This window comes from Paraglaciecola sp. (assembly GCF_039964565.1).
Taxonomy (GTDB): Bacteria; Pseudomonadota; Gammaproteobacteria; order Enterobacterales; family Alteromonadaceae; genus Paraglaciecola.
This window is the reverse complement of record NZ_JBDVXF010000002.1, coordinates 1-106154: the sequence shown is the minus strand read 5'-3', so window position 1 is coordinate 106154 and position 106154 is coordinate 1. Positions and strand designations below refer to the sequence as shown.

The following is a 106154-nucleotide window of genomic DNA, read 5'->3' as shown; positions in this document are numbered from 1 at the left end:
AACATTCATAGTGTTTGGTGATCAATTCTATCGCCAAACAAAAATAATCACGGAAAACACTATGAATGTAAGACAACTTTTATCAAAGTACTTGGTCAATGTCACACCAAACATGCACAAAACTCGTCGATTGAGTTTATTCACCCATTTTCTGATGGTAACGGCCGTATGGGGCGGCTTTGGCAAACATTAATTTTATCCAAGTGGCATGATGTCTTTGTTAATATTCCTGTGGAAAGTTTAGTACATCAATATCAAGATGATTATTATGCTGCTATTCGCCAAAGTACAAAACTGACTGATTCATCGCCTTTTATCGAATTTATGTTACGCATGATTCTTAATGCGATAGAAACAAGTTCCCGCCAAAATTAAGGTTTAAAAGAAGGTTTAAATTTGTCGTCAGTAGACAAAGCAATCTTAGCGGTGATAGCTCAAGATGTATTTATTACTAATATTGCGATATCTGAAAAGTTAACTAAATCAATCAGCACAATTGAGCGGCATATTAAAATGCTAAAAGAAAGTCATCTGTTACAACGGGTTGGCTCAAAAAAGACGGGGCATTGGAAGATTATTAAGTAATCAGGTTTTGTTTCTGGCTATGCCTTTTATGCTCTGGCGAGCACTGCCATCCATGGCTTTTTTCACACAGCATCCTTGCTGTACGACTTACTTTTTGCCTACAGCAGCAAAAAGTAAGCAAAAAGTGCCGCTCGAGGGCAATGCTCTTCATCCACTTATCTACTCATTTTTGCAGGTCGTAATAATTCGTTCCCGACGAGCTATTACTCAATCGCCTGTCCTTGGCGATTGACCTACAAAAATGAGTAGATAAGTGGCGAGCTTTGAGTCGAGGGTAGGTCAAGAGCATCGGCTTTGCCGACTAAAAGGTTGCTTTGCAATTAATTATCGTGGATGTCCTGTTAGTGTCTTCTTACTGTTAGTGTCTTCTGGAGACCGCATTAAAATAAGAAAATGGCGCCAAGTTTAAGCTGTTGTAAATCAAAAATCATAGGACGACTATTGAGATTGAATCGGTGCCTGTATTTGAACCACATTTTCTAAGATGAATTGATCTACTTTATCAACAACTCGATTAAACCAGGGATGAAACAACCAGAAACTATGCGGAGCCGGTGCAAAATTAACCATCTCATGGGCAATACCCAATTGACTGAGTTTCGCAAACACCAACTCATGGCCGGCCGCAAAACGCATTTGGCCACTACTTAAAAACAGCAATGGCGGTGATGTTTGATTAATGCGTAATGCCGTAGACACCGCTTTCCAACGCTCGGTTTGTTGGGCAAAATTGCCGCCCAACCACTTACCCATGGCGCTGTTGGCATTGCCGTTTTTATCTTCATGTTTCAGCCCGTCCCCTTGGCTGACATCCAGCACTCCATCAATATCTATAGCCGCCTTTACTTGCGTGGAAACAGTAATGGATTTATCGGCATGGAACAACGGCTCATCAGCACTGTTTGCCAACAGTGCTGCCATATGGCCGCCAGACGAACCGCCAAGTAACACCAGCTTATCAGGATTGATGTTTAAGGAAACGGATTGTTGCTTCAGCCAAACGATGGCGGCGTTGATATCTCGCAATCCTGCCGGATATTGTGCCTCCGGGGCTAAACGGTATTCCACGGTAACCGCCAAATACCCTCGCTGCGCCATTGCTGAAGCCAGAGGATAAAACAGCGATTTATTACCAGAATTCCAACCGCCACCATGGATCATCACAATAGTCGCTAAGGGTTGTTGCCCCTGCTCTAAAGTAGGGTGAAACAGATCAGCATGCAATTCACGGCCATTAATATTGGCATACACGCGGTCGAACCGAATCTTGCCGGCCGGCTGAACATCCACCAGACGGATATGTGGATATTGTTTATGATATTTGGCGTAGGCTGAGGTGACGGTGTAACTATCGTCCACCTCATAACCATGCACTATTGGGCTTAAACAACTTAGGCAAAACCACGCCATAAGCGGTATTTTCAAGTTCAACAATGGGTTATCCCCCTAGCCGCGTAAATTTCATTAATCCAATTCATTAAAACGAATGTAATCGACATCCATATATTGGTTTTTCTGCGGTTTCTCAGCGACGCTAAAGAAGCCAATTTTGGCGCCTACCCAACGTCCTCTGACCGCCTGAAAGTGCTCACCAATAATAGTAAATTGCTGACTGGCATCGGTTCGATAACTGAATACCGCACTGGCACCGGGTTGCATCATCATCCGCAGTTCAACCGATTGACCATCGAATTCTTTTTGTTCTAATACCGACTCATCACAGCCTTTACGGGCGCCATTACAATGAACAAATACAATATTTGCCTTACCGGTAATTTTATCTGGCTGTACGCCTATCCACGCGTAATCTTCGCCAAATAACACCAAACCACTTTGCGCCTTTAGTGCCTCCTGGCTCAGAGTAATTTTACTGACGACGGCAAACTGATCAGCAGGGATTTTTTGCATGATAAGTGAAGGTGTCATCCATAAATTATCTCCGGTGGTTTTGATTTTCGGCTGGGTAAATAAACGTAGCTGTCCAGGGGGGGCGGTCAACGAATACCAGCTGTCCTGATAATTTGCATTCCACTGCCAGGTTAAACCAAGTGAAGTTTGTGCAAATTCATCATTCACCACTAATGGGGTGATGGCTTGTTTACCAGCCGCCTTGGGCTTTTTGAACTGCTGTACCGGTTGACCAATACCATCACCGTCTTTATCGATACCGATTACCGGCCAGTCATTGATCCATTGCATCGGTTGCAGATGCACAATACGTCCATAGGCTTTCTTGGCTTGAAAATGCAAAAACCAGTCTTCACCAAACTCCGTATGCACCCATGTGCCTTGATGTGGGCCGTTGGTGACTGAATTGCCTTGAGCCATCACTATTTTGGCCTCATAAGGACCTTCAATATTTTTAGCGCGATAAACGGATTGCCAGCCTAAATCCACCCCACCGGCAGGTGCAAAGATATAGTAATAGCCATTACGCTGATAAAACTTTGGCCCTTCGATTGTACGGTAGCCTTTTAATTTACTGCCATCGACAATATGAACATACTTGTCGCTTACCCAAGACGTGTCAGCGGCCATTTCCCGCAAACTCAGTACGTTGTTAAAACCCGCACGACTTTTAGCCCAACCGTGAAGTAAATAGGATTTTCCATCGGCATCCCATAAAGGAGTTGGATCGATAATACCTTTACCGGCAAGGATTAATTTAGGCTCTGACCATGCTTTGGCAGGATCAGTAGCAGTGGTAACGTAAATACCAAAATCAGGATCAGGGTAAAAGATCCAGAACTTGCCATCATGAAAACGAATATTCGGTGCCCAAACACCTTCGCCATGGCGAGGTGTTGCAAAGTGATCAAGGGGAACCTGCTGCGGCAACGCATAATTGATCAGTTGCCAGTTAACCAAATCTGTTGAATGTAAAATAGGTAAACCCGGTGCTGAGTTAAAGCTCGATGATGTCATGTAATAATGGCCATTCACGGCCACCACATCCAAGTCGGAATAATCGGCATGTAACACTGGGTTTTTATAAAAACCATTACCTAAATCGGCTTGCCAGATCCCCCCATTTTCTGCGGCATGGGCAGTGCTGACATTAACCAATATCATCAGAGCCAATAAGACTTTGGAAAAAATTGAAGTGTGACGAAATAATCTTAATAGCATTTGCATAATCAACTCTCTGTGCCTATCGCTGTAATTCTAAACTGGCCAAAATAAACGGCCCGACTGCTTTGGGATCATTAGAGCGAATGGTTTCACTCATGTAGTATTCAAAGCTAGCATCCCGATAAGGTTTACCGCCCAATCCAGCCACAGCACACACCCGTGTGATATGAATCTGATTGTTGACCTTATCGTGATAAATAAAGTTATCCAGTAAACCCTGATAGGCTTTTTCTGCCTGCGCTTGATAACGAGCGGGTAAATGACCTTTATTAACGGCTCGGGCCAGAACATAGGTCATCATCGCACTACCAGATGACTCCAGATAATTGCCGCCAACATCGCCCTTATCCGGCACCTGATACCAGACTCCGCTGCGGTGTTGCAATTTCAGCATGTTATCCAGCAGATTTTGCAAACGTCCTTTTAGCCATCCATGCTGAGCGTGTGTTTTAGGAAGCCAATCTAATACATCAACCATGGCCATCGCGTACCAGCCAATGGAACGCCCCCAGTGATGAGGTGACTGACCATTTTGTTTGTTAGCCCAATATTGTTTTTTGGTTTCATCCCAACCGTGAATAGGTAAACCGGTGTCGTCGCGATACAGGTATTTTTCCACAAGCTGAAATTGTTCAACCACATCATCTAAGTCCGCTTGAGTTCCAAAACGCACTGCATATTCAGCATAAAAAGGCGTCCCCATGTACAAGCCATCAAGCCACATTTGTGAGGTATAACGTTTCTTATGCCAAAAACCGCCTTCGCTGGTACGAGGATGATCTTTAAGTTGCGAGCGCAACAAATCTAAGGCTTTACGGTATTTGTCGTTTTGGGTTTTATCCCACATAAAAAACAACAGCTTACCGGGGTTGATCATATCGATATTGTATTTGCTGATGTCGTAGGTTTTGATGCTACCGTCGTCCTTCACCAAAGTGTCGACATACTCCTGAATATAATTAAAGTAACGTTCATCATCAGTGGCTTGATATAAACGCCAAAACGCCATTAACTCTAAGCCATGGGTATAACTCCAGCGCGGTGTATCACGCCAATCAAGAGTATATGCCTGAGGATTGCGCAACATTTCTGAATCAGCCATTCTTACCGACCACAGTTCATCGCTTCCCTTTGCTAGCAGTGACGAACTCGCAAATACACACAGTAAAACAGCAAAGCGAATACAGCGCTGCAAACTAAAAAACTTAACACTAAACAGAAAACTCTTAAGCATTCTTTACCCTTTAAACTAATTATTTACCCCAAATTAACAATAACGTTACCTCGATTGTGCCACCGGTGGCAACGATCTTGTTATAAAAATTGCGTTAATTTTAAATTTAGTAACTTAATATGCATAAGACCATAAAATAAATATGGTTATTAGTGATTTACAGTAACTCCACAGAATATAAAAAGGCCACTTACCGTGACCTTTTCTAGCAAACAAAAAATCTTTTATTTTACTATTCGGTAAAAATTTCTATTTCATCAATTTCAATAAAGTTATTATCACTGTAATTTGATACCACATTGAAACGAATATGAGTGACGTCAATCGGTGTCGTCAGCGTAAAAATTTGATCGGTGGCATCCAGCATTTGGAAAGCTTCGTGATTGTCACAAGTTTCACCATCGGTCGACACCTGTACAATAAGATTATGTGCCCCCGCCCTAGCGATTGTGATTTTTAAACTATCGGGTCAGAACCTGAGGGATCCCCACGAAATTAGAATTATTGGACACCAGCTGACAAGGCTATTCGCCGAACTTTGTGCATATTTGGGCTCACAAGTGACAGAGTATTGTTCAATATGGTGTTTACATTCATGGCGTTAATGCTTTGTGAGTTTTGGTGAATGATCGGATCACCAAATGTCATGAATGTTCCTTAAAATATTAAATTATCTTATTGTTTTTTCAAGGTTATTTGTGGGGATACCTCAGGTTCTGCCCCCGATATTTTGCGAGCGGCGTCCGCTTGGCGATTGACCTACAAAAATGAGTAGATAACTGGCGAGCTTTGAGCCGAGGGCAGGGAAAGAGAACCGGCTTTGCCGATCAAGAAATTACAATATGTCTCTGTAATTCATTTATTCACAGGATAAAAGCTTGAAATCTTCACGTTCAAATAGGGCGTCATAAGATGTTTTTAAGTACAAAGACTGAGCAATCGACTCGTTGACTAGCTCTTTCAATGAGGCGTAATGTTCAATTGGCTTTTTAAGGTACTCACTTGAACTATTAAAAAGATTATCATTGAGTCTGGCTATAACAGGTTGATAACTATCCTTTTGGTAGTGAAAAAGAGCGCCTATCTCCGTTGCTAATTCAAAATTTGCATGCAACAAATACCCCGACTCTCCTGCCAGAGTCCAGGCGGAGTAACGTAGTGATTTCTGAAAATGCATATCTTTAAGTCCTGAGACTGATGCAGAGTTTGCTGCACCAGAACCAAGAGTCTTAAGTGCACCATTGATTATTGCTAACATTCCATTTTGCCTGGGAAGATGGTCACCTTCTAGCAGTATTCTATTGAATTCAAGTTCAGATTTTACATTGCACAAGGCAATCATCATTCGCTCTTCAATATCATTCATTTCATCCCAATCTTGTAAAGCAAACGCTAGGATGATACTTAATCCAATGAAGCCAGACTCGGCAAAAACTGCTCGCCATTTGACTTGTTTGTCTGGTCTTTTTTTGTTCGTTAAACGCAGCATGATCGACTCGTTTGATTTTTTACCTCAGGTTTTACACGAGCGTATAATAGATCACAGGGAAAATCCCGCTAAGATCTGTTTTTAACACTCAAAATCATCAAAAATACCAAAACACCAAAACACCAAAACACCCATTGAGAGTATTTTCATATGGCACATCATATTTAGATAAATTGCGATGCGTGTCTTGTTAAATTGTTTTACGCTCTTCGCCTATTAAGCATATGCTTCGCATACTGACATCCCGCGCGGCGTCCGCATGCCGATTGACCTACAAAAATGAGCAGATAAGTGGCGAGCTTTGAGTCGAGGGTAGGGCAAGAGCGTTGGCTTTGCCGCTCTAATCAATAGGGGCAGAGATGTTGATTTTAACATTTAGCCATCTAGACTTACGATATTCTTTATTTTAGGATGCGATGATGGCTAGGTCACCTAGATAGAATTTAGCGGGTATACCTCAACATGTTGTTCTGACCCTATCGTTGCTGTTAACTTCAGTACTGCGGCTGTAAACTATTGTTCAGCTGTAATTAAAGTCGTTATCTTGGTTAGGGCTTTAAAGCCTAACTTTTCGTATAAATTAATTCCCGCTTGTGAAGCCTGTAGGCTCATGGAGTCAATGCCATCAAGTTGTGCTTGATGGATTAAGTAATCCATTAAGGCCGCTGCCACGCCCATTTTTCTGTAGCTTGGCACTGTGCCAACTTGATGAACCCCTAAAGTGTCACCTGTGCAATAACTGATTGCAGTGCCTGCTATTTTATTATCAATAATGTATGCCAATACTCTGGCATTGGGATCCTCAAGTAAACCTTGTATTACCCTAGCGTCAATATCATAACCAAATGCTAAACCACATGCGCTAGCCCAATCTGATGCATCATCTTCATGCGTTAACGTTATGATCTGCTGTGGTGCCTGACTATTTGGCTTTTGTGTGATTGCTTCTTTGTCGATAGACAAATTCATTACCACTAGTTGGCCTTGAATTGAGAATTTAGATCCCTCTAAGACATGCTGTGCGGATACAGTACTAAACACTTTTCCTGCTGGTAAAGCAACATGGCTAGGTAAACTAAAGTCAGCACGCCATTGTTTGTTTGGCCAACTTGTATGCGTAAAGAGACCATCTTGTTCTTGGGTATTTAGCGCCTGCCAAAAAAGATTTAGATTGTTTAAGTTTTTACGTAGGATTTTTTTCATTGCATTGTTCATTCTTTACTCCTTGTTAATGAGTACGATGCCAGTAATGAGTAAGGCTGTGCCTAACAGTTTACTGGCGGATAAAGTTTTAATTGGGCTATCAAAAAAACCAAAATGACTGATGAACATAGCCACTAAAATTTGACCTGTTAAGGCGTAAGTCATCATGTTTCCCACGCCCATTTTGGGGATTAAAAAATAAAAGCTCCCCACCCCAATAACACTCAATATGCACGAACCCCATAAGTACCAAGGCACTCGTTGCAGACGCTCATTAAGTGATAAAACAAGCTCTGTTTGCTCTACTGGCACTTGTCTGTAAACGGTATATAAGAGTGTGATAGAGGCCACCAAAATAAAGCTGGTGAAAAAAGCATAAGTAGTTGCCAATAGACTATTGCTAAATATTTGTCCAAGTTGAGCATTCATGGCTGCTTGTATCGCAATACAAGCACCAGCAAAAAAGGCTAAGAAAATAAAATTAATCATAGGTTTACTACAAGTTGATCTTGGCTAATGCGATGTTTAGTACGATGTGCTGCGAAGTCATTCTCTGCACGTATACCCACAGGGCATAAAACCGCTGCACTTAAATCTTTTTGGTTTAATTCAAGCACCTTGTTAATGCCATCTACTTCAAAACCAGTCATAGGGCATGCATCAACAAAACTGGCTGCAGCACTGGCGAGTAATATGCCTAGTGCGATATAAGTTTGTTGTTGTGCCCAATTATTTTGTTCGGCAGATGAACGGGATAATAAGTCAGCCTGAATTTGGATTTGATAATTCGATAACAGGTGAGTCGTTTTATTTTGAGTTTTTGCCAGTTGCTCAATAAAGCCGGCAATGTCTTGCTGGGTTACTTTTGTTTTATGGGCAAGTACTAATAAGTGCGAACATTTTGCTACTTTGTCTTGACCATAACTGTATGGTAAACATGCACGTTTTGTTTTTGGATTGCTAATCACAAGAAGTTTGTAAGGCTGTATACCATAGGCAGAAGGAGCTAAACGCACACTTTCAATTAAATGGTTTATTTGTTCTGGACTCAAGGTGTTGTGATCAAACTTATTAACTGCATAGCGCCAATTAAGGGCGTCATTGAGTGGCATATTTTGTGGCATGGTGTATTCCGAATGAGTAATGATGTTTGCAGTTTACTCAAAGGTACTAAGTCACTCCTTTACATATGTTGATAGTTCTTATTATTTATTTCCTTTTTATTTTCCGCTTGTTTGATTTCTTTTTTTATACGGCTCAGTTGGGTAGGGGTTATGCCTAAATAGCTGGCAATATGATACTGAGTCAAACGTGGCAATATGTGTTGATACTTATCTAAAAACGTAACAAATCGGGCTTTCGCCTCGTGTTGTAGATAACCAATTTCTTTAGGCTCTTTTTCTAACAACCAATGAGTTTCAAGGTAATTAATTTGAAACTTCATTAAGTCCATATTATTCATTAACGCAAGGCGAAACTTTGCATGATTTATTTCTATTATTTCGCACGGCTCTAATGCTTGTATCTCTAATTCGCTGGGTTGATTATTAAGTAGGGCACTCATACAGCCGGGAAAACGCCCTTCAGAAAAAAAGTTCTTATTGTATTCGTTACCATGTTCGTCAATGATATAAGCGCGCATAAGCCCTTGGTGAATAAATGCCAAACTTATTGGTTTTTCACCTATTGCATAGAGAATTTGACCTTTATCTAAATGTTTAACAGTGCAACAAGCAACATAGGTTTGCCATGTATCTTCAGGTAAAACGTGATATCGATTGACTGTTTGTTGAAGGTGATAAAATGCGCTAATCATTAAATGACTTGTCGAATTGATTAATGGCATATTTATATCATTTTTACCGATGTTTTATAAGAATAGAAACTGCGGCAATGAATCATGGGGTGAATCAATGGGGTCACCCATTAGGGGATCCCTCAGTCTCAGACCCTATCGATTCCACAATTCTGATTGTTGTTCTTCAAATTGCCCAGACTTTGTTAGACAGATTTTCGTTTGAATTCTTCTAATTTTTGTTCAGTCAACGCTGAGAGGTATTCAAACCGTAGCTTAAAAACATTGATTGAGAAAATGCGGCAATAGTTAACAAGCCAGTCCAATATACTAAGCCTAAAGCCCAGCCTGAATGTTGGATACAGATAAGGGCTGCCAACATTAAACCTAGGTGGCCTGTTGTTGTTAATAACTTCATTTGTATTTTAGAGAGCCTGTAGCGTGGTTTGTTAATGCTAGTAAAAATTTGTTTAGCATGTTTTTGCATAGTAAGGCTTAAAGCAAAAAAACCAATAAACGTTAGTATGAAGCTTATTATAATCATGAGTTTATATTTTCAAGGCGGGTTTAATCGCCGAGTTTTTAGTTGGTGATAAAGCTTGGGCTTGCTGACGATGCATTTTGAATGCGGCTATGGCAAACAGCGTACCCAGTACTATCATGGTTAAATCAAATCCCGCCATGATCCAGTCTCCTTGAACAAAGCTTATGCCTAAGTGTTGGGATGTGGTCAATAGATTTAATAGGGGTAAGCACAAATACATCAATGCGGCGAGGGCAAGTTGTTCAGCCCATACTTTGGATAAGGGGCGTTTTTTGGCAAAAAGGAAGGAGTAGACGGGCATGATAGCCCACACAATAAATAGTGTGTTTATTTCCCAATTCTCTCTTCCTACTAGATGAATTGGAATTAAACGGTTTGCCCAAAAATAAGCCGCAATAGCGATAGGTAGGCCAACAATAGTCCCCACATTTAAGTGCTCAACTAAGACTAGGCCTTTACTGACTTGCCCTGATTTTTGCGCTTTTTTACGTCGTTTACTCGCCCACAGGATCATGCCAGTAGCGATCATTCCTGCACCCGCTAACCCGCTGAGAAAATATATCCAACGTAAAATGGTTGGGGCAAATAAACCTTCGTGTAGATTGAGCAGTGCATCATATAGTGACACGAATGCACTGCCACTTTCACTTTGGTCATTTTTACTGTTCGGTGTGCTTAATAATTCACCGCTAACACCTTGGTAAACCAAAGTGTTAGCTCGGCTTAAACCGTCAAACCCTCGTGGAGCCACTTCAACTTGAGCATGGGTATCATTTTGATTTTGTATGCGAATATACCTAACTTGTGATTGGTTAAAGTGTTGTTGTGCACTTACTAAAACGGTTGATAGGTCAATACTTTGTGCATAGACACCAGAGGCCTCTTGTTGTGTTGTAAGTGGGAATGCACTGTCAAAAAATGCATCATCGTCATCACCATATGATGCAGTTAAAATGCCTGGCATGGTGGTAAACATTAAAAATATTAGGCCGCTGTAGGTAATCATTAAGTGAAAAGGTAACGGCAGTACGCTCATCAAATTATGCATATCTAGCCACGAGCGTTGTTGTTTGTTTGGTTGAAAGGTAAAAAAATCTTTAAATATTCTAATATGAATGACAATGCCAGTAATTAGAGCAATAAACATAAACATGGCACATAAACTTGTGATCCAATAGGCAACTATTCTTGGCATATAGTGCAAGGCGTAGTGCATGCGATAGAGCAATGTTCCGCCTCCGGTTTTACGCACAACCACTGGCTCACCGGTTTGTGGATTGAGGATTTCTCTGCCTCGCTCGCCCTTTTCCCCGGTTATTTTGTTACTAGGATTTTCCCAGTTAATACGTAAAAAAGAATACCGGTCTACTGGGAAGTTAACAGACGAATAGATAGCGTCAGGGGCAACCAAATCTAAGCGTTGTTTAGCCAGGCTTAATAAATGAACTTGGTCGGAAGTATTACTTGCATAAGGGGCTTCTGGTTGCATCCAGCGGTCAATCTCGTAACTGAAATAGCCGACGGTCCCTGTGATGAACATGAAAAACAGCACCCAGCCAAGGACTAATCCTGACCAAGTGTGTAGCCAACGCATGGATTCACGAAACATGTCTTTCATGGCTCTATTACTCCAGTAAACCTTGTGGAATTAAAAACCACAGAAATGCGGCACTTATTATTATGGGGACCAATAAGCCCAGCCACGCTTTGCGTGCTGTCTTGGCGTAAAATACCCACATTATCGCAAAGGCATAAAATAAATAACTGGCTAACATTCCACTCAATACAGCATTGTACTGAGGACCAGGTAATAAATAAGACAAGATAATTACTGTAGTATTAGCAAATACATACCCGCCCACTATGGCCGCTATGATTCGGGATAAAAGAGGGAGCGCGGGATGTTTCATAAACCCGCTTACTGTCCTTAAAGCTACATTCATAATGATATTAATTACTCATTAACAAACGTTAAACTAGTGATATACATGAGGCTCGCGACTTTTATACCGGAGTGCATAGCGTTGGTTTCAATGGTGTGTTCACTAGACAGTAAAAATTGTCCTTTTTCAGTTAAAGGCACACTAATTTGGCCTTTTTCATCCGTTATCAGTTCGACTTCTTTGTTACTCGGTGTAACGAGCATAATATGTTGACCTGTAAGCGGTTTACCTTTAAACATTGCTGTAAAAACATGACCGTTTTGGGTAACAGGTACTAATTCATATGTGAGTTTAGCACTGGTCTCTGAACGTCCTGTTCGTGCTTGAAAAATTGCGCCTTTCAATTTTTCATCTTTCCAGAACTCCCACCATGACACACTCTCAACGCTCCAAGGTAACCATACCTTGTCAGTAAACAAACGCACGTCACCTTCGCCAGTCACATTTGCTTCCCAGTGGTCATTATTTTGTGTCAATGTCGCAACATCATTACGATTATCAGTAAAAACTTGTGCGTCTTTTAAGTTAGCTATTTTATCGCCACTATCTGGTTGTCCTGGTTCGCCTAAATACACACGAGCGGTGCCTGTCTGATCACGCTCTAACCAGACTTCATGTGCGTTTGCCGAAAAGCTGCATAAAACGATGAATATGCCAATGAGTGATTTTTGAAACATGGTAAATCTCCTTAGTTTGATTGATAGTACGTAAAGTATTGTGAATATCACTAAATTCAAATGCCCCTAATAATGATTATCATTACCTTTAAATTGCATAGCTAAACTTAGCGAAAAGTGAACGTTCGGTACGAATAAAATCCTGCTGGTCATCAGCAAACCCGTTGTCTGAATAGCCTAAATAGAAAAGTGTTTGCGGGTTCAATTTGTAAGAAAATAACAATTGTGTGGCGAGAGATTGATCACCAGAACTGGAATATTCGCCTGGCCTATATAAAGATAAATCTCTATTTATATCAGTATCTTGTAAAATAAACTGTAATTGACTTTGACGGTTAAATTGCCATATCAATTTTGTGGCAAGCACATTTGTTTTGTAGAGTTGCTTTCTGTTAACGTCTAAATGGGTGTATTCATATTCAACTTCAAATTGTAAGTATTGATTAATTTGCCAATAGACTGCATTCGAAATTTTAAAAAGTTGACCGAGTTGCTCATTGGTGAAATCAATCTGATCTCCAAAACGTATAAACGAGGATAAGGTGAGCTCGGCTAATGGCGTAAACTCGCCCCAAAACGTCATTTGGTTTTCTTGATAATAAACCCCTTGATATAAGCTGTTTCGATGGATAGCGCCAAGCTCTATCGTGGACTGCATATCCCCCTGCAGTTCTGCATATACCTCCCATTCGTCTTCTAATAAGGTACTATCATTATCCCAACTTTTATCCCAATCGCCAGAAATTGAGAACTGGTTCATAGCGATTGCTGATAACCAATTGTACTCATTAGCAAACCAGTGCTTACTGCCTCCTAATCCCACACTTTGAAAATCAACTCTTTCTTGAAAACCTAAATCAGCTCTGAAGCCCCCGGTAACTTTTTCTGCATCTGCAAAGAAGCTTAAATCCCGTGTACGGTGGTTGTAACTCAACACATAGGCTTGTCCCGATTGCGTCGCTTCTAAAGCATAATCTTGTTGAATTTGTAGTGGGTTGGTACTCTCGCTATGGGCTAGTTGATAATTAAAACTGCTGTTGTTACTTAACCAATATTCCCCATCTACCGAGATCACCTGATTGTTGTAACCTTCTGCTTCGCGATGAGTTATTAATGCCCCAATGTTACTTTGCTCTCCTATGTCAATACGATATCGGGCAATCGAGGCGGTACTGTGCAAATCACTCCTTGCTAAAACAGAGCCTTGATTACCGGGGATTAAAAAGTCAGTTCTATTATCATCTGTCACCATAAGTCCGTAGAGGTGGGCGTCAGTTTTACCGGTAAGTTTTAAACCATATTCAGGATCCGCAATATTACGTGTATGCACAAAGTTAAACATTGGTGTGGTGAAATAGTCAGCACCATCCAGAAAAAATGGGCGTTTTTCATCGTAATACAGCGCATAGGTGCTGTTGATATCAAGCTGTACCGCATCCGCTTCTACTTGAGAAAAATCCGGGTTGACAGTGGCATTTAGCACCATGCTTTGATTCACTCCCCAGCGTAAATCTAAACCTAGTTCATGCTCCACATCGCCTTGCTGCCATTCATCACTATAGGGCGGCGCTTTTGCATCAGCGCGCCCTAGCGTGAGTGTTGGGGTTAGTTGTAGGTTTTTAGCGGCTTTTATATCTTTAAATCCCACTAATGACTCATACTGACAAATCGTGCATTTACGCTCACGATCTCGCTGGTAATTGGCTATTTCTACGGAATTTTCTCTTGGGTAGCTGCGTTGTATGGCAATGTTCCAAATAAGTTCCTCAGTGGTATCAGGAAAACGCAGGGCATGAAAAGGAATACTCATTTCAATGCTATAACCCGCGCTATTTATTTGGCCAGCACTGTGCCAAATGGCATTCCAGGAATAATCTTCGGCGTCATCACTGTCATCACTTTCCTTTATAGTCATATCAGCCTGGGCGCCCAAGGGATTAACAAAAAAACCAAATCCAGTACGCTGATCGTTAAAAGTGTCAACAATAATGCCCACATTATCGTCTTTAAAAATATTGTCGTGATCGCGTAAGCTAGCACGAATGCGGTTGGGTTCAGGATCGAAGGCTTGTATGGCAATATGTAAATTTGTGCCGTCTTGATATAAGTAGGCGATTGTTTTCACCGGAGCTGGTGCGCCATGAATCGGCTCATTTTGATACTTTAATTCAATGATTGTGGCTTCTTGCCATACGGGCTCTTCTATAGCGCCGTCAATGATTGGAGGTTTCTTATGGTTATGGAGTGGGTAATTTTTTTTGATAAATGCGGCTGGTGTTGTAAGCATTACCTCTACAGGAAAAACTGAAAATGACATTGTTAATAAAGTGATGAGTTGTAACTTTAATACCACGTAGTTGCCTTTATTCCTTAAATTTTACCAATTAATATCGTGTTTAAAACGTATTGGTAGTAAGACAGTTCTCACTGGCAGAAACCCGACTCCTGAATTTATAGAATTTTTTTGATAGATGAAAAACGGCCAATAAATAAAGCTAATATGTGAAATACAATGCTGAAAAATATTAAAAAAGCATCATCGATAAAACAGCCCCCTTACCTTTCCTATAAGGGGGAGTTTGAGGTTTTTTGGTTAGAAATTATACTTCACCGAGGCTGTTATGTTACTCGGTTCGCCATAAGTGCCACTGTAAAATCCAGCGTAATATTTCTTATCAAAAATATTGTCAAAGTTGAGTTGTACCGTAAAGGCCTCAGATACGGTGTATTTAACCAATAAGTCTATAACCGTAAAGCTACCTTGTGTATAGCTTTGGTCAAAATTTGGACCGTCTTCTGTGGAATAAACATCGCTTTGCCAGCGCAAGCTACCGCCTATTGTGAGTTTATTTATTTCATAACTAGTGAATAGTTTAATGCTATCCGTGGCAATGTCAGTTAACAATGGTTCGCCGTCTTGGCCTTCGGGAGTCGCGCGGCTAATACCACCCACCACTTGCCAACCCGGAATTATCTCACCTGCCACTTCAATTTCAAAACCTTTCGAGGTCGTTCCATCTTCAGAACGGTAAACCCAATTCCCAGAAGGTGATGTAAGCCCTGGTAAGATAACCGCAAAGTTGTCTTGTTCGATGCGAAAAATACTGGCACTTACGCTGAGTAAACTATCGAAAACATCTGCTTTAATGCCCATTTCGTAGTTGTTTCCCTCAAGCGGGTCTAAACGGTTATCGTTTAAATCATAACGATTTTGAGGCTCAAAAATTTGTGTAAAGCTTGCATAAGCGGAGAGGTTGCCTGTAATGTCAAAAACTAATCCAAAATAGGGGGTTGTGACGTTTTTTTCATCGTTATCAGGGGTGTTGGTTACTATACCCTCTGCTGATTCAGTCCATTCTTGTTCACTCCAATCGGTGATGCGAGCACCAACCACAAAGGCAAGATTATCTAAGGGTTTGAAGCGTAATGCACCATAAGCGCTGTTTTGTATTATTTTTCCACCGTAAAAGCCCCCTGTAGGGCTAAAATCTGGTTGAATAACATCGCCCGTACTAAATAATTTATAGACATTGTCGAGTTGTAGTCGATAGTCCCCCCAGCACCACCAGGTACAATAATTGGGTCCTTCATCTTTGCTCGTGCTGTGGCTGATACCTAATACCAGTTCATGTTTGTTGCCTAAAAGTTCAAAGTCGCCGAACAATGATAGACCCACAAAATTCTGCTCTAAATCAGATGCCCATCGAGCAGCACCGTAAGCACTCCCATCTGACTCCCCGGTATCTCTGTCAAAGGTTCCCCAAAAGTAACCAAAAGCATCGTCATATTCTGGTTCTGCATGTTCTAAATCAAGGCTTACCCGCCAGTCATTATCAAAAGTATGTTGTATGTTAGAAAATACACTCAGACTGCTGTTGCTTAGGATGCTCCAGTTGGCGCCACTATTTGTTGAGCGGTCAAAGTTTGTGCGGCTACCGTCATTTGAGAAAAATAACGGCAGTCCACTGCGGGATGCGCCCGTGTTTTCAATAGACTGGTACTCAATGCCTGTTGTTAATAATGTCTGTTCAGTAAGGTCAAACTCTAATACCGCATAAAATGCCTCTTTATCCAATTCAGCCCGATCAATATGACTGCCACCTTGTTCTTTGGCTGTAGCTATACGTCCACGAATTGAGCCACTTTCATTGAGCTCCCCGCCTATGTCGAGTGTTAAACGGTGTTTCCCCCACGAGTCTGTTTGAGCTGATATATAGGCTTGAGGCTGGTCGGTTGGACGTTTGCGAATAAGGTTGATGCTTGCAGATGGACTACCCACACCATTCATTAAACCGGTCGCACCGCGCACAATTTCAATGCGGTCATATACCACCATATCAGCCGTGGTTACCTCAAACCCATAAATACCTGCTGGGCGGGGCACACCATTGATTTGGTAATTACTCACAGCTAAACCACGAGAATAGAAATAACTCCCATCACTGCCTAAAGGGGTACCGTCATAACTTAAGCCTACGCTCTGAGCAATCGCATCACTAATTTCGGTTAGATTTTGATCCTCCAAACGAAAATTTGTCATCACGGTTATGGCCTGCGGGGTTTTACGCAATGACATATTCAAACCTGTAGCACTGTTTGCGTCTCGGTTGGTGTAGGAGCCATAGACCACTATTTGTTCCAAGTCTTTATTTGATTGAACACCCATTGCTTGTGACGGCGATGATGCCTTCACTAAAGTTAAGGCTCTATTACCTGAACGCCCTACGCTTAATTGGGTATTTTCAATCAGTTTGTTAAGTGCCGCTTCAGCAGTATATCTGCCGATTAACGCAGTGTTTTTTTCATTTTTAATTAAATCACTGGGGACAATGATTTGGATACCGGTTTGAATCGACAGGGCAGTTATAGTATCGGCTAAATTCCCCGCGGGTAGTGTAAAATCGGTAGTGTCGGTTAACTGGGCATTGGATAGTTGTGAACTACTAGCGGCGATTACTGTTGTAAGCAGCCCTTGAGAAGCGAGTAAACTGGCTGTTACAGCAAATGAAACTCGACCAATAGTCCTTCTTTTATTACGCATTAAATGTGTTTCCTCGTTATTGTTTTAAATGGTATTAATTCTTATTATCATTTAAAACAATTGTCAGTAGAAAAAACCCGACGAGAAACGTAAATTATTTTGAGAAAGTCAATGTGCTTCAAAAAAGCAGAATTTAAGGATGCCCTGGAAAAGCCAGACCAAGTTGCAGTTGCTCGCGTTTATTACTGATAACGATTAAGTCAAGGCTGGCAATGAGTGTGCTTAATTGCTCATCTAATTGATTAATAAAAAAAGTGCCGGTAATTTTTTCATCGGCTCGATGGCCAAGATTGGCCTGAATGGCATAAGCAGTATAACGTTCTATTTCTGCCAGTACTTCTTCTAAAGGCGTATTATTAAAAACAAGTACGCCCCGGCGCCATGCAGTGGCAATACTTGCCTCGGTTATTTTTATGTCGCTTAAATCCCGCCCGGTGGATGTAATAGATTCATTGGCTTGTAGTACTGCTGTCTGTTTGGTTGATATAGCTAAAGATGATGAAGTTGAGGGGTGAATCTCAACTTTAACCCGGCCTTCGGTAATGGTGATTTGTGAGCCCGCTTCACCATCGCGTTTTACCGCAAAAGCAGTGCCTAATGCGGCAGCAGAGGTGTTGCCCGCCTTGACTATAAAAGGTCTGCTAGGATCTTTTGCCACCTCAAAAAAAGCTTCACCTTTAACAAGTTCAATATTGCGATGTGTCTTGTTAATGCTGACATTAATCACTGAATTGAAGTTAAGGTAAACGGTTGAACCATCATCTAAATAAATACTGTGTTGCTGATTTCTATAATTACTGAATTTTTCTTCGATTAATTTTTCGGCTGGTTTTGGGTGAATGGCCACAAGGGAGGGTGAGGTATTTTCGCTGGTAAAATACATCATTGAAAACACTAATATTAAGCTTGCTGCGATACCTGTTGGAAAGCGACTGTGCTGCCAGTACCTTGATAAGCGCGAGCGAGATAACCATTTATCTTGGTGGCTAATTGGATTTGATTCAAAGGGCATAACATGTTCATCGGCACTCTCTGCGGTGATGTTATCTATGTTTAATGTTGCCATTAATTGCCAAGTTTGTTCTGCATGCTCCCACGCTTTGCTGTGTTGTGGAGATTGAGTGCGCCACCTATTGATTTTGATTTGTTCACTTGCACTCGGAGATGTTGTAGCCAGTTTACTAATCAAATCCATTGCTTCGAGTTTAAGTTCTTTGTCTGATAAAGCAGCTGACATAATTTTAATCTCTCAAGTGTTCCATTATTTATGAGACAACTGTGTTGTAACAATACCAGACGGTGAATCGTAATCTATTACTTTGGCGTAACAGTGCCGTGTCGCCTTTGATAGGTTTTTTTCTACTGTAGTGATGTGCACATCAAGTTTAGCGGCAATATCAAACTGTTTCATGCCTTTTATTCGGGCCAGAATAAATATTTTTTGGGCCAGAGGCGATAATTCTTTTAGCGCTGATGCCATCACATGTAAACGCTGTTGATCTGCGTTTATCTGTTCGGGTGAATGGATATTGATTTGCTCTGTTGCATCGGTAGTGCTTGTTTCCCGTAATTTTTGTCGACGTTGCTCCGCCTGATAGTGATTAATCGCCGCGTTTGAAGCGGCTTTGTAAAGGTAGGCGCGGATATTCTCTATTTCAGCCTCTTTTTGTTGTGGTTTCATTAGGCGTATAAATAGCTCTTGAGTGATATCCGCTGCAGTATCTGGGCAAGCTAGCTTTTTAGTAAGGAATGCGGTTATTTCTCCTGCATATTTAGTAAATATGTCCCCTGTGGCTAAGTGATCCATAATGTCTATTTTTCACCGTAAATTATTGACACCATTTAATATCCTGCCAAATAAAATAAGTAGGCAATAATTAAGGTAGCAATTGCACCGTAAATTGTGGCTGCAACAAAAACGGTGCCTCCTAAATAGATGTCACTTATGGTTTGTATGGCAAGGCGAAACAGAGCGATATTTATTTGGCTAATGAGCACAAAAATAAAAAATAAGGCAAAGTAGGGGATTAAATTTTTAAATAACTGGTCGCGTTTATCTGTGAATGGCTTCAATGAAAAATGCAGTGTCAGCAAAACGTAATCATCCATTTTAGGCCGTTAGGCAGTATAAAATTAATAGGTTGCGCGTTATTTCGTAAGCTTATTATTATTATCGTAACTTACTCAGGCAGATTAGTTTAAATGAGAATGATTATCAATACTGTTGTGTGTTTTATTTAACTGACATTGTAACTTTGTTTTAAAAGTGAATAAGTGGGTTTTATACAAGAGGTCAGGTGAGGATAGTTAAAAGAAAACGAGCTGAATCAGCGCATTAATAGTGGTGTATAACCGCTTTTAAACAACTCTACTATGGCATTGAAGATAGTCTTGCTGGTGGTGACTAGGTAGAACTCAAACTGAGGTGCCCAATCGCGTCACCTTAATCGCAGAGTAAGAGCTGCCAACATATTATGGACTGTTGGACCGCTAAACTCGGCACCCAACAATGGCAATGCAATCGCTGCGATTATGAACAATTACATTATTGCTCTTGTCGGGATCGTCATTGTCCTCGGTGCCAAGGACAAAAGCGGCAACAATGGATTGAGAGCCAAGAATCGCAGGTGACCAACACGCGGCATTTTCATTTAGTGTTCACCTTGCCTCATGAATTAAATTTCATCACCCACTATGCACAATCTGAGCTATACAGTGCGTTATTTGAAGCGGTATGGCAGACCGTGGAGAAGTTTGCCCATAATCGTAAACGCTTCAACGGGTCGCTAGGGATGGTTATGGTAATGCTTACTTGTAAATCAACGTCTCTGACCCTATCGATTTGTGACCCTATCGATTTTCGCAAGAGAATAGAGCAACAAGGCTTATTAATATCAATCTGGTTGCTCTAAATTTGAAAATATGACGCATAACAATCACAGCCTGAAATAATAATTGCTAATCATGTCATTACCCCGCACAAATGCAAAGCTCCACCAAACCAACAACACGTTATTTTATGCAATATGAAACAACTAATTTAGGTACGCTAGTGACTTGCAGATTTTTTATTAACATAATGTAATTAAGCAGGCAGTATTTAAAAATAGGTAAAAAACTATTTATTGTGCTCTTGATGAAAGCTTTCTTCACCTTTTCGCCAATAAGACGCTATACGCATTTTATGTTTGGGGTGGTTAAGTTGCTGTTTGAACTCTTGCATTAGTGTGTACTCACCCGCCCCCCAAATGAATGTGTTTGCACTCACATCTTCACAGGCAGAAATAATATTATCTTTAAACATTCTTTCATCACTGAAACTAAACACTTCAACCAAAGCCAAACTTGTCATTAAATGTTCAGCTAAACGTTCACCCAGTAAGTAGATTTTAACGATCGTATTTTCACCTAATGTTTCAAGTTTTCGATTAATGGCTGGTAATGCCGTTGCGTCGCCAATAAAATAATAGCAAGGAAAGTTATCGTCAATATGCAATGTCATACGCGGCCCAGCAATGATCGCTTTTGTTCCAACTGCTGCATTTTCAGCCCAGTTAGCAGCATCTCCATGAGGATGAAGAGCAAAGTCTATGGTTAGTGTTTCTTCTTTTTGATCATATGCTCTCGGGGTATAATTTCTTCTTAGAGTTTCATTATTTACATTGCTAAAAATAACCTTTACATGATCGTCAAAACCTAAACTAACAAAATCATGTAACGACTCTCCACAAAAAATAAGCCTAACATAGTCATTACCTAATGTTTGTACTGATTTTACAGTAACTTCTCTTGGCGTGATTTCATACAAGCTGCTTTGCAAATTAAAGGTAATGGTAGATGCTTTGTCATTCGTTGCTGTTGAAAATGATGGTCTCATAGGTGACGGTTACCTTTGTTGTAAATGGGATTTAAACGTACTGTTGGCGTAATCTTGACGAAACCAGCCCTTTCGAGTCAGGGCAGGCATAAGTTGTTCGCAAACCAAATTGAAAGACGTTTCATCTCCTCCTGGTAGTGCGATAAAACCGTCAATGGCGTCATTTTTAGCCCACTTAACAATTTCTGCTAAGGCGTCATCTACCGTACCAACAATTTGCCAATGGCCAGAACCTGACACTTCAGGCTGTAATAATAATTCTTCCAAATGCATTGGTTGTCGTTCAATTAACCGACGAATTAATAAACTATGGGTTTTACTTCTAACACGTCCCATAACTCCCATCATATTTTTATCTATTACAGTATCTTGGCTAAGCTCACTTACCTCTATTCCTAATGAATTTAGTGCGAATTGTATCTGTCGTTCTCTAACGTCTTCACTTCGAGCGTCCAACAAAAGCTGCTCGGCTTGCACTTTAGTCTCTGCGAGAAACAAACTTAAACCCGGTAGAATTTTTATTGAGTCGACTTCTCGACCATTTTTTTCAGCCAACTGTTGCAACTCTTGTCTAAGCGTTTTAGCCGCTTCCATATCTGGGGTAGCGGCAAAAACACCATCAGCTATTTGGGCTGCGAAGCTTTTTCCTATACCAGACGCCCCGGCTTGAAAAAGCGGCATATCCCCTGCTTCATGTGTGGGTAAAGACAAAGGACCTTTGGTTGCTACATATTGACCATCAAAATTTATAGGACAAATTTTATTCGTATCGGCGTATTGACCTTTCGCTTTATCCTCGATAATGGAATTTTTCGGAAAGCTATGCCATAGCGCTTTAACCGCTTCAATGACTTCTTCTGCACGGGCATAACGAAATTCTGTATCGGGCATGTCTGCTAAACCAAAGTTTTGATGACCATCTAACGAGGTCACAACATTCCAACCGGCTCGGCCCTGGCTAATATGATGCAAAGACTGCATTTGCCTTGCCAATAAATAAGGTGAATTAAATGTGGTTGACGCAGTTGTCAATAAACCAATATGCTGAGTATGTGCTGCCACAGCGGTCATTAATAAGGTAGGATCTAGGCCACTAAAACCAATAGAGTGAGCTAAAGTAGACGGATCAATAAACAAGGAATCTGGACGAAAAACAAAATCCATTTTTGCTCGCTCAGCTTGTTGCGCAAGACCAATATAATATTCAATGTCATAAAGCCTATCAACTCGGCTGCTTGTATTACGCCAACTATTGCCCGACAACCAAGTGGTTGCCAAAGACATACCAATACAGAGTTTTCTTGGAACCTGACTCATATTTATACCTACTTGTGTGCTTGTGATAGTTGTGGAACAACCAAAGGCGTATGGCTAACAGGATCAGAAATAATGAGATTGGGTAAATTAAACAACTTATTAATAATACTACTTACTACCACATCTTGTGGTGTACCTGTTGCAATAATGTTTCCGTCTTTCATCGCGATCATAAAGTCCGCATACCGGGCCGCTAAATTAAGATCATGCAGAACCATAACGATGGTACGTCCCTGATGTTTGTTTAAGTTTTGACATACGTTAAGTACCTCGATCTGATGACCAATATCTAAGTAAGTGGTCGGCTCATCTAATAATAAAAGAGGCGTGTTTTGTGCTAATACCAACGCCAGCCATGCTCTTTGTTTTTGCCCGCCAGATAATTCTTGCATGGGTCGTTCAGCTTGATGAGAAAGGTCGGTATATTGCAATGCGTTATCAACAGCATGCTGATCATCTTTGTGCCATTGCCTATACCACGTTTGATACGCATAACGGCCACGTTCTACAAGCTCTCTAACGGTGATGCCATCTGGGGCGGTATTGACTTGAGGTAGTAAGCTTAGTGATCTTGCACGCGCTTTAGGTGAGAGCTTACTGATATTTTTATTGTGTAAATTAACCTGTCCACTATCAGGCGATATAGCTCCTGACAACGCCTTTAATAACGTCGATTTGCCACTGCCATTTGGACCAATTATCACACTGACTTTACCCTCAGGTATGCGCAGAAATAATTGATTAAGTATGATATTATCACCGTAACCTAATGTCAGATCATGTATATCAAGTATTGATTTATATTCTGGAGAGCTCACCGTTTACTTCCATTTGAATTAAATAATAAGAGACCTATTAGGTATATCCCACCAACAATGGCAGTGACTCTACCAACAGGTAATTGAGCAATAAATGAGAGCTTTTGAGTCAGTAAATCTGCCATTAAAAGCAGTAAAGCGCCTATAAAAGCACTCGTCATAATAGGTAAGTAATGACGGCCAATAAGCCGAGCTGATACATGCGGTGCCACCAGCGCGATAAAAGCCACTGGTCCAACAGCAGCAGTAGCCAATGACACTAAAATAACAGAAAATGCTAAGCTAATTTTTCGGCTTAATTGAATATTAACCCCTAAATTAGAGGCTAAGGTGTCACCCATTTCTGCCATTTGCAGCGCACGACGCTGGCTAAGTAATACCGGAATAGCACAGATACAGCCATAAAAAGCAATAGTAGCATGGCTCCAATGCCTACCATCAAGTGAGCCTGACAACCATAAGGTTGCTAACATAGCATTGTCTAAATCACCTTTTACTAAAATCAGGCTCGTTAATGAAGTCAGTGTGGCTCCAACACCAATACCAATTAGTATTAAGCGCAAACTACTTACATGTTGGCCTCGTAAAGCCAAAACATAAATTAAGCCTGCACTGATAAATCCTCCAATTAACGTAAAACAAACAACGCCCAGTGGATCCTGACTAATAAAGACAATATGAAATACCGCTCCTGTTGCCGCACCAGAAGTAAAACCTAAAATATCTGGAGAGCCTAAAGGGTTGCGAGAGATAGACTGAAAAATAGCCCCCGCCGCACCAAAAGCGGCACCAGAAAATATTGTGGTTATCAAACGAGGTAAACGTACATCAATTAATATATGCTGTTGTAATGATGACAAAGATGAACCTAATATCGCTTGATACAAAACACTTTGGTTAAGTATTTCACTACCATGAGATACCGCAATGGCCATCAGTAACGTCAATAGGCCAATTAACATAAGGCTGATATACACAACTCTATAGTTAAAGGTAAACGCATAGCTTTTTCCGGCAACTTTTCCTTGCACTATCCCTTGTTTTTTCATAGCGCGGTAACCCGTTTATGACGGACTAAATAAATAAAGAATGGACCACCAAGTAATGCCATCATTACACCTGTGCTGACTTCTCCTGGCGAGGCAATAACTCGCCCTAGCGTGTCTGTTATCACCAATGCAACACCACCAAACAAAGCACAAAACAAAAGCTGAAAATGATGCCTATTGCCCATGGCTCGACGAGCAAAATGGGGAATGGTTAAGCCAATAAACGCTATAGGTCCAATCGCGGCAGTCGCCCCACCAGCCAATAGTGTAATGGCTAATAATGCCAGTAAAGAGACTCGAGTTAGGCTGACACCAAGCGCTTGGCTGATATCTTGTCCTAAAACAAACGCATTTAGTGCCGGAGCCAAATAGAGTGAAATCATCATTCCAGCAAGGGAAGCCACAAGCAAAGGCCAAAGCACATCGTAACCTCGTCCTGCGGCTGTCCCAACTAGCCAATGGCGAAACTGTTCGAACACAAGTAAATCGCTCGATGTTAAAATCAATTGGCTAATCGACAAAAAAACTGCTGAAAAAGCGACACCTGCAATAATCAATCGAGCAATAGAGGCTCGGTTACCACTAAAACCAACACCCACAATCAACAAAGCACACACACAGGCGCCAATAAAACCTGCGGCCATCTGTAATGACACTGACGCAGTTTTAAATAAAGCTAAGCTCGCCACTATCGCCAAACTGGCGCCAGCATTAATACCCAATAAACCAGGATCGGCTAAAGGGTTACGCGTAAGAGTTTGTATTAATAACCCCGCCATAGCTAATGCACTACCACTACACAAAGCTACAAATGTTCTAGGCAAGCGTAATTCTTGCACCAGTAAATGGTCGGTATTTGCAGCAGAAAATGCCGTAAATGCTTCTACGGTCGTACTCAATGAAATAGCTTTAGAGCCGACACATACACTGATCACTAAAGCAATAAATGTAACAAATAAACCGCAGTATAATATGGTAGAAGGCGAGTATTTACGGCTCATGGAGTAAAAATAGTTTTAATGTTATTTAACACTTCAACTGCACTATAATAATCAATTCTAAATGAGTTACTACCTAAGCCCCAAACCTGTTTTTGCTTTACTGAAGGTAAATTTTGCAAAATAGGTTCACTTAAAAACCCCGCAGTATCTTCTGGCGCTCTTCGAAGTAAAAAGGTTGATTGGGCTTGTAATTGAGTTAACTGCTCAAATTCAACTCGAATAAAATCACCTGAACGAGCAAAGCTAGCATCCCATTTATTAGGGGGGGACTCCAAGGTAAAACCTAAAGAAGTTAAAAGGCTACCGTGGCTACCTGTATCTGTTCCAACAGGGTTTGCCATACCTGAACCGTTATAGCTAATAATATTAACTTTCCCTGACGGTACAGCAATGTTTTCATTGACTTGTTTTATTTGCTGTTCAAAATTTTCTATTAATTGATTTGCCTCTACCTCCATCCCTATCGCTTGCCCGATAGAATTGGCCAATGTTTGCCAATTATAACTGCCATAATCCACCACAAGCACCGGCGCAATTGCCTTCAATAACTCAATATGAGCCATTGCTGAGTCAGCGCCTGTTTTAGAGACAATAATAAGATCTGGCGCTACGGTATATGCCGCCTCTAAATTAATCCGTCCTGCGGGCCATAAGTTTTGTACTTTTCGCTGTATTGCAACGTTACGCCATTGAGAAAAAAACTTACCGTTAATATCTGACGCACTTGCGACAACCGGAGCCTTTATCGCAAGTAAAGTACCGGTTACCGTTACCGACGTAGACAATATTCTCTTCGGTGCTTGAGACAACGTTAATGATTGCCCATCAGCGCCAACCAGTGTTCGAGGCCACAGGTCAGCATAAGAATACTGCCCATTCAACAATGTAATAACAACCGTGAAAATAAACAATATAACTTTAGAGACGCGCATCTATATTCCTATTTTATTACCAAGATAATGTTAACGTTGCATCAAGCTTACGGCCTGAGCCATAATAACAAGCAGTAAGTGCCGAACACGTTGCCACATAACGTTTATTTGTTAAGTTAGACGCATTAAAAGCAAACTTTACGTCGACATCATTAAATTCACCAAAGTCATAGCGTAATGCAGCATCTATTAGTGAGTAAGAATCTATATCTAGAGTGTTAGCTAAATCACCATAGCTTTGGCCAACATATCTGCCACCAAGTGCAACGCTTAACCCTGTTAAAGTATCAAACTGAGGCTCGTAATCCATCCACAAAGACACAGTCCAGTCAGGTACTCTACTCATGCGGTTACCTTGATTACCATCGTTATCCTTAGTCAACTTTGAAGAGAAGCGAGTTGCCGCACCAATAATACTAATCCCTTCTTTTGGCGTGACCCGCCCTTCAAGTTCAAAGCCTACTATTTTTGCTTCACCGCTTTGTATTTGAAATATCTCATCAGATTCATTTAATGGATCTGATGTGAGAATATTTTGTTGACGTAAATCAAATAGCGATACCGTTACCATACCCTCAATCGAATCAGGCGCATATTTTAGGCCCGCCTCCCATTGAGATCCTGTTACCGGTTTAAATGTATTACCACTGCGGTCAGTCCCTGTTGCAGGTTGAAATGATTCAGAATAGCTAACATAAGGTACAAACTCTTTGCCTAATAAATATGATATACCTCCACGCCCGGTAAATGCATCCTCTTCTACTTCTGCTAAGTCTTGGTTTAGACGATTAGTCGACTCAATAGTATAGTCATCATAACGGCCACCTAACGTAATACGCCAATTATTAAAGGCTAATTGATCCTGTATGTATAAACCTGTTTGTTTATCAGTTTCTACCGTCGAAATTTGTGGTTGTAGTATCGAAGCAAAATCAAAATAACTATACTCAGGTGCAAAAACGTCAATCGCAATAGCATCTGGATCAACTACGGCCATTTCTCGATGAAAATCCCAGTCCGTTTTTTGATAATCTACACCAAATAATAATGCGTGTTTTAGTTCGCCGGTATTAAAATTACCATGTAAACGCGTATCTATAGTTTGCGCATCTGAGTCACCTAAACCTTGTACCGCACGACGTCCTAAAATACGTCCATCAACTAAATTATTCACGTTTTCAACGGATGCACCGCGTACACCATAACCAACGGTTGTTTGATAAAGAGAGTCAACATGAGTAAAACGAGCGCTTTGCTCTAATGACCACGTATCATTGAGTTTATGACTAAATAACCAACCAGCCGACCATACCATTCGGTCGTAGGTATTCCAGTCTGGTTCACCTAAAAATGTCGAATTACCGATATAACCTTCTGCGGCAGGAATAACAGATCCTTGATAAGGATAAAACTGAAACGTGCTCCCGCCATTATCTTTTTGATAAATGCCCAACAAGGTAAGTTTTGTGTCACCTGAATTAAATCCAAAACTAGTACTCGGGGCAATAAACCATTGTTGATGCTCGACTTCATCGATTTGGGTGTCACCGTCACCAATCATTCCCACTAAACGCCATAAAGAATTTTGAGTCTCACCACCGCTAAAATCAAACGCGGCTTGTAAACGGCCATTATTATCTGCGCCAAAGCGGGTAACTTGAGCCAACCCTTCCTGTGGTAACTTACTCACTTGATTAACAAAACCACCTGGACTTATTTGACCATAAAGTACACCAGATGGGCCTTTAAGCACTTCAACTTGCTGTAAGTTCCAGCTATTAAATGTCGTTCTATTCCAACTATTACTACCGTCTGATGGCGCACGAAGCCCATCTAACATGACGTTATTACTGAAGCTACCCGCATTAAATCCACGAATATATAAATCATCAACACGGTTATCTATACCTTGGCTTTCTGGTAATACTCCCGCAGTATAACGAGCAGCTTCATTTAAGTTATTAACACCACGAGCATCAAGCTCAGCACGGTCAATAACAGCTACAGACTGAGGTGTTTCTATTAAAGGTGTCGTTGTTTTTGTCGCCGCTTCAATCATATGAGCAGGCTTATACGCATTCACTCTTATTATTTCCATTTCATCGGATGATTGTTTTGCCTCGTCTTTTGACTCTTGAGCTAAAACATTAGCGGATAATATTAACGAAATAGAAAACGCAAGCTTTCGAGGGGAGGGTAAAAATAGACCTGTTTTCAAGAGAGACACCTTTGCAATTAATAATAATTCTCATTATTAATTATTTTCAACTATCTGCTTTTGACAAAACGGCAAACTGTTTTGTCAAAACGGCAAATTATTATTTATTCTTGCTTGGGTTGGTGTCATACCAAAATGGCGTTTAAAAGCAGTACAAAAGCTTGCACTGCTACCATAACCTATATCCAAAGCGACTCGTGTAATTGAATCTTCATTTGATAAGAGTTTTCTCATTGCTAATTCTAGACGGCATGTTTGAATGAATTCAAATACTGTTTGTCCAAAATAATGTTTAAATTGTCGCTGTAATGTACTGACGGTGGTACTCATTTGTGCTGCTAACGTTTCGATGTTAAGAGGGTTTATCGCATTTTTTTGCAACCATTGGCTGAAACTCAACCATTGCTCAGGAATTATCAATGTAGGTGGTTGCGCCATTTTTTCTGACTGACGCACCTTAGCCTTATGCGTAAAAGCATTTAACATCAATTCTATCGCTCTACTTTCAAGGTAGATATTTTTTAACGCTGGTTGACCTTGCCATTTTTGCAGCATATTTTCTGCTAATGTCAGTATATTCTCGTCAGCTTGCCAAAGTGCCACATCTAAATGCTGCCATTCTTGCATCATCTTTATACCGGTGCTGTTTCCAGCAAATGCATATTGTAACCATTGCTCACTGACACCAATTGAAATACGACGACAATAATTACCCTGGTATGATTCTCGAGTAAATGAGACAGGAGAATGCATAGAAACTAATGCAACACTTGGTGCCAGCGGGTCGTCACTTGTGTTACTTAACATAACTTTTTGCTGAGAAAAGCGCAGATCTAACTTGCCTTCCAACACTACAATTAAACGAAAACGGTCATCTACATCACCACACCAACGGTGGGTGCGAGTATCCACTTCATCTCCAAAATGAAAGTTGAGACCAGGCCTTAAATTTTGGTCGATCGCTGGATGTAAACAATGCCAAGGAAAAATGAGTTCTGTGGGTTTCATAACACTTTGACTTTACCGCTATTATGGTTAACGTAGTTAATTTTAGAATGATAAAGTCATACTGCCACAAATGAGAATAATTATCATTAAGATTATTGGCAATCTAGCTTTATATTTTCTAAATAAGAATCGATAGGGTCAGATCCTGACGAATCCCCACGAAATACACATAAAAAAACAATGAGATAATTAGAAAGCAAAGTGAACATTCATAGTGTTTGGTCAGCAATTCTATCGCCAAACAAAAATAATCACGGAAAACACTATGAATGTAAGACAACTTTTATCAAAGTACTTGGTCAATGTCACACCAAACATGCACAAAACTTGTCGATTGAGTTTATTTGCGGCCATTGAAAGCACCAATAACGGTGGGGTACTTTCTGTTACTGGATTAGGCCGTAACATTGACAGTCGAGCTTATGAAAAACATCGCATTAAACGTGTTGACAGGTTATGCGGTAATGTTCATTTACAGCAAGAAATCCCGCTCGTTTACAGTCAAATGTGTACTGCTATTGTTGGCCCAAATAAACAACCAATTATTCATGTTGATTGGTCAGATATGGATACGCGTAAGCAGCATTTTCTTATTCGCGCATCAATTGCCGCTCAAGGGCGTTCACTAACGCTTTTAGCTTTGAGCAAGTACAGTGCGAGAGCATCGGCGTTGCCGAACAAGAAATTACGATGGGGGACTGTAATTCTGAAATTCCAGTTACGCTTTGTTACGAATAACCTCGGCTCGAAACATCAAACTGGTTTCATTAAACAGGGACTCTCCTTATTCTATTTTAAATCAAACCCACTCGTATACTCCTTTTCTAAACCAAGCAAAGTGATAACAAGTGTTATTGGTCAATCTAAGTTATTTTTGAGACACAACTTTGGCATTTAAAACGATTAATTTTTAACTAACTAAAGGTAGATTCATGTTTAAGATACTTGTGAAATTCGGATTTTTTGTCTCGCTATTTTTGCCATTACTAAGCCAGGCTGCTCCTAAAGATAATCTTTCTGAGTTTCATTTGTTGATCGATAAATTGGTGTCGGCTCAGCGTGAATTTGATAACAAAGCACTATCAGAGTTATTGCATAGTGACTATGTGGAAATTTCACCAGCAGGTGAAGTTGACCATAGAAAAGAGGTGTTGGGGTTCTATGATAAGTCTCACAAAGATAACGGGCAAAAAAGCCCGATAATTGAGGTCAGTGAACTAGAGATGAAATTGGATGGAATATATGCATTCGTCATCGCAAAAGAAACGTTCATTATCCCAAATAGCGAGCAGAAATTTTCTATGAGGGTGTCTTTTACTTTTAAGAAAACCCAGGGCAGCTGGCTATTCTATCAGGCACAATACACTGGTATACGACCCTAACAGGTGCGCCCGAAACGCTCTGCGGTGATTAGATTTTAATGTTTTAAATTTAGTCTTTGAATCGGTTGCTGTTACCAACTGACAGGAATGAAGATGGGCTGGATTTAATTTTGATGTTGCGACTCTAGATCCCTGCTAAAAGCGTGCAGGGATGACGGAATGTGTGGGGGGGATTTATCTGCTATTTCTTAGTCATTATTCGTTTCTAGCTATGTGAAAAACGCAGGTAACTACCAATACATTCAACGCAATTTACTCAAGATTAAAATGTCCTCTGAAAATGTTGAGCCATTTCTATTCTCTGTACAGCGTAGCTGTTTTTTTCTAGTATATATTCACTGCTTTTTTCTGAAACGAACTGCTTCACTCTACCTTCAAAAAGTGCATATCACGCCACTCATGTGAGTTTGACGTTTTGGTAGAAAAAGGGTGAAGTTTAGCACCAATAACCTTGCGCTCAACATCTAACTCAAAGTGCATAAATGCGTCGGAAGCTGCATTTTTATTGTCCCATTCAATTTTGTAGCTTGTATCTTGAAAGGCGCTAAGGGTGCCGCGTAAATTTGCCATTCGAGAGGAGGTGATGCGAAGGACATTTTTCTTTTTGTTGGTCGCTTGTTCAGTGATGATAAAGTCACCAAACCATTGGTCACTATAGGTACCCACTACCTGTTTATTACTAAGGGTACCTTTGGCCAGGGCTTTTGGAGTGGTGTCGCCACGGGATAAATAGGCTTGCTCACGCTCGTCTTGATAAGCCACATATTCGGCCACCCAATCTTTTTGCTCGGTATCAATAAACATCTTCAGAACGGTTTGCATAACGGCGCTGCGCGCGCCGTAGTTAGAGCCATTATTAAGCACTACTACACCCAGCTCCAATTCTGGAATAAGGGCAACAAAAGCCTGATAGCCAGACAGTGTGCCAGTGTGAGAAATATGTTTATAGCCTTCGTAGTTACTTAAACGCCAGCCTAGGCCGTAGTTACGAAAATACGTTGAATCCCATTCGGTATCCGTGTCTGACACGCCCAATATCGTATAAGACTGCCACATTTTATTTAACTGTTTGTTAGAAAACGGTAACTGTTGGCTGCTCTCTATTAGTTCGCTTGTTTCACCAAGGTTTTTAAGCTCATCATCCATTTTAGCGTCATGCAACAGTGCGCTGACCCACTTGCTCATTTCTGCTGCGCTGCATACCATACCACCGGCGGCAGCAGACATCAGCGCTTCACCTTGAATGGCGTTGCGTGGAATAGGATAAATTCCCTCGCTGTCTCTGTGGCCGTAGCTCAAGGCGCTTTTACTCAGCGCTGTTTTGGGCATATCGCCGGCGTAACACTGCATTCCCAACGGCTTAAATACGTGTTGGTCAACAAAGTCTTCAAAGCTCTTTCCAGAGATTTTCTCGACAATTTCACCTGCGGTAATGTACAGCACATTGCTGTAGGCGTAGCGTTGTCTAAATTGATAGCGAGGTGTTAAATAGCGTAAATTTTTGACTACTTCTTCCCGGCTAAATCCGCTGGGCTCAGGCCAGATCATACTGTCGCCTGCACCGCCCACTAAGCCACTTTTGTGGGTGAGTAAATCTTCAATAGTAAAATGTTGAGTGGCGTAGTCGTCTTGCATTCTAAAATGGGGTAGGTGGTCGATAACCAAGTCTTTCCAGTTGAGCTTTTCTTGATCAACTAGTACCCCAATGGCTGCGGCTGTGAAAGCTTTGCTAGTAGAGGCTAAACGAAAGTAAGTGTTTTCATTCACAGGTAACTGTTTTGCGATGTTGGCTAGGCCAAAGCCTTTTGCATATATCAACTGGTTTTGGTGCACAACAGACACGCTCATGCCAGGAGTATAAAACGTATCTATGGCGTTTTTTACTGTTGCGTCAAGGGCTTGAGGATCCCATTTTGCGACCGCGCTAGGTATCAGTCCTAACAATAAGAAAATCAATCCAAAAAACTTCATAACCAAGGGTCAACTCGCTAACAAATTATGCTTGCAATTGTGCGTAATTTTTTTCGTAAATTCAATCTCTTAGGGAAGAAACGGTTGAGTTACTATAAATACGAATACATGGGCCCAGAGCCTGCAGGAGCTCCACAAAATCAAATAGGAGTGCTTGAGGCTCAATTATGAGCGTTTGTGAGGATGCTATAGCTGCCACCCGGTGCCGCTTTAGCAACCTGATATTTTTATCAGCCCTTAAGCCTATAAATTGGTTGGATAATACGTTTATGCTTAACCGAGTTTTTCGATTTTGTCACTGTGGATCCCTGCTTGAAGCGAGAAGGGATGACGGAATTTGGGGGGAATTTTACTCAGTAGCTAAGGTAAGTAGTGTGTCTTCTCAGTTTACGGGTTCTAACCCAAACCCTCTATCCCCTGAAACCTCAATAATTGGCTCCCAAATTGTAGGGGCGGGGTGATGTTGTTTATTGAAAAACGTACCAGTGAGTTCTGCTTTTCTACATAACGCATTTGCCTGCGATTGGCTGGATTTTGCTAAATACAACTTACCTCCGATTGGTACGCAGTTTAGCTCTTTATGTCGATAGTAGAAATGATTATACGGAGCGAACAAAATTGTACCTGGTGTAACAGAGTGAGTGATTTGGTCTTCCAGTTTTTTGAGTAAATTTGTGTCACGCATGGGCCGATAAAAATAGACCAGATTAAAATCTTTATAAGCGTCGAAGGTTAATCCATCTCCACGAATAATACGCGAGTTTTGTACGTACATTTGTGTGAGTAATTTTTTTGCTATCTTGGCATAACCTTTATCGTATTCTAGCCCTGTTACCTGTTTGAAAAATTTGGACGCTTGTAGCACTTTCATACCCGTTCCGCAGCCAACATCCATGAATTGAGATTGCGCAGCTTGACCTTGAGCAAGTAGTAAACGGTAAGCGGCATGGATGTTTTCTAAAAATACACTATTTGGTAAAGATATATCCGCGAAACACCCATGATTCAAAGAGTCGGCGCTTTGACTCTGGTTGCTTATTCGTATTCGCAGGTCTTCAAAGGCGCTGTCAAAAGCGGATAGTTGGCTGATTGTAATGTCATTTGCCGCGTTGCTTTCATGAAATAACTTACGACGTTTGGAAGGTATTTGCATCCGTACCAAATTATCAATTTGTGGCCAAATGGCCATCCAATTACGTATTTGATTGCCATTGCGCAATGCTAAGGATAATTCGGATTTGATAGCTGGGTCAGCCTCTTTGTGACTAGTCTCTAGTAGTTTTCTTGAGATAAGCACCAGCGTTCTGGAAATTTGATGATTGTTTGATTCGATAGCCCTCAATAATTGGTTGATTTCTACCTCATTCAATTGAGTGATTGGTTTAAGAATAATGACGAGTTTCGCAACCAAGTTTTCTGTTTCTAGAAGTTGTGATTGCAAGGATTTATTTAATTTTCTGGCTTGTTGAAGATCAAATGTCATCGTGTATTCCATTAATGAAGGCTGAAAAAACGCAATTGTTTGCAGTCTAAGGTAATCAATTAGGCAACAGACAACTCCAATTAAACATTTGAATCAGTACTGAAATCCCGTTAGTAAAACTCTGACTCAGCCAATTGGATTGTTTAATAATTAGAGTAAACGCAATTCATGAACAGTACAATAGGCTTGAAAATACTGATGTTATTTGGGTAATGCATAGCAATTTACAATACTCTCTAGTTAGGAACGTGAATATAATGACAGTTAAATCGAATGTATAAAATGTTGATGTGTAGTTAGTTTTATTTTTGTAGGTACCCACTGATGGTGCCAGTTCTTAAGCGGATTAGCCGTACTCTTCTGGTTAACTCTATTTAATTCTGCTGCATGCGTGAATTCTTTGCGGCTTTTTACTTTATATCAATCGGTAATGATAACGGCTGGGGCATTCTGAGTGGGTAGTGATGAATATGGATTAATGGTACTAAGCTGCTTTTCTGCAGTTATTCTTCACCCGAATAGCGAATCACTTTGTTGGCAACCGAATAGGAAAATCCTTGGCCAATCAAATGTCGCAATGCTTTTTGTTTGAGTTTTTGATCGTCAATAGGGGACTCTCCGAATTTCTTAATTTTAAGTGCAAGGGCTTTATCTAAATAATCGTCTTCGGTGTTATCTATTGAATCTAGACATTCATTGATTATGTGAGATGTGAAACCCTTAGCGTAAAGTTTCTGTTTGATTTTATTGAGGCCAATATTTTTTTCTGCGTAGTTTTGGGTCAAACGTAGAGCATAGCGAAGATCATCAACAAAGCCTTGTTCGATAAGATAGTTAAGGGCTTCCTGATTAAAAGAGGTGTCTTCTTTGAATAAGGTGTTGGCCTTTTGCATTAAGGTTTTTGCCGTGTAATCGCCATATTTTCCAATTAGCCACAAGTAATACCCTTTGACTCGTTCGTAGGTTATTTCCTTAGGCTTTGCATCCTGCTTTTTCTTAAACATGTTTCAGCACTGCGATTTTACTATGGCTTTAAAGTGCTCATAATAGAGTTAATTGCGGTAACAATAAAATTAATCTACTTTGCAACCATTTCACAGTGATCGTTGATAACTAATTTAGCTGGGTACGCTGGCAATCCTTGGTTATTGGATAAATTTGCCCGTGTTGGATTGCTTTGCCATGCATAGCTAACACTCACAAATTTATTGGCTTCTTTTACTTTTAAAATTATAAAAGTTGGATGTAACTCTCCTTCTACCCAACGGTAATTAGCGTTATCTGCACTAATTGCAAAACCTTGTACTTTGGCGTCAGGCCCATTTATCGCTAACGGTGAAAACTTGCTGTGTATTTTTATTTGATGTTTGTCCACCCGCTCTGCGCAAGTTAACTCTGGCCCTTGGTAGGAAAAACTAGGTTTGTTATAGACTTTTTGTAGAGCTGCGTTCGCCAAGCGTTGACCCACAGATGCTTTATTTTGGGGATGTATGTCGTTCCATTCACCTAAGTCAATTGCAGTTACCATAGCAGTATTACTTACAGTTAAACCTTGAGCTTGTGCTGCGCGAATATCAGCCCAACCAGCAATGCTTGGATCGTGCCGCGCCTGTAAATAGTTCGCTAACTGTACGTACAAAAAAGGTAATGTTGGCTGAGAAAACAGTGCGCGCCACTGCGATATCATGTCTGGAAATAATTTTTGATATACGTTGGGGTCCTTGGCGTTGCTTTCACCTTGATACCAAAGTACTCCCTTTAACTGAGTCTTAGCGAGTGGAGCCAACATGGCGTTATAAAACACCGAGGGTTGTTCATTGGTCTTGAATTCAGGACTAGGCATTGCTTTTGCCATCCGATGACCCACCTGATAGCGCCACAAACCACTAAGTGAAATCAATGAATCTTTGAATGTTAATTGATAAGGTTTTGCAGGTACAAAGCCGGCGTGTCCGGTATGGTGTGACACAATTCGTACGCTGATTTGATTTAGGCCAATTTTAAGTACGCCTGAGTCGAGAGAATATATGCGTTGTGGATACTGATACTGAGTATCGCCAACCCTTTGGCCATTAATATAAACTTGGTCTTGGTCCACAATGCGACCAAGTTTGAGGCTTGATGCTTGGGTAGCTTGTTCAGCAGAAACCAAAAAGGTCGTCCTAAACCACATGCTACCACTAAAAGCTTCTTGTCCTTGATTGGTCCAATACCCAGGAACGGAAACCAATGGCCATTGGCTGTCGTTAAGGTGTTCTGCAAACCAATTATGGCGTAAACCAAGATCCTTCGCCGCTAACTCTTGTTGCCAACTTTGGTAACGGTTTTTATCGCTTGTTTGTAACTTCTCTATTTCCCGCGTTTTTTTATTGCGCTGTAGCAGATTGACTTCTTTAGGGTAGGCCGATAATGCGCTTTCGCTCAACCAAGCTTGAATACGTGAACCGGCGTATGCGTTGTTAATTATACCAATAGGTATGCCAGTATGAGCGTGAACATGCTTGGTAAAGAAGTAGCCTACCGCTGAAAACTTACTTAAGTCTTGTCCTTGGGCGATTGTCCATTGTCCTTTGGCGACAGCACTTAATGGTCCGTGATAAGCGGCATTGCGCTCTACTCTAAATTGGCGGATATGTGGCAAGTTAGCTGAGAGTATTTCTGTTGAATAGTTACTACCTGAGGTACCAAGGGTGTATTCCATGTTAGATTGCCCTGAGGCAAGCCATACATCTCCAAACAGTACATTTTGTAATTCAATCAATTGAGTGGATGTTTGTATCTTCAAGGTGTGAGGGCCGCCAGCAAGGTGTGCTGGCAAAGTAAGCTGCCAAGCACCTTGTTTGACTTCAGTGGATTGCAACTTTTTTTCATCTAAATAGAGGCTAATAGATTCAGATTGGTCGGCGTACCCCTGCAGTATATTGGGGGTATCTCGTTGCAGCACCATATCATTAGCAAATTGAGGGGCGAGAGTGATTTTCGCATCAGCTGAAAACACCGCCATCAACACCAGTACTTTTGCGCTAATGGTTACTGTCGCCCTCACAGGGTTTAGGTTATTTAACAATGATTTCATAAACTGAAATCGGACAATCTTTATGAGTTTTCAGAAACTTAATCTTCAGGTTATCTGCCGTGATGGGTGATGTGAAAACACAATCAACTACTGCTTGATAGTTATTCGTTTTCTCATACAGAATTTCACCTTGATTATTCAAAATTTGAAAATGTTCAACACAAAAAGGCACACGATCTTCTGGGTGGCCATAAAGTGTGGACTCAAGTGCATGGTCAAAGTCAGCGTCAAAATGTAAGATTATTTCACTTATACTTTGTGTTTGTTGCCATTGCAGTGTTAATTCAGCTTCAGAGCACTCCGTAGCTGCGCACCACACATTGCTACGTTGAAAAGGCCGTGTATAACCATTTGTTAGATTGGTTGAAGTAAAACAATTAAGCGGCGGATTAATTGATAAGCCAAAGTTATGACCACCTGGACGTCTTTCTGGTGTCCAAAATTCGAATTCTTCTACCCCTTTGTCACCTTCAACAGTTTGTTTCCCAGTATTTGACACTGCTTTGTTCACACCATTAAACACGGCTACCAGTGATGATATACGATTTGCTGAACAGGCAATTTCTAAGTCTGGGTTCGCTAAAAAGCACAGCATAGCGTATTGGTCTTGCTCTAGCGTTTCAGAAAATTTAATGTCGAGTTGATGTTCGCCAACTTGTAAATCAAAACTCTGCTGGCCAACAATGACCTCAGGGGTGTAGTTGCTTACTTTTTCACTGCGGCGCAATTGCGCGCAAAGAGTGGTGTTCTTTAAGGCACGTACTTTAACTTTGAAATCATAAGCGGTGCCTTTTTGTAATGGCAACAATTGGCCAGCTGAAATCTTCAGTGGTCGCCAAGGGCCATTATCTGGCAAGCAACTCAGCAGTAGTTCACTTGAGGCACTGATCTTAGCCTTAGTTGCTAGGTTATATTGAGGATGCATCGGTACATGAGGAATAAAATGTCCTTTCTCGTTAAGGTTTTGCTGTAACTTTTTAATATGTTGGGGCTTCAGTAAATCTGTAGTTGAACAGTTCTGACTTAGACAATAGGCAATGGCTTCACCAACCGCTTGTCCACCATGTCCGCAAGTAGCCATCACACGGGTAGAACCAAACGCAATATGTGAGGTACTAATGATGCGCCCAGCAAAAAACAGGTTATCGATATCTTTGCTAACAAAAGCCCCTAATGGGATCTGGTAAACCCCTTTAGTGTGATATTGAGTACAAGGGGGCTTGTTACTGTAAACTCCGTCACCAGGGTGGTGGTCAATTGCCCATCCCCCAAAAGAGATCGCATCATCTACCAGACGTTGTTCTACTACATCTTGCTGTGTCATAAATGAATGGCCTATAAAACGACGGCTTTCGCGTTTGCCCGGAATAGTGCCAACCCACTCTAATGTGAGGTTATCTACGTTTTCAAAGTTACCGCTATTTTTAATGTAATCCCATATCCCATAGACAACTTTCCACAATTGCCATTTAATCTCTTCGGATTCACCTATCGTTTCACTATTGCCACCGTATTCAAGCCACCACAGCCGTGGTCCAACATCTTGACTGCGAATACGCTTCATACGATCTTCGGTCATGCCGTCAATTGATGCAAAGGAAGGGGCAACGAATTTCACAGGTTTACCCACGTCTTTACTATAGAAATATATTGAGTGACCTAACAGCTCCTTTCCAGGCTGTTGTGGCGCCATTTTTTCGGAAAATTCGTCAGTTGCTTCGGCGCCCATACGAAATTCAGCACCGGCCTGAAACGCTACAATTCCGTCTCCCGAGGCATCGCAAAAATAGCTCCCATGGAGATCATAAAACTTACCGTTTTGAGAACAGAAACCCTCTACTGCGGCAATGTCGTTATTTGTATTCTTATGTGTGGCAAATACAGAGGTATTTAACAATAAAGTAATGTTTCGCTCTTGCGCCACTTTTTCTAACATTATGGTATCGAAGATCAGTGCATTACCTTCTTTATTTCGAAACAGATTCTCTAATAACAACTCTCCTATTATTCCGCCTTCGCGCGACCAACGATTGTTATTGCCCATGTGGGAAGTTGCACCTAATACCCACAAGCGTACTTCGCTAGAAGCATTACCACCTAATACTGGGCGGTCTTGTACTAACGTCACTTTTACACCTGCCCGCGCTGCTGATATCGCGCAGCACACTCCAGCGATACCGCCTCCCACTACGACTAGGTCTGATTTTATCGTCTCAACGATTGACGACCTACCATGTGGTTCGCTAAGTTCGTGATACATGATTACTTTGCTCCTAAGTTACTTTATTCGTTTTATCAACAGCCACAGCGACGGCAGCGTAATGATAAGTCCTACACTAAGTGTTTCGATATTGGCTGAATCGGTTACAGCACTTAAAACCATCAGTAAAATACCGATAGCGCACACTCCAATACTGAGCACTTTTTTGCTGTAATCGTTGTCAGTGGCCTGTACTTCACTGTTTGATTGTTGTGCCGCTTGGCGGCTCAATTGGTAATCGCGATAATTGTCGTAATCAGGGTTAGTATGACGAGATTGGTAGTAGTAAATTTCGAAGCCAATTAACCATATTACTGGAGTTAACACCCCCAGCATCATTTCCCATTCTCTGCTGAGGGTTAGATCAAATAGGCTAGGCGTGACAAACTTGAAAAACGCATTAATCAATAAACTAAAAATGGTAGTCAACAATAGGCTTTTGCCAGTTTGACGAGTTGAAAAAATCGCCCAAATAGGAGGTAAATACAGCGATGCGCCAGTGAGTGCCGCGATACTCAGCACAACTTCAACAATTCCGCCCATGCTCTGCACCGCCAAAGCCACAGCTATTGCCAAAAAACCAAAAACAAAAGTTGATATTCGGGCTACTTTCATTAATCGATGTGCAGGGTAATCCGGCCTTAACGACTTCAGTAAATCATTGGTGAACACACCTGCGGCTATGTTGATTGCGGTATTGACCGAACTCGCAGTCGCAAACACCATGGCCGCCAGTATCAAACCTAACAGTCCTTCGGGTACCACCAACTTGCTCATTAACAGATAAGCTTCTTCTGCTTGCGTACCCGATAAATCCGGATTAACTACTCGGTAAATCATGGGGGGAAGCATCCAAATGATTGGTGCCACTAAATACAAACTACCAAATAGCAGGCCCACTTTTCGAGCTTCCTTGGGATTTTCTACACTGGTATAACGTTGTACATACGCCCAGTTACCTCCGATGAAAACGGTGTTGTAAATGACAAATGCAATTAGAAAAATCCAACTGTAGTTTTCATTTTGTAATGCGAGAAAACCTTCGGGTAACTTGCTCAAAAAAGTGTTAACCCCGCCAACCTCACCAAACGCGAGGGGAATAATAATAAGCACGGCAGCTGTAAGTACTACAAATTGCAACACATCGGTCACTAATACCGCCCATAAGCCACCAACAGTGGTGTAAGCGATCACAAACAAACCCAATACCAATATCGCTAGATTCAACGGAATACCCGTGGACACCTCGATTATCTTGCCAACTGGATAAAGAAAGGCTCCTGCAGTAAACAAATTAATGAACAAAAATGCCGAGGAGTAGATTTTTTGAACAGATTTTCCGGCGCGATGTGTAAGAAAGTCTGCAACGGTTAAGGCGCGAGTTTTGTTCCAAGCAGGGGCAATGATGCAACCAATTATAATACCTGCTATGGCCATAGTAGATTGAATAACAACGGCCACTAACCCATCGCTATAAGCGATCGAGCCCCATACAACAAAGGTGCCGACCGAGAAAAAACTCATAAACAGTGAAAGGCCACTGATCCACCAAGGCACCGCACCTCCAGCGGCAAAGAACGAAGTCATACTCTTTCCACTGCGAGAGAACATTAATCCAAGAAATAGAATAATTAACGCAAATGCGATAGCGACATAGTAATCAAATTGGTTCATAACATTTCTTTCATTTAATTGGGGTCAGAAACTCCAATGATAACGACAATACGCTGCATTTAGGGGGCTATCGGTTTAACCTTAGCAGCGCACCTATATATTGTGGTTAGTCATAAAGCTCTTAACACCACAGGATAATGTGGATTTTGTATCACTAATAGAAACAAGTCAATGTAAATTTATTGTTATTTTTGTTCGTGTTATTTATGTCATTCTCGGCTTTTTGTTGTGTTTCTATTTGTTATATCTAAATTTGCATGGGTGTAATGGAGTTATTTAGTTGGGTGCAGTGAACGCATATAAGGTTGATTAAATGTTATAAATGTAAAAAATATAAAACAAAAGCTTGCACTGTATCTATTATAGATTTATAAATGTCCTGGATACACTAATAACATGTAATGAACCACATTATGCTGAAAGGTGTGATGTCTTGTTAATCAAGGGGGCACAATGAATAATTTAAAAAAACACAATTTTAAACTTAATAAAATAACTAAATCATGTATTGCAATGAGCGCGGTCATGTTGGCGTTTTCTGGTTATACCCAGGAACAAAAAGCTGAAACTGAACAAAGTGCAGAAGAAGTAGAGCTTATTCAGGTAACTGGTATTAGAAGTCAGCTCACCCAAGCAGTAGCTACCAAACGCGACAGTGTACAATTTGTTGATGCGATTTCGGCAGATGATATGGGAAAGCTTCCTGACACTAATGTAGCTGAATCGTTACAAAGGGTTTCAGGTGTTCAGTTAGAAAGAGGAATTGGAGAAGGCAGTACTATTTCTATTCGCGGCTTAAGTCAAAATGTCATTTTGGTTAATGGCCGACAAGTCACTACAGCTGGTGGTCGCGGTGACAAAGGGCCAGATACATTAGAGTCTTCGTCCTATAGTATGTTGTCGCTTATTCCCTCTAGTTTGGTTTCCAGTCTGGAAGTGTCAAAATTACCCAGCGCCAGCCAAATTGAAGGGGCTTTGGGTGGGGTAGTTAACATCAAGACGCGACGCCCTCTCGATAATGATGGCCAAAAAATTGTAGCTAGCGCAACGGGTTCTTACAATGACTTATCTAAGGATAATGGTTCTGAAGTATCTGTTTATTATTCAAATAGCTTTCTAGATAATACTTTAGGTATACAAGTTGCTGCATCAAGAGCTAGCTCAACATTTCAAGAGGAGGGACTTAATACCTTCTCAGGTTATAGTTATGACACATCGGTAACCGCTGACCCAAATGAGGAAACCTTGGTTTTTAACGACATGCGTTATTGGGAAATCAATGACAAACGTGAAAAAACAGGTTTGAATGCCATGATCCAATGGCAAGCGAGTGATTCTTTAGAGCTGTACCTTGATAGTTTTTATAGCAAAGTAGATTCAGATCGTGACCGCTTTTGGACAGGGTTTTGGACCTGCTGTGGGTATGAAAACACTGAAATTTCAGACAATGGTGTGTTGACGTCAGCTAGTATCAACCGGCCGGTCCAAGCGAATACCGAATATGCGCCAGCCTATATGGAATTCACTAGTACTGCGTTAGGCTTTAAATGGTTCGCCGAAGATTGGGAAGTTGCAGGTGAACTCGCTCGCACCGACTCAACTTCTAATTCGCAACAGGATTTTATGCGTTTTCAAACTGCAGAAGCGGCCGCAGTAGATTTTGATTTATTAGCCGGCGATGATGCTCCTGACGTTATTTTTGGTGGTGCTGATTTAACTTCGCCAGATGGGCTAAATCTAGCCATTGTCTACGATAATACCTCTTACAATGAAAACGTAGATACCGCTGTTAGGTTAGATTTTACCCGTTACTTTGATGGTGATTTTTTCACGTCGGTTGAGTTTGGTGGACGTGCCAATAGTTTTGAGACTGACCATGACTACGTCGCTCGGGCAATCACCCCCAATTTTGCACTAACTGATTTGCCACAAATTTATACTATGTACAATAACAATAATTTTTTCTCTGGTGATGGCCCGGCAGTTAATCATCAATATTTGATTGTTGATAAAAATAAATGGCAAGGGTGTACCACGCTAAGTGAATATTATGATGAAGCGCAAGCAGCAGAATGTGCCACTACTCATGATCTTTCACCATCCTATAATATAACTGAAGATTTGATTGCGCTTTATACTCAAGCCAACTTTTCTAGTGAAGTGGGTGGCTATGCCATTTCTGGTAATTTTGGAGTGCGTTATGTACAAAGGGATTTAACTTCAGAAGGTCACTCTGAAGATGTGACGACAGGTGTTGCTACTCCATTCACAACTAAAGTGTCCCATTCAGAGCTGCTTCCTTCCGCTGTCGTTAAAATGGACCTAACTGATGATGTGGTATTGCGTTTTGGTGCTGCCCGTACTCTTACTTTTCCTGATACTTCAGATCTGAGCAGTGGTATTTTTGTTCGCGGAGACTTCACCGCTAATGGTGGCAACCCAGAGTTAGATCCTTTTGTTATCAATCAAATAGATTTTTCTGCCGAATGGTATTTTGGTGAAAGTAGTATTTTGTCTGCTGGGGTATTTTACAAAGATGTTGAATCTTTCATCGTGAATACTATCCAACCCCGTGATTTGCCAAATTATAGTCAGCAGGTATTTGTTGAACAACCAATCAATGGTGAAAGCGGCACGATTCAAGGTTTAGAAGTTCTGTATCAACAGGCGTTTACATCGTTACCGGGATTTCTCAAAGATACCGGGGTTATGGCCACCTATTCATACATAGACAGTGAAACACCTTTTGAGGATGGCCGTGGTAATAGTCTTCCTATACCTGGTTTGTCAGAAAATAACGTTAATATGGTCGTGTACTATGAAGTTGAGTCCTTTGGGATGAGGCTTGCTTATAATTGGCGCGATAGTTATTTAGGTTATTTAGGAGCGGGGGATAACGGCGTCTTTTATGAAAGCTATCAAGATTTAGCCGCCACAGCGAACTATAAAATTAATGACAATGTCAGCTTAAACTTTCAAGCTGTAAACTTACTCGATACCAGACAAAAACAATACGCCGCATACCAAGAAGCGATACAGCGTAACGTTGAATTCGGTAGAACTTATAAATTATCTGTTTCAGTTAATTTTTAAATAGACGTTGGCAATACGCTGTCATATTGTGGCAGCGTCATTGCATTTTGCAGTACTGCCTTGCTGTTTTTCTATGTAGAATAGTGGGCAATAACAATCATTTCTTAAAGCCAATTATGTTCAACTCCAGCACAAGTCTTAAAAAACACGGAAGTCAATTAAACCATAGTCTAATTGAGGGGATAAACGTCTTACAAGGATTAGCTTCGTTTGAACGTCCTGTAGGTTGCCGGGAGTTAGCGCGCTTTTTGGAGTTGGATACGACTAGAGTTAATCGCCTATTAAGAACATTGGATTATATTGGTTTAGTACAAAAAAATAGTGACCGAAAGTATGTAACTGGCCCAGCGATGTTAGTTTTGGCGGCACAAGGTTTGTGTGCTTCGGGTGTCACTACCAAAGCCATTAAGCCTTTAGAAGAGCTGCGTAAATATGGTTTGGTTGTGGCTATGGGGGTGTTATGGCACGATAAAGTCACTTATCTTTATCATTCCCTGCCTGATATGGGTGAAGAAAGTCCTCTTGGGCGTTTAGGGTATTTCCCTGCAACTGAGTGTGGTACGGGTATTTCTTTATTGTCTGTGCTTGAAGATGAAGAAGTGCGAGCCTTATACCAAGATCGCGATATTCCTGGTTTTCCTGACGGTATTGAAAGTTTGATCAGCGCACTTAATCAATATCGTGAACAAGGTTATGTAAAAATGCAAACTCACTATAAAACCCATTTGCCGCACCATTCGGTTACTATAGCTGTTAACGTTAAAGGCAATATGCACAGCTCTATCGCGCTTTCAGGTTGGATCCCAGAAGAAGCCACCGAAGAATTGGTGTCTTTATTAAAAAATAAAGCCAAAGAAATAGAATAAAACCTTCCGTACCCTAGTGGGTTGGATTAATTTATAAGTTGGTTGAGCTTCAACCACATCTTAAATGATTCAAACCAGTTGTATTCGTGATGCATACCAAAGCCGTGCCCACCATGGGGTAATAACAAAAGTTGCACTGGTACCTGCGACTCCCTAAGTGAATGGTAATACCGCAAGGAATTTTCTACAGATACGTGACCATCGTCATTGGCATGCAAAATAAATGCTGGGGGAGAGTTTTTGTTGATTTGCGTGTCATTCGAAAAATACTCTGTGTCTAGTGAATTGGCATTCTCTCCTAATAATAATGTTCTAGAGCCTAAATGAGTAATCTGTGGATCCATACTGATTACTGGATAAATCAAAATTTGAAACGCTGGTTTGAACAATTTAGAGTCGATTGTTGGCAACACGGGGCGCTGATAATGAACCGCAGCACTAGATGCGAGGTGCCCTCCCGCAGAAAACCCCATGACCCCTATTTTTAAAGGATCGAGATGCCATTCCTTTGCACCAGAGTTAACGATATGCAGAGCTTGTTGCAGGTCTTGCAACGGGCCCCATTTGGGGATGTCCATCGTTTTATACGAGGGCATTCGGTATTTAAGAACAAATGCGCTAATGCCGAGTTTCACTAAGCGTTTTGCAATGGCATGGCCTTCCATATCTATTGATAAGCCTCGGTAACCGCCACCAGGGCAAATCACTACTGCGCAACCATTATGTAAATCTTTACTAGGCCAGTAAGCGGTTAGTTGTGGTTGACTCACGTCTACTACAAATTTCCCTGTTTTGTCTTGTGATTCCAGCGACTCTTGATTCATAGAGTCTTTGGCTCCGGGGATTTGGGCGGTGTATAGTGCTATAGTTTCAACCATTTCATTTTGCATATTGTCTCTAGTACTAAAATCATCAAACATTGTTATTAGTGTTGCAGGATCAGGCAATGACCTAAGTGATGTTTACTTTAGGTCAATGATATCGCTTCTATGTTGCCTTACGAGTTCGCGTGTCCGTTTCTATTCAAGCACAATTTTATCGATAGCTATTTTAAACCCTGAGCTACTTGGGTTTTGACCTGTAACAGTGAATCTCAATAATTTATCACCAGCGGTAGTCACATTAATTGTCCCTAATGTTGTTAATGGCCAATTTACTGCGGCACTATATTGGTCAACTGCCGAAGCGAAATCCGTTCCTTCATATCGAGTTTGCGCTATGCCTCTAATGCTATGAGTCTTATAACTGTACTTAACTGTATAGGTACCAACGTCAATATTGGGTAGGGTAAATTCGACCCAATCATTCACCCCGTTATCCTGCAACATAATATATTCGCCTTCACTGGCACTTACATCTGAGATAACGTTCACCGTGGCAGTGTTGCTAAAATATAAATCCTCGGCTTCATAAACTGTAGGAATGACTGGGGCAGGGATATCGGTTAGATCATCTTCCACAAATAACCCATACAACTTACCAGAGCTAGAACTCACAGAAGTAGGAGCTGAAGCATAGACAACGTCCTCGTCACTGCTCTTCACTTTAACATTCACTCGTTCAATCGCTTTGTCGCCGGACAAAGTGTAGGTATCCCAATCGCCGCCAGCAATTTTTTGGGATACATGTAACTGTTTATCGTTACTCACAAAGTAGGCCCGTACACGATCTCCAACTATGGTATGACCCAGGGCTGCGATGGTATCTTGGGTATTGTATATGTTGGTTTTATCCACCCAATTAGAGCCGTTCCAGCGAATTCGAAACACCTCATAATCCCGACCACCACTACTAGTCTCATCGGTACGGAAACGATATACCACGCTGGGGCGACCAGTACTACCAAGCGCCAACTTCGCTGATTGAATACCCTTACCCACATCAGCTGAAGAGAAAGATTCGCCGCTCTCTAGTCCCTGATAAAATAGATTAGGGGTAGACAAGTTTACTGGCGCAGACACAGTGCTTCCGTTAGCCGTTTTAAATAACCCTGTATTTGGTTCATACTTCAAATAACTCCCGTAGTGTCTATCTGCCCGAGGATGGCCATAAGCCCATTCCCATATAATGTGCACATCACCGTTATTATCAATAACCACATCATCAGGATAAACACGGGTATTAGTTTGACTCGCGAATGTACTTATGTGGCTCCAAACATTGCTATTGTTGTTCCAATGAAGTAGTTGCCCCTTGCCAATATCCGATCCTTTGGTGTCCCTAACAATCAAATATATATCGCCATTTGGTGCTGTCGCGGCTACGGGATAGGTATATATGCCAGAGTTATTGACAATATCAGAGCGCTTTAGCAAATTGCTCACATCCTTTGGGTTTGAAGAGCGAAAATACCGCCAGTTGTTATTGTGATGGTCGGCAAAAACATGAATATCTCCGTCACCATCTACCGCAATAGTAGGTTGGTCATGGCCATTGTCGTCGCTGTGTTCCCAAACGCTACCATCAGCATTTTTTAAGAATCCAGATACCCAAGTCCCTGTCGACGATCGTTTGGCCACTTTTACTTTATGTTTGCTGCTAATAGAGCCCGAAGAATTAAACGAAAAGTAGGATTCATCGTCATGCAAAGCCAAAGGCACCCACCAACCGGCTTGATTGCTTGAGTCTACGTCGGCTACTTCTTCAATCACAACGTCAGCCTTTGCAGAGTTAATTACAAAAAGATATATACAGCCTTTAATTAGAACAGATTTCAAACTCATAATACCACCTAGATGTATCTTTATGTGAAACGATATTGGATTTAAACATTTTTTTAACAACTTATCAACATTGGGTTTTCATTGCTTTTTTGTCGCTTTAAGATCAACTTAAGGGGAGTTTTAGTAGTTTGTTTTGATTTTGTGGTTCGGGGGAAGGTTAAAGATTTTATGTTGGCGTGAGATGTTGGTGTGTCTAATATAGATATTTATGTTTGTGGCCTGCCTGTAATTGCGAGCACATGTTTTATGCAAGTTTGGCTAATACTTTTATTCTGCGTATTTGCTTGTTATCTTTTGATACTCGGTTAATCAAATTAAAGAGCAGAGCGATCTAAATGAATGTGAAACAACCATCCGAATTAACCGATCAAGAACTATTAAATGAAGTGAACAGTATTAAAACCTCAGGCATAACTCACGCGCTGTTCATAGGGGTTATGTTTGGCATAATCATTTTTAGTATTTGGAAAAATACAATAGGCCTGTTTACCCTCATTCCTTTGTTTCTAATATACAAATTGTTAGATAAATCTAAACGAAAGCAAGCTTTAGAGTTGGAGCTGAAAGCTCGTAATTTAAGTTAATAGTTCATGTTCTGGAGTAGTCAAGTCAACGCTGACGGGACAAGTTCCAGTTTGCTAAACAATTTAATATACGATTTTTCAGATGCGTTTTTTCGATTGGGGGTGATAACTAGGTAAGAAGTGACTAATTCACTAGAATGATTTTTCATATTTAGTAATGGGGCTATGTGGCAAAAGGTTAGAAAACAAACTCTTCCAGTACTAAATAAGTAGTAATAGCCAGCAAAATAACACTTGGCCATTTAAACCAATGGCTTTTGTTCCATAAGGTAACTAACTTGGCTGTTTTGGTTTTTGTGTTCAATAAGCCTGATTGTTTCAATCGCAACAAGTACAAATACACCCCAGTGATACTTAAACTGCATAGAAGTAAACCAAATACAAACCAAATGTAACGAAAAGCCCAGGAAGAAAACGTACCAAAATGAAGCGGATCTGCGGCCTCAGAAATTCTAAAATGCCAGTTTAACTCTTCGCCCTTACGACCATCTATCCATCGAGCAGTGCGGGCTTCGAAAACTTGTTTATTGGCTCTGTCTCTTACAAGCCAGGCCTGTGCTTGACCTTCTATTTCAATTAATCCTTTTTTACCTAAAAACCTGATTTGATTGATTAGGTATTCGGGATTGTGATCAGCAATATATTGGATACTTCGTGATAGTACTTGGGGTGAAAACCTAGTGATAGGTGTTGACTGTGTTGCTGGATCTTTGGGAGTGAAATTGGAGTAACTTGCTGCAGCTCCCCATTGTTCTGCTAAATACCAAAGGCCTGTTAGGCTAATAACCATAATAAACCATAGACTCCATAACCCAGCCATTTTATGCAACTCTGACCAAAAACGCCGTTTATGCGCTGCGCGTTTTTGTGGTTTTAGAGGGTATTTAGTTTGCTGAGCTTTTTTGACTCGTGAAAATGCAAAGAAATATCGCCACCAGTTTCGGTAAAGATACAGTGAAGTGATAAGTAAAAATAGTAGGACTAAGGCAAAGATACCAACTAGGGTGACCCCGACTTTTATGGGAAGCATAAAATGTCGATGGACTTGCCGGAAAAAACGTTGCCAATTGAACCAAGTACCTTGACCTGTTATTTCATGGGTATAGGCGTCGAGGTAAATTCTAAATCGTTGACCTTGGGTATCACGAGCAATAACTTCAACGTTATGCCAAGGCATATGTGGCCGATGAATGCTATCGATTTGAGTTTGAGGACGATAAGTTTGCACAGAATAGAGTAACGCTGACCAATTGAGATGTTGTTGTTGTGCAACTGACTGGTTAGCGCGGATAGCGGGGTTTGCCAACCAATCCAAATCGGCAGAGATAGTTGCGAACGTGCCGGTGAGTAATATGAACGTCATTAGCAGGCTTAAATGAAAGCCTGCCCAATGATGCAGCGTAAACCACTTCTGTTGTTTCATAAGGTTGAGGTGAAGCTAGAAGTTAAGTCAATGCCAATTAGCTTCTACACTACCGTTTTAGAACTGATAGGTTAGTTGCGCCACTACTTCCCTTGGACTGCCAGGAAAATGGCCATTGCGCTCGCTAAATCCGCTTACAGCATACTTTTTATCAAAAAGGTTATTCACGTTCACACTCAATAGTACTTGTTGCCATTTAGTCGTCCAGCTGGCATCAAATATGGTAAAAGGTTTAACTTTTTGACCTGCTAAGCTGAGTTGTTCGCTGACGTAATTTAGTCCAAATGCAATAGACGAATTTAAATCTGCTATTGCATATCGTGTCCACAAGCCAGCTTGATGTCGGGGAGCATTGGCGAATCGAGTACCGTCCCCAAACGTATTCGTAATCACATCATTAGTCACACCTTGAATCACTAGGGTATCGTTGTATGCGTAATTTGCTGTCATAGTCCAGTTTTCACTTACATCGCCAACGAGTGTGGCTTCAAAACCGTTACTTTCTACTTCACCAATGTTTAATAAAGCCGGAATGCCGTCACCTTGTCCAGTATCATCTGGATTGGTCATTACAACGTTTTGCTTATTAATACGATAGATGGCAAATGTACTCAGAATTTTACCATCGAGCCATTGATTTTTTATGCCGATTTCAGTTTGTTTGCCGCTTTCAGGCTGCAAACTGCCTTCTGCAACAACATCTTCTTGTTCCGCAGAAGATGTGGGATTAAAGCTCTCAGAATAATTTGCGTAAAAAGACATATTGTCGAATGCTTGATAAGTGGCAGCAACACGAGGGGTTATGTCGTTATCTGAATAACTGTAACCGGTTTCTTGATTGTATTCTTTAAAGTTGTCGTATCTGAGACCAGCGACAATCGTCCACTTTTGGTTGATTTTGACAACGTCTTGTAAATAGATACCGTAACGGTCTGGGTCGACACCATCTCGGTTCAGGTCAGTTAAGTTATAGGTGCTAGGATCTGTTAATCCATAATTTAGGGTAAATATATTTAAATTTGCGATACCGTCAGCTTCATACCTAGCTAGGAAATAGTCATACTCTGTTTCTACCTTGTGATAGTCAGCTCCAAATAAGAGTTGGTGTTGTACATTTGGGGTATGGATTTCGTAAACGAAGTCTGTGGTTAGACTCGTTTCTTTATTTGCTCTGTATTGTTTTCGATATTCTCGTTTAATAGTTTGGTCGTCGATATTTGCTACACCATCCCCGTTTACGTCAACCCAACTGCGAGACTCATGGTAAGCTTGATCCCGCTCGTTATCTAAATAACGCAAAGAGGTGTTGACGTAAAAATCATCACTAAAGTAATGTTGCAGGTCTGCTTGTAGAACTAAAGCTTGTAAATTTTGGTAATCATCCTTTTCATTGGCATTATATGACGGATCAACAATAAAGTTACCCTCGTCATCAACTGGTACGCCACGTAAGCGATTGCCACCCAAATCTTGCTTAATGTAATCTATCGTTGTGGTTAATCTGGTGGCTTCGCTCAAATCAAATAATAAACCTCCTGCAAGTTCAGTGTTTTTTGCATCAGCATTATTTCTAAAACTGTCTTGTTGCTCGTAAAAACCACCTAATCTGTATGCCATTTGTTTGTTTAACCCTCCGGTTAGATCAACAGATATACCTGATGTAGCAAAATTACCTAAAGTTAGTTTGAGCTCTTTGCTTTCGTTATAACTTGGTTTTTTGGTAACGTAATTGATCATCCCTCCGGGTTCGCCGCCACCATATAAGGCCGATGCTGGCCCTTTAAGTACTTCAACTCTAGCTACGTTAAAAAGTTGTGGTACTCCAAAGCCGGAATAGGGATCACCTCGTACTCCGTCATAAAATACGTTGGCATCATCTCGAAAACCACGAAATGTGACGCCAGAATAACTAAACTCGCTGACACCTGCGATAGAGCGATATAGGTCGGTAATATTTCTGGCCGCCTGATCAATTATAAGTTGTTCAGTCAGTACTTGGGCTGATTGAGGTAGCTCTAACAAACTTAAATTTGTTTTCGTTCCGATTTTTGATTCTGTCTCTAAATAGAATTGTTGTGCACGGCCAGTGACTTCTATGGTTTCAATTTCAGTATTTTGTTCAGACGATGCAAAGTTCGACACTAGCAAGCTTGAAGCTGCAATACAGTGGCACCAATACTTAATTTTTATCATTTATGTTCCTATGTGTGTGATGCTGAAATATCACGCAAATGATAATTGTTATCATTTGTAATTGCAATTAGCGTTATGGTCTTTGATATCAATTTTTAGTTTAAAGAAGGGCGTGTAGGTGGATTTACCGCCAGTTTATTAATTAATGATTAATTTCCAATGTTGAACATAGAAATGAGTTTGGTCGTTATCTCAAAACAGATGGTTGTGAACGTTGAGTCCTGCATTAGAGTTTTGCTGTAATTTGACGTGTCTAATAGACAGTCGTTTCAAATGGTGTGGTTTCTTGAGAAAGGCAGCAAATAGCATCCCCCTATTTGTGAAAAGTCCCTGAGTAAAAATTGCGTGAGTGGTACTTATTTTTCAACTTACTTAGCGGGAATGTGTTCATTATTCAACATAATTACTGCGTTAGGTTTCGATTAGACTGCCTCGGTGGCGCACCAAACTACAAGGTTTTCATACGTTTTTGTTACTTTATTGATAGGTATATCAGTTGGACTCAGGTACAGTTACCAGCTTGATTGAATATTAGAGTTGAAGCAAACGAAAAGGTAGAGCCCATCTCACCTTTTTGAAGCGCCGTTTAAGTAGAGAAAGGTTTGATACGTATTTTTTTGTGTTTTTTAGTGGGGTTTATTCCTTCTTCGTTTGGCTCCGCGTTAGACGTGTATATTGCAGAGTATCCACCTTTTCAGGTGATAGATAACAAAAACGGGCACACTGGGTTTTCGGTAGAATTATTTAAGGAAGTGTTAGATTTAACCGATATCGATGCGAATATCATAGCGGTGCCATGGGTGCGCGCATTAGAGTTTGTTACTCAACAAAGCAATAGTTTATTGTTTGCTATGGCGAAAACGCCAGAGCGAGACAAACTCTACACATGGGTTGATACTATTTATATGGTGAATGAAGGGGTCTTTGCTCGCAAAGATAGAACTGACATCCACATTGATAGCCTTGAAGACGTACATCAATATTCAATAGCACTGCCCCGCGGTGATGTATCTGTAAGCACCTTGAATATTTCATCGCAGCCTTCTGAAGACGTGTATATCGTCGAGCATCAAGAACAATGTATTAGGATGCTAGCGATAAATCGAGTCGAGCTTAATTACAATAATGACGTTGGCTTTTTTAATGCCGTTAAATCTTACGGGCTCGAAGCGAGTCAATTTAAACAAGTGTATATTACCAAACGCACCGAACTTGGCATTGCTGCAAATAAAAATATGGATGCAAAAATTATTGCGAAAATCCGTGAAGCGTTAAAAACCCTAAAGCAAAACGGTGTGTATCATAATTTGAAACTCAAGTGGTTCGCTACTAACTAAAAGCGGTAATGGAATTTGATCGATTGCGGTCAGTCAAGCGTTGCATTCATGGCGCAATGAAAGTTTCAGTTGCTTTGACTTCGCAGTTGAATTCATTTTATTTGAGCTTGAAACTTCAAGTATGGCTGTGAGCTTTGCACTTTTGTTAAGCATTTCAACTCAGCAACCACAACCTTTTCCCTATTCTGTAATGTGATAGTTCCAGCATTTTCACATTTGGCTTTGAACGTATTATAAGCGTTAAGTCCATCGTGAAGAATCTCCAATCCATCTACAAACTGGATTTCCATAGACTGTTCAAATGAACTGCATCCCTCTATGGGATAAGTTTTTACATAGTCATCATTGCTACTGAAACTAACGCTTTTACAATGGGATTTCATCAGATTGTGAATAACTTGTTTTCCCCAATGTTTCAGAGCCGATTGAGGGTAATCTTCAGAATATTGGGTTGATATTTCTGACTGCTTAAACCACGAAGCAATTTCCATTTGATTATCTAAGTCACCTCTAGTGCTAAATTTTTCAAATGCTACAGACAGTTTCTCGGATTCGGTAAGACGGTTTAAGGCGTCAAAGTAATCCTCTTGGTTATAAGTTCTATCCTGACTATTTGTATCAAACATATGTTTCCACACGTCAAAAACAGTTTTGCTGGAATCTTTTGCTTTAACCGCAACATGAGTTGCCAAGCCCATTGCCGCACCACAATCATAATAATTGCGATAACGTCGAAATTTAGCTGATTGCTGTAACGACTCATTGCCCTTTTTTAAGAAACAATTATTGGCAGCATCTTCAAACTTCAAAAGCATTTGTTCATCGTTTATTAGCCCAAACTCCATCATTGCAAAATTGGCAAATGTATCGGCACCGCCTTCTGACATCCAAGAATTGTTTTGTTCTTCCAAAGAGAACATTTGACCATTCCAAAAATGTGCAGCTTCATGAGCTAAAAAGTGAAATAAGCTATTAAATTTGTCTTTGTTCTCGGAGTTCCAACGTTTTCCACTAATAGTGAGTTGAACAAGCCCATCCAATGTGCCGCCACTATAATTTGAATAGTCACCATCGACTTGGTCATAATTAAAAAACACAACCGGCTTAAAACTTAAAGAATGCCCAGTTTTTGATTGGTAGTAGTCGAATAGCGTGGGGAAGTATTGCTGAGTTTGATCCCACGCCCATTTCGGTAAGGCTGGGTCAACAACAGCGATCATATTGTCGTTTTCAATGGGTTGTATATTGCCGAAATATATATAGGTTCCTTCGCCTTCGAGGTTCCAATAAGCTTTATTTGTATAGCTTTTCCCTAAAAATACGATATTTTGATTCGGGCCATAGAAATGAAATTTTGTCCCTTTAAATGATGCACCAATAGGGCTGATAGACTTATCTTCAATAACGTTAGCACCTAAGGCTAAATAATTGGTATACAACAACACACTGCCATCCGAGTATTTAATGTTGTGTGTGTAATCTTTTGGGATGAAGTCATAGTAAGAAGAAAAATGAATATTCACAGAGGTAAATTTTTTGCCATCTATACTGCGTATCAATTGTGTATCGTCTTTTTGAACCCACTTAAATTTTGACTCATCTATTTTATACCACTTGCTTCGGTCAAAGTTGCCGGGTCTAAGAAAAGCAATATGATCTACGGCAATCGGTAACTCGTAGTTAGCTCTCCACGAATCTGTATCTTGCTGATAGTGAACATGAACCTGTAGTTGCAAGTCTTTATCTGATGCTTTTGCGCTTGCTGGTAAAAAGATGAGTAGGGCGAGAAAAACACTATATATAAGGTTTTGTTGATATTTCATTATTCATCTCTTCAATCAATTTGTTTTCTTTGATGTTCAGTTAATTCAATTGGGGCCAATTAGTGACATAAACTTTAATTTGGACAGAGGTCAAAATTAACCACTGCCTAAACTTTTCGCGCAAAGCCAGCAAGTTGGGGTTTAGTCCACTTGCAATAAAGTGTAATCAACACAGTAAAATAGTATGAAGTGTATTCTATCTACAAATTTAAGCAGCCCTCACGCAGCATTTGTAAGTAGAAGTTGCAATAAGCAAGTCGTCGACGTTAAGTGGTATCTCGACGACAATGCTTTGCTTGATAAAGAAAATACACTTATAAACAAGACGAATGAGCGACACGATTAATATGCTTTGAATAATAGTGGAGGATATTATCGAATTTAAGGTCCACGTTATGTTGTCGGCTAAATTGTAGTGTTTAAATAAGGTATAGAGTTAGCAGAAAATAAAGCTTAGTCACAACAAGTGAGTCGATAGGGGTAAGACTTTTGATTGCTATTGTACCTCAGGTTTTTTAGTCAACCATTGTAACAATGCATTAAGGCATCAACTGTGAAGGAAATAACGTGCAAGCGAATGACATAAGAGTATTTGTACCTAGTAAGGATTACCAAACATCTCAATCTTTCTATCAAGCAATGGGGTTCAAGATGGATCCTGCTGGTGACGACCTTGCTATTTTTACTAATGGTGCCTGTACATTCTTTCTGCAAAGGCATTTCAACGAAGAATTTGCAAAGAATCTAATGTTGCAGTTAATTGTTGCTGATATCGAAGCGGCATTTAATGTTATTTCCAAAATTGAAGGCTTCAATATTAGGTATGAACCCATCAAATCTGAACCTTGGGGAAAGGTCATTTATTTGTGGGGGCCTTCGGGCGAACTGTGGCACGTTACTGAACTAAACAGTTAATCAAGCAATTTAAGAACGCCCGCAAAAAAATATGGGGTTGACGTCGCTAACGTTCGCTTTGGATCCTGTAGTGAGTTTATCTAATCGAATTTCGTTCACATTAATAAGGATACAAATATCATGAAGTTATATTCAACCATTATTGCCACCGTTACTTTGATTGTTTCAAGCCTTAGTTATGCTGAGGCGCTAACAGGTAAGGAATACCAAGCCGTTGTTGCTGCCGCTTATAATTATTTCAATGGGGCTGCCAATGGAGATCAAACACTACTTTCCAAAGCATTTGATCAAGAGTTTGGTGATGTGAAAATGATGACAGTTAACAAGGACACTGGAAAAGAAATCATCAGAACCGTGCCACTTAAGGAGTTCTCTGGATACTTCAAGAATGCCACCGAAGATAAATGGGAGGCCAAGGTTTTGTCTGTTGATATCGTTGATGATCAAATGGCTATGGTAAAGCTTAATTTTGATACACCAAAAACTCACTACATCGACTATCTCGTCATGTATAAACGCGAAAATGAGTGGCGCATAATCAACAAAACCTTTGTTGCAAGGCAGCGTTCCGAGTAAAAGTGTATAGGTAAGTTTCTAACCAGCGGGCGCTGAGCCGTTGAACTTAATTTTTGCTAAGCAAGGGATTTTAAGCGCTTTACATTTGGCAACTGCTCTAACCTTATTGATTCCTGGCCTAATTCTTTTTTGATTTTTGAACTAGTTTTTAAAATAGGCACTTGTATGGGGGGGGGAGCTTGGTTTTCCTGTTAGTAAAAACTGTTAACTATTAGTGAGTATTAGTTTCTTAATAATCGTTTTTCACTTTCTAGCGACATGAGTAAGTGGCACAAGTTCAGAGTAATCCAAGCCTTAATTTGATACCATGTTTGTACTTTTTTGTAGGGATTTTAGCGTTATGAAAGTGTATCTATGGGTCGCAGTTGTATTTTTATTTTCTTGTTCTGGAGGGAGTGGTGATTCTCAACCAAAAGTCACGCTAGATACCACACCTCCCCAGCTAATTTTAAATGGTGAAGACATTGTTTCGATTCAGCAAGGTGAGACATTTAACGATGCAGGTGTCACAGCAAATGATGATGTTGATGGTGATTTAACTTCTGCAGTATTAGTTGAAGGCGAAGTTGATGCTAATGTTTTAGGTAAGTATGTACTCACATATAAGGTGTCCGACGCAGCTGGAAATATAGCGACAGCTTTGACTCGGACAGTAATAGTGGTAAACGATAGCCTTTTTCTGCAAGTCAGCATCGATACCCACGGCGCCACTATAGTAGATGAACCCAAAATTCTCGCGAGCATGCAAATGATGTCTGCCAATGAGACTATCTATGACGGCAACATTGGTATAGAGATTCGAGGTTCTTCGTCACAATCTTTTGATAAAAAATCTTATGGTTTTGAGACCTGGGATAGTGACGGCGAAGATATGAATTTTGCCCTTGCCAATTTTCCTGAAGAAGAAGACTGGATTTTTTATGGACCCTTCAGCGATAAATCTCTGATGAGAAATGTTTTGATTTATCAACTGTCAAATGAAATGGGACGATATGCCACCCGAACTGAATTTAGCGAGGTAACCATTAACGGAGAATACCGAGGAGTGTATGTGTTAATGGAAAAAATGAAGCGAGACAAAAATAGGGTGGATGTGAGTAAGTTAAAGGATGACGATATTACTGGTGGCTACATAATCAAAATTGATAAAACTACAGGTGAAGCTGTGGGCACCGATTTTTCATTTTCTTCTTTATACGACGGTTTTGGTGAGAGTGGCGGTACCCAAAAAATAAAGTTCTTATATGAATACCCTGATGCTGAAGATTTGAGCGATCAACAAAAAGCTTACATTCAAGGGTATTACCATGGTTTTGAGCAGGCTTTGAAGTCAAATCAATTTACCGATGCGACTAACGGTTATCAAAAATATATTGATGTACCTAGCTTTATCGACTTTTTTATTCTTAACGAATTGTCCCATAATGTAGATGGTTTCCGTATCAGTACCTTTATGCACAAGGATAAAGGCGAAAAGTTAAAAATGGGGCCAATATGGGACTTCAATCTTGCCTTTGGAAATGCCGACTATTGCCGCGGTGAAACGACCGATGATTGGGCTTATAAATTTAATGAGTACTGCCCGAACGATCTTTCCCGTGTGCCGTTTTGGTGGGCAAGGTTACTTGAAGATCCTGCCTTTGTTACCGCTCTTCAGGCAAGGTGGACAGAACTTCGTGGCAATGTGTTAAGTGAAGCAAAGGTACAAAGCAAAATTGCGGCACATAGCGCCAACCTAATTTACTCAAACGCGGTTCAACGTAATTTCGAGACTTTTGATGTTTTAGGTAGTTACTTATGGCCTAATTTCTTTGTGGGTAATACTTACGAGGAAGAAGTCGATTATTTGGATGATTGGGTGTTACAACGTATGCAATGGATGGATACGGCAATCGCTAATCTATAGCTATTTTTAAGAAGCCTCCGATTGGGAGGCTTCAGTCATTAGAGTCTAAAGTTAGTTTGCAAGTCTGAGCTCACCACCTTGTGTTAATAACTTATGGCTAATAAATGCCTTGTCTAAATTATTACCATTGAAGTGTGACTGCTCACCTTCTACAGGCCTTATTATTAAAGGTTTTCCTGCATAATACTTGTCACTTAAGTGGATCTTAATTTCGTCAAAGGCCGGGGCAACAAGGGCATACTCCATAATGCCAGGGGCCGTTGGGTAAAATCCCATCATGCTGAATATTAGCCATGACGAAAGGGTACCTGCATCATCATTGCCAGGTATGCCGCCAGCTGTGTTGTGGTAGTGCTGTTTGATAAGTGCGCTAACTTTTTCTCTGGATTTTGCCGCCTGTTCAGGCACATAATTAAATAAGTATGGATAAGTTATATCTGGTTCATTAGCCATGTCGTAATTGTTAGTGGTAAAAGTCGCTGCTAGCTGCTCAATAAAGTTGTCTTCACCGCCCAATAAGGCAATTAATCCAGGAATGTCGTGGGGGACATAAAAACGATAGTTCCAAGCATTACCTTCAATATAGCCGGGAGCGGGTTCGAAGTTTCGTCCAAGTTGTGGATCGTAAGGCGTATACCAACTGCCATCGTGTTTTTTAGGGCGTAACATACCTGTTTGTGGGTCAAATAATTTGCGATACCCCTGAGCTCTGGCTAAATACGTTTCTGCATCTTTGGTTTTCCCTAATGTTTGCGCCAAAACACCCAAATTAAAATCAGCTAAGTAGTATTCAAGGCTAGTTGAGACACTGCCATCATAGGGGCCTTCATCATCAACAGGTACGTAACCTAAGTGTAAATAATCTTGGTTTTCTGGGCGTAATGGATTATTTGAAGTGGCATCAGCCGATTTTTTCATGGCAGCGTAAGCAGTGTTGATATCGAAATCTTGAATGCCTCGCAAATACGTATCGGCTAGCACCACAGTCGCCGGGTCGCCCACCATCACCTGCGTTTCCATGCCTAATAATTCCCACTTAGGCAACCAACCACTTTCGTTATACATCGCGACCATTGTGGCCATCATTTCCGATTGTATCTCAGGATAAATCAGGCTTAGTAGCGGGTGAACATTACGATTGCTATCCCAAAGTGAATACACCGAGTAGCGGTTTTTTTCTCCGCTGTTTTTGATATTGCCAAATAGTGGCCCAGAGGTCTTGCGGTTTGCCTGCATAAGCGGGTAATCGCCATTGACATCTTGAATGATACTAGGGTGAATGAGGCTGTGGTATAGGGCGCTATAAAACAGGGTTTTGTTTTGGTCAGTGCCTTTGAGTTGAATGCGCTTTAGTAAGCTATTCCATGCATGTTCGGCAGCCATTTTGGTTTTTTCAAAATCAAAATTAGGTTGCTCTGCTTTGAGGTTTTCTCGGGCATTGTCGATGCTAACGTAAGAAATTCCCACTTTTACTTGCAGGGTTTCATCGGCTTGAGTATCAAAACTGAAGTAGGCACCAATTTCATCACCGGCTAATATCTGACGGTAATTAGGATAAGGTTTAATGGTGTCGTTATGGCCTATCCATTCGCCTTCAACACCAGTGTATTTGGGCATTTTTTTAAAACCGCCGAAGCGTTTGGCAGCATGACTAAACTGCGCTACAAAATATACCGGGCGCACATCTTCAGGGTTGTAACAAAACGTGCCAATTGTGCGACTGCCTTCGATTTCACGATCCGACACTATACGTAACGCACCACCTGTCTCATTGCTTAAACCAAGACCAAGATTAAGAATAATATTGGCCTGACCTGCCGGGAAAGTATAACGACTTAAACCGGTTCTTTGGGTGCTGGTGGCTTCTGTCTTGATGGCATATTTTTGTAATTCATTGCTGTAATAACCTGGTGTCGCTTGTTGGTTTTTATAGCTTGAACCATATTTTTGAGGATCTAATTCTAACTCTCCCGTGGTAGGCATCAGCAAGACTACACCTAAGTCCGGACACCCGACACCACTTAAATTAACATGACTGAAACCTGTCAAAAAAGCATTGTCATCGACATAAACCCGAGAATTCCATGCTGCATCTTTTTCGAACTTATTTAGGTCGGGACGATGGGCGACATTAAAAGGCGATACTGATGTTAGTGCATGAGGATATTGTGCACCAGGATGGGTTGCACCAAAGTTTGAGGTGCCGATAAAAGGATTAACGTAGTCAGTAGGCTGCTTGGCCTGAACTGACAGGCCAGCCAATAACATACAGAAAATAGGGATCCGTTTGGAAAATATTTGCATTAGGTTGCTCTTATTCTAGTGTGTAGGACTCATAATGAAGACTAATTCACCACCGGCCATTATTTCTTGGTGGGTTATAAATATCCGTTTTAGTTCTTGGCCATTAAGTATGGCTTTTTTAACGTAGACATTTTTATCAGACTGATTTTCAGCCCTCACTTTAAAGGTGTTGCCATTGTCTAAATTGAGCACTGCATTATTAATCTCAGGGCTACCTAAAACATAGTGACCTGATACAGGGTTAACTGGGTAAAAGCCCAGGGCACTAAAAAGATACCAAGCTGACATTTGCCCAGCGTCTTCATTACCTGCAAGTCCATCTGGCTTAGTTGTATAGAGATCATCCATTATTTTTCTGACTAATGCCTGTGTTTTGTGGGGCTGCTCTACAAAAGAATACAAATAGGGCACATGATGGCTAGGCTCATTTCCATGCACATACTGACCTATATAACCTGATATCCACTCAGGTACGTCGTCCATGCTTTGTTCCACTTCAAACATAGTGTCTAGTTTATTAGTAAAGGCAGTGTTACCTCCCATTAGTGTGACTAGGCCTTCGATGTCATGGGGCACAAAAAAACTATATTGCCAAGCATTGGCCTCGCAATAATCTTCAGGATGATAAGCATTTTCATCAAAGGGTAGTCGAAATTCACCTTGCTGGTCTAAAGCGCGCATAAAGCCCGTTTGCGGATCAAAGTGTTTACGATAGTTTTGGGCACGTTTAGTAAATTGCTGGTATAAAGCGTCTTCGCCCAAATCTTTGGCTAACGCGGCAATAGCCCAATCATCAAAGGCATATTCAAGAGTAAGAGACACATTCCATTTACGTTCTTCAAAAGGCACAAAGCCCAGTTCTTGGTAACTTGCAAGGCCAAACTTTTGTTGTGTTGCGCTTTGAATCGCCGCATCCAAAATGTCTTTGGGATCTTCTTTTAATAAGCCTTTTTTATAGGCATCGACTAATACGGGCACACTGTGGTAGCCCATCATCATGTCTGTTTCATTGCCCTGAAAGTTCCAAACAGGTAGTCTACTGGCAACCTTATAATGATCCATAATGGAGGTCATCATTTGGCTGCTGCGATCAGGATCCACTATGGTTTTCCAAGGGTGTAAGGCTCTGAATGTATCCCACAGAGAGAAAAACTCGTACCTAGGCTCGCCGTTTTTAGCAAAGCCACTGCTAGTATGAATATTACCGTCTGGACCTTTATAACGACCGTCAGAATCTGAAAATACCCGTGGAGCAAGAGAAGCGTGATACATAGCCGTATAGAATTGGCGCATATTGTCGGTATCTGCTTGGATTTCAACTTTGCTGAGTTCGTTTTTCCAAGCTTGTTTGGCTTCATTTCGAGTCTGCTCAAAGGTTTTGTTGATACCTTCTGCCAGAAAATTATTTTTGGCGTTATCTATGCTGACTGAGCTGATAGCGGTGCGTACTTCCACTATTTTGGATTGACTCAGGTCAAATTCAAATTGCCCCGCAATAGCGACACCTTGATGGCTTGTACCTGCGTTTGGTTGGCCGTCTTTGTGGATGACATAATCTTTGATTGGTGCGGAGAATCTTGTGTAAAAATACACTCGTTGATCAGGCGCCCAACCCGTCGATTTGCGGTAGCCAGCTATGGTGTGTTCATCAATAATTTGGATAGATGAACCTAAGGTTTTATCCCAATTTCTACTGTATCCAAGATCTAGCCTGACGACACCAGTTTGAGTGTCAGCGGCATAATTATAACGCTGATAACCAGTACGTAACCCGGCTGTTAATTCAACTTGTATGGCGTAGTCGTCCAGCATCACCTGATAATATCCAGGTGATGCAGACTCTTGTTGATGAGAAAAATGCGAGGCTATAACGCCTTGTTTGGGGCCTCCTTCTAATTCGAGTCGTTTAGCTGGCTTGGTCATTGGCATAAACGAAATATCGTACAAGTCGCCCGCACCAGTGCCAGAAAGATGGGTGTGACTAAAACCCGCGATGACATTGTCTGGATAAAAATAGCCTGCTATCCAGTCCCAACCGGTGCGTCCATTGTCTGGGCTCAGTTGCACCATTCCATGGGGAACGGTGGCACCTGGAAAGGTTTTACCTTTTCCGTCTGTACCAATAAAAACGTCAACAAAATCCGTTGGGTCAAACGCTTTGTTTTCGGTTTGATTAGTAGCAATAGCGGCTTGCTGCGGCTTTGTTACAAGGTTACATGCTACTAAACCTACCGAAGCGACTACAAACAACAAGTAGGGGAGGGGGGCCTTTTTCAATGTGCGATTTTTCTTCATTATTATTTAGCCTAGCGTTTTAAGTACTTCAAAGCAGGCGCCTAAAGTATGGTAATCACACTTAGAACCAGCGGCACTTTTTTCATCTGAGTATTTGCTATTGTCTTTGTGTAGCACCCGAAACCAAGCACCGTATTGATGATCGACCATATGTTGCCAACTGTATTGCCACAGCGCTTGATAAGCATCGAGAAACTGCTGCTCTTTTGTCACTTTGTACAACATGGATGCAGCCGCAAAACTTTCGGCTTGTACCCAAAAATATTTATCATCGTCACAACATTCACCATTTGGGGCAAAGCCGTAGATCAGCCCACCATGCTCTTTGTCCCAAGACTTTTCGTAAGCTCGCTCAAACAATTGTTTGGCTTGTTCTACCCATTTAGGATCCGCAGAATGTTTGTGCAATGTGAGTAACAATTTGCTCCACTCGGTTTGGTGACCTGGCTGAAATCCCCAAGGACGATACAAGTTTTTAGGATCGTCTTTGTTGTATTCCCAATCGGGTTGGAAGTCGGTTTTATAATGTTCCCAAATTAGATTGTCGGTTAAAGCCGCTTGTTTGAATGCGATGTTTTCTGCCAATGTAGTGGCACGTTCAAGGAACTTTTTATCGTTGCTTGCTTCGTATGCGGCCAGCATAGCCTCACACATATGCATATTGGAATTTTGGCCACGGTAGTCACTTACCACTCCATCTGCGCTAATTTCGTCGGCGTAGAGACCATGTTCAGGTAACCAGAAACGCTCTTCTAGTTGCTGATAGACCTTATCTAAGGGATCATTGTTATCGATAATATAGGCTTTTTTACAAGCCGCGTAAGCGAGCAGTACAAAGGCATAACCGTAAGCTTGTTGTGTCATGTCTTGAGCTTGGTTGTCTTGTATGGTCCAGGCATAACCTCCGGCTTCTTCGCACCAATGTTGATTTTCAAGGAAGGCTAAACCATGTTTAGCAACATCGATATAGTCGGGGCGATTCAGCACTTTTGCGGCTGTAGCATAGTTCACTATGATTCGGGTACTGCTGACCAATTGTTTAAAACCAGGAGCAAACACAGTGCCATCGTCTTTGTAATTTTGATGGTAACCACCATTAGGATCGATAACATTAGGATCGTAAAAATCCAAAATGTCCTGACAGTGTTTTAGCAAAAATGTTTGATCATAAAAATTCATAATAGCTTCCCTTGGAGAAGTTGGCTGATAGCATCAGCATTGAAACCGGTTTGAGTATGTAAATCACTTGCGGCCTGAAAAGAGGGTAACGCTGGAAAAGCGCCTGGTTGGCTGACGGCAATGGCGCCGCAACAACTGGCAAAGGCGAGCACTTCGGATACTGTCTGATTAGAAGTCAGGGCTTTAATAGGGTCGCTCAAATGACTCAACAGAAATAACATGCCGCCAATAAATCCGTCACCGCCTGCAGTGGTATCTACGGCTTTTATTTTAGGTGGGACCACCTGTCCATGATGACCTGCATAATGATAGTCAATCGGCGCTTCACCATCGGTTATGACTAACAATTCACAATGCTCGGCTAAACACCGTGCAATATAGGATTCGGATTGTCCTTCACTGAGGTAATCAAACTCATCTTTTGAGAGTTTCACTAAGTGTGATTGGAATACCAATTCGTTAACTAGTGTTCGATTGGCCTGTCCGCCTTCCCAAAGGTTATGACGCAGATTGACATCAAAGCTTACAAGACACTGCTGGGCTCTTGCCTGAGAGACTATTTCACGGGTACAAGAGGCAATATCTGCGGTGGTTAAGGTGTTACTACAAAAATGAAAGACAGGAGAGTCTACAAACCACCTAGCATCTACTTGTTGGCGAGTGAATAAAACATCAGCACTGTTGTCCCTGTAAAAGGAAAAGCTGCGGTCCCCAGTGTCATCAAGCATCACAAAGGCTAAGGCGGTTTTTGCAGTTGGGTGTCGAGCTAATAACTCGGTATCGACAGCGTATTGCGAAAGAGCATTTTGTAAAAAGTCGCCGAATGCGTCTTTACCTACTTGCCCTGCAAATTTAGCGCTACCGCCTAATTTAGCGACTGCCACTGCCGAATTGGCAGGCGCGCCACCAGGATATTGTCGAAATGACGGTAAGGTCAATTTGTCTTGCTCAATCACATCTTGGTGTAGAAAATCAATTAAGGCTTCGCCAAAGCATAAAACGGGTCTCATACCTTTTGTTCCTCAGCTTGGTTAATTGCTGCCGTATCTGCTGCATCTGTTTTTGAACCAGATAGAGCGTACCAACTGATATAAATGTAAGCGCATGCCGGCACTAAAAAGCTCATTTGTACTGAACTAAGGTCGGCGACTAATCCCTGTAATAGAGGTAATAAAGCACCGCCAACTATGCCCTGAACTAACAAACCCGAACCGCGACTGGTTAATTTTCCAAGTCCAGTGATGGCTAAAGAGAAAATGGTGGGAAACATAATAGAATTAAACAAACCTACGGCTAATATGGTCCACATAGCGACAGGACCTTCGCTGCTGACAGACATAAAAATACAGGCAATGGCTAAAACACTGTTTACCGCAAGAATGATGTTTGGTTTGATAAAATAAGTAAGGGCTGCTCCAATAAAGCGTCCAATAAGTGCGGCACCCCAATAATAGGAAATCATTTTACTGGCTTCATAGTTATTCATCGACATAATATGCGATTCAGCAAAATAATTGACCAAATAGCTACCTACTGACACTTCTGCACCCACATACATAAATATGGCTATGGCACCGAATACTAGTCTTTTGTGTTGCCATACAGAGTCATTACCGGTGTCTGATTGAGACGTCGTTTCGGTATTTTCAATCACAGGCAGTTTTAAGAACGTAAAAATGCCAGCTGTAGCTAATGCCACACCCGCGAGAATTATATAAGGTAACTGCACGGCTTCAGCGGTCACAACAGCTGCGCCACCAAAGATTAAGGCCGCGCCAAACATTGGACCTAGAGTGTGACCTAATGAATTAATCGCTTGGGCTAAGTTGAGACGGCTTGCTGCAGTGCGAGCTTCACCTAGAATAACCACGTATGGATTGGCTGACACTTGCAAAATTGTGATCCCTGAAGCTAACACAAATAATGCAAACAAAAACACAAAGTAAATTTCAAGCTCGGCAGCAGGATAAAAAATACAGCAACCTGCAGCTATACCAAGTAGCCCAAAGATCACCCCTTTCTTGAAGCCCACTTTTTCAATTAAACGACCAGCAAAGGGCGATACCACAAAGTAGGCACCAAAAAAGCAGAATTGTACGAGTCCGGCTTCTAAATAGCTTAACTCAAAAGCAGCTTTTAAATGTGGGATCAGTACATCATTTAGTGCCGTAATAAATCCCCAAATAAAAAACAAGGAGGTCATAACAATAAATGCGAAGCGCCTGTTTGATGGCGCGCCTGTACTACTTAATCCAGAATTAGGAATTGAACCCGCCATTTATTTAGCCCCTTTTAGGTCGTTTGTGGTGTCGTGTAATGACATTGAATAAGGATATGCGTTGAGATCTGTTGCCCAATTAACGTTAGGTGTATCAGACATTTCAAAAGTCAGTCGTCCACCTTGCTGAACAGCCTCATATGACAACCATGTTTTTTCATGGGGAGTGCCATTGAGTAACGTTTTCTGCACATATTTATTATTTTCAACATTATTCTTCGCGGTTATTTCAAATGTATTGCCGTTTTCAAGCTGTAACGACACTTTGTCAAATAATGGGCCGCCAAAAACGTATTGGTCAACGCCCGGTGTAACCGGATAAAATCCAATTGAACTAAACACATACCAAGCAGATGTTTGGCCATTGTCTTCATCACCACAATAACCATCAGGTGTCGCTGAGTAGAGTGAATCCATCACTTCTCGCACTTTTTGCTGGGTTTTCCATGGTTGCGAGGCATAGTTATATAGGTAAGCCATATGTTGAATTGGCTGGTTACCATGGGCGTAGTTACCCATATTGACTATTTGCATCTCGCGTATTTCATGAATCGTGAATCCATAATATGAATCATCGAATAAGGGGGGCATGTCAAACACAGCATCTAACTTGGCTGCAAATTTCTCAGTACCTCCCATTAGCTGTTTTAGTCCTTCAATGTCGTGAAACACTGACCATGTGTAATGCAAACTGTTTCCTTCCGTGAATGCATCACCCCACTTGAGAGGATTGAACGGTGATTGAAAACTGCCATCTGCATTTTTTCCGCGCATCCAGCCAGTTTCAGGATCAAATAGGTTTTTATAGTTGAGTGAACGCGCCTTAAATTTAGCGGCGTCTTCATTTTTACCTAATTTTTTAGCAAGTTGGTACAAATTGAAGTCAGCGAAGGCATATTCTAATGTACGCGCAGCATTTTCATGGATCCCAACGTCATAGGGCACGTAACCGAGTTTGTTATAATAATCTACACCTTCTCTGCCAACCGAACTCACAGGTCGGCCTTCATTGATTTCAGCGTTTTTTAAGACGGCGGCATAAAGCGTATCAATGTCGGTAGCGGCATTGCCCTTGAGGTAAGCATCAGTAATGTTAATTGCTGAGTTCGAGCCTATCATCACCCCTCGGTGACCAGGACTGGCCCACTCTGGTAGCCAGCCAGATTCTTTATAAGTATTGGCTAACCCTTGCATAATTTGTGAATTCAACTCGGGGTACATCATATTGAAGAATGGAAAAACCGCTCTAAAGGTGTCCCAAAAGCCATTGTCGGTGAACATATAACCTGGTAATACTTGGCCGTTATATGGACTGTAATGGGTTATTTGATTGTTGGCGTCATACTCGAAAAACTTACGTGGGAATTGCAATACGCGGTATAGAGAAGAATAAAACGTTCGGACGTTATCAATATTGCTGTCTTCTATGCGAATTTTACTTAGTTCTTGTTGCCACGCCTCGTTAGCTTTGGCTCGCGTTTCATCGAAATTGTCTGCGCCAATCTCTCGTTGCAGATTAAGTTCTGCCTGTTCGAGGCTAATAAAAGAGGACGCTACTTTTACATTGACTTGTTCACCGCGCTTGGTTTTAAAACCTAATATAGCGCCAACATGATCTCCTTCATTTTCTAGTGTATCTGCCTTGAGAGTGTAATCATCATGCCAGGTATGGGTTACCTCAAAATCTTTATCAAAAACTGCAACGAAATAATTATGAAAATTATCTGGCACACCGCCGTGGTTATTTCGGGCATATCCAACTACTTTTCTTTGTTTTGGAAATATCTTAACCATAGAGCCTTTTTTAAAGGCATCCAAAACAATATAAGATCGCTCTGCGTCGGGGAAAGTGAAGCGAAACTGTGCCCCTCTGTCACTAGGTGCAAGTTCTGCTACAACGTCATGATCGGCTAAATAAACGCGGTAATAATCGGGAGAGGCTTGTTCAGCTTTGTGGGAAAACCAAGAAGCTCGATCATCTTCACTAAATTTCAGTTCTCCTGTGATAGGCATAAACGCAAATGCGCCATAATCATTTAACCATGGACTTGGTTGGTGAGTTTGTTTGATGCCTCGGATTTTGTTGTCGTCATACTTATATGTCCAACCATCGCCAATAGGCGCGGTCATAGGGGTCCAAGAATTCATGGCCCATGGCTTAGTGATTGCAGGGTAAGTATTGCCATTTGATAGGCTAAATTCAGAATCTGTTCCCATTAAAGGGTTGACGTATTGTACGAGGTTTTCTTTGACTAAGTTTACTGGGCTTTTCTCGATTGGTTTCTCAATTGATTTTTCGGCTGAACATCCAGCTAAAAGCACCGCGACAGTTAAATAGTATTTTGATAGTGTATTCATTTTAAAAATTCTTCCAAAGACAACTCATGTGGAGACGATTAGTCCAAATGCTGTAAGGTTCAGGTAAAAAGTAATATACGAAACCAAATTATTTTGGTATATTGCAATCGATTACATTATAACAATATTATAACAACAATATCGAATATTCAACTAGATTCGAGTTAATCACTAATTAAACTCTAACTATATGAATAAAATGATTAAAATATAATATATTGTCATTTTTCTAATCCCTAAGATGTCATAAAATTGTATTTATATCTTTAAAATAAGTGATGAATGGCTTGTCGAATTGAATGTACTCGGTTACATTTGAGATATCTACCCACGCAGTAACACGTGTTTTTGGGTACCAACTGGACTGAAAATTTTAGATGACCACGGTAAAAGAAGTATGCAGATTAGCCGGTGTTTCAACCGCAACGGTTTCCCGTGCGTTGAAAAACCCTGAATTAGTCTCGGCTAAAACTCGAGAGCGCGTTTTTAAGGCTGTGCAAGAGTCTGGTTATCGCCCGAATATGCTGGCATCTAGTGTCAAGACAGGTAAATCCAATTCACTTGTTGTGTTGGTCCCTAATCTAAGTAACCCATTTTTCTTGCGGATCATTCAAGGCATTGAACAAGCAGCGCACGAGCAAGGTTATTCTGTTTTACTCGGTGATACCCAAGGAGAGCCTGCAAGGGAACATGAAATTGCGGGTATGGTTTTATCAAATAGAGCCGATGGGCTAATACATCTCGACCACTCTTTTCCTTTTTCGGCTAACGACGCACATCTAGCTGAGCGTGTACCTGTTGTAAGTGTATGTGAGAGGATTATGGGTGACAAAGAGTTTCCTGTTATTGAATTAGACAACTACGCCGCAACCCGTTCTTTAGCTAAACACCTAGTTAATTACGAACATCAAAAATTTGGGATCATTGCAGGGCAAAAAGACAGCCAAATACATTTGGATAGATTAGCGGGTATTAAAGACGTATTTGCTTCTGAAGGTATTAGTTTTGATGACGACATGATTGTTGGAGGTGCTTACTCTATCGAAATGGGTCAGCAAGGTGTGCGTGACTTAATGGCAAAAGACAATAGGCCTACTGCTATCTTATGTTTCAATGATGACATTGCCCTTGGCGCAGTGTTCGAGCTAAAACGTATGGGCATTCGTGTACCTCAAGATGTTTCAGTTGTGGGGTTTGATAACATCAAGGTTTCAGCTTTTATTGATCCACCACTGACTACTATTGACCAACCAGCCCATGAAATGGGTCGTAAGGCAGTAGAAGTGGTATTGCAAATTATTAATGGCGTACCTTTAAAGCGTAGCAGGGAGATCTTTCCTTATAATATGCTAGAAAGAGAAAGTAGCGGTCCAGTTAATCCCGATTTTTAATCTTTCAAATCCATGTCCTTTGCATAATTGTAAATTAGAAAAAATCAAATAAATCATAGACGTAAGTGTTTTTTTCATGCTACATCATGGCTTTTCATTATACACTTTCGCAAAAGCTAATACGCTTATCCTACTACCTAAGACGGTGTTCCAAACTCAAAACAAATCATCTTTAAAGCTACAACCTTTGTATTTTGATTCTTTCAAATTATATGCAAATAGAAAATAAACTCGCCGAATTAGGTCTATGTCACAGAGTTTTTGTAATTTTTAAAAGCTGAATGTTAAATATTTGTACAAAAATGTTTGTTATCAGTTGACAACAAAATACACCATGACTATGATTGTGATGCAATCGATTACAGTAAAAATAAAATTTAAATGAAAATAAAAAATTACTACCAACCCCATAATAAATATAAAATATAGGCATTATTTCACATCTTTAATGTAATCGATTGCATTTTATAGATGGAAACGGTGATGCGGTTTTGTATGAATCGCAACACTTTGATGGTGTGAGTTGGTGTGAAAAGAACGTAGAAAGGGGAGTCATTGTGAACGAGGCTACAAAAAGAACCTTCATAGAGGAAAAATCATGAGAACCAATATCAAGCGTAAATCGGATGTGTATGCCGTATCTACTCTATTTAAAAGATCACTAATATGCGCGGCAGTTTTTGGCGTCATTGGAACGAGTCATGCTCAACAAACTCAAACCGAGACCGATGCTGAAGAGGTCATAGAAATTCGTGGTATACGAGCCAGTGCAGCAGAAAACTTAGCCATTAAACGACTTTCTAATTCGGTAGTTGATGCAATAACCGCTGAAGACATCGGTAAGTTTCCAGACAAAAACGTTGCTGATTCATTGCAACGTGTACCTGGTGTCGTCATTCAGCGTAGCGGTGGTGAAGGTACCTCTGTCAGTATTCGTGGTTTGTCCTCAGACCTAACCTTTACCCAATTGAACGGTAATTTTATTGCTTCCTCACCTGGAGCACCAACTCGCTCGTTTTCATATGACTTACTTCCTTCTAACTTAGTTGGAAAGGTAGAAGTATTTAAATCGGCCCAAGCTCGCTTAGATGAGGGCGGCGTAGGCGGCACGGTTATAGTACATAGCCGCAAACCTCTGGATATGGAACAGAACTCAGGTGCAGTGAATGTGGAATACACATACGCAGATATCACTGATAAATTTGAGCCTCAATTTAGTGGGATTTATTCTTGGAAAAATGATGACGAAGACTTTGGTATCTTAGTGAGTTATACCAATCAAGTAAGAACCAATCGTACCCAAACCTCAGCCGTTAATATTATTAATCAAAACTATCTATATTCTGAAATGGTTAATGGCCAACCTGTAGAAGGCGGTGCTACAGGTTATTCACCTCAAAGTTTTAGACAATTGGTATTAGAAGAAGACAGACAACGCACTGGGGTACAATTTACCACTCAGTGGAGGCCAACAGAGAACTTGGAACTTGGGTTTAATTATTTTGGCTTCAAATTGGGGTTGGACTCCATCTTACACCAGCTCGAATACCCAGAATGGCATAATAATTCCAAATATTGGACCGATGTTCATGTCGACGCCGATGCGCAATATGTCACAGGCATTGATTATAGTGTTGGTGCTGGAGGCACTGAACAAATCGCGCAAATACCAAGAATTAATGGTGAATTTGTTATTGAAGAATCGACATCAGATACGTTTGATTTTTTTGCCAATTATGAAACCGACGATTACAAAGTAAAATTTGTCGTGGGTCATACCGAATCTGAAGGTGGTCCTTCTGAAAAATATCGCGCAGCCTATTATTCTGGATCAAATGTTCAACAACAAAACAGTTCGCAGTTTTTTGGTTGGAGTTTTGAAAATCAAGAATTGATTACCTATATGGACCCTGAGATGTTTAATAATCTCAAAGCAGGCATTGGAGGTGAGCCTGATGTGGGGGCAACAGACTCTAGTTTTGTTGGTGGCACTCAAGAAGAGGATTACGCACAAGTCGATGTTGATTGGTATGTAGGGTGGAATGTTATTGAAAGTCTACATTTTGGTGCTAAGTATCGTAAAGGTGCAATACGCCGTGATACTCGTAATACCTTTTACTTAGATCCAGATTTTGATATTGCTGCAGGAGAAGCCAGCCCTGGAGGTATTACGCTGGAAGATGATTATTCACGCAATGGTGGAATACCTAACATTTTAGATGTGTTGCCAGATGCACCTTTAGGAAATTTGTCTGACGTCATTAATGTCAATGTTTTCCCTGCTGTGGATTGGCATAAATATCAGGCAGAGCTGAACAAAAACTTTAAGCCTTACACCCGTTATGAACCTGACTATGTGTACGAAGTTGAAGAAGAAATTTTTGCAGCATACGCTCAAGCCGATTACTCATGGAAGGAATTACGCGGTAACTTTGGTTTAAGAGTCATTCAAACCACTACTACTAGTACCGCAAGTGATAGGTTTGAGTATAGGTTAGACCGCACTGACGTCGATGGCGTGGACATTCCATTCGATACCGCTATTCAGCAAGATATTTTGATTATTCCTAAAAGTGAAGATAAGACAGAGGTCTTACCTAGTTTTAACATAGCTTGGGACTTTAAAGAAAACTGGGTCTTTCGGGGAGCGGCTGCAAAAGTCATCGCACGCCCTGGTTACGACGATTTAGGTCAATTCCAAACATTGACATATCGCTCTGCAGAGTGGGCCGCTGATTCAAGTGCCCGTGATGACTTCAATCCGGATACCGATAGCGAAGGTTGGTCAGGAAGTGGCGGTAACTCCTCTCTTGAGCCCTTTGAGGCAGTTCAGTTTGACCTATCTATTGAGTATTATTATGGCGACGGCTCGGGAGCAAGTGTTGCGTTTTTCCACAAAGATGTTGACAACTTTGTGGTGCCTTTAATTTTAGATGTGCAACGTAGCGTACCTGAGCAATCTTTTACTGTTAATGGCCAGACAATTAACGTTGGTGGAGACATAGCCGTTAGGGATTTCTCTACTTCTGCTAATGGTACCAACGCCACCTCTAAAGGGGTGGAGTATGCGTTCCAACACTTCTTTGATAACGGTTTTGGTATCTATGGTAATTATACCCGCAACCTTACCAATCAGGCCGATGTTTCTGTTGACGGTGCCAAAGTTGGCGAGTCGCCTCTTACTGGTAGCTCTGAATACCAAGGAAACTTTTCAATCTTTTTTGAAAACGACTTGTTTAGTGTACGTGCGTCATATAACGAACGTGGACCCACTATTGGTGGCTTAGTGACGTCTTGGGATCTTAACTTCTATACCGACACTTATGAACAAATTGACATAAACGGCAGCTACAACATTACTGAAGATCTTGTGCTATCAGCTTCTGTTATCAATTTAACCGAATCAGAAAGTTACACTCATTTAGGTAATGATACGAAAAATAGATTTATTTCAAATAGTTACAGTGGGCGCCGCATCTACGCTGGCATTAATTACAGATTCTAAGAAATTAGCGGTGTGCCAAAGATTCAGCGGTCTTTGGCGTCCTACAAAACAGATTGGATAGAGGAATTACAATGAAAAAGCTCAAAATCAATAAAACGTCAGCCGCTTTGCTGTTGTCAATCAGCACGTTATTCGGTTGTAGTGCGGATGACCCTGTCGCTACAGATATACCAGAGCGAGCAGCGACTAATAAAGTGACATCGGCTGATATTTCCGGAAGTGCCATAAAAGGTACCCTAAGTAATGCGGTTGTCAGTGTACAGCAGATGAACGGTGCAGATATTAGTATCTTGTCAACCAATCAAACCAACGCAGACGGAACCGTTAATCTGGAAGTGCAAGCTAATGCTGGGTTTGGAATAGACAGCATGTTCAAAATTACAGTTGCCGCAGACAGCGGTACACAAATGACTTGTGATGCTATTACTTGTGCCAGTGTTGGCATGGGGGAAACCCTAAGTGGCAGTCCTTTAACGGGCTCTAACTTGACCACTTTGACCTATGTGAATGTGCCTCTTTACAGCCAGGCAAACGGTACTGCAGACGCGACTTTTAACGCTAATGCATTCACTACCATAGCGACAACTTTGATCGAACAAGCTGTAAGCGAAGGCAGAAACGTTGCAGTAAGACAACTATTTGAATTGGCGTTGGAAGAGTTTTCAGCAACAACATTGAAAGCGCTTGGTGTATTTTCGCCGGGAACCAATGTTTATCAAACCCAAATGATCAGTGCTGAATCTTACGAGAACTTTGTCGTGGATGAAGATTGTCAAATGGTGCCATCTGTGGACGAAGATGGTAATCCCATAGTGGATGACGAAGGAAATCCTGTTGATGTTGAAGAATGTACAGACGTTTTGGCAGATAGTGACTTGATTAAAGTTTCACTGGCCAATGCAGCTTTCGCCAACATCAGTGAATTTGAAGGTTTTAACGCACTATACAGAGAAACTGCAGCGCGTATACAAGCTGCAGTCGCTGGTGATGCATTTGCATTAGCGCCTATACGTGAACGTTTGTTAGCGTCAGTAAAAGCGGTACCATTTTTAGCGGAGTTGGGTGTAACAGCAGAGCAAGTCATTGATGTTGAATTAACTTTCCTTGATGACGTCTCAAGTGGTGGTCCAGTGCAAGAAGTGACCACGGCTGAAAACATGGCAACAGCAATTATTACTGCTCGTAATAGGATTGGTGATGGTGAAGCGGAATCCAAGGCATTTGACGGAGACCTTGAAACCAAATGGCTTGATCACAACGATTGGGCTGGGGCACCAACGGTTGACGATCCTTCATGGGTGCAAGTGCAATTCGCAGAAGCTCATGCCGTAAATAGTCTTTTTATTACTAGCGCTAATGATGCCGATGGTCGCGATCCAGAAAACTTTAATTTGGCAGCTTCTAATGATGGTGTGAATTGGGTGACGCTGGCAAGTTTCCTTGGTGAGTCATTCGATGAAAGATTCCAACGCAAAGAGTTTAGGTTTAGTAATGGTATTGAATATTCTTACTACCGCTTAAATATCACCAAAAATAAGGGTGATGACACTTTAATGCAGATTGCTGAAATTCAGTTAGTTGGTCCTATCCATGCAAGTGTCGATCATACTAAACCAGTTGGAACCGGTGTGATTACTGCCCGCAACTACATTAGTGATGGTGAAGCTCCAACTATGGCATTCGACGGTAACGCCGAAACTAAATGGCTTGATCATAACGATTGGTCAGGTGCGCCAACGGTCGAAGATCCTTCTTGGGTGCAAATTGACTTTCCAGAAGCTGTAGCGGTTAACTCTCTGGCTATTACCAGTGCTAATGACGCAGATGGTCGTGACCCTGAAAATTTCACTCTAGTTGCTTCAAATGATGGCGGAGTAACATGGACAGTTTTGGGCGAATGGTTAGGGGAAGCATTTGACGAACGTTTTGAGCGCAAGTTGTTTAGTGTTGATAATATCTTAGCTTTTGAAACCTATCGCTTAAATATCACCAAAAACAAAGGTGATGATACTTTAATGCAAGTGGCGGAAATTGAGTTTATAGGTCCTGTTTTGGCAGGGTTAAATCATGGCAGAACAGAGGGTGCAATGATTACCGCTCGTAACCGTATTGGTGATGGTGAAGCGGAGACTAAGGCATTTGATGGCGATGTTGAAACCAAATGGCTTGATCACAACGATTGGTCAGGTGCACCAACAGTGGAAGACCCATCTTGGGTTCAAATACAACTTCCTGAAGCCGCAACAGTCAACAAACTGGGTATTGTGAGTGCCAATGACGCAGCTGCTCGAGATCCTGAAAACTTTGATCTACTGGCTTCAAATGACGGTGAAAATTGGATAGTACTCAATAGCTGGATAGGTGAAAGCTTTGATGAACGTTTTGAACGAAAACAGTTTAGTTTTGGCAATGACCTAGGTTTTAGTTTCTACCGTTTGAATATCACTAAAAACAAAGGTGATGACACCTTAATGCAAGTGGCCGAAATTGAATTGTTAGGACCTCAGTACTCGTCTGTTGATCATTCATCTGCTGCCGATGTGGTCATCACTGCCCGTAACCGTATCGGTGATGGTGAAGCAGAGACAATGGCTTTTGATGGCAATATTGAGACTAAGTGGCTTGATCACAACGATTGGGCGGGCGCACCAACAGTTGAAGATCCTTCTTGGGTACAGCTTGATTTTAGCAACGCGAGAATAGTGACTAGTATCGCTATCACCAGTGCCAACGATGCTGATGGTCGCGACCCTGAAAACTTCAACTTAGTGGGTTCAAATGATGGTGGTGTGACATGGCATCCCATTTCAAGTTGGATAGGCGAGTCTTTTGATAGCCGTTTCGAACGCAAGTTGTTTGAAATGGGTAATGGTTTTGCATATACAACTTATCGCTTAAACATTACTAAAAACAAAGGCGACGATACCTTGATGCAAATCGCCGAAATTGAACTTATTGGCCCTGAGCTTTAAGTTCCTAGAGGATTAACACCTCTAATAATAATTAGCTGTCGGCTTGTAGAGTCGACAGCTAGTCTTTTCGTGTATTTTCTAAATCCTAATAAGTGAACTTGAGTAGGGAATGAACAAATCCAAGTACTTTTTTCTAACCCAATTCCAGAATGTGTGCAGTGATAAAGACTAAGTTAACGGTTTGAACAACAGAAAATAGACGAAAATATTAACCTAATTATGGATGAAGTAACGCCTTTGAAACGCACCACTACAGATACAGAATGCCACTCGCCTAAGCCTAGCTATTTGGTCGGAATAGATGGAGGTGGAACACAATGCAGAGCAAATATTTACAACTCAGAGAAACAATTGCTTGGTTCTGGGGTAAGTGGATCAGCTAATCCCGTTAATGGCCTTGAACAAACGAAAATTTCTATTACCGATGCCATTGCACAGGCTATTGGACACGCGAAAATTCAGTGCCAACCTAGCCAACTAATTGTAGGGGCTGGGTTAGCTGGTTTACACCTGCCTGCCATGCAAGAAAATATGGGAAGGTGGCAACATCCGTTTCAATTTTTGCATGTGACTACTGATATACATGCGGCTGTAATAGGCGCGCACCCTCAAAAAAATGGTGCAGTTATCATTTTAGGCACTGGTTTTAGTGCACTTGCTATGGTTGATGGCAAACAAATATCCATTGGTGGTTATGGTTTTCCTATCAATGCCACTTGCAGCGGCAGTTGGTTTGGATTGGAAGCCATAAAGGCAATTCTGCTCGATAATGATCAAGTAGGACCAAGTACATCCATGACCCAAGCGGTTTTGGGTAAAGAGAATGTCATTTCACTTGCTACACGTCTCAATAATGCTCAGTCTTTTGAATTTGCCAAATACGCACCTTTGGTCTTCAGCCATGCAGATAGTGGCGATGAACTCGCTATTAGTTTGATTAAACAAGGTGCTGATTTTATCAATACCGTTATGAAACGCTTTCTTGCCGGTGGTGCGCATTCCATTGCCTTTGTTGGCGGAGTCGCACCACCGCTTCAAAAATGGCTAGACCCTAAATTAAGACTCCATGTAGTCGAACCCAAATTTTCACCGGAATACGGTGCAATGTTATTGGCACAACAACAAATGGCGGTAATCAATGGCTAATAGAAGAGATTTTTTAAAATTATCTGCCATAGGCAGCGCATTAGGATTGGTATTTTCAACTAGCAATTCCGTATCGGCTAAAAATATCAAAAAAAGCCAAAAGCCCATAGTGGTATCCACCTGGCAGCACGGCTTAGCCGCCAATGAAGCTGCTTGGCAAGTTCTAGCTAACAACGGACGTGCGATTGACGCCGTAGAAACTGGAGTGCGTATTCCCGAGGCGGATCCTAAAGTGCGAACAGTAGGTTTAGGTGGTTATCCGGATAGCAGTGGCAAAGTCACATTAGACGCCTGCATCATGGATGAATATATGAATTGTGGCTCGGTGGCTTACTTGCAGAATATTAAACACCCGATTTCAGTTGCCCGAAAAGTCATGGACGATACACCTCATGTCATGTTGGTAGGTGAAGGTGCGCAACAATTTGCCAAACAACAAGGTTTCATTGAAGAAAACTTACTTACCGAAGAATCAAAATTAGATTGGCAAAATTGGTTGAAATCAGGCCAAGCAAAAAAACTCATCAATATTGAAAATCACGACACGATTGGCATGCTGGCGTTGGATAACGAAGGTAATTTATCAGGAGCTTGTACTACAAGTGGGGCGGCATACAAGCTACCTGGTCGTGTTGGTGACTCACCCATCATAGGTGCAGGTTTGTATGTCGACAACGAAGTGGGCGCGGCTACCGCCACAGGCATGGGTGAACTAATGATGAAAACAGTGGGATGTCATTTAGTAGTAGAGCTTATGCGCCAAGGAGCATCTCCACAAGAAGCTTGCCGTCAAGCTGTACAACGAATCGCTAACAAACTAGATGATTTTGAACAATTCCAAGTTGGCTTTCTGGCTTTAAACAAGCAGGGCGAATACGGCGCATTTTGTATTCAGTCTGGTTTCAATTATGCAGTGAGAGATGTTCAAGGTGAACAGTTAATCGATGCTAAAAACCTGTTGGAAAACAAAGCATGAGAAAATATTTTTTCGCTGTATTTGGTGCGTTAACTCTGTTTTGCCAGCCACTACCAGCAGAAACAACGGCCAAAATAACAGCGAATGCCGCGCCTTTTGCACTTACGCTTGAGCAGGCCAAAAACTGGACTCCCGATAGTCAATTCGCAGCAACAGAAAACGTTGCCAGCATTGCTTTGGCCAGAAGAGTCGATGCACAACTTCATGGAAATATGCCTAACTTAGACACCCGCGCTAAAGTGTTGTATGCCCCAGACGGTATGAATAATTTCGGCAATTATTTAGGAACTCAGCCTAAGTTTAATTTGTACAACTTTACCCATTGGGCACAAATTGATGTGCTGAATTGGTTTGCTGGTACAGCCGATCATACGGTTCAGATCCCCGCTAAACCATGGGTAGATACAGCCCACAAAAATGGCGTCAAAGTGATAGGTTCTATCTTTTTAGGTGTCGCTCAGTGGGGGGGCAATCCGGATACGGTAGAAACGTTGTTAGAACAAGACCAACATGGACGATTTGTGTTTGCTCATCGGCTAGTTGAAATTGCCAATTATTATGGATTTGATGGATGGTTGATGAATCAAGAAACCAACCTAACTGCTGTTAAAGATGAAAACAACCAACTCGTAAAAGGGCAATCGGATCCCAAACGTGGCGCAGAGCTTGGCGAAAAAATGCTGCAGTTTATGCAGTACCTAACGGCTATTGCGCCCCAAGGGATGGAAATTCACTGGTACGATTCTATGTTACGCAACGGCCAAGTGAAATGGCAAAATGAAATCAATGTAAACAATCAGGACTTTCTACAAGCCGCTGTGCCTAGCGCCGACGCCATATTTATAAATTACTGGTGGAATAAAGAAATGTTGCTTAATTCCCATAAACGCGTCAAAGCCCTTAAACGCTCTCCTTATGACGTGTACTTTGGTGCCGACTTATGGCCTAGTAGAAATGCACAGCGTTCCTTTAGTCGCAGCCAATGGCTTGAGTGGTTATTTGATCCAGAAACGGGCGAAGCGTTATCTTCGATAGCTTTATTTGCCCCCAACTTAAATTTTAATTTTGACGGTGAACCTCATACGCCGGCATTTAGTCAATTTAAAACCAACCCTGATGACTACCGACGTTTTTATGCAACCGAGCAACGTTTGTTTAGCGGTGATGATTTAAATAGTGCCAAAAAGGATAAGCAAGGATGGTCAGGCATTGATAGTTACTTAGCGGCCAAATCAGTTATTACTAGTTTGCCTTTAGTGACCCACTTTAATACCGGACAAGGCAAATTTTGGTTTGAGCAAGGTCAGGCTAAAAGTGGCCCTTGGACCAATATCAACAAACAGAGTTTATTACCTACTTGGCAGTTTGCGGTGTTAGATGAAGACGCTGATTCCAGCATTCAACCTTATTATAGTTTTGAAGCGGCCTATCAAGGTGGCAGCGCGTTAAGTATTGAAGGGCAAACCGGATCTGGAAAAGCCACTATCCCGTTATTTTTTACTCGCGTTCATATTCAAAAAGTAAAAAATATAGAAATTATTGCCCAGGGCAACACCGCTGATTTATCTGTATATACCACTTCCGACAAAGGTGAAACCCTGCGTTATAACTTGAAAAATAAGCAAGCTAAGTCGCACCCAAATGGCTGGCAAAGTTATCACTTTGTTGTACCCATGGAAAAGCCAGAAAACATCACCCAAGTTGGCCTAGAGTTGACTCCGCAAGTAGGTCAAACAGTGAATCTGAAAATCGGTAAGTTGGCGTTGTATTAAGTGATGGTCAATATCGAAATTTGTATCAGTAGCGACAATTTGTCCATGCTTGCAAAGCAAGTATTAGCAGCAAAAAATGGCGGCGCGAAACGTGTTGAGTTGTGCGCCAATATGCTCGAAGACGGCTTAACTCCTAGTGATTCAGCAGTAGAGCTAGCCAGTTCGGTGCTAACTGATGAGCAAGCCCTGATGGTGATGATCCGTCCAAGAAAAGGTGATTTTCATTACTCGTCACAAGAAGTTCAACACATGCGAAGCAGCATTATTGCTGCCGCTAAGTTAGGAGCCAAAGGCGTAGTGTTTGGACTGCTTGATGCCTCACAAACAGAGCTGGCGCTCACTGATATGCAGTCTTTAGTTGCACTAGCCACAGAAAATGGCTTAGAGGTCACTTGCCACAGAGCTTTTGATGCTTTGAGCGACCCACTTGCCGGTTTAGCACAATTGCAAGCCATAGGTGTGAAACGCGTGCTCACTGCGGGTGGAAAATGGGGATATCCCACTTTAGCAACGAATAACGCCAGTGTTTTTGCTAGTTTTTTACAAGCAGCACAAGGCGAAATTGAAATCATCTGCTCTGGTGGGATCACCCCGCAAAATGCGGCCTCGGTTGTGGCGCAACAAACGTCATTTAAAAATCAAGCAAGTCATTGTTTATCCCTACATGCTTATTCAGGTGTGTTAACCGATGGCTTAGTGGACGAACGGAAAGTGGCATTGTTATGCAGTGCGGCAAATAGCAATTAATCAAATATTGAAAGGCGGCTTTTTAAAAGAAAGCCATAACAAAACTCTATGATATCTAATTTGACGAAGCAGAAAATATGATTAACAAAACCCAGTCTCAACATGCTAGTCAATACCCCTTAAATGGTGAATGGCAATTTAAACAACAAGGACATGACACTTGGCTACCGGCTTCTGTGCCAGGTTGTAACTTTACGGATTTATTGGCTAACGGTTTGATTGACGATCCTTTTAATAGAGACAATGAAGCTAAATTACAATGGATCGAACAACAAAATTGGCACTATAGAAAATATTTTGAGCTAGACGAAGAAGCGCTTGCTCACAGTGAAATGGAATTGGTGGCAGAAGGGTTAGATACCTTTTGTGAAATCTTTATTAATGGCGTTAAAGTGGCTGATAGCTGCAATATGTTTATTGGCCACAGGTTTAGTTGTAAAAACCAGCTAAAACTTGGTCAAAATCTCATTGAAGTTAAGTTTCGCTCACCGATTACAGAAACCATGCCGCAATACTTAGCTGCGGGATACGCTTATCCAGCAGAAAATGACAAGTCTGAAGAAAAACTCAGTGTTTATTGTCGTAAGGCACCTTGTCACTTTGGGTGGGATTGGGGCCCAAGGTTTGTTACATCCGGCATTTGGCGAGATATTTATTTACAACCCGTGACATCGGCAAAGATAGAAGATTTGTATTTTACTATCCAACATCTATCGGATGAACTTGCGGAGTTTTCGTTTCAGCTTGAAACCTCTGCCATCGAAACGTTTGCAGGGCAAATGTATGTTAAGTGTGAGCAAGCGCCAGAACTGAACCAGGTTGTAGACATATCTATCCCAGCGGTTAAAGGTGATCAAGACAACACCTTTGTTACTATCAATTTTAGTCTCAATGCTCCCAAAAGATGGTGGCCTAATGGTTTAGGAGAAGCGTTTTTATATCACTTCACTTTTGAACTTGTGTCTAATGCACAAGTAATTAGCTCTCTCGAACAAAAAGTGGGATTAAGAACACTCGAAGTGGTTAATGAAAAGGATCCTGATGGTGAGTGTTTTTACCTAAAAGTGAATGGTCATAGAGTGTTTATGAAAGGCGCCAATTACATACCAGCGGATAGCTTTATTCATCGAGTGACCCCAGAAAAACATCAAGGATTTTTTGCTGCAACCCGACAAGCCAATATGAATATGTTACGGGTATGGGGCGGCGGGGTGTATCAAGACGACCTCTTCTATCAGTTAGCCGATGAACATGGGATTTTAATCTGGCAGGACTTTATGTTTGCCTGCACTTTGTATCCGGCTGACGATGCCTTTATCAAAAATGTGCAACAAGAAGCCAGTTACAATATTCGCCGCTTACGCAACCACCCATGTATCGCACTTTGGTGCGGCAACAATGAAGTTGATATGGCTATCAAACATTGGGATTGGCCAGAAAAGTTTGATTACAGTGAAGCACTGTTTGTGCGCTTAAAAAACGACTATAAAAAGTTATTCGAAACCTGCCTGCGTGAAGCCGTTTTAGAGCATGACCCGCAACGTTTTTATTTACGTTCCTCACCCATAGGCTCTTGGGAGTCTGATGAAGATCATATTGGTAATCATCATTATTGGGGAGTCTGGCATGGTGAAGAGCCCTTTAGTGAATACCAAAAACGTATACCGCGTTTTATGAGTGAATATGGTTTTCAGTCATTTCCTTTACTTTCGTCGTTACAAAAATTCACTGTCGAACAAGATCAGCATTTAGGCTCAGATGTGATGCGAGTTCATCAAAAACACCCAAGGGGAAATAACTTAATTAATAGTTACTTAGAGCAGGAGTTTAAGCCACCTAAGAACTTTGAAAGCTTGCTTTATATTAGCCAAGTGCAACAGGCTCTAGGCTTAAAATTAGCGTTTGAAGCCCATAGGCAAGCTATGCCATTTTGCATGGGCACGTTATATTGGCAGTTAAACGACACTTGGCCAGCGGCATCTTGGTCAGGCATTGATTATTATGGAAAATGGAAAGCGTTACATTATCAGGCCAAGCGTAGTTTTGCTGAACAATCCATAGTGGTTAACCATGATAACACTGCATTAACGGTGCACTTAGTCTCAGACCAGCTCACTGCTTTTAGCGGGCAACTTGAATTGGCCATCGTGGATTTTTTTGGGAATTCACTGTGGTCTTATACACAAGAAATACAAGTAAAAGCGAATACTAGCGAACAGGTATTTGACGCACCTACAACTCAGTTATTGGCCAATGTTGATATGACACAAAGTGCGTTTATTGCCAAAGTAACAACCTCAGACGGAACACATTGCTATTGTGAGAATGTTTACTTCTTTGTGAAAAATAAACAACTGCTGTTACAAGCCACGCAGCTCAATATCGCTGGAATAATACAAAATGATGAATTGCTATTAACCCTTTCGTCTGATGTGGTGTTGCGGCAAGTCTACTTAGACATTCCTTTAGTAACAGCGAACTTTAGTGATAACTTTTTTGACCTAGTACCTGGTCAAACAAAAACTGTGAGTGTTTCTTTAGTTAATTTAGCTAATAGTGGATCATACAATGTTGAGTCTTTGTTAGAGCAACTGACCTATATGTCTTTGTACGACAGTTTTACTGAACATGTAAGTCCGGCGTTGGGCGCTACAGTGGGAATAAGTTAATGAGTTTGAGTTGGATTGATATCGTAATTATTGCTCTTTATTTGAGCGCTGTGTTGCTACTTGGTTTATATATATCGAAACGAGCCAGCACCGATTTAGACAGTTATTTTTTGGCAGGCAAACGCATCCCTTGGTGGGCGTTAGGCGTGTCTAACGCATCAGGCATGTTCGATATTGCAGGCACTATGTGGTTAGTCTCAATGTGTTTTGTGTATGGACTTAAGGGCGCTTGGTTGCCTTGGATTTGGCCAATATTCAATCAAATTTTTTTGATGGTGTACCTTTCTGTGTGGTTACGACGCTCCAACGTATTAACGGGGGCCGAATGGTTGAAAACACGCTTTGGCACCGGCAAAAGTGCAGAGATGTGTCACTTGATAGTAGTTATATTTGCCATTGTCAGCGCCATCGGTTTTATTGCTTATGCGTTTAAAGGCATTGGTAAATTTGCCGAGATATTTTTCCCATGGGAGGTGTCCCCAGATATTTATGCTTTAGTGATTTTTGCTGTTACTACTATATATGTGGTCAAAGGTGGCATGTACAGCGTGGTGTTCACTGAAGTATTGCAGTTTGTCATTATGACCATAGCTGCGGTGGCAGTGGGGATTATTGCTATTTATGCCGTGAGTCCCGAACAAATTGCCGCAGCAACACCAGAAGGGTGGGGCAATTTGTTTTTCAGTTGGCATTTAGACCTAAACTGGACTGGTGTAATAGACAGTGTGAATGACAAGATCCAAAACGATGGCATGGAGTTGTTTGGATTAATGGTAATGATGATGTTGTTCAAAGGCATTCTATCGAGTATGGCGGGACCTGTACCCAATTATGATATGCAACGAATTTTGGCCACTAAAACTCCCAAAGAAGCAGCAAAAATGAGTGGTTTGGTGTCATTAGTGATGTTTTTTCCTCGTTACATGATGGTCACAGGATTAACAGTGTTGGCGCTAGTGTATATGGGGCCGGACATTCAGGCTCAAGGTGAACATTTTGATTTTGAACAAATCTTACCTTATGCCATAGATAACTTTGTGCCTATTGGCTTAACAGGTTTATTGATTGCAGGATTACTTGCGGCCTTTATGTCGACCTTTGCGGCCTCGGTAAACGCTGCTCCTGTGTATATAGTCAATGACATCTTTAAACGGTATTTCAAACCAAACGCGGATAACGCAACTCTAATTAAAATGAGTTACTTCGTCTCATTTTTACTAGTCACTATTGGGGTGTGTTTGGGCCTAATGTTAGACAGTATCAATGAAATGATGCAGTGGATATTTGCCGCTCTATTTGGTGGTTATGCAGCGGCTAATTTGCTGAAGTGGCATTGGTGGCGCTTTAACGCGTATGGATATTTTTGGGGCATGCTGGCTGGCTTAATTGGCTCTCTTGTTTTGCCGTTAGTATTGCCTGATGTGCAACCATTGATGGCTTTCCCTTTACTATTATTGGCAGGTTTAGTGGGGTCTATTGTAGGCACACTTATGACTCCCGCAGAGTCGGACGACGTGTTATGTCAATTTTACCGGCAGGTTAGACCTTGGGGATTTTGGACTCCAATACGCAACAAAGTGATGCAACAAGACTCAACCTTTATTGATGACAGTAATTTGGGGCGCGACAGTATTAATGTGGTGGTTGGCACCATTTGGCAATTGACCCTAGTCATTATGCCTATTTATTTAGTAGTACAGCAGTGGTGGTCTATGTTGGGTGCATTTGCAGTCATGGCTGTGACCACTTGGTTTTTAAAGAAAAATTGGTTAGATAAATTGGAAGAATCATGATTAAAACAGTAGTAAAGGGTTGCCTGGTATTATCGCTGGTATTAGGCGGGGCAAGTTGTGCAAATGAGTCAACTAAGGCTACTGAAAGTGTAGCAATGGATGACAAGCAAGCTTCTTTAGACAATCTAGCATACGTCAATCCTTTTATAGGCACTGGTGGTCATGGACATACCTTTCCAGGCGCGGTCGTGCCATTTGGTATGGTGCAACTTAGCCCAGATAACCCTTCTAAAGGTTGGGACTGGACGTCGGGTTATCATTATTCTGACAATCAACTATTAGGTTTTAGCCATACCCATTTATCAGGAACAGGTGTAGGCGATATGCTCGATATTTTGGTTATGCCTTTTCGTGGGGACTATCAAAAACGCCGCGACAATGAATTAAAACGTGTGGTTAGCACTTATAGTCACGATCAAGAGAGCGCTAGCCCCGGTTATTATTCAGTTGTACTACCTGAAGAAAACGTCAGTGTTGAACTGACTGCGACTGAACGCACCGGTGTGCACAAATATCAGTTTTCGGGCAACGAATCAGCCAAGGTCTTAATTGATTTAGGTTATGCCCAGAATTATGACAAAGCCGTGGCGACTTTCATGCGCGTTGTGGATAACCAAACGTTAGTGGGTTATCGAGTGTCTACTGGTTGGTCTGACTATCAACCCACGTATTTTGTCGCTAAGTTTAATCGCCCTTTTACGCACCAATATTATCTTGAAGGTGAGCCATTTTTTGGTAGCGCCGCGATAAAAGGCGACACTATTAATCGCCCTAAAACTGAGGTGGTTTTGGACTTTGGTGACTTATCAAATGAGCCTTTAATTACTAAAGTGGGGTTGTCTTACACTAGCATTAAAGGTGCAGAAAAAAATCTAGCTGCAGAAGTGCAAGACTTTGATTTCGACCGCGTTAAACAGGCTGCTGAAAAATTGTGGGCCACACAGCTAAATAAGTTTAAGGTGACCGATCCTAACGTTGAGACTAAGACTAAGTTTTATACTGCCCTTTACCATTCATTTTTAGCGCCTCAGACCTTCAATGATGTTGATGGGCAATACTTTGGGGCCGATGGGGCCACTCATAACAGCCAAGATTTTAAACGCTATACGCTGTTTTCTTTATGGGATACGTTTCGCGCGTTACATCCTTTGCTCACTATAAGTGATGGTCGACGTATTGATGACATGGTGGAGTCTTTGTTAGCTTTTTATGATGAAACAGGCTTATTACCCACTTGGGATCTGATGTCAAACGATACCGATGTGATGATTGGTTATCACGCTGTGCCTGTGATTGTAGACGCCTATTTCAAAGGATTAACAGATGCCGATCCCGAAAGAATATTCGCAGCAGTTAAAGCATCCGCGATGCAAAATCAATTTGGTGTGGATTATTTTAGAGAGTATGGATATATCCCTTCCGAGTTAGAAGTTGAAGCTGTCTCAAAAACATTGGAATATGCCTTTGATGATGCCGCTATCGCCGCCTTAGCTAAGGATTTGGGTAAAGATGAAGAGTTCGAATATTTCAGCAAACGGGCGCAGGCATACAAAAAACTGTTTGATAAAAACCATGGGTTGATGCGCGGCAAAGACAAAAATGGCAATTGGGTTAAAGATTTTAGACCCACATTTGTGGATCATCGCAACACCGATTATACCGAAGCTAATGCTTGGCAATATACCTGGTTTGTCCCTCATGATGTTCAAGGATTAATTGAATTATTTGGCGGCGAAAAACCTTTTGTAGAAAAACTAGACACCCTATTTAGTATGAGCTCTGAAATGGAAGGTTCAGTTGTTTCTCCTGATATTTCTGGCCTGATTGGTCAATATGCCCACGGTAATGAACCTGTGCACCATGTACCTTATATGTACAGTTACGCTAATCAAAAACACAAAGGTGAACAACGTATCATTGAGATTAGAGACACTATGTATCGTAATCATGTTGATGGTTTAGCGGGCAATGATGACTTGGGGCAAATGTCGGCTTGGTATGTGTTCAGCGCCATTGGGTTTTACCCAATGAACCCTTTTTCTGGTGAGTATGTGTTTGGCACACCTGAGTTTCAACAAGTGGACATTCAACTTGAAAATGGCAAAACATTTAGTGTTAAACAACAAGGTAATCGGTCTGTCGATAATCCTTATGTGAAACAGATTAAACTGAATGGCAAAGTCACTAGTCTTCGCAGTCTAAGCCATAAAGATTTACTTGCCGGTGGCGAGTTGATATTCGAATTTTGAGAGAACAAGTGAACGGCTTATTAGGGAAAAGAATACACATAAATTTTGCTATAAGGCAATGTTTGAGATTCTAGAGCACCTGCAATAAGCCCTTAAAGTATTAAAAAAGAAGTCTACTGGTAACAAAGATTAGGTAGTTAAGCCACAACTATTGGTTGTGGCTTAACTATTCACAATTGTTTGTTCAACGTAGCGTCATAGCAAGTTTGTTGGAGCCATTCATCAATATTGTTTTCCTCATAGCATACGTCTTACTAGGCGAATGTTATTGAGATATTCATAAGTGATATTTTTCTCAATGAAAACGACATGTTGTTGACACTATTGCGATATCGCTTCTGACGGGCTTAATTTTAATCGACTAAAAGTGACTTGTGCATAATCGCCGTTTTGCTTATCGGTTTTCCAATCACCTGAACCCAAACAACCTGCATACCAAGTTGTGTTCGCGACCTCTTTGGTGCTGCATTGGTTATATGCTCCCGCTTTAAAATACATAGAATCGGCGACATAACCTAAGGGGTGGTCGAGTTCATCTACTTCGTTATAGGCATCAAGGTTATTCGCAAGATTAATTGAATAGGTAACTTGTTTTTTGTTTTCGGCGCTAAAAGTAAGGTACATGGTGTTTTGATGTAGGTTAATTGTGTAACTGAACTGTTCACCCAAAGCTATGCCTGTATCGCCAGGTTCTGTGGGATTTTCCCAAGTATTACCCCACACGGGATAAGTTATGTCTGTGCGATTAGGATCATCTTTCGGTAAATTACGTTCATAATTCCAAAAAACCGATCCTTTTTCATGATTGGGCCATTTTTTAAAGTATATTTTAATGGGCTCGTTGCCCCAACCAAATCCGAGGTTTTTAGCAATTAGATCTTTATCCTTTAGCGCATGAATTTGCCCGACTACCACTGAATAAGCGGCAGGAGTATCAGGTAGGTTAGCGCGAAGCGCCACATGATCGACTTTCAAGGTCGCCTGCATTTTCCCACCTACTGCTGCAAATCGTTCTGATAGAGGATGGGCGGCGATAGAAAAGTTGTTGCCAGCATATTTAGTTTTAATTTTTTGGTTTGCACCCCGGAGCATTTGGCGTAATTCACTACGAGTGTTTGTGGAAGTGGCTGTGGTAATCGCCTTGTTGGGAGCGGCAAATACCATACCTCCATTTTCATCTAGATAGAAGAAATCAGGGTGCACGTAATTTTGAATATCAGTTACGCTAACCTCATCAATTTTACCGTTGTTATCTAAATCAACAGGAACGGTGATTTTCCAATGAGACAAATCAAACTGAGTCGCGGGTATTATGGCTTTATTTGTTTTTGAACGTGCCGCTGTAGTACTGTCGTCAACACCTGAACATGCCGTTAGCAGTAACGCACAACTGGAGAATATTATACTCGACTGCAGCATTTTTTTATGTGAAATTGGGGCATTATTGGTTTATCTCTGAATATAAAAGTAACTTTTAATGGCAGTGATTGTAGTCAATTTTAAATCTAATTAATAACGCTAAAATTTATTACTGCACTTAAGTTACTTAAAATTTGGTTCAAGCGATTTTTTGGGTTTTTAAGGCGAGTTAATGAATTTCTGTGCTCTTTCACACATTGATTGTCAGCTGTTTTAAGATGGTCCAAATGGTTGAGTATACGGGTTTGTATCGTTTCATAGTGCAATTCCCCTGGTTTTTTCCAATCACCAGGGATGACGTATTCGTTTTGTAAATATTCGATAAAACGTTTTAGTCGGTGTGGGTTCACTGAAAAATTCTCAAGCGTGTTGATATGTTGTGAAAGTGCTGGCACTGAGCGAGCTTCAAGTACCATAGACGCGATATTGTAAAACGCCTCTCCTAACGTAATCACCTTGGTGCCCAGCAGCAGCGACTCTAAACCTACTGTGGAATTAATCGTAATCACGGCTTCAGCATGGGTAATTATCTCCGATAGTTCACTTTGTTGGTCGAAACACAAACGAGGATGTTTAGCGGCGAGTTTATACAAAGTGGTATACCTAGTTTTAGCACTCGGGTGCTCTCTAAATACTATATGTAAGTCCTCCCTGTGGCTCATTTCTAAGGCTTCGGTCAACACTTGAAATAACTGGCTCATGGATTTTATCCAAGAAGAATTGTCTAAAATCTGTGAGTCGCGGTCTTTTTGAAACGGCACCAGAAGGTATTTTTTAGGCCGTTTAAAACTAATTTGAGTGTTTTTATGCTGTTTGTATTTCCGTCCTTTGATTGTGAAATTAGAGGCGACATTTTTTGATACTAGCGAATCATAAAAATGAGCTTCTCGCGGCACACTGTTTAAGGCATTGATGCCGTTAAAATCCATGGTAGTTGATTGAGGTAATACCCCATTTTCAAAATAACTGACGGCAATGCCAAAGTGATAATTCACTGCATGAAATACATTGTCTTGCCATTTGTGGCCGTTCCATATGACGACTAATTTAGGGGCGCTGTTAATAAGGTAGTGAAACAAGCGTGAATACAAGAGTTTAATTTGTCCTATTAAAATGGGGCGGGCTAGTAATTTGACTCTTTGCCAGGATTCAGATTTAGCGTTGTACAGTTCTAATTCTGCTTTATGCACAATCTGCTGCAACACTTGTTCTGACAGCGAGACTGAAGGAGCGATTGGCAGTCCGTGGTAAGATTGTACTTGGCAATTTAAGGTGTTGAGTGATTGATCTTTTAATAGATTAAAATAGCGTTTCTTTTTTTTAGTGCGGTACAAAAATAACACATCAGTACGGGGCGCTTGGTTCTGAACTGGGAGGTTGACTGGCTTCATTGTTAAGGTTTCCATGCAGATGGTCTATAAATGTACGCTTAAAGTATCGATAGCAATTCAGCAGTATGAGTTGAGTCGTTTTAGCGTCTAAAGACTAAATTAGTGGTTTTTAAATTTTGCCCACGAATACGTAACCAAGACCAAACGCTCCCTTGGATATAGCGTCCTTTTTCTTGATGTTGAATACGGTATACACCTTCTATGGGAAGACCTTGTCCTTGTGTGCCTAACAACCAACGATATAGACGATCTTCTAACGCTTTACACCAGTGCCGGGCCGGTTTTTGGTATATTTTTGACTGTTTGCAGTAACCTAGTGTTCTTGCTACGTCACCATTGACAATTTGCAGTGGGCCTGTTGCGCGAGTAATAGTCGTGGCCGTGAAATCTTGTGGGTCAATATCCACTAGTGTTGACATTGACGACTCTAAATTTATCAGCTCATGTTGCGGCGATAGCGGTTTACTGCGATGTTCAATCAAAGGAAATACTAAGGGCGATCGTGCTAGAGGTAAGTGTGTTGCTAATGATTCGAAACAGCCATGATGAAAGATGGAATCACAATCGCTAAACCAAATCCAATCAGCCTTAGTATTTAAGGCGGCATGGTTACGCCCAATTGAACGACGAAATAAGAACTCTTTCGGAAACATTTGCCAATTCCAGCGGATATTACTTTTTTTTATTTGTGCAAAATAGTCCAATGTTTGTAGCGTTTTTAGGTCACTTTGACAGTAATAAACCGTCATGGTGATCATTATGTTTTTGGGAGCATGTAATACCAAGGATGATAATTGATAACGCAGTAGGTGGGCGTACTGCCAACAATGACTCACAATTTCAATGGAAAGGAGCTGGCCTTTTTGGCTGTGCTTTAATGATGGTTGCTGCAATTCGTTATAAAAAAGAGTGGCAGGCAGTAAGCCTCCCGCAAACTGTTTGATAACCGCACCTTTTAGCGCATCAACTCTAGAATAATATTTTAAGGGGCCGTGGTAATGGCTTTGCAACATATAAACCAGCGCTCAGAGCAAAATAGTAAAAAATTCAGTGTATAGGTTGTTTATGGCATTTTTATGTTACTACTGTTGTGAAAATCACTGATAAAACCAGCTAAGGTTCGCCAGACTTGCAATATTTCTGTCACGGTAGCGGGTTTACACTATTGAGTGTTTTTCGTCAGGAGATGTACTTTGCAGCAGCATAAAGTCAAGGCACCACAATTTGAATGGTCTTTTTTATTACCTAGTTATTGGTTGGTTTGGTTGAGTATTTTGGTGCTGTACGTTATTTCTTGGTTACCTTACAAAATGCAACTCGTTTTGAGTAAAGGCATGGGTAAGTTACTGCAAATTTTTGCTCACAAACGTTATCAAATTGCGAAACGTAACCTTGAACTGAGTTTTCCTGAATATACTCAACGGCAAAGAGATGATTTGTTGCAAAGGAATCTAGAGCACGCTGGTATGGCAATTTTTGAAACGAGTATGGGCTGGTGGTGGCCAAATTGGCGAGTAGCCAAAAAAGCAGAATTTGAAGATTATCAACTAATTGAAGAGATTCTAGCCAAGGGAAAAGGTGTGTTGGCGTTTGCAATTCACAATATGAATCTAGAGTTTGCCTGTCGTGTAATGGGACTTAAAAATCCGTCAGTTGTGTTTTACCGCAAACACAAAAATAAACTCATGGAGTATATGCAATACCATGGGCGTACTCGCTCAAATAAGTACATGATCCCTAGAAAAGACGTAATGGGTTTGCTTAATGCGTTAAACGACCGTGAAGTTTGTTTTTACTTACCCGACCAAGACTATGGGCGCACTAAGTGTGAATTTGCTCCCTTGTTTGCTGTGCCGCAAGTGGCAACCACTACAGGTTCGATGTTATTTGCTGGCCAATCAAATTGTGAAACGGTGTTTTTAGTTTCTATGCGTACTTCGACTGGTTATAAAATCAAAGCTTTACCAGGTTTAGATAACTTCCCTAGTGGTGATGACCAATATGATGCAACACGCATGAATCAAATGATCGAAAAAATGATCTTGCTAGCACCAGAACAATACTTATGGATGCATAAACGTTTTAAAACCCGCCCGGACCCAAACGACGCGTCTCTATACCGCTAGATACCCATAATTTAATGAAGGTGCGGCTTGTCAAAGGTTTAGAAATATTTGGTGACATATAAAATACACATGATTGTTTTAGACTGCTGAACATCTTAATGTCTGATGGTCATATGGAAGCCTAATGCCAAAACGTCGAGACTCCCGTTTTTTATCGAACACGCGCCAACATGTTTAAACTGCTCAAGGCCCAACTAGCTTTTAAACGAGCTGCTGATGCCAATTCACAGTCCGATAAATTAGTTCGTTATTTAGTTTCTGCGCAGAATTGGTCTATCAATCACGATGGTGAGTGTTTAATGGCTAACCTGCCGTTGCCTATTGGCGAGTTAACGATAAGTCACAAGGGTATCCATCAAGGAATATTCCATTTCGGTGGTATTGCTGATGCGTTGAGTCATGGAAAGATGCGTTGGCCACAAGCTGAAATTGGTTGCGGTCTTACTTGGTTTCATGTGCTTGAAAATGACAAACGACTCAAGCTGGTGCCAGAGTTAGATAAAAGGTTAGATTTTTGGCATTCATCTTGTCAAAGCACCCTAGATAAATTAATTGCTTGTGGTGCCAGCGCCTCGAAAACACACTGCATTCCTTTAGGAGTTGATACCGAAATTTTTAAGGTTGCAACAAAACAACAAAAATCAATATTCAGGCAACGACTTGGAATTGACGAGGATGCTATTGTAATTGGTTCTTTTCAAAAAGACGGTCGCGGTTGGAATAACGGTCAGCAAGGAAAAATGGAAAAAGGCCCTGATGTTTTGTGTGAGGTGCTTGAGTCCCTAGCTAAGTCACATAAGCTATTCGTTTTACTAAGTGGGCCAGCGCGGGACTATGTTAAAAACCGCTTACGTGCCTCAGGTATCGCGTTTTATCACACCGGCTATTTGCCACATGCCAATGATGTGGCACCTTATTTTCAGGCGCTGGATATTTATTTGATCCCGTCGCGCATAGAAGGTGGCCCAAAAGCCTGCTTAGAAGCTACCGCTTGTGGAATACCGTTGGTGACTACTAACGTGGGTATGGTGCCAGATATTATTAAACATGGGCATCACGGATTGGTCGCTGGGGTAGGGGATACTCGAACACTAATAGCGAATTGCGAAGCGATCATTTCGGATCCCAATCTTGCAAGAAACTTGTCCCAAAATGGCCTAAAAATGGCTCAAAATTATACTTGGAAGAACATAGCGCAGCGCTATTATCAAGAACTTTACTTACCGATATTAGAGGGTTGAGCAGCTGCCACAACAACGCTCAAATAAGTAACAGAATTTGATTATCTCGTTTCAAGGTTTATTTGGGTTTATTCATTATGATAAGACATATCTAGGTATTTTTTCGGTGCTAATATTTTATCGACAATACTAATATACTCGTGCCATGATGCGGTAAAGGTTGTTTTGATGCGAGTAGACTCCATAAAAGAACGAGCTACTTGACGTAAAATGCTTCTAAGCAGGAGCCTGTTCATCGCAGGCTATCTCATCGTCAGTGACCGTTTTATAATGCATGACGAGCCAGTGCTTTTTCCGTATATTAATTAAATCGTGTTTTCAAAGGCAACGTATTTGATTGCAAGTGTTAAATGTATAGCGTTGCTAATTACTGCAGAACGAGCCACTTCTAATTAATAGAATGGTGGATCTACAGATACAGGAAGTAATAATGAGTTGGAGTAAGTTGCTGAAAATCGTTGGGGTGTTGGCTTTTTTTAGCTATCAAACTCATGCACAGACGATTTCAAAACAAGGTTTTTTGCAGTTTCAGTCTAATTTTGCAGAGGCTGAACAACAATTAGATGCCCGTCTTGCAGATACGCCTAGTGACACTCCCGCCTCTATCGAGTTAAATCTCCAAAAATCTCAGCTTTATATGTTGTACCAAAGAGCTGATTTACTAAAACCCTTATTAGATGAAATTCAACAGCGGATTTTTGCGCAAAACGATGCAGTTGTGCAAAGCCATTGGTATTTACTAAGTGGTATTCAATTTTATTTAGTGGGTAAATATGCTCAAGCTGATGAGCGTTTTTTGTTGTCTTTGGAGTTGCTCAAAAGTAACAACCGCCCCTTGGAAAACGCTTATCTAGAAAACTTTATTTTGATGTATCAAGCTGTTAACCGAGTGTATTTGCAACAATATGAAGCGGCACTGGCCGAGTTAACGGCAGTATACAAAGTAGCTGAAAAAAATAGCTGGCCAATTATTCAGGCTCGCAGCTTAGTGTTTATGGGGGAAGTAAATTACGCCTTGAAAAACTACGAACAGGCATTGGAGTATTATCATAATGCTTATAATACCTACCCTGAAAATGCATTAATCTACCGTGCCGAAACGCTTATGTTTGAAGCTCAGATGGTTAATATTGTGGGTGAGCGCAGTGTTGCGTTTACACAATTAGAACAAGCTATGAACGTTTTTATTGAGCAGCAAGATGACACTCGGCTAGCCAATGCCTATTTGTTGAAATCGTATTTCTACAGCAAAGTACCAGATGATACTCAAGCGTTAGAATGGATAGCTAAATCGGTTAAAAAACGTGAGCAATTAGGCAACGCTATTGAGATAGCCAATGCCTACGTGCATTACAGTTCACAACTGGGAACCAATGGACAAATGCCTTTGGCATTGCAGTACGCTAAAAAGGCGGCAGATTTAGCCGAAGTTCATGAGGATATTGCGGGGCAATGGGATTCATACGGTAATTACGCTGATTTGTTAAATCAAGCCGGAGATTATCAACAAGCATTTCATTATATGCAGCTGAGCGAGCGAGCTTTGTTAAAAAAGGCGCGATTGGATATTACCTCCCAAACAGCCACCTTAAATGCCAAATTTAATTTGAGTCGCGAACAATTAAAGAGCGAGTTTTTGGATAAACAAGGGCAGTTATTAGAAGAGCGTAATACGCTGTTGAACGAACAGTTATTAATGGAACAACGACAACAGCGTCATCAAAATTGGGTATTAATGGTGTTATCAGCGGCATTAGTGTTTTTTTTAATTATGTGCGCGGTCATCTATCGTTTGTATATCAAAAATAAGCTGTTGGCTAGCCGTGATCCGCTTACCTCTCTACATAATCGTCGCAGTGTTTTAATGCTTGGAGAGCAAGTACTTCACAGTAGCGATCGCTATCAATTTGCTGTGAGTGTCTTGATGTTAGACATAGACAGCTTTAAGGCAGTCAATGATCGTTTTGGTCATGAAACTGGTGATCGCGTTATTCAGTATGTGGCAAACATTTGTTTAGCTGCAATCAGAAAGCCTGACTATGTTGGACGGGTTGGTGGAGAAGAGTTTTTGCTGGTGCTGCCACACACAGATGAAAAAGCCGCGTTGTTATTAGCTAAGCGTTTATGTGAACAAGTGGTCGCTGCGGACAAAAAGAGTATTGAGCAAGTTAAACAGGTGACTGTTAGTATTGGTATAGCGACCAAAAATATTCAAAGTGACCAGCCACATAATAGTGATCCTCACAAAGATCTTAATCAACTTATTCGCGAAGCAGACGCGGCATTGTATATCGCCAAAGAAAAAGGTCGTAACCAAGTGCAGGTTTACCACACCGATTTAGATTTGAAAGATCACGCAGTAAACCTAGACGCATCGACTCCCAACATGTTGCGAACATTGCCTGATTAGTGAATCATTTACTAAAAACTTTACCGCCAATTATTTTAAATGCAGGAGTACCTCTTATTAAGGTCTCTCTGGCGAATATGGTTTCGCATTTAGGGCAGATGCACGGAAACAAAGTGTAGTCTTTGGTAATGCGTTGCTTAAAGCATTTTAATAGTGAACCTTTTCCTCCTTTACGGTATTTAAATAATTGGGTTTTACATCGACTGCAGTATACGTCAACCGAGGATTCAGGGACTTTTTTGTTGGGCTTAGACATATTCTAGCTAAGAAGATAGTTTTTGAGATAACGTTAAATAAGCAATATAACATAAGCTTTAGTTTAGATGGTGTCGATAGATTACCTAGTTTTATCACAATTTCTAAAATAATAAGGAAGGCTATGAGAATTATTATATTGGTTTTATGTTTATTTGTGTCCGTTAATGCACTTGCAGTCAGTGAGCCGCTGGCTATTCAAGCGCAAGAGCAAAAAGATGACTGGGCAGTTAAATGGTGGATGCCTCGCCATAATCAAAAGTTATCAGTAAAAGAACAGATGAAAAATGTCGACTTAGTGTTTCTAGGTGATTCAATTACCCATGCTTGGGAAGATAAAGGTAAGCAGGTTTGGCAACAATACTATGCTAAGCGTAACGCTCTGAATCTAGGTTTTAGTGGTGATAGAACAGAAAATGTTTTATGGCGCTTACAAAACGGTGAGATTTCAGACATTGATCCTAAGTTACTGGTTTTAATGATAGGTACTAATAACACAGGGCACAGGCAAGATAAGTCTCAAGATACTGCGTTAGGCATTAAACATATTATCGAGCTTTTAGGGGAGCGGTTACCTAATACCAAGGTGTTGCTGTTGGCTGTTTTTCCACGTGGTGCCACGGCTGATGATCCTTTACGTAAAATAAATGATGGAGTTAATGACATTATTAAAGAGTATGCCGATGGCAAAAATGTACACTATTTAGACATTAATCACTTATTTATTGATGAACATGGCAATTTGAGTAAAAACGTCATGCAGGACTTATTGCATCCTAATACCGAACAATACCAGATTTGGGCTGAAGCCATGGAGCCCCAAATTAGCGCTCTAATGGCTCAATAATCAGCACGAGCTAGGGTTAATTAATAAACTAACTGGAGTGCCCCTATCATTTGATGTTTAGGGGCGAGTCTGGGCTATTTCGATTACTCGATTTTTTCAAGTTGTAAGGTGTTATGTATTTCTGAAACTTGCATTAAGGCTGCTGAGCCGTAATATTTTGTCATTTCGTAATCAAACACACCGGCTTTGACTGCGGGATCAGTATTAACCAATGCTTGTGCCTCTTCAATCGTTTTAACATTAAAAATTAACAAACCACGCTTAGGCTTGTTTTCCATTAACGGCCCTGCAAGTACCAATTTAGACGCTTTTGCCAATCTGCTCATATTCGCAAAATGGCCCCTAAATAACTCACTGCGTTGTTCTGGGTCAGTTATTTTGTCATCATTTGGACCTGTTTTTAAAATAACTAACACATAGGATTTCATGCCGTACGCATCGGCACCCAATTTTTCAGCGAGTGGGGCGTCATAAAGTGGGTTTGCAGTAGGCTTGTTTTGGACGTCTGAAGCAAATGAATTATGACTATGAACTAAAAACAGTGCGATGAATAATAGCTTAGATATTTTCATTATTGGTCTCTTAAAAAATTACATCAACAAAATATACAAAACTTTATGGCACAGCAAACAATTTGACCTAGCAAATACATGGCAGTGCTTCAAAGAAGAGTAAAATAATAACCGAAAGGCAAATGTCTCGTCACGTTATGTCTGTATTGCTTTGCCAATTCACTAACCAATGAATCTTGGGTACCCATCATTAGAGACGATTTAAAATTTTTACAAGTATCCAATTTCTATGAAACTAGCTGAATAGACATGTTTAAACTAAATCTCTACACTGCTATTTTCTTCAATGAAATAAGCAGGTTGTCTTAAGAATGAATGTGAAAATTGTAATCTCGATTATATTAATTATTGCTGTTTACATAGTGTTTAAATCAACCTCAGAGGCGCCCCAACCAGTGAATTATACAACTGCCGCTTATGGATCTTGGCCATCCCCTATCACTGCCGCGAGTATTTTTGAAGCATCAGACAGTATTGCTTATCTAACTGTTGCAAATAACGAACTATATTTCGTTGAATCAAAAGCCTCTGCAAATGGCAAGAATGTGCTGTTTAAACTAAGCCCTCAAAATACTGCGCTAAAATTAACGTCTACTGACGTCAGTGTTAGAACTCGTGTACATGAATACGGTGGTCGTCCTTATCTTGTAGATAGAGAAAATATTTATTATTCGCAATTTGCAGATCAGAAAATTTATCACATCTCAAAAAATGGCAGTCCTCAAGCTATTACCAGTGAAAACTTGCGGTATATGGAATGTATTGCGGATCAAAAGAATAACCGCCTGATTTGTGTCAGAGAGGATCATCGCGGTATTGGAGAGCCAGTCAATACGTTGGTGGCTGTTGATTTAAGCGAGACAAATCAAGACACAGTGTTATTTGAAGGAAGTGATTTTGTTAGTGCCCCGGTTTTATCGCCAGACGGAAACTCAGTGGCCTTTATTACCTGGTCACATCCTAATATGCCGTGGGATGATACACAGCTAAGAGTCTTAAGTTTGGACGACAATGGCTCTGTCGCAAATGTTGAAGAAGTCCTAAACAGTGGCAACGTATCTATAAAACATCCTCAGTATGCTGAAGACGGCGCGCTCTATTTTATCGCAGATTTTGATAATTGGTGGACTTTGTATCGTGTTACCGAATTATCAGCGCAACCAGAAAAAGTATTCAATGAAAACATTGAGGTGAATAGTTTTGGTTTTGAAAACAACGAAAACGCGATTATTGCCTACTCAAAAGAGGGGATTGATCATATTGCCAGAGTGAATTTAACAACTGGTGAAATGAACAACATCGGAGATGGGTTTTCATCAGCTGATTCAATTTCGGTCGCTCAGGATAAGGTTTATTTTAGAGCGTCTACCCCACGTTCTAGCAACGCAATTTATCAATTAGCAGGTATGAGTTATAAGAAACTTTACCAACCTAATGGCCCTGTTATTGATGAGCCATTTCTTTCGATTCCGCAACCTTTTGAGTTTCCAACTGGTAACAATGAAATAGCGTATGGATTTTATTATCCGCCACAAAATGGCGATTTCACTGGGGCACAAGGTACCTTGCCACCTCTCATTGTTAAAGTTCATGGAGGGCCTGTTGGCGCAACAGACTCGAGTCTAAATGCGGGAATTCAATTTTGGACAAGTCGCGGATTTGCAGTATTTGATGTGAATCATCGAGGCAGCACTGGATATGGCAGAGAGTTCAGGAAAAAACTCTATCCTAACTGGGGGGTAGTTGACGTCGAAGATGCATCAAATGGAGTGAAATGGCTCGCTTCTCAAGGCTTTATTGACGCAGATAAAGTGGCGATTAGAGGTGGCAGTGCCGGAGGGTATACCACGCTTGCAGCATTAGCTTTTCAAGACGTTTTCAAAGCAGGAACCAGTTATTATGGTATCAGTGATTTGGGGGTTTTAGCGGGAGATACCCACAAGTTTGAATCTCGATATCTTGATCAACTCATCGGCCCATATCCGGAAATGAAGAGTGTTTACGACCAACGATCACCGATTAATAGTGTGCAAAACATAACGGCTCCCTTGCTCTTACTTCAAGGCCTGGATGATAAAGTTGTTCCACCCAACCAGTCTGAACTGATATTTACGGCCCTAAAAGAAAATTGTATTGATACTGCCTATATTGCTTTCGAGGGGGAAGGACATGGTTTTAGACAACCGGCCAATAATATTAGTGCTTTAAATTCTGAGTTGAGTTTCTACGGTCAAGTGTTTGGTTTTGTGCCAGCCGGTAACATAGAAGCTGTACAGTTGATTTCGTGCGTTAACAGTCAATAAATGCACTAGTAGACGTTGATTTAGCGCTACCAGTGCTAGGGCAATTTGCCCGAATCTAAACGCGCTATTTTACTTTCAGACGTTCATAAGCGTTGTGAAGTAGCACTGTGAGACTGTTATCGCCGCCTTTGTCTGGATGGTGTTGATGCAACATTTTTCGGTATTGTTGTTTAAGTTGCAGTAACGAAAAAGGCATTTTGAGGTTGAGTATATCTAGCGCTTGTTGCCAAGTCATGGCGTTGACAGTTGTCTGATTCGGCAAGCCTGAAAAAGCGGCCCAGAAGCTGTCAAGTAATGCTTCTACTTGGGATTCATCTGTAGCGCTTAGGTTTGTCCAATCGAGGTAGTAGGCCCGTAGTTTGTCTTGGTTAATTAGGCCATTTTGCCCCGCCTCCCATGGATCGCGTCGAATACAACTACAGCTAATTTGCAGTATTCCAGTTTTTTCTCGAAGCCAAGTGCCTTGTAACTGATATAAAGCATTAAACACAATGAAGTGACTTTGAAATAGCGACAATGGCTGTTGTAAGGCGTTTTTGCTAAACAATTCGTAAGGTGGTGATTGCAGGTATTGAAACAATTCATATTCCGAAATGCCAGTTTCGTGAGCAAGTAAAATATTCTGCAATATGGGTTGCAGTGGCGCCCAATCGCTAGGAGTGTATGGCATACAAGGTCACCGGTTCCTTATTTAGAAGGAGAAATTGACTTATTGACAAATTCTGCGTGAATATCTTCGAGTCTGCGACCTCGAGTGTCGATGCCATTTTTAAGGAGTACAAAGGCAAAAATCAGTAAAGGTATCGCAATTATTAATGCCCCTAAAGACATATTGGTAAAGGTACCGAAGATCCCTAATATAGCGCCTATAATCCCTCCAAATTTGGAGCTGGCAGCTATAATTCCTGTACCAGAACCCCGAAAATGTACCGGATATATTTCAGCAGCATAAGGAATTAACATTGCAATGACGCCACTAGAACTGACTAATAGACAGGCAGTGGCGATCATAATAGATAAGTTAGACACGACACCTAATACTTCAAACAACCAGTACAACATCAAACTTACGGCTGTGAATACTACAAATAACACCAATGTTTTGACACTGCTCCAGTGTTGATATAACCAAATAACAATCAAAATTCCGGGAAGGGCGATTAAACCCGATTGCGCTAATAGTGCGTTAGTTTTTTCAGCGCTCAAACCCATTTCTTGTAAATTTGTGGGCAACCATAACAAAAAACCAAAGTTGACTATTCCCCAAACTATGCCAACACCCAATAACCCCATAGTGATATTAAAATAACTACTTTTTATTGTACGAAAAAAACCGTGGTTATTAGTATGTTGTTCAGCAATCGGTTCTGCAGAAGGGGTATCCATTTTAATATTGTATTGAGCCAATACCGTTCGAGCTTCGTTACGTAACCCCGCATTCGCCAAAAAACGAGGGGATTCAGGGATATAACGATTCAGAAAAATAACAGCGATCCCAGTAGGTAACCCTAACATCCATAAAATTCGCCAGCTAAACAATGGCTCTAGTATTGCTGCGGCTCCTGAAGCCAACAAATACCCAGCTGCCGTGCCTAAACCTCCTAGGGCGACTAAAAGCCAACCACGATGACGCGCCGGTATCATTTCTGCCATTAAGGTAAAGGTGATAGGCAACAAGCCTCCAGCAGACAAACCCATGAGAAAACACATCGCCAAATTCCATTCAAAGCTAGGCATAGCCCCGCAAATTGAGGTACCAATAAACATCAATGCCGACAACAAAATTGCAGCGCGACGACCTAATTTATCCGCCATTGAACCCCATAAAATAGAACCTAAGGCCGTCCCAGTTAATGCAACAAGTGCCAAAGTCCCCGCTGTTTCAGTCGTTATTTTGTACTCATCGACCATACCCGGCATCACAAAGCCTAACGTGGCTGGTTTCATGACATCTACTATGACAGTTACCAATAATGCGAAAACTAGGGTGATATGTTGCCAATTTAAGGGGCTATGATCTGCTACATGAAAATGAATCGCGTCGGTACCGTTATTTTGTCGCAGTAAATTTAATCTTGGCATTAGGCCATAACAAGAAAGCAACAGCCCTACTGGAATCAAAGCCATGCCGACTAACATTGTCATATCCATAGGCATGCCCACCATGCGATAACCCATATGTGAAGCGTGCACAAACATAGGAATATGCGACAAAACACCCAAAGTAATTAAAAGGCAGCCGACCCAAAAGGCGCTTGGATGATGAAATGAATAAGTTTTAATTTGCACTAATTAAAGGTCCTAGCGGCGCGTGTTTTAGCAAAAGGTTATAGATACCTAAAATAGGTATTTTAAACAAGTAATAATACCTAATCTTTGAAGCGTTATGTTGTGACAACGCAGTTTATTTATTCGTTCTATCCCACTCTAAAGTTGAGCTAAAAACATACGACTTTTGCCCTTGAAATTATTTTTAGGCGAGCTAATATCATGGATATATTTTGAGGATATCATGTTCATCATTAGCCAAATCAACACTAAAAAGAGTAACTTACTCACCTTACCAAATTAAGCCGAGCGTAGTCCTTACGCTCGGCTAGTGTCCCCTGTTTTTTCATTTTTGATAGTAATTAGTTCGATTACAGAGTTAACCGTTTACATGCGTATTTTCAGGTCTTGCAAAACCTTAATTTGCCCGTTAGGGCTAGGTTGCGGCGAAGTCGCCTCTGTAAAGAAAGCGCAAGGAAAGCTTCAAGGATGACCTTGTTAAGCCAGTCATAATGCAAAAAACACACTACAAGTTAAAAGAAAAATGTAGAAAACGTACAGCGAAGTAACAAAAGCCTAAATGCGGCGGGGCTTATATGAACCCCTTTTTTATAACCATTAGATAAGAGTGACATTATGGAAAAGCAACCCGATATTATTATTTCAAAAGCTGACTTAGCAGAATTAGAAAATCAACTGGAACGTTCTAATCTACCTGTTGAATTTGTTCGCTCCCTTGAACATGAGTTAGACCGGGCGACAGTGGTTTCTGCCAAAGAATTGCCAGAAAATGTGGTCGCTCTAGGCAGTCAGGTCACGTTTAATATTCTAGATACTCAAAGAACGTTCACTAAGACCTTATGTTTACCAGCAAATACAACTAAATTTGAAGATAGTATCTCTGTTTTCGCACCTATAGGTGCGGCGTTAATTGGATTAAGAACAGGGCAGTGTATTAAATGGCAAACTCAGCGCGGTCAGCAATCAGTGGAAATAGTTAAGGTAAATGGCAAGCACCAAGCCACTTAAATTATTTACTCATTCTAAGGCTAGGCAGCTATAGACTAGCCACTAAACTCTCTTCAGAGTTAACTTTCAAAAAGCTGGGAGATAATGGCCTATATTGAATTTTTTAAACACAATACTGGTACCGCGCTTGATACTTTTGAGCTGTGTTTAACTAGAACCACATGACGCTCTTCTCTGGCTGAACTAGGATGCCGAACTAGGTTTTTAAATTAGGGGCTTAATTCAAACTTCTGATACTTATCAATACAAAATGGTGCTTGGTAGTTCTTAGAATTATTGGGTTTAATATTGATCTTGATAATTTATGTCTAGGCGCCCGCCGGTTTTAGGGAGTGTTATTAGGCAGTATTACTACGAAAAATTTAGGCTTAGGAGCAATACCAGTGCAAGTGACTTTTATAGATACTGAAATACCAGAGCCGGGAACACTACACGAAGTGACATCTGGTATATTTTGGTTGCGTATGCCTTTACCCTTCGACCTTGATCATATTAATTTATATTTACTCGAGGATAATCAAAATGGGCAAGAGGGTTATGCGTTAATCGATACCGGCATTGGTACCCAAAACACTCAGGATATTTGGGATGTTTTGCTAGACACTATTGGTAAACCTATAACTAAGGTCATTGTGACTCATCTGCACCCAGATCATATTGGAATGGCAGGCTACTTGGTTGAAAAGTTTCGAGTTCCCTTTTACATGAGTCAGGTTGAATATTTTACAGCTAGAGCTTTAGCCGCCGGACCTCGTGGAGCATCAACGTGGCAGGATGATGAGTATTTAACACGTTGTGGTTTGTCTGAAGACTATGTGGCTAATGCCCAAAAAAACCGCAAAGACGGTAAAGGTGTAGGCCAAGTGATTCGACCTATTCCATTGCAGTTTTGTCGTTTGCAAGCCGGTGACAGCTTGCGTATAGGAGACCATAATTGGCAGGTAATTATAGGCCGAGGTCATTCGCCAGAACATGTTTGTTTATTTAATAGCGACACAAATATCCTGATCTCAGGTGATCATGTCTTACCGGGGATTTCACCGAATATTGGCGTGTATAGCACTGAACCTGATGCTAATTCACTGAAACTGTATTTAGACACCTTGCCACAATTTACTGAACTGCCAGAAGACACGTTAGTGTTACCGTCACACAAACAACCATTTTATGGATTACATACCAGAGTCAACGAACTGATTAGCCATCATCATGTTCATTTGGATAATCTTAGAGTTTTTTGTGAGCAGGGCAAAACAATTGAGCAATGCTTACCGGTTTTGTTTAAGCGAAAACTAAGTGCCAAGAATATATTTTTTGCGATTGCAGAGGCATTTTCTCATCTTAATTATTTATATTTTGCAGGTGAATGTAGTCGAGAAATTAATCCTAAAGGGCAATTTGTTTTCACTTTAAAAAAAGAGGCTTAGTTAACCTGAACTCGGGATAAGCCGTACCGTCCAGCACCGCTTTTATTGTGCCTATCTTCGTTGAACTTGCTCTCAATAGCTGGC

The 106154-nt window shown here is 41.0% G+C and carries 78 protein-coding genes and 2 pseudogenes; 30 read left to right on the top strand and 50 right to left on the bottom strand.

Annotated features, from left to right (window positions below):
• The 3 genes from ABJK37_RS00565 to ABJK37_RS00555 form a co-directional block, all read left to right on the top strand.
• The coding region (locus tag ABJK37_RS00565) for a hypothetical protein (protein ID WP_348349008.1) at positions 1 to 193 on the top strand (193 nt) is incomplete at its 5' end.
• Positions 169 to 375: a hypothetical protein gene (locus tag ABJK37_RS00560; RefSeq protein ID WP_348349005.1), complete on the top strand. Its 207-nt coding sequence runs from the start codon at positions 169 to 171 to the stop codon at positions 373 to 375. The genes ABJK37_RS00565 and ABJK37_RS00560, both read left to right, overlap by 25 nt.
• A 21-nt stretch (positions 376 to 396) precedes the next feature.
• On the top strand, positions 397 to 585 hold the full coding sequence (locus ABJK37_RS00555) for a winged helix-turn-helix transcriptional regulator (RefSeq protein WP_348349003.1): 189 nt from the start codon (positions 397 to 399) through the stop codon (positions 583 to 585).
• A gap of 438 nt (positions 586 to 1023) precedes the next feature.
• On the opposite strand, the gene ABJK37_RS00550 is transcribed toward ABJK37_RS00555, so the two are convergent.
• From ABJK37_RS00550 to ABJK37_RS00465, 18 genes are all read right to left on the bottom strand, one after another.
• Positions 1024 to 2019, bottom strand: coding sequence for an alpha/beta hydrolase (locus tag ABJK37_RS00550; protein WP_348349001.1), 996 nt, complete (start codon positions 2017 to 2019; stop codon positions 1024 to 1026).
• Positions 2020 to 2049: 30 nt separating this feature from the next.
• A complete protein-coding gene (locus ABJK37_RS00545; RefSeq protein WP_348348999.1) occupies positions 2050 to 3720 on the bottom strand; it encodes a glycoside hydrolase 43 family protein in 1671 nt (556 codons plus the stop codon).
• Between the two features lie 16 nt (positions 3721 to 3736).
• Complete coding sequence (locus tag ABJK37_RS00540; protein ID WP_348348997.1) at positions 3737 to 4951, bottom strand: glycoside hydrolase family 88 protein; 1215 nt, start codon at positions 4949 to 4951, stop codon at positions 3737 to 3739.
• 232 nt (positions 4952 to 5183) lie between these two features.
• Positions 5184 to 5318 (bottom strand): hypothetical protein, encoded by a 135-nt coding sequence (locus ABJK37_RS00535; RefSeq protein ID WP_348348995.1) that lies wholly within the window; start codon positions 5316 to 5318, stop codon positions 5184 to 5186.
• 492 nt (positions 5319 to 5810) lie between these two features.
• Entirely contained in the window at positions 5811 to 6440 is a 630-nt protein-coding gene (locus ABJK37_RS00530) for a hypothetical protein (RefSeq protein WP_348348993.1), read from the bottom strand.
• 513 nt (positions 6441 to 6953) lie between these two features.
• On the bottom strand, positions 6954 to 7655 hold the full coding sequence (locus ABJK37_RS00525) for a GNAT family N-acetyltransferase (protein ID WP_348348991.1): 702 nt from the start codon (positions 7653 to 7655) through the stop codon (positions 6954 to 6956).
• Between the two features lie 3 nt (positions 7656 to 7658).
• The gene (locus tag ABJK37_RS00520) at positions 7659 to 8132 is read right to left on the bottom strand and encodes a DMT family transporter (RefSeq protein WP_348348989.1); all 474 of its coding nucleotides are present in this window, start codon (positions 8130 to 8132) and stop codon (positions 7659 to 7661) included.
• Positions 8129 to 8767, bottom strand: coding sequence for a nitroreductase family protein (locus ABJK37_RS00515; protein ID WP_348348987.1), 639 nt, complete (start codon positions 8765 to 8767; stop codon positions 8129 to 8131). Before ABJK37_RS00515 ends, ABJK37_RS00520 begins: the two co-directional genes overlap by 4 nt.
• Before the next feature lie 59 nt (positions 8768 to 8826).
• On the bottom strand, positions 8827 to 9489 hold the full coding sequence (locus tag ABJK37_RS00510) for a Crp/Fnr family transcriptional regulator (protein WP_348348985.1): 663 nt from the start codon (positions 9487 to 9489) through the stop codon (positions 8827 to 8829).
• Positions 9490 to 9685: 196 nt separating this feature from the next.
• Positions 9686 to 9982 carry a DUF3325 domain-containing protein gene (locus ABJK37_RS00505; RefSeq protein WP_348348983.1) on the bottom strand — a complete coding sequence of 99 codons (297 nt, stop codon included), beginning with the start codon at positions 9980 to 9982 and terminating at the stop codon, positions 9686 to 9688.
• A gap of 4 nt (positions 9983 to 9986) precedes the next feature.
• Positions 9987 to 11600, bottom strand: a complete 1614-nt coding sequence (locus tag ABJK37_RS00500) for a PepSY-associated TM helix domain-containing protein (protein WP_348348981.1) — start codon at positions 11598 to 11600, stop codon at positions 9987 to 9989.
• A 7-nt stretch (positions 11601 to 11607) separates the two neighbouring features.
• Positions 11608 to 11892: a hypothetical protein gene (locus tag ABJK37_RS00495; RefSeq protein WP_348348979.1), complete on the bottom strand. Its 285-nt coding sequence runs from the start codon at positions 11890 to 11892 to the stop codon at positions 11608 to 11610.
• A gap of 44 nt (positions 11893 to 11936) precedes the next feature.
• On the bottom strand, positions 11937 to 12602 hold the full coding sequence (locus ABJK37_RS00490; protein WP_348348977.1) for a hypothetical protein: 666 nt from the start codon (positions 12600 to 12602) through the stop codon (positions 11937 to 11939).
• Positions 12603 to 12690: 88 nt separating this feature from the next.
• Positions 12691 to 14955, bottom strand: a complete 2265-nt coding sequence (locus tag ABJK37_RS00485) for a DUF5916 domain-containing protein (protein WP_348348974.1) — start codon at positions 14953 to 14955, stop codon at positions 12691 to 12693.
• A 240-nt stretch (positions 14956 to 15195) separates the two neighbouring features.
• Positions 15196 to 17643: a TonB-dependent siderophore receptor gene (locus ABJK37_RS00480; protein WP_348348972.1), complete on the bottom strand. Its 2448-nt coding sequence runs from the start codon at positions 17641 to 17643 to the stop codon at positions 15196 to 15198.
• 133 nt (positions 17644 to 17776) lie between these two features.
• On the bottom strand, positions 17777 to 18880 hold the full coding sequence (locus tag ABJK37_RS00475) for a FecR domain-containing protein (protein ID WP_348348970.1): 1104 nt from the start codon (positions 18878 to 18880) through the stop codon (positions 17777 to 17779).
• 24 nt (positions 18881 to 18904) lie between these two features.
• Entirely contained in the window at positions 18905 to 19450 is a 546-nt protein-coding gene (locus ABJK37_RS00470) for an RNA polymerase sigma factor (RefSeq protein WP_348348968.1), read from the bottom strand.
• A gap of 35 nt (positions 19451 to 19485) precedes the next feature.
• A complete protein-coding gene (locus ABJK37_RS00465; protein WP_348348966.1) occupies positions 19486 to 19752 on the bottom strand; it encodes a hypothetical protein in 267 nt (88 codons plus the stop codon).
• A gap of 353 nt (positions 19753 to 20105) precedes the next feature.
• Between ABJK37_RS00465 and ABJK37_RS00460 the strand changes: the two are divergent.
• Positions 20106 to 20399: pseudogene (locus tag ABJK37_RS00460) on the top strand (transposase zinc-binding domain-containing protein); the annotation flags it as partial.
• A 362-nt stretch (positions 20400 to 20761) separates the two neighbouring features.
• Here the strand turns inward: ABJK37_RS00460 and ABJK37_RS00455 are convergent.
• The 8 genes from ABJK37_RS00455 to ABJK37_RS00420 form a co-directional block, all read right to left on the bottom strand.
• Positions 20762 to 21520, bottom strand: a complete 759-nt coding sequence (locus tag ABJK37_RS00455) for a siderophore-interacting protein (protein ID WP_348348964.1) — start codon at positions 21518 to 21520, stop codon at positions 20762 to 20764.
• A 9-nt stretch (positions 21521 to 21529) separates the two neighbouring features.
• Entirely contained in the window at positions 21530 to 22837 is a 1308-nt protein-coding gene (locus ABJK37_RS00450; protein WP_348348962.1) for an NtaA/DmoA family FMN-dependent monooxygenase, read from the bottom strand.
• A gap of 8 nt (positions 22838 to 22845) precedes the next feature.
• Positions 22846 to 23655 carry an ABC transporter ATP-binding protein gene (locus ABJK37_RS00445; protein ID WP_348348960.1) on the bottom strand — a complete coding sequence of 270 codons (810 nt, stop codon included), beginning with the start codon at positions 23653 to 23655 and terminating at the stop codon, positions 22846 to 22848.
• Positions 23652 to 24704 (bottom strand): iron chelate uptake ABC transporter family permease subunit, encoded by a 1053-nt coding sequence (locus tag ABJK37_RS00440; RefSeq protein ID WP_348348958.1) that lies wholly within the window; start codon positions 24702 to 24704, stop codon positions 23652 to 23654. The genes ABJK37_RS00445 and ABJK37_RS00440 overlap by 4 nt, the downstream gene beginning before the upstream one ends.
• Positions 24701 to 25705, bottom strand: a complete 1005-nt coding sequence (locus tag ABJK37_RS00435; RefSeq protein WP_348348956.1) for an iron ABC transporter permease — start codon at positions 25703 to 25705, stop codon at positions 24701 to 24703. Before ABJK37_RS00435 ends, ABJK37_RS00440 begins: the two co-directional genes overlap by 4 nt.
• Positions 25702 to 26637: a Fe2+-enterobactin ABC transporter substrate-binding protein gene (fepB, locus tag ABJK37_RS00430; RefSeq protein WP_348348954.1), complete on the bottom strand. Its 936-nt coding sequence runs from the start codon at positions 26635 to 26637 to the stop codon at positions 25702 to 25704. The genes ABJK37_RS00435 and fepB overlap by 4 nt, the downstream gene beginning before the upstream one ends.
• Positions 26638 to 26653: 16 nt before the next feature.
• Positions 26654 to 28855, bottom strand: coding sequence for a TonB-dependent siderophore receptor (locus ABJK37_RS00425; RefSeq protein WP_348348952.1), 2202 nt, complete (start codon positions 28853 to 28855; stop codon positions 26654 to 26656).
• Positions 28856 to 28939: 84 nt separating this feature from the next.
• Entirely contained in the window at positions 28940 to 29863 is a 924-nt protein-coding gene (locus tag ABJK37_RS00420) for a helix-turn-helix transcriptional regulator (RefSeq protein ID WP_348348950.1), read from the bottom strand.
• Positions 29864 to 30128: 265 nt separating this feature from the next.
• Between ABJK37_RS00420 and ABJK37_RS00415 the strand changes: the two are divergent.
• Positions 30129 to 30497, top strand: a pseudogene (locus tag ABJK37_RS00415) (IS4 family transposase); the annotation flags it as partial.
• 298 nt (positions 30498 to 30795) lie between these two features.
• A complete protein-coding gene (locus ABJK37_RS00410; protein ID WP_348348948.1) occupies positions 30796 to 31245 on the top strand; it encodes a nuclear transport factor 2 family protein in 450 nt (149 codons plus the stop codon).
• A 363-nt stretch (positions 31246 to 31608) separates the two neighbouring features.
• Here the strand turns inward: ABJK37_RS00410 and ABJK37_RS00405 are convergent, their stop codons facing one another.
• The 6 genes from ABJK37_RS00405 to ABJK37_RS00380 all read right to left on the bottom strand — a co-directional run bounded on the left by ABJK37_RS00405 (position 31609) and on the right by ABJK37_RS00380 (position 41709).
• The gene (locus ABJK37_RS00405; protein ID WP_348348946.1) at positions 31609 to 33216 is read right to left on the bottom strand and encodes a serine hydrolase; all 1608 of its coding nucleotides are present in this window, start codon (positions 33214 to 33216) and stop codon (positions 31609 to 31611) included.
• 382 nt (positions 33217 to 33598) lie between these two features.
• Positions 33599 to 34699 carry a class I SAM-dependent methyltransferase gene (locus tag ABJK37_RS00400; RefSeq protein ID WP_348348944.1) on the bottom strand — a complete coding sequence of 367 codons (1101 nt, stop codon included), beginning with the start codon at positions 34697 to 34699 and terminating at the stop codon, positions 33599 to 33601.
• Positions 34700 to 35202: 503 nt separating this feature from the next.
• Positions 35203 to 35703 (bottom strand): regulatory protein RecX, encoded by a 501-nt coding sequence (locus ABJK37_RS00395; protein ID WP_348348942.1) that lies wholly within the window; start codon positions 35701 to 35703, stop codon positions 35203 to 35205.
• 74 nt (positions 35704 to 35777) lie between these two features.
• Positions 35778 to 37775: a sialate O-acetylesterase gene (locus tag ABJK37_RS00390; RefSeq protein ID WP_348348940.1), complete on the bottom strand. Its 1998-nt coding sequence runs from the start codon at positions 37773 to 37775 to the stop codon at positions 35778 to 35780.
• Complete coding sequence (locus ABJK37_RS00385; protein ID WP_348348938.1) at positions 37756 to 40035, bottom strand: FAD-dependent oxidoreductase; 2280 nt, start codon at positions 40033 to 40035, stop codon at positions 37756 to 37758. The genes ABJK37_RS00390 and ABJK37_RS00385 overlap by 20 nt, the downstream gene beginning before the upstream one ends.
• Positions 40036 to 40053: 18 nt before the next feature.
• The gene (locus ABJK37_RS00380; RefSeq protein WP_348348936.1) at positions 40054 to 41709 is read right to left on the bottom strand and encodes a sodium:solute symporter family protein; all 1656 of its coding nucleotides are present in this window, start codon (positions 41707 to 41709) and stop codon (positions 40054 to 40056) included.
• Between the two features lie 453 nt (positions 41710 to 42162).
• Between ABJK37_RS00380 and ABJK37_RS00375 the strand changes: the two genes are divergently transcribed.
• Positions 42163 to 44802 (top strand): TonB-dependent receptor, encoded by a 2640-nt coding sequence (locus ABJK37_RS00375; protein WP_348348934.1) that lies wholly within the window; start codon positions 42163 to 42165, stop codon positions 44800 to 44802.
• A 116-nt stretch (positions 44803 to 44918) separates the two neighbouring features.
• Complete coding sequence (locus ABJK37_RS00370) at positions 44919 to 45668, top strand: hypothetical protein (RefSeq protein ID WP_348348932.1); 750 nt, start codon at positions 44919 to 44921, stop codon at positions 45666 to 45668.
• Between the two features lie 26 nt (positions 45669 to 45694).
• Here the strand turns inward: ABJK37_RS00370 and ABJK37_RS00365 are convergent, their stop codons facing one another.
• Positions 45695 to 46558: an alpha/beta hydrolase gene (locus tag ABJK37_RS00365; protein WP_348348930.1), complete on the bottom strand. Its 864-nt coding sequence runs from the start codon at positions 46556 to 46558 to the stop codon at positions 45695 to 45697.
• Between the two features lie 129 nt (positions 46559 to 46687).
• Positions 46688 to 48391 (bottom strand): BNR-4 repeat-containing protein, encoded by a 1704-nt coding sequence (locus tag ABJK37_RS00360; protein WP_348348928.1) that lies wholly within the window; start codon positions 48389 to 48391, stop codon positions 46688 to 46690.
• Between the two features lie 335 nt (positions 48392 to 48726).
• Between ABJK37_RS00360 and ABJK37_RS00355 the strand changes: the two genes are divergently transcribed.
• Positions 48727 to 48975, top strand: coding sequence for a hypothetical protein (locus tag ABJK37_RS00355; protein WP_348348926.1), 249 nt, complete (start codon positions 48727 to 48729; stop codon positions 48973 to 48975).
• 178 nt (positions 48976 to 49153) lie between these two features.
• Here ABJK37_RS00355 and ABJK37_RS00350 read toward each other — a convergent pair whose 3' ends face one another.
• Together ABJK37_RS00350 and ABJK37_RS00345 are read right to left on the bottom strand one after the other, a co-directional pair.
• Positions 49154 to 50398 (bottom strand): PepSY-associated TM helix domain-containing protein, encoded by a 1245-nt coding sequence (locus ABJK37_RS00350; protein WP_348348924.1) that lies wholly within the window; start codon positions 50396 to 50398, stop codon positions 49154 to 49156.
• Positions 50399 to 50455: 57 nt separating this feature from the next.
• Positions 50456 to 52591, bottom strand: coding sequence for a TonB-dependent siderophore receptor (locus ABJK37_RS00345; RefSeq protein ID WP_348348922.1), 2136 nt, complete (start codon positions 52589 to 52591; stop codon positions 50456 to 50458).
• A 602-nt stretch (positions 52592 to 53193) separates the two neighbouring features.
• Between ABJK37_RS00345 and ABJK37_RS00340 the strand changes: the two genes are divergently transcribed.
• Complete coding sequence (locus ABJK37_RS00340) at positions 53194 to 53928, top strand: transporter substrate-binding domain-containing protein (RefSeq protein WP_348348920.1); 735 nt, start codon at positions 53194 to 53196, stop codon at positions 53926 to 53928.
• A 92-nt stretch (positions 53929 to 54020) separates the two neighbouring features.
• Here ABJK37_RS00340 and ABJK37_RS00335 read toward each other — a convergent pair whose 3' ends face one another.
• Positions 54021 to 55751 (bottom strand): hypothetical protein, encoded by a 1731-nt coding sequence (locus ABJK37_RS00335; protein WP_348348918.1) that lies wholly within the window; start codon positions 55749 to 55751, stop codon positions 54021 to 54023.
• Between the two features lie 567 nt (positions 55752 to 56318).
• Between ABJK37_RS00335 and ABJK37_RS00330 the strand changes: the two genes are divergently transcribed.
• The 3 genes from ABJK37_RS00330 to ABJK37_RS00320 all read left to right on the top strand — a co-directional run bounded on the left by ABJK37_RS00330 (position 56319) and on the right by ABJK37_RS00320 (position 59148).
• Positions 56319 to 56666 (top strand): lactoylglutathione lyase, encoded by a 348-nt coding sequence (locus ABJK37_RS00330; protein WP_348348916.1) that lies wholly within the window; start codon positions 56319 to 56321, stop codon positions 56664 to 56666.
• Between the two features lie 120 nt (positions 56667 to 56786).
• Positions 56787 to 57242, top strand: a complete 456-nt coding sequence (locus tag ABJK37_RS00325) for a nuclear transport factor 2 family protein (protein WP_348348914.1) — start codon at positions 56787 to 56789, stop codon at positions 57240 to 57242.
• 340 nt (positions 57243 to 57582) lie between these two features.
• Positions 57583 to 59148, top strand: coding sequence for a CotH kinase family protein (locus tag ABJK37_RS00320; RefSeq protein ID WP_348348912.1), 1566 nt, complete (start codon positions 57583 to 57585; stop codon positions 59146 to 59148).
• A gap of 51 nt (positions 59149 to 59199) precedes the next feature.
• Here ABJK37_RS00320 and ABJK37_RS00315 read toward each other — a convergent pair whose 3' ends face one another.
• Genes ABJK37_RS00315 through ABJK37_RS00290 form a run of 6 tightly spaced genes read right to left on the bottom strand, consistent with a single transcriptional unit; the run spans position 59200 to position 69562 of the window.
• Positions 59200 to 61452, bottom strand: coding sequence for a GH92 family glycosyl hydrolase (locus tag ABJK37_RS00315; RefSeq protein ID WP_348348910.1), 2253 nt, complete (start codon positions 61450 to 61452; stop codon positions 59200 to 59202).
• Between the two features lie 15 nt (positions 61453 to 61467).
• Positions 61468 to 63747: a GH92 family glycosyl hydrolase gene (locus ABJK37_RS00310; protein ID WP_348348908.1), complete on the bottom strand. Its 2280-nt coding sequence runs from the start codon at positions 63745 to 63747 to the stop codon at positions 61468 to 61470.
• Between the two features lie 6 nt (positions 63748 to 63753).
• Positions 63754 to 64926 (bottom strand): AGE family epimerase/isomerase, encoded by a 1173-nt coding sequence (locus tag ABJK37_RS00305; protein ID WP_348348906.1) that lies wholly within the window; start codon positions 64924 to 64926, stop codon positions 63754 to 63756.
• Complete coding sequence (locus tag ABJK37_RS00300) at positions 64923 to 65936, bottom strand: carbohydrate kinase (protein WP_348348904.1); 1014 nt, start codon at positions 65934 to 65936, stop codon at positions 64923 to 64925. The genes ABJK37_RS00305 and ABJK37_RS00300 overlap by 4 nt, the downstream gene beginning before the upstream one ends.
• The gene (locus ABJK37_RS00295) at positions 65933 to 67204 is read right to left on the bottom strand and encodes a sugar MFS transporter (RefSeq protein ID WP_348348902.1); all 1272 of its coding nucleotides are present in this window, start codon (positions 67202 to 67204) and stop codon (positions 65933 to 65935) included. The genes ABJK37_RS00300 and ABJK37_RS00295 overlap by 4 nt, the downstream gene beginning before the upstream one ends.
• On the bottom strand, positions 67205 to 69562 hold the full coding sequence (locus tag ABJK37_RS00290; protein WP_348348900.1) for a GH92 family glycosyl hydrolase: 2358 nt from the start codon (positions 69560 to 69562) through the stop codon (positions 67205 to 67207).
• 377 nt (positions 69563 to 69939) lie between these two features.
• Between ABJK37_RS00290 and ABJK37_RS00285 the strand changes: the two genes are divergently transcribed.
• From ABJK37_RS00285 to ABJK37_RS00240, 10 genes are all read left to right on the top strand, one after another.
• Positions 69940 to 70953 (top strand): LacI family DNA-binding transcriptional regulator, encoded by a 1014-nt coding sequence (locus ABJK37_RS00285; protein WP_348348898.1) that lies wholly within the window; start codon positions 69940 to 69942, stop codon positions 70951 to 70953.
• Between the two features lie 598 nt (positions 70954 to 71551).
• The gene (locus ABJK37_RS00280) at positions 71552 to 74458 is read left to right on the top strand and encodes a TonB-dependent receptor (protein ID WP_348348896.1); all 2907 of its coding nucleotides are present in this window, start codon (positions 71552 to 71554) and stop codon (positions 74456 to 74458) included.
• A gap of 71 nt (positions 74459 to 74529) precedes the next feature.
• Positions 74530 to 77430, top strand: coding sequence for a discoidin domain-containing protein (locus tag ABJK37_RS00275; protein WP_348348894.1), 2901 nt, complete (start codon positions 74530 to 74532; stop codon positions 77428 to 77430).
• 219 nt (positions 77431 to 77649) lie between these two features.
• Complete coding sequence (locus ABJK37_RS00270; RefSeq protein ID WP_348348892.1) at positions 77650 to 78576, top strand: BadF/BadG/BcrA/BcrD ATPase family protein; 927 nt, start codon at positions 77650 to 77652, stop codon at positions 78574 to 78576.
• The gene (locus ABJK37_RS00265) at positions 78569 to 79552 is read left to right on the top strand and encodes a N(4)-(beta-N-acetylglucosaminyl)-L-asparaginase (protein WP_348348890.1); all 984 of its coding nucleotides are present in this window, start codon (positions 78569 to 78571) and stop codon (positions 79550 to 79552) included. Before ABJK37_RS00270 ends, ABJK37_RS00265 begins: the two co-directional genes overlap by 8 nt.
• Complete coding sequence (locus tag ABJK37_RS00260; protein ID WP_348348888.1) at positions 79549 to 81324, top strand: endo-beta-N-acetylglucosaminidase; 1776 nt, start codon at positions 79549 to 79551, stop codon at positions 81322 to 81324. Before ABJK37_RS00265 ends, ABJK37_RS00260 begins: the two co-directional genes overlap by 4 nt.
• A gap of 3 nt (positions 81325 to 81327) precedes the next feature.
• Complete coding sequence (locus tag ABJK37_RS00255; RefSeq protein WP_348349010.1) at positions 81328 to 82071, top strand: copper homeostasis protein CutC; 744 nt, start codon at positions 81328 to 81330, stop codon at positions 82069 to 82071.
• Between the two features lie 77 nt (positions 82072 to 82148).
• Entirely contained in the window at positions 82149 to 84740 is a 2592-nt protein-coding gene (locus ABJK37_RS00250) for a glycoside hydrolase family 2 protein (protein WP_348348886.1), read from the top strand.
• A complete protein-coding gene (locus ABJK37_RS00245; protein WP_348348884.1) occupies positions 84740 to 86533 on the top strand; it encodes a sodium:solute symporter family protein in 1794 nt (597 codons plus the stop codon). Before ABJK37_RS00250 ends, ABJK37_RS00245 begins: the two co-directional genes overlap by 1 nt.
• Positions 86530 to 88782 carry a GH92 family glycosyl hydrolase gene (locus ABJK37_RS00240; protein ID WP_348348882.1) on the top strand — a complete coding sequence of 751 codons (2253 nt, stop codon included), beginning with the start codon at positions 86530 to 86532 and terminating at the stop codon, positions 88780 to 88782. Before ABJK37_RS00245 ends, ABJK37_RS00240 begins: the two co-directional genes overlap by 4 nt.
• Positions 88783 to 89103: 321 nt before the next feature.
• Here the strand turns inward: ABJK37_RS00240 and ABJK37_RS00235 are convergent, their stop codons facing one another.
• The 3 genes from ABJK37_RS00235 to ABJK37_RS00225 all read right to left on the bottom strand — a co-directional run bounded on the left by ABJK37_RS00235 (position 89104) and on the right by ABJK37_RS00225 (position 92605).
• Positions 89104 to 90201 (bottom strand): polysaccharide lyase family 7 protein, encoded by a 1098-nt coding sequence (locus ABJK37_RS00235; protein WP_348348880.1) that lies wholly within the window; start codon positions 90199 to 90201, stop codon positions 89104 to 89106.
• Between the two features lie 86 nt (positions 90202 to 90287).
• Positions 90288 to 91592, bottom strand: a complete 1305-nt coding sequence (locus tag ABJK37_RS00230; protein ID WP_348348878.1) for a hypothetical protein — start codon at positions 91590 to 91592, stop codon at positions 90288 to 90290.
• Positions 91593 to 91672: 80 nt separating this feature from the next.
• On the bottom strand, positions 91673 to 92605 hold the full coding sequence (locus tag ABJK37_RS00225) for a glycosyltransferase (RefSeq protein ID WP_348348876.1): 933 nt from the start codon (positions 92603 to 92605) through the stop codon (positions 91673 to 91675).
• 180 nt (positions 92606 to 92785) lie between these two features.
• Here ABJK37_RS00225 and lpxL point away from each other — a divergent pair, with 180 nt between their 5' ends.
• From lpxL to ABJK37_RS00210, 3 genes are all read left to right on the top strand, one after another.
• A complete protein-coding gene (lpxL, locus tag ABJK37_RS00220) occupies positions 92786 to 93718 on the top strand; it encodes an LpxL/LpxP family Kdo(2)-lipid IV(A) lauroyl/palmitoleoyl acyltransferase (protein ID WP_348348874.1) in 933 nt (310 codons plus the stop codon).
• 170 nt (positions 93719 to 93888) lie between these two features.
• On the top strand, positions 93889 to 94959 hold the full coding sequence (locus ABJK37_RS00215) for a glycosyltransferase family 4 protein (RefSeq protein ID WP_348348872.1): 1071 nt from the start codon (positions 93889 to 93891) through the stop codon (positions 94957 to 94959).
• Positions 94960 to 95389: 430 nt separating this feature from the next.
• Positions 95390 to 97369, top strand: a complete 1980-nt coding sequence (locus ABJK37_RS00210) for a diguanylate cyclase (RefSeq protein WP_348348870.1) — start codon at positions 95390 to 95392, stop codon at positions 97367 to 97369.
• A gap of 4 nt (positions 97370 to 97373) precedes the next feature.
• Here ABJK37_RS00210 and ABJK37_RS00205 read toward each other — a convergent pair whose 3' ends face one another.
• Positions 97374 to 97625: a hypothetical protein gene (locus ABJK37_RS00205; RefSeq protein ID WP_348348868.1), complete on the bottom strand. Its 252-nt coding sequence runs from the start codon at positions 97623 to 97625 to the stop codon at positions 97374 to 97376.
• A gap of 123 nt (positions 97626 to 97748) precedes the next feature.
• Here ABJK37_RS00205 and ABJK37_RS00200 point away from each other — a divergent pair, with 123 nt between their 5' ends.
• Positions 97749 to 98471 carry a platelet-activating factor acetylhydrolase IB subunit gene (locus ABJK37_RS00200; RefSeq protein ID WP_348348866.1) on the top strand — a complete coding sequence of 241 codons (723 nt, stop codon included), beginning with the start codon at positions 97749 to 97751 and terminating at the stop codon, positions 98469 to 98471.
• An 83-nt stretch (positions 98472 to 98554) separates the two neighbouring features.
• Here the strand turns inward: ABJK37_RS00200 and ABJK37_RS00195 are convergent, their stop codons facing one another.
• Positions 98555 to 99043, bottom strand: a complete 489-nt coding sequence (locus ABJK37_RS00195; RefSeq protein WP_348348864.1) for a YciI family protein — start codon at positions 99041 to 99043, stop codon at positions 98555 to 98557.
• 395 nt (positions 99044 to 99438) lie between these two features.
• Between ABJK37_RS00195 and ABJK37_RS00190 the strand changes: the two genes are divergently transcribed.
• Entirely contained in the window at positions 99439 to 101346 is a 1908-nt protein-coding gene (locus ABJK37_RS00190; protein ID WP_348348862.1) for a S9 family peptidase, read from the top strand.
• 64 nt (positions 101347 to 101410) lie between these two features.
• On the opposite strand, the gene ABJK37_RS00185 is transcribed toward ABJK37_RS00190, so the two are convergent.
• Both ABJK37_RS00185 and ABJK37_RS00180 read right to left on the bottom strand, forming a co-directional pair.
• Positions 101411 to 102016, bottom strand: a complete 606-nt coding sequence (locus ABJK37_RS00185; RefSeq protein ID WP_348348860.1) for a DNA-J related domain-containing protein — start codon at positions 102014 to 102016, stop codon at positions 101411 to 101413.
• 17 nt (positions 102017 to 102033) lie between these two features.
• Positions 102034 to 103635 (bottom strand): MFS transporter, encoded by a 1602-nt coding sequence (locus ABJK37_RS00180; RefSeq protein ID WP_348348858.1) that lies wholly within the window; start codon positions 103633 to 103635, stop codon positions 102034 to 102036.
• Positions 103636 to 104250: 615 nt separating this feature from the next.
• Between ABJK37_RS00180 and rnk the strand changes: the two genes are divergently transcribed.
• Together rnk and ABJK37_RS00170 are read left to right on the top strand one after the other, a co-directional pair.
• Positions 104251 to 104643, top strand: coding sequence for a nucleoside diphosphate kinase regulator (gene rnk / locus ABJK37_RS00175; RefSeq protein ID WP_348348856.1), 393 nt, complete (start codon positions 104251 to 104253; stop codon positions 104641 to 104643).
• Between the two features lie 383 nt (positions 104644 to 105026).
• The gene (locus ABJK37_RS00170) at positions 105027 to 106070 is read left to right on the top strand and encodes an MBL fold metallo-hydrolase (protein ID WP_348348854.1); all 1044 of its coding nucleotides are present in this window, start codon (positions 105027 to 105029) and stop codon (positions 106068 to 106070) included.
• Positions 106071 to 106154: the final 84 nt, after the last annotated feature.

Coding starts and splice junctions, on each gene's coding strand:
- ABJK37_RS00325 (WP_348348914.1), top strand. CDS start 56,787: ATGAAGTTATATTCAACCATTATTGCCACCGTTACTTTGATTGTTTCA.
- ABJK37_RS00210 (WP_348348870.1), top strand. CDS start 95,390: ATGAGTTGGAGTAAGTTGCTGAAAATCGTTGGGGTGTTGGCTTTTTTT.
- ABJK37_RS00285 (WP_348348898.1), top strand. CDS start 69,940: ATGACCACGGTAAAAGAAGTATGCAGATTAGCCGGTGTTTCAACCGCA.
- rnk (WP_348348856.1), top strand. CDS start 104,251: ATGGAAAAGCAACCCGATATTATTATTTCAAAAGCTGACTTAGCAGAA.
- ABJK37_RS00205 (WP_348348868.1), bottom strand. CDS start 97,625: ATGTCTAAGCCCAACAAAAAAGTCCCTGAATCCTCGGTTGACGTATAC.
- ABJK37_RS00300 (WP_348348904.1), bottom strand. CDS start 65,936: ATGAGACCCGTTTTATGCTTTGGCGAAGCCTTAATTGATTTTCTACAC.
- ABJK37_RS00450 (WP_348348962.1), bottom strand. CDS start 22,837: ATGAGTCAGGTTCCAAGAAAACTCTGTATTGGTATGTCTTTGGCAACC.
- ABJK37_RS00305 (WP_348348906.1), bottom strand. CDS start 64,926: ATGAATTTTTATGATCAAACATTTTTGCTAAAACACTGTCAGGACATT.
- ABJK37_RS00310 (WP_348348908.1), bottom strand. CDS start 63,747: ATGAAGAAAAATCGCACATTGAAAAAGGCCCCCCTCCCCTACTTGTTG.
- ABJK37_RS00250 (WP_348348886.1), top strand. CDS start 82,149: ATGATTAACAAAACCCAGTCTCAACATGCTAGTCAATACCCCTTAAAT.
- ABJK37_RS00490 (WP_348348977.1), bottom strand. CDS start 12,602: ATGTTTCAAAAATCACTCATTGGCATATTCATCGTTTTATGCAGCTTT.
- ABJK37_RS00390 (WP_348348940.1), bottom strand. CDS start 37,775: ATGAAATCATTGTTAAATAACCTAAACCCTGTGAGGGCGACAGTAACC.
- ABJK37_RS00440 (WP_348348958.1), bottom strand. CDS start 24,704: ATGAAAAAACAAGGGATAGTGCAAGGAAAAGTTGCCGGAAAAAGCTAT.
- ABJK37_RS00505 (WP_348348983.1), bottom strand. CDS start 9,982: ATGATTATAATAAGCTTCATACTAACGTTTATTGGTTTTTTTGCTTTA.
- ABJK37_RS00365 (WP_348348930.1), bottom strand. CDS start 46,558: ATGCAAAATGAAATGGTTGAAACTATAGCACTATACACCGCCCAAATC.
- ABJK37_RS00245 (WP_348348884.1), top strand. CDS start 84,740: ATGAGTTTGAGTTGGATTGATATCGTAATTATTGCTCTTTATTTGAGC.
- ABJK37_RS00260 (WP_348348888.1), top strand. CDS start 79,549: ATGAGAAAATATTTTTTCGCTGTATTTGGTGCGTTAACTCTGTTTTGC.
- ABJK37_RS00270 (WP_348348892.1), top strand. CDS start 77,650: ATGGATGAAGTAACGCCTTTGAAACGCACCACTACAGATACAGAATGC.
- ABJK37_RS00335 (WP_348348918.1), bottom strand. CDS start 55,751: ATGAAATATCAACAAAACCTTATATATAGTGTTTTTCTCGCCCTACTC.
- ABJK37_RS00400 (WP_348348944.1), bottom strand. CDS start 34,699: ATGACATTTGATCTTCAACAAGCCAGAAAATTAAATAAATCCTTGCAA.
- ABJK37_RS00405 (WP_348348946.1), bottom strand. CDS start 33,216: ATGAAGTTTTTTGGATTGATTTTCTTATTGTTAGGACTGATACCTAGC.
- ABJK37_RS00495 (WP_348348979.1), bottom strand. CDS start 11,892: ATGAAACATCCCGCGCTCCCTCTTTTATCCCGAATCATAGCGGCCATA.
- ABJK37_RS00185 (WP_348348860.1), bottom strand. CDS start 102,016: ATGCCATACACTCCTAGCGATTGGGCGCCACTGCAACCCATATTGCAG.
- ABJK37_RS00315 (WP_348348910.1), bottom strand. CDS start 61,452: ATGCAAATATTTTCCAAACGGATCCCTATTTTCTGTATGTTATTGGCT.
- ABJK37_RS00265 (WP_348348890.1), top strand. CDS start 78,569: ATGGCTAATAGAAGAGATTTTTTAAAATTATCTGCCATAGGCAGCGCA.
- ABJK37_RS00350 (WP_348348924.1), bottom strand. CDS start 50,398: ATGAAACAACAGAAGTGGTTTACGCTGCATCATTGGGCAGGCTTTCAT.
- ABJK37_RS00470 (WP_348348968.1), bottom strand. CDS start 19,450: ATGGATCACTTAGCCACAGGGGACATATTTACTAAATATGCAGGAGAA.
- ABJK37_RS00540 (WP_348348997.1), bottom strand. CDS start 4,951: ATGCTTAAGAGTTTTCTGTTTAGTGTTAAGTTTTTTAGTTTGCAGCGC.
- ABJK37_RS00235 (WP_348348880.1), bottom strand. CDS start 90,201: ATGCTGCAGTCGAGTATAATATTCTCCAGTTGTGCGTTACTGCTAACG.
- ABJK37_RS00320 (WP_348348912.1), top strand. CDS start 57,583: ATGAAAGTGTATCTATGGGTCGCAGTTGTATTTTTATTTTCTTGTTCT.
- ABJK37_RS00360 (WP_348348928.1), bottom strand. CDS start 48,391: ATGAGTTTGAAATCTGTTCTAATTAAAGGCTGTATATATCTTTTTGTA.
- ABJK37_RS00255 (WP_348349010.1), top strand. CDS start 81,328: ATGGTCAATATCGAAATTTGTATCAGTAGCGACAATTTGTCCATGCTT.
- ABJK37_RS00230 (WP_348348878.1), bottom strand. CDS start 91,592: ATGAAGCCAGTCAACCTCCCAGTTCAGAACCAAGCGCCCCGTACTGAT.
- ABJK37_RS00295 (WP_348348902.1), bottom strand. CDS start 67,204: ATGGCGGGTTCAATTCCTAATTCTGGATTAAGTAGTACAGGCGCGCCA.
- ABJK37_RS00475 (WP_348348970.1), bottom strand. CDS start 18,880: ATGTCAGCTGCTTTATCAGACAAAGAACTTAAACTCGAAGCAATGGAT.
- ABJK37_RS00420 (WP_348348950.1), bottom strand. CDS start 29,863: ATGAAACCCACAGAACTCATTTTTCCTTGGCATTGTTTACATCCAGCG.
- ABJK37_RS00465 (WP_348348966.1), bottom strand. CDS start 19,752: ATGGATGATTACGTTTTGCTGACACTGCATTTTTCATTGAAGCCATTC.
- ABJK37_RS00280 (WP_348348896.1), top strand. CDS start 71,552: ATGAGAACCAATATCAAGCGTAAATCGGATGTGTATGCCGTATCTACT.
- ABJK37_RS00240 (WP_348348882.1), top strand. CDS start 86,530: ATGATTAAAACAGTAGTAAAGGGTTGCCTGGTATTATCGCTGGTATTA.
- ABJK37_RS00535 (WP_348348995.1), bottom strand. CDS start 5,318: ATGCTGGATGCCACCGATCAAATTTTTACGCTGACGACACCGATTGAC.
- ABJK37_RS00435 (WP_348348956.1), bottom strand. CDS start 25,705: ATGAGCCGTAAATACTCGCCTTCTACCATATTATACTGCGGTTTATTT.
- ABJK37_RS00215 (WP_348348872.1), top strand. CDS start 93,889: ATGTTTAAACTGCTCAAGGCCCAACTAGCTTTTAAACGAGCTGCTGAT.
- ABJK37_RS00355 (WP_348348926.1), top strand. CDS start 48,727: ATGAATGTGAAACAACCATCCGAATTAACCGATCAAGAACTATTAAAT.
- ABJK37_RS00510 (WP_348348985.1), bottom strand. CDS start 9,489: ATGCCATTAATCAATTCGACAAGTCATTTAATGATTAGCGCATTTTAT.
- ABJK37_RS00375 (WP_348348934.1), top strand. CDS start 42,163: ATGAATAATTTAAAAAAACACAATTTTAAACTTAATAAAATAACTAAA.
- ABJK37_RS00345 (WP_348348922.1), bottom strand. CDS start 52,591: ATGATAAAAATTAAGTATTGGTGCCACTGTATTGCAGCTTCAAGCTTG.
- ABJK37_RS00455 (WP_348348964.1), bottom strand. CDS start 21,520: ATGAGACCATCATTTTCAACAGCAACGAATGACAAAGCATCTACCATT.
- ABJK37_RS00380 (WP_348348936.1), bottom strand. CDS start 41,709: ATGAACCAATTTGATTACTATGTCGCTATCGCATTTGCGTTAATTATT.
- ABJK37_RS00480 (WP_348348972.1), bottom strand. CDS start 17,643: ATGCGTAATAAAAGAAGGACTATTGGTCGAGTTTCATTTGCTGTAACA.
- ABJK37_RS00545 (WP_348348999.1), bottom strand. CDS start 3,720: ATGCAAATGCTATTAAGATTATTTCGTCACACTTCAATTTTTTCCAAA.
- ABJK37_RS00520 (WP_348348989.1), bottom strand. CDS start 8,132: ATGATTAATTTTATTTTCTTAGCCTTTTTTGCTGGTGCTTGTATTGCG.
- ABJK37_RS00560 (WP_348349005.1), top strand. CDS start 169: ATGGGGCGGCTTTGGCAAACATTAATTTTATCCAAGTGGCATGATGTC.
- ABJK37_RS00515 (WP_348348987.1), bottom strand. CDS start 8,767: ATGCCACAAAATATGCCACTCAATGACGCCCTTAATTGGCGCTATGCA.
- ABJK37_RS00385 (WP_348348938.1), bottom strand. CDS start 40,035: ATGTATCACGAACTTAGCGAACCACATGGTAGGTCGTCAATCGTTGAG.
- ABJK37_RS00200 (WP_348348866.1), top strand. CDS start 97,749: ATGAGAATTATTATATTGGTTTTATGTTTATTTGTGTCCGTTAATGCA.
- ABJK37_RS00410 (WP_348348948.1), top strand. CDS start 30,796: ATGTTTAAGATACTTGTGAAATTCGGATTTTTTGTCTCGCTATTTTTG.
- ABJK37_RS00395 (WP_348348942.1), bottom strand. CDS start 35,703: ATGTTTAAGAAAAAGCAGGATGCAAAGCCTAAGGAAATAACCTACGAA.
- ABJK37_RS00370 (WP_348348932.1), top strand. CDS start 44,919: ATGTTCAACTCCAGCACAAGTCTTAAAAAACACGGAAGTCAATTAAAC.
- ABJK37_RS00225 (WP_348348876.1), bottom strand. CDS start 92,605: ATGTTGCAAAGCCATTACCACGGCCCCTTAAAATATTATTCTAGAGTT.
- ABJK37_RS00530 (WP_348348993.1), bottom strand. CDS start 6,440: ATGCTGCGTTTAACGAACAAAAAAAGACCAGACAAACAAGTCAAATGG.
- fepB (WP_348348954.1), bottom strand. CDS start 26,637: ATGCGCGTCTCTAAAGTTATATTGTTTATTTTCACGGTTGTTATTACA.
- ABJK37_RS00525 (WP_348348991.1), bottom strand. CDS start 7,655: ATGAACAATGCAATGAAAAAAATCCTACGTAAAAACTTAAACAATCTA.
- ABJK37_RS00500 (WP_348348981.1), bottom strand. CDS start 11,600: ATGAAAGACATGTTTCGTGAATCCATGCGTTGGCTACACACTTGGTCA.
- ABJK37_RS00275 (WP_348348894.1), top strand. CDS start 74,530: ATGAAAAAGCTCAAAATCAATAAAACGTCAGCCGCTTTGCTGTTGTCA.
- ABJK37_RS00195 (WP_348348864.1), bottom strand. CDS start 99,043: ATGAAAATATCTAAGCTATTATTCATCGCACTGTTTTTAGTTCATAGT.
- ABJK37_RS00290 (WP_348348900.1), bottom strand. CDS start 69,562: ATGAATACACTATCAAAATACTATTTAACTGTCGCGGTGCTTTTAGCT.